The following is a 115,343-nucleotide window of genomic DNA, read 5'->3' on the forward strand; positions in this document are numbered from 1 at the left end:
TAAACCGTCAGCAATGGGGGTATGCATAGGAGTCGTGGTAGGTCTGGTGGCTATTACGCCGGCAGCTGGTTTTGTTACCGTACCGCATTCTCTTGTCATCGGCGCTGTTGCGGCAATTGTTAGCCGTTTAGTTATTGATTGGAGAACGAAATCAAAATTGGATGATACATTAGACGTATTTCCTAGTCATGGTGTTGGTGGTATGGTAGGTATGTTGCTTACTGGAGTGTTTGCACATCAATCCATAAACTCTGTCGTGGAATCAAATGGTTTGTTTTTTGGTGAAACATCTCTATTTGTTGCACACGTAATAGGTTTAGTAGGAGCCACTGTTTTTACGTTAGTAATGGCCTTCATCTTGTTGAAGGTAACGGATACAGTCACTCCGCTACGTGTTACGGAAGAAGAAGAAGAAATTGGTTTAGACTTATCGCAACACGGCGAAAAACTATAATATTCCCTCAATTTTCACCTGAATTATTGCCACGGCTTCTCCTGAAGCCGTGGCTTTGTTTTTATGTATCAAATGTCATTTCTCGTAAATTGATGTTTTTTACTGTGTAGATAATGTTTAAAATATTACTACCTTTGCAGCATCAATTCAAGCTATGAGTGACGCTATAAAACACGAGTGTGGTATTGCACTTATTCGACTATTAAAGCCCCTGTCTTATTATCAAGAAAAATACGGTACGCCCTATTACGGGACTAATAAACTGTATCTTCTTATGGAGAAACAACATAACCGTGGACAGGACGGAGCAGGGATCGCAACCATTAAATTTGATGTAAAACCAGGAAATCGCTATATCAGTAGATATAGGGCAATGGGGTCAACAGCGGTAGCGGATATCTTTGAGTACGTTCAGAAAAAATTTGCGGCGGTAAATAAGGCATATCCGGAGGAATCAAAGGATACGCAGTGGTTAAAGGACAATGTTAGTTTTACGGGGGAGGTTTTGCTGGGGCATTTACGCTATGGCACCCACGGTAAGAATAGCATTGAAAGCTGTCATCCATTTCTACGTCAAAATAACTGGATGACGCGTAATCTAGTGGTGGCGGGCAACTTCAACATGACAAATGTGGACGAGCTGCTACAACAGTTGTATGATCTTGGACAGCATCCTAAGGAACAAGCTGACACGATCACTGTCTTAGAAAAGATTGGACATTTCTTAGATGATGAGAATCAAGAACTTTTCGACCAGTTTAAAAATGAAGGATATTCCAATATTGAGATCAGCGCGCAGATAGGTAGGAATCTTGATGTTGCTAAAATACTTACTCGCTCTGCGAAGACCTGGGATGGTGGATACACGATTGCAGGTATATTTGGCCACGGAGATGCATTCGTAATGCGGGATCCCGCGGGGATACGTCCAGCGTTTTATTATCAAGACGATGAGATATTAGTAGTCGCATCTGAAAGACCAGTTATACAAACCGCTTTTAATGTCCCGTTAAATACGGTTAAAGAAATAAAACCAGGTCACGCGCTTATTGCGAAAAAGGATGGTACGGTAACGGAAGAGATGTTTAGACAACCAGCGGAACAGAAGTCGTGTTCTTTTGAACGTATTTATTTCTCTCGAGGCTCGGATGCGGATATTTACAAGGAACGTAAGGCTTTAGGACACCTACTGTGCCCGCAGGTATTGCAAGCTATTGATAAAAATATAAATAATACGGTGTTTTCTTTTATCCCTAATACGGCCGAGGTTTCGTATTATGGAATGATGGAGGGAATCAACCAGTATGTTCGGGATTTTCAGAAGAATGTGCTTTTAAACCGTGACGATAAAATTTCTGACCAAGAATTGGAGGAAATCTTAAACCTTCATCCCCGTTTTGAAAAACTGAACGTTAAGGATGCGAAATTACGTACATTTATTACACAAGATGCCGATCGCCAAGATATGGTTCAGCATGTCTACGATACTACTTACGGAATCGTAAAAGACCATGAAGATACAATCGTAGCTATCGACGATTCGATCGTAAGAGGCACGACTTTAAAACAATCGATCTTAACGATTCTAGACCGCCTCAATCCAAAGAAGATCGTTATTGTATCTTCGGCTCCTCAAATTCGTTATCCGGACTGTTACGGTATTGATATGTCTCGTATGGGTGAGTTCGTCGCGTTTGAAGCGGCGATATCTTTATTGAAGCAAAATGGAATGTCGCATATTATTGAGGAGGTATACCAAAAATGTCTGGCCTCTATTACCAAACCGAAAGATGAGGTAGAGAATTATGTCAAGGCAATTTACGAACCTTTTACGGATGATGAAATTTCAAGGGAGATCGCTGCTATTGTAAGACCACATGATCTGAAAGCTGAATTAGAAGTAATTTTCCAAACCCTGGATAACTTACATGTAGCTTGTCCTGATCATAAAGGGGACTGGTATTTTTCGGGCGACTATCCAACTCCTGGCGGAAATAAGGTGGTAAACAAAGCTTTTATGAACTGGATGGAAGGCAAAAATGTTCGTGCTTATTTCAGTAGCTAGTTGATAAAATGGTTAATAATGAAAGGCTAATCTTAAACAAGATTAGCCTTTCATTATTAACATATGTTTGGATTGTATTTGTTTAAATTTATTACTTAAACGGATATGTTTAAGTAAACTGCCCTCTTAGTCCTCTAAAACGACATAGTCATCTCCGTCGTAAAGCAGCTCTGCTTTCTCGAAGAAGGTTTCTAGTGATGTTAGTTCTAAATCTTTGATCATAATGATATTTTTTATTTATTCAAATATCGCAGTTTATTATTAGTTCGCTATGAAAGTAAGATTAAGTTTGTGTTAAAGGTTATTTTGTTAACATACCCTCTGCATAATACCAAATATGTTGAACTTTTTTAAATGTGGATTTTTCGTGATGTATATTTAGGTTGAAGTTTTGATCTAGATAGTGTGCTTTAAATTCGACAGTTGTGCGCGTTGAATTTAAAATTTCAAGCTGTATCCATTTGTTTTGGTTAGCCCAAGATTTGATTTCCTGTTTACTTTGGAACCGACGCGCTGTCGGATGAAAGGAATTGTAGATAAAATCGATATTACCTACTGCAAAAGCCGTATATCGAGCGCGCATCAATTGCTCAGCAGTTTCAGCTCTGAAAAGATTATGGTGTATTATTTCACAGCATGATCTGAAATCTTCTTCGCTTCCGCATGGACATCTCATGAAAGGTTAGATGTTGTAAGTGTACGAAGATGATTTTGAAGTGCTTTGTGACTTTTTTTAAATGCTTTACGTTGTTTGTAATCAACCCATTTCTTTTTGAAAAGCTTACGCATCACCTTATCTGTATAGCGGATAACAAAAACCTCGCTAAGCATGTTTAGCAAACGAGATGGATGAGTAGGGAAGGATCGTAGGGATATAGAAAACCCAGGTTCCAAATACCGATTGAAGTGCCAATATCCACTAGGCATAAACAGCGCATCACCATGTTCCATGAAAATCTCGTAACCTTGGGCATGCTTTAGCGCTGGAAACATTTCATAATCAGGATTTTCGTAGTCAATGTTGTATACCGTGTGTACCGATAGTGGAACTTTATATAAAAAAGGTGACTGATTGGGCGCAAAAAGTACTACACGCTTTTTACCCTCAAACTGAAAATGTAAAAGATCGCCCAAGTCAATGTCGTAGTGCATCAGTACCCGCGCTTCACTGCCACCGAAAAACAGAGTGGGAATGCGTTTGAAGTATTTAAAACCAAGATCGGGATAGGTGAAATTTTTTAATAATTCAGGAAGATGATCCGTGATGATGTAAAAGAATATTCTCAAGTCGGAAGGTGTTGAACGGATGAGATTGAGATAATCCCTGAATTTCATCTTTACAACCGGTTCATCTGTAGCCTTATTGGGGTCAGCTGGTTTATTATCGTATAGACCCACTTCTTGATCACCTACTTTCTCATAGATATAATCTAGATTCCATTTGTCAAAATCCTCCCATTGCTTTGCCAGTCCTTTGATCAAGATTGGCCGCTGAGGTTTGTAATAGTTTTCTATAAAATCTTCTTTGGAAATCTGCGTTACAGTGTCGACACGGGATAAAATCATAACAATTAAAACCTTTTTTAAAGGTACTAAATTTTTAAATAAAGAAAGTGATATTACCACGGTTTTGTGACAAACTAAATAAGCTCTTTCAACGTTATTATAGTAAATTATATAAAGCATATGGCATCACTAAAAAATGAACTTGTAGGAACGTGGCGTTTACTATCGTATATCGAACTTCCGTTAGATGGTGGAGATTCTGGTTTTCCAATGGGAAAATCGCCTAAGGGCTTATTAATATATGCTCCGGACGGCCATATGTCAGTTCAGATCTCCGCTTCCCAAGAACAAAAATATATTTCTGGAGACCGCATGAATGCGACAGAAGTCGAGCTATCTGAAAGAATGAGAGGGTACATCGCTTTTAGCGGAAAATATACTGTCGACAATAAAGCGGCAAGTGTTTCATATTCTATCCAGACTTCTTTATTTCCAAATTGGGAAGGTGGAAAACAGCTAAGAAAAATTGATTTTGAAGGGGATATTTTATATCAAAAATCGTTTGATCCTATTCTGTCGGACGGACGGCTAGTACACTCTTATATTACGTGGCAAAAGGTAGAGAAAGAAGCGGGGGAAGAAGTTTTGAAAGATGTAGAAGGCATATCAATTTCTGCGTAAAATAACTAGCTGTATAAAACGAAAGGTCTGGAAAATTTTCCAGACCTTTCGTTTTATACAGCTAGTTAAACCAATTTACTACATCATCTTTGGTCGGCATTTGGATATCTAACTTCATCTTTTTGCGCATTCCTCCTAGATCGTTAAATACTTTATTTGGGTTTGCCTCCTTAAGTGCTTCGATGGTTGTGAAGCCCATTTTCTGAAGAACCTGAATCCACTGCGAGGGGATTCCCTGCTTGATGTAATCCTCATCGGAGGCAGCTTTAATGGTCTTTTCAGGGCGCATTTGCGGGAAGAATAATACTTCTTGTATAGATGGAGTATTTGTCAAGAACATAATCAATCTATCCATGCCGATTCCTAAGCCGGAGGTTGGTGGCATACCATATTCAAGCGCGCGTAAGAAATCCTGGTCGATAAACATGGCCTCGTCATCTCCTTTTTCGGACAGGCGTAATTGATCTTCAAAACGCTCACGTTGATCTATAGGATCATTTAATTCGGAGTATGCATTTGCAATTTCTTTACCACATACCATCAATTCAAATCGTTCCGTAAGTGCTGGGTTATCGCGGTGTTTTTTAGTAAGGGGCGACATTTCGATGGGGTAATCTGTGATGAAGGTTGGTTGAATGAAGTTCCCTTCACATTTCTCTCCAAAAATTTCATCAATTAATTTTCCTTTACCCATTGTTTCATTTACGGCTATTCCCATTTCAATAGCTGCAGTTCGTAATTCTGCTTCCGATTTGCCGGTGATATCAAAACCTGTGAAATGCTTGATGGCATCAGTCATCGAAATGCGTTTGAAAGGTGCTTTAAAGTCGATCTCTTTATCCCCAAATGTTGCTTTTGTTGTGCCATTTACGGCAGTTGCACAATGCTCCAAAAGACGCTCAGTGAAATTCATCATCCAATTGTAGTCCTTATAAGCTACATAAATTTCCATGACCGTAAACTCAGGGTTGTGTGTACGATCCATGCCCTCATTTCTGAAGTTTTTGGAAAATTCGTATACACCATCAAATCCCCCGACGATAAGCCGTTTCAGATATAATTCGTTCGCAATGCGAAGGTATAAAGGGATATCCAATGCATTGTGATGCGTAATGAATGGTCTGGCGGTAGCACCTCCGGGGATAGCTTGAAGTACCGGCGTTTCTACCTCCATATAGCCCGCTTCATTGAAGAAATTACGCATTGCGCTGAATAGCTTCGTGCGTTTTACAAAGATATCTTTGTTGTGCGAATTAACAATTAAATCCACATAACGCATCCTGTAACGTAGCTCAGGGTCTGTAAACGCGTCGAAAGTTTTGCCATCGGCTTCCTTTACAATGGGTAGTGGACGTAAAGATTTGGTTAGAATAGTAATCTGTTGCGCATGAACTGAAATCTCACCCGTCTGTGTGGTAAAAACATATCCCTCAATACCCACAATATCCCCGATATCCAATAGCTTTTTGAAAACAGTATTATAGAAAGTTTTATCTTCATCGGGACATATATCGTCGCGTTTTATATAAGACTGAATCCGTCCGGTAGAGTCTTGGATTTCAATAAAAGAAGCACTTCCCATAATGCGGCGGCTCATAATGCGACCGGCAATCCGTATGCTCTTATAATTGAGTTTGTCTCTTTCGTAATTTTCTAATATATCTTCAGCAGTAGCATTCACTTCAAATTCATCAGCAGGAAATGGATTGATCCCTAAATCGATGATGCCTTGAAGATTTTGTCTGCGTTGTTGTTCCTGTTCGGATAGTGCAATACTCATGATTTTGTATTTTTCGAATAATCAGCAAAAGTAGAGAAAAGTCGTGATATTTTAGCCATAAATTCTAGCTACTTTTGCTATGTAATGTTGCTAAAATATAATCGTAAAATGCTGCATCATAAAAAGTAATAAAATGAAATATTATCTTGCTTTTATGCTGATAATAAATTATCTTTGCACCTCAATTGTTGAATATATAGTAATCATAAGATAAAATGAAAAAAGATTTGCATCCATCAAACTACAGATTAGTTGTTTTTAAAGATATGTCAAATGACTATGCTTTCGTAACTAAATCTTGTGTAGATACAAAAGAATCAATTACTTGGGAAGATGGTAATGAATATCCATTAGTGAAATTAGAGATTTCTCACACTTCACACCCGTTTTATACAGGAAAAATGAAGTTAGTTGATACTGCTGGACGTATCGATAAGTTCCGTACACGCTACAATAAAAAATAGTCAGGTAGATTATATTTTAGTATATCTAAAGTCCCGATAAGTCTCTTATCGGGATTTTTTGTATTTTTATGGTTATGTTTTCTCAGCTCCTTTTATTCGATCGCATCGATAGTCGCCGACACTTACTTCCGTTAGTAGCCACTCGACCTGTTGGTAATTTGCGCGTTGGGATCCATACGTTGGAGCGCAAATGGGAAATAATCTTTGGCTGTACGGTAAGTCATTGGACAATAGATTACTTAAGCGAAAAGTTTCCTTTGGAAGTAAGAGCTGCCGAAGCGGTTTTGATTTTGAGTGCTAACATATTACCTCAAGCAGATCTTATAGATTCATTATTTAACCTAAAGCTAGGGCAATCTCTATGGGATCAAAAAGGTGAATGGATAGCGAGTTATATTGAAGATCTGACAGAATTTGATGAACCGGATAGAGGGATAGGAAATGTGGTCTTTTTTCATAAAAAACTACAAAGGGTTTGTTATCCGGAAGATATATTTAAATTTAATGCAGATCAGATTGTTTTCGACCTCGGATATGTTAAGAACTTGGAAGGATTTGAGAAGGAAGCTGCTTCGAATCAAGTTGTTGGCGACGAGCTGTATATTGAAAATGGGGCAAATGTACAACATGCATACTTAGATTCGTCTTCGGGGCCAATTTATATCGCTTCAGGTGCAGTAGTAGAGAGTGGTGTCACTATAAGAGGTCCTGTGGCGATCTGTCGAAACAGTAGAGTGAAATCCGGGACAAGGATATATCCGAATGTAACAATTGGGGATAACAGTACCGTGGGCGGAGAGATAAACAATACTGTTATCTGGGGTAACTCCGCAAAAGGACACGAAGGGTATCTTGGTTGCGCCGTAATTGGCGAAGGATGTAATTTGGGTGCTGGAACTACAAATTCAAATCTGAAGAATGATTGGAAGACTGTAAAGATGTATGATTATGCTGATGATGATCTGCGCGATACGGCTTTGTTGAAATGTGGGGTGGTTATTGGGGATCAGAGTATGTTGGGTATCCAATCTAAAATTAATACCGGAACTGTTATCGGGGTAGGTGTACAGGCTGCAATGTCAAAATTTATTCCCAAATTTGTGCCGGACTTTTTATGGCTTACTGACACGCAAACCGAGGTTTACGAATTTCAGGCATTTTATAAGATGCTTGAACGCAAAGCGGCCGTCAAACAGGAGAATATCACATCCATGGATGAAAAATATTACAGATGCATATTCGACAATACATACGAATTAAGAAATAGAATCATCAATACTAAAAAATAAATAATTATGCGTAAAAACATTGTGGCAGGAAACTGGAAAATGAATTTGAATTACGAAGAAGGTGTTAGTCTTTTTTCCGAAATCGTTAACATGGTAAAAGACGAGGTCATTGGCACGCAGGAAGTAGTCGTCTGCAGTCCGGCTATACACTTGTCTAGTCTAGGAAAATTGGCTTCATCATCATCTAATGTAACTATAGGGGCGCAAAATATCTACCAGGCGGAATCGGGAGCTTATACTGGCGAGATATCAGCTTCTCAGATAAAATCAGTTGGAGCTTCTCATGTAATTTTAGGTCACTCTGAGCGCCGCGCTTATTTTGGAGAAACGGATGAGGTTTTGGCAGAAAAAGTAAAGGTAGCACTAAAACATAATCTAACACCTATTTTCTGTATTGGCGAGACAAAAGACGAACGTGAATCGGCTCAGTTTTTTGACGTCATAAAAGCTCAATTGGAAAAAGGGCTATTTCACCTTTCAAACGAAGAATTCGCTAAAGTGGTATTGGCGTACGAACCGGTGTGGGCGATCGGCACCGGGTTGACTGCTTCTCCAGAACAAGCTCAAGAGGTGCATGCATTTATTCGCGAAACTGTGGCTAATCAATACGATCAGAAAATTGCTGATCATACGACTATCCTTTACGGCGGAAGTTGCAACCCTTCGAATGCCGGTACTTTATTCTCGCAACCTGATATTGATGGCGGATTAATTGGAGGTGCCTCTTTAAAATCCCGTGACTTCTTAGAGATTGTGAAAGTTTTTAATACATAAAATGAAGTATGCTTCAGTAGTTTTTAATTCTTCTGATATAGAAGATTGGCAAAGGGATTTGTTTATTGCCGAATTAGGTGATATTGGTTTTGATACCTTTGAAGACGTCGAAAATGGCTTTATAGCCTATATACCTTCTGCTAATCTAGATGTTCAGGCTTTGGAAACGCTTGTTTTGACGCAAGCAGTTGGATTTCATATAGCGTACGAAATTATCGAGTTAGCAGAGCAGAATTGGAATATACTTTGGGAAAGTAATTTTAACCCTATTGTCGTAGATGATCAGTGTTATGTGCGAGCAACGTTTCACGAACCGCACCCTGAATATGCATACGAAATTATTATAGATCCTAAAATGTCGTTTGGTACAGGCCACCATCAAACGACATCTATGATGCTTTCTTTTATTTTGGAAAACAATTTTGCGGATAAGCGGGTTTTAGATATGGGATGCGGTACGGGTATACTCGCTATTTTAGCGTCTAAGAAAGGAGCTAAGTCAATTATGGCTGTAGATTTCGATTCCATTTGTGTCGATAGTGTAGAAGAGAATAAAAAGTTGAATAAGATTACAAACATTACATCCCATTTGGGATCGAAAGAAGTCATTGAAAATCGTGTCTTTGAAATTATTCTGGCAAATATTAATCGTAATATTCTACTGGATCAACTTGAAGTGTATGCGAGAGCATTGACCGAAAGTGGAGAATTGTATATGAGTGGATTTTATTATGAAGAGGATTTAATGGCTATCCGGGAAAAGTGTGAAAGTTTAAACTTATTCTTTAGAGAAAGTAAGAAGCTGGATACTTGGTGTTCCGTAAAATTTATTAAGAAATAGTCCATGCGTATTCATTTTATAGCAATAGGTGGTAGTGTAATGCATAATCTGGCAATTAGCTTAGCTACATCAGGTCATCAGGTGTCGGGTTCTGATGACTTGATCGTAGAGCCATCTAAGTCGAGATTGCGTCAATCAGGACTGCTGCCCAAAGAATTAGGTTGGCATCCCGAAATGATAACATCGGATGTAGACGCCATTATCTTAGGAAAACATGCGGCTGCAGATAATCCGGAGCTTCTAAAGGCGCAAGAACTGAGTATCAAAATCTATTCATTTCCTGAATTTGTTTATGAACAGAGCATTCAAAAAACGCGGGTGGTTATAGCGGGTAGCTATGGGAAAACGACTATTACGAGTATGATAATGCATGTGCTGAAGAAATTAGGTAAAGAGTTTGATTATCTCGTAGGCGCGAAGTTGGAAGGTTTTGATTCGCTCATAAAGCTAACACCCTCAGCCCCGATTATCATTATTGAAGGCGATGAATTTTTTGCCTCGTCAATAGATCATCAATCCAAATTCCATTACTATCATCCGAACATTGCCCTGATTAGTAATATTTATTGGGACAATTTTAAAGCCTTGATTTCTGAAGACGAATACTATAGACAGTTTGAAACCTTTATCGATACCATTGTAGCTAAAGGAACGCTAATCTATAATAAGGACGATCAAAATTTACGTAAGATCGTCGAAGAAACTATGGATTGCAAGATTAATCGGCACGGTTACAAACTACCGACTTATACAATTAACAAAGGGGTCACATTTCTACAGGTGGGCGAACGTGGAATACCACTGGAAGTAATAGGAAAGCAAAACTTATCTAATATTGCAGGAGCTTTTACGGTGTGTGAATGGTTAGGGATAAAACGAGAAGGTTTTTACGATGCCATTAAGGACTTTAAAAGTTCGATCCGTTATCTGGAATTTGTAGCCAGTGAGAATGGAAGTGTTGTTTATCAGGACTTTGCGCATACACCTTCTAAGTTGCGATCCAGTATTCATGCGATCAAGGAGCAATTTTCTACCGCGCAGTTATTGACTGTGATTGAGCTAAATCCCTACGATGTCTTGGACGATTCCAAAGTCATTCAATACGCCGGCAGCTTAGATGAATCAAATTTTGCTATAGTATTTATTAATAAAAATAGTATTAAAGAAAAAAATATCTTATTGGATAATATTAGCAACAAGACGAAGGAAGTCTTTAATCATCCTAATTTGTATATTATCACCGAATTAGAAGGTTTATATACAACTTTGGAACAGTTTGATAGTAAGGGAGTTAACATGTTGTTTATGAGCTCAAATAATTATACCGGTTTGAACCTATTGGATTTCGCAGATAAGTTTCTCCAAAAAAACGCTTAAAACATTTATTAAATATTGTTTTCTTAAATATATTTTTTTTACTTTTGAAATAATAACATACATTTTACCGATGAATGCATTAGGAAAGAAAATTAGATTACTTAGACACCAAAAGGGGTGGAGTCAAGAAGATGTAGCGAAACGATTAGATATATCGATTCCTGCATTCTCTAAAATTGAAACAGGTATCACTGATGTGAATTTGTCTCGCTTGAATCAAATTTCAAAGTTATTTGGGTTGACGTTGGTCCAATTGTTATCAATCTCAGATTCCGAAGAGGATAAAGCTAAAGTTGATGAAGTGAACGAACTCAATAAAAAACTTCAACAACGGGAAACCGAAGTTATCGATCTGCAAAAAAAGGTAATTGATCTTTATGAACAATTGCACAAGAAATAAATGACAAAGAAAAGGCAGATGTATTTACACTGCCTTTTCTCTTAACGTTTGGAAGGGTTAGGTAGATAGATTTCAGTATTGCTCTAGAAATCCTCGTCTTCGTCATCAAAATCATCAAACCCGCTTACCGAATCAATTTCTAAATCAAAATCATCATCATAAACATCTTCTGAATCATCTTCAGGACCATTAAAATCGATTAAACGCTCATCAATTTCACTACTGGTTACAGTCTCGTTAATCATAGCTATAGTATTCTTACTGTTGTTATATCAAACGTAAAATTAGAGAAGATATTTGAGACTATAAATTTTTTTTAAAAATTATAGTGTTGTTTATCAACTTGTTGGAAAATATAAAACTTCACCAAGGAAATTTTATTCCATCGTGTCTCCTATACTGTTTTCTTCAGCTACTATGTCTTTTAACTGCGGCAAATCTTTAACGCTGTTAATGCCAAAGTGATTCATGAACTGATCACTTGTAGCGTAAAGCAAGGGCTTACCAATGCTTTCGGCTTTCCCGGCTATTTTGACCAAATCTTTCTCCAATAAACGTTGGATGGAATAATCGCAATTCACTCCCCTAATCTGTTCTACCTCTATTTTTGTAATCGGTTGCCTATAGGCTATAATAGCTAATGTCTCGAGAGCAGATTGACTTAGTTTTTTTCGGTCACGATGCGCCTGCAAATGGTTAATCGCTTCATGATAGATTTCCTTCGTCAAAAACTGGTATTGGTTATTCATTGAGAAAAGCGAAAAGACAGTATCTTCGCTTTCATATTTTAATTTTATCTTACCTAAAAAACCTAAAACTTCTTCTTTGTTGATGTCAATAGCAAGAGCATCGTGTAATACTTGCTTAATATCATTAGCGGATATTCCTTCTTCGGAAGCGAAGATCAGCGCTTCAATATTTAAGATGATATCTTTCAAATCTAATAATTAATTACTTGTTCGACCATTGATTCCGGTACCGCTCTGAATTGATATGTCTGTGTGCGGAGCTGGGGTTCGAACCCGGCTTCTGCAATTGCATCTTGGATAGTTTGGGAAGTGAAGCGGTGAGGAGCTCCGGCCGCCGAAACCACATTTTCTTCGATCATAATAGACCCAAAGTCATTCGCTCCGCCATGCAGACATAATTGAGCCACTCGTTTTCCGACAGTGAGCCAAGACGCCTGAGTATTTTTGATATTAGGCAACATGATACGACTTAAAGCAATCATTCGTACATATTCGTCGCCTGTTACATCATTGGTGATACCGCGTAGACGCTTTAGGAGTGTCCCATCATCCTGAAATGGCCAAGGTATGAAGGCGACAAATCCGTGGTGCCCCTCAGGCTTTGCATCCTGTACTTCTCGTATCCAGACCAAATGTTCGAAACGTTCTTCGATTGTTTCAATATGCCCAAACATCATTGTAGCCGAAGTAGGGAGATTAATTTTGTGTGCAGCGCGCATGACATCCAACCATTCCTGCCCCCCGCATTTTCCTTTAGAAATCAAACGACGTACGCGATCATTTAATATTTCAGCGCCGGCTCCAGGCAACGAATCTAATCCCGCTTCTTTGAGAACAGTGAGCACATCAAGATGGCTCATTCCTTCTAATTTGGCAATATGCGCAATTTCCGGTGGACCTAACGAATGTAGTTTAAGGGCAGGGTACAAATCTTTTAATTGTTTGAATAGCGAGGCATAGAATTCGATGCCTAAATCCGGATGATGCCCTCCCTGCAATAAAAGTTGATCGCCTCCGTATTTAAAGGTCTCTTCAATTTTTTGCTTGTATGTCTCTATATCTGTAATATAACTTTCTTCATGTCCCGGACGTCTAAAAAAATTACAGAATTTGCAGTTTGCAATACAGACATTCGTTGTATTTACATTCCGATCGATCTGCCAGGTAACTTTGCCATGGGGAACCTGAACTTTGCGAAGTTCATTGGCCACATAGCTCAGATCGGCGGTAGCCGCATGATGATATAAGTAAATACCTTCTTCTTTTGATAAAAAATCAAAATTTAAGGCGCGTTCCAATAAAGAATTTACATCCATTAGAACAAAGATACACAGTTTTTTTGTTAAATTTTAACTATCGGATGCACGAGTGCGGGATGATGCAGTTATATCAATATCATCAAGACACAGGAAATAATGACCATAGCTGTAATAATAATACGGAACTCTTTTTCGGGCAATATTTTTACGAGTTTTATTCCAAGTACTCCTCCTAATATAATAAATGGTAGCGCCATGAAATTCAGTAGAACGCCTACCCAACTTACGTTCTGCCACACAAATACCTGTAAGGGTATTTTGATATAGTTTAAGATCATGATAAACCAGGCGCCAGTGGCTACGAAAGCGTATTTATTTAAGTTCTTGGTTAACAAGTAAACCGATAACGCAGGTCCGGCGGCATTGCCAATCATGGTCGAAAATCCCATGATAAAACCGAAAAGGGGCGAGTACCATTTTCCATTAGTAATAATAAGCTGTTTAGTCTTGTCAAGCTTTTCCATCCAAAACATAATACCTATCCCCAAAATAATGCAAGCTCCCATTACTATTTTAAAGGATGTGTCATCAATATACTTTCCGATGATCAGGGCGACAGTTAATCCCATCAACGACATTGGTAGCAATTTCAGAACTTCAGACCATATCAGCTGCTTTCGGTAGTAGATCACTCCCATCAAGTCTGCTAATGCAAGCAATATGAGTACGATACCGGTCGAGTATTTCGCGCCAAAAAGTATAACAAATAGAGGTACTGCCAGCGAACCTATATTTTGAATCCCTGTTTTTGACATGCCTATCAATAGGGCACATGTAAGATACAGTATCCAACTCGATGTATTTGGCAAGAGGGCTAGTGCTTCTTCAAACATTATTTCGTCAGCAGGGCTAAGATTTTTGAAGCATCTATTTCCGTGTAATCATGAATATAAAGATCGCAGGGAGGAAGCTGTTCCTTTGTATGTGAGCTTAATACGCCTACCACTTTCATATTTGCATTAATTGCCGCAGATACTCCCGAAAACGAATCTTCAAAGATGACGCAGTGATTTGGATCTACGCCCAGGTTTTGGGCGGATGTTAAATACACTTCAGGATCAGGTTTATGCTTAGCGACATTTTCACTAGCTAATAATGATTCCATTTTTAGACGGATACCTAATCCATCGATAACAAGATCCATATTGGCCCTCGGAGCGGAAGTGGCTACGCCGGTTTTGAAACCCTTGTCTTTCAGATCCTCCAAAAAAGCAGCATAATTTGGAATGGATTTTATCTCTGATTTATATATTTCTCTAAATAGTCCCTCTTTTTCGTTTTCCAATTTCAAAAGCTCTTCACCGGCAATTGTTTTTTTGAAAAAATGGCTCATAATATAGGAATTATGTTTGCCATACATGTGATCCTCAAACTCTACGTCACTATAAGGAATTTTGTATTTGTCGAAGAAGACTTCAAAGGCTTTAGCATGGTACGGATTCGTATGTGCGATTACGCCGTCCATATCAAAGATTACCGCATAATTATTCATAGCGCAAACTTAGAGATATTTGATTTTATACGCAATTATAATCGAACGGAATATAACGGCAAATTATTGGCAGATGAAATCTAGAAAACTATTTAGTATAGGTTTTGTTGTTGTTAGTAACTAGATTTTATATGTTATGAGCGAATTAAATTATATTGGAAAAGAAGGAATCGACAAATTGAAAGAGCTGGCCGAAGGTATAGATTTTTGTATGTTTTGTAGTGCTTTGTCCTTAAGACCTATTCATGCTACACCTATGAGTGTTCAGGAAGTAGATGATAACGGCGATATTTGGTTTTTGGGCAGTAAATCGAGTGATAAGTATACGGACATATTACAAGATGGTAACGTCCAATTGTTTTTTTCTAAAAACAGTGATTTTACCTATTTAAGTATATATGGTACAGGTACTTTTTCGGAAGACCAAACTCGGATTGATAAGTATTGGAATAAAATGGTAGAAGGATGGTTTGAAAAGGGAAGGGAAGATCCAGATATCGTATTGATTAAAATTATGCCACACGATATCCGGTATTGGGAAACGAAAGATAATAAAATAGTTTCGATGGCTAAAGTACTATGGACTTCTGTAACCGGAGATAAAACAAATACTGGAAGAGAAGGAAGTATTGAAATCTAATGCATGAGGAGGTTACTTACTGTCGACGAGAATGGCCTCTACTGTAAGCAGGGCGATTTTTATATTGACCCTTGGAAACCCGTAAAAACTGCATTAATAAGCCATGGGCATAGTGATCATATGCGCTGGGGAATGCAACATTATATTTGTCATCATCATACTTTACCTATTTTGAAGCTGCGATTGGGGACTGAAAATTCTACTCAGGGAGTGGCATATGGCGAGGTCTTCGAAATAAATGGTGTTAAAATATCGTTTCACCCGGCCGGCCATATTATTGGTTCAGCTCAGATACGTTTGGAATTTCAGGATGAAGTTTGGCTTTTTACCGGCGATTACAAGATAGCAAAAGACGGTGTAAGTACACCTTATGAGCTCGTGAAATGTGATCATTTTATAACAGAGAGTACATTTGGTCTTCCTATTTATCATTTCCCACCGCCCGAGTTGATTTATCAGGATATCAATTCATGGTGGCGACAGAATGCCGACGAAGGATATAATACGGTGCTATTAGCTTATTCGCTAGGGAAGTCCCAAAATATTCTCGCACATATTGATCCCTCAATTGGTGAAGTATATCTGCACGGCGCGGTAGCAAATACCAATAATGCACTTGCCGAAATAGGTTATCACTTTCCAGGAAAATATATTAGCCCCGATATCGATCGGTCAGCATTGCGATCTGCTTTAATAGTCGCCCCACCATCCGCCAGTGACACACCCTGGCTAAGGAAACTTAAGCCATACCGTATCGCGATGTGCAGCGGTTGGATGCAACTTAGGGGAGCGCGTAGAAGAAAAGGTGTCGACAGAGGTTTTGCACTGTCCGACCACTGCGACTGGGATCAATTGAACCAAGCTATTCGACAAACGGACGCTAAACATGTATACGTAACACATGGCTATGAAAGCATTTTTTCAAAATGGGTAACGAATCATTTTGGAATTCCTGCCTCTGTACTTAAGACGGTTTATAACGATGAGGAGGAGGAATCTGAGCTATGAGAAAATTTGTTGAGCTAATTGAGGCAATCGACAGCACGACCAAGACTAATCAGAAGGTTGATGCTATATTGCGCTATTTGCAGATAGCGGGTGAGGAGGACAAAGTTTTTGCAATAGCCATTTTAACCGGAAATAAACCTAGGAGACCGATTAAAACAACAGATCTTAGACTCTGGGCTTCTGAAATGTCCGATACTCCTTTATGGCTGTTAGAAGAATGTTATTATGTAGTGGGTGATTTAGCGGAAACCATAACCCTGACCATCCCGCCATCCATGCCCCAAAAGGATTTCTCCTTAAAAGGTGTTTTCGAAGATATTATTATTTTACGGACAGATCAACCAGATGTACAAAAATTAAAGGTTTTATCGTATTGGTCAGCATTAAGCGGGAGTTCCCTTTTTGTTTTTAATAAATTCTTGACTGGCAATTTTAGGGTTGGCGTCTCTAAAAAATTAGTTGTGAAAGCTATAGCCAAGTATCTGAAATATGATAAAGCAGTTATAGAACATCGGCTAATGGGAAAATGGAACCCATTTGAAGAAACCATGGATACCTTATTTGCCGAAGAACATCTCGAAGGGAAGCATTTTTTGCCCTATCCATTCTATTTGGCCTATGCGTTGGAGGGAGACCCTCAGGAGTTAGGGGATTTAACGGATTGGATATTGGAAGCAAAGTTGGATGGTATCCGTGGGCAGCTGATCGTGCGCGAAGATGAAATATTTGTATGGAGTAGAGGAGAGGATCTTATGAACGAAAAGTTTGTCGAATTTCTCCCTCTAAAGGATATCTTGCCAAACGGTACCGTATTAGATGGAGAGGTAATTCCTTGGAAAAATGATCGCCCGTTAGATTTTCAGCTTATGCAGACTCGTATTGGAAGGAAGAATCTTTCGAAGAAGATATTGGAAGACATACCGTTGGTAATGATCTGCTATGATGTATTGGAATGGCAAGGTAATGATATACGCGATTGGCCATTAGCAAAGAGACGACAGTTACTGATGGAAATATTAGCTACGTATCCGGTAAACGGTGTCCTTTTGCTATCCGAAGAAAAGATTTTTAATAATTGGGATGAAGCAAAGTTATATCGAAATCAAGCGCGGCAATACTTTTCCGAAGGGCTCATGATTAAAAATAGAAATAGTCCTTATGAAGTCGGGAGAAAGCGTGGCAAATGGTGGAAATGGAAAACGGACGCAATGACAATAGATGGTGTGCTGATCTATGCACAGTCGGGACATGGCAGACGGGCAAATTTGTTTACGGATTACACCTTCGCAGTATGGGACAATGGCGTGTTGGTACCCTTTACAAAAGCGTATTCCGGACTTACCGACAAAGAGCTTATTACGATAGATAATTGGATTAAACGGAATACAATCGACAAGTTCGGCCCTGTCAGATCTGTCAAACCTGAACTCGTTTTTGAACTGGCTTTTGAAGGTATTAACCTCAGTAGCAGACATAAATCGGGGGTAGCTTTACGGTTTCCCAGGATTGTACGGTGGCGTACGGATAAACCAGCATTAGAAGCAAATACAAGGGAAGATTTATTACATTTGTTAAACACTAAACATGAATCAACTCGCTGATGTTTGGTTTTTCAATCAAGGATGGAAACCACATGCCTTTCAAAAGGAAGCATGGAAAGTTATATCTAAGGGGAATTCGGGTTTGTTAAATGCTCCCACGGGGTTTGGTAAAACCTTTGGAATCTGGTTTGGTATATTAGACCACTATTACAATCATCCCCAGTTCCAGAAAAAAAAGACAAAAAAGAAACAATTGCATGCCCTTTGGATCACTCCCTTGCGTGCTCTGTCGAAAGAAATTTATAAGGCTGCCACGCAGGTGAGCACGGATTTAGAACTGGATTACAAAATTGAATTGCGGACAGGAGATACGTCTAGTGCCGATCGGCAAAAGCAGCGTAAAAATCCTCCTCAGGCACTTATAACAACACCCGAAAGCGTTCATCTGTTGTTGGCTTCTAAAGGGGCGACGGATTATTTTAAGCAACTTGAGTTTATTGTTGTGGATGAGTGGCATGAATTGTTGGGTAGTAAACGAGGGGTATTAATAGAGCTGGCGCTCAGTCGATTGAAAGCGATTAATCCAATGCTGAAGATATGGGGGATTTCAGCGACGATTGGAAACCTTCCGGAAGCGCAGGAGATACTACTGGGGCATCATCATCGTGGTGTGATGGTTAAAGCCAACTTGAAGAAGAAGATACAGATTGAAACTATTCTTCCGGATAGTTTAGAAAAATTTCCTTGGGCGGGTCATCTTGGTGTGCGCCTTTTGGATAAAGTCGTGGATATTATCCGAAAATATCATTCCACGTTGATTTTCACCAATACGCGATCGCAAGCAGAAATCTGGTACCAGCAGATCATTACGTTCTATCCCGAATTTGCGGGATTGCTTGCTATACATCACGGCTCTTTATCCGATGAAATCCGTCTGTGGGTAGAAGATGCTTTGCATGAAGGAAAACTCAAGGCTGTCGTTTGTACGAGCAGTCTGGATTTAGGGGTTGATTTTAGACCGGTAGATTGTGTGATTCAAATCGGATCCCCAAAGGGCGTTGCGAGGTTTCTGCAACGCGCGGGGCGATCTGGTCACCGCCCGCACGAAACTTCCTATATTTATTACCTTCCGACGAATTCTTTAGAAATCATAGAAGGAGATTCGCTAAAATATGCAGTTAAAGAAAATATTATCGAGCAGCGAATTCCTTATATTCGATCTTTCGATGTGCTCGTACAATATTTGATGACGCTCGCTGTAGGTGATGGATTTGATGCTGTACAGTTATTTTCTGAAGTAAAAGGCACACACTGCTTTTCATCTATTTCTAGAGAAGAGTTTGATCAATGTATGGCCTTGTTACTGTATGGAGGTGCTGCACTCACAGCTTATGATGATTTTCATCGCCTAGAGCTAGTTGATGGACTTTATAAAGTGACGTCCCGTAAATTAGCATTAAGGCATCGTCTTAGCATTGGTGCTATCGTATCTGACATCATGATGCGTGTTAAGTTTATGTCTGGAAAATACTTGGGTTCTATTGAAGAATCCTTTATTTCCAAATTAAATAGCGGAGATGTATTCTGGTTTTCGGGGCGACAGCTGGAATTGATACAGGTACGTGCTAATGACGCTATAGTCAAACCCTCAGAAAAGAAAAAAGGTGTCATCCCTTCTTGGATGGGAGGGCGTTTTGCTATCTCTCCTGATTTAGGAACGGCTATCCGTCACAGTTTTTCAAATATACACAAAGATAAGGTCTCTAGTCCTGAGATCGAATTCCTCCGCCCTTTATTCGTTGAGCAATCAAAACGTTCTATACTTCCGAAAGAAGGTGAACTGCTCGTGGAATACATGCAGACTAAATACGGATTTCATCTTTTCTTGTATCCTTTTGATGGAAAATTAGTACATGAAGGCATGGCTCAGGTAATTGCCTATCGATTAGGGAAAATAAAACCGGCAACCTTTAGTATTGCGACCAATGAGTACGGGATAGAGTTGTTGACAGACACGGAATACGAAATAGACGTCCCGTTTTTAACGAACTTATTGACGCCGCATAATTTGCATGCCGATATTTCCTCGGGAATTAATGTGCAGGAGATGGCACGTCGGCGATTTAGAGATATAGCAGGTATAGCCGGTTTGGTGTTTCAGGGTTATCCGGGCAAGCAAATGAAAAGCAAGCACCTTCAGGCTAATTCGGGGTTATTCTTTTCCGTATTTGAAGATTATGATCCGAATAATTTACTTTTGCGCGAAGCTTATGACGAAGTTTTTGACTTCCAGTTGGAAGAAGGACGAATGCAGCAGGCATTCGAGCGGATTGCAGATCATCACATCGTGCTTGCAAAACCGCTAAGACTGACGCCTTTTTCTTTTCCTATATTCTCGGAATCATTTCGTGAACGGTATAGCAACGAAGATTGGCAAAGTCGATTGGAAAAATTAAAAGGACAATTATTAGATGGCTAAAAAGCTGACATTCAATAACCTCGAAATATTCTTACTGCCCCAAAAGGCAGTTTATATACCGCATTACGCAATGCTCATTGTGTCAGACTGGCATCTCGGTAAATTAATGCACTTCCGGAAAGAAGGACTTTTTGTTCCTCCACCACAAATACGACATGAACTCAATATACTAGGTGAATTGATGCAGGAGGTGCCGACTAAAAAGGTCGTGTTCTTGGGCGACCTATTTCACTCCGACTGGAATGCGGACTGGACGGAATTGATAAATTACCTGAGTAATTTCCCACATATAGAGTTTGTGCTGACGAAAGGCAACCACGATATATTAACGGAAGAAATATGGGAAAAATCAACCGTAATTCAGCAAAAAGATCAGCTAATACTAGCCGAAGGTCTTGTTTTATCGCATGAGCCGATAGCGGATTTACCTGAGCATATGTTTAACTTGGTCGGACACATCCATCCTGGATGTGTGATAGAAACTAAAGGAAGACAAAGTTTTAGATTGCCCTGTTTTTACCTAAAAAATAAGCGTCTCGTACTTCCAGCCTTTGGGAAATATACCGGCTTGCACATTATTTCCAAAGAGGTCGATACACAGATTTTTGCCATTGTAAACGATGCGGTCATTGAAGTTTAACGGGGTAAGGGATTTCAGTAAAGCAAATTTGAAAAATAGGCAAGTTATTGAAAAAAGAAAAAGCTCATCTGTCTGATGAGCTTTTGTACCTAGGGCGGGAATCGAACTCTTCCCGTCGCTTTTAGGGTTTTCTGTGTGCTTTTTTTTGCTCATTAGGGGGGATTGTTGAAAGCTGAATGAGAAAATTATGTGCTGTTTTATGTGCTGATTATTTACCTAATCATAAGCTTTTTAGTTTCTTAACGACCGATTCAAGTTCTTTGATCAGATCATCCCTAACTTTATCTTCTTTTTTACCGCCCATACGTTCACGTTGTACGGTTGGGTGTATAATAGGAGGTGCGCTGAAATCTAGCCCGAATAGGAACATTGGGTTCGCTCCAACTTTAGAAATATACTTTTGGATGATGTCATAAGTCGGGTTGGACCCAAGGGATTTTTCAATATTTGAAATAGTTCCTTGGGTTGCATCTACCATTTCCGCAACCTGGACCTGACTTAAGCCGGCCTCTTCACGGACGCGCTTAAAAATTTCGTTAGTTCTCATTCTGTATATAATTCCGTTATCCGGATCCCAATGGATTTTTACAAATTCCTTGAAGTCCTCAATGTGTTGCAATAAATTATCTTCAAAATCTTTTCTGCTTGCATAAAGAGTGCCGAGTTCTTCTGCTCCCATGTGCTCTTCGATCAGATATAAATTTCCTACTGTAGTTCCATTCTTGTCGGCGAACCAGATGAAAAGGTTTATATTATCGTATACTACTTTATACTTGTGTGTCCTGGCCAGCCGCCGGATCTCTGCAATCACTTCATCAATCGAAAATTCAAACTTTGCTTTGTGCTCGAGCATTTCAACAAGCTTGGCATTTGAATATCCGACAAAACTATACTCGTAATCCTTTTGCTTGCGTATGTACAGATCCACCAAAGTAAGGTAGTTGTCAATTAGCTTGTCAGAGATTTCCTGCCACGATGCGTGAGCAAAGTCCAAACTGTTCATTTCAAATCTCTTCATTACAGATCAGATATGGCTTTACTCGTGAGTTTTCTAGTGTAATCTTTATGTTGTTCACTAATATCATTGTCTACAAATACAAAATTACCATTGCTTAGGTTATCAATGTCAAGACATAAAGAAACAGATTTTGATATCCAAAAATAATCTTCTATAAATTGATTCGGTTGTTTAAACAGTCCGCCATATGCACTCTTAAATGTGTCGAAAACTGATTTATCGAACCTCTTGTCGAAAAAAGCAGTAATATATATCACCTTATTGTTAAAAACACCCACATAGAGATTGTTTAGTTCTATGTGATCTCCTATTTTATAATGATTTTCGTTTAGGCTTTTAAAATAGGTTATGCCGGGAGAGCTAGTTAGCAACGTGTCGTTTTCGAGGGTCTCAAATTCGTCTTGGATTAAACTAAAGTTCATGCCTAGAGTTATATCTTTGAATCCTCTTTTTGTCTCTAAAATTTTTAAGCTACCTATTTTTTCCTTTATTTTAAATTCGATGTTACCACTTCCGTATACATCATCCTGAAAAACTTTCTTTTCTTTTTTTTCCTGACTGAAGAGTATAGTAGGAAAAATGGATAATATTATGAATAATAATCTCATGTTATTTCTAAAAACTTTGTGGTTATTGTACTTGCTCTGTAAACTGTGGATAAGCTGCATACTCATTGAAGACTTCCTTATTATTTTTTTGAACTATCAAAGAAACATATTCCGGACCATCTACGGCTGTAGCTTCAGCATATAAGATTTGTCCCTTTTGTAAGTCCTCTACGATAACGTCATCCAAAACCTTGCTCGCTGTTTTCTCACTATGGTATCCCTGAGCTATTGTTTTTACAACCTCATATACGTTCGTTTCGCCTTTCTTAGCCTGCTTTATTTGGATTGAGTAATAAAATCTACCCTTATCAGGATTGCTTATTTTTATGGTGTATTTCGCACTAATATCCGTAGTGTTGTCTTTTTCACATGAGAAGAAAGCAAAAGGGACAAGGAAAAGTAATAAGAATCGGTTCATATTTTAATAGTTTGGTTTTTTTAAAATTTCTGTTACCAGGCACAATTTACGAATCTTTTCTTTTTTAATTGTGATGGGTGAATATTTGGCACGTGTTCCAATCTTATCCTCCTGGTTGTCGGACCAAAGTATCACCTTGTCCTCATCATCAGCAAGTAAGAGACGCTTATACATTTTGTAATCAGCCCATTCTATATAATACACTTCACCCCAAGCGATTTCATTAGGGTCTTCAATAGGTCTTACTATTCCAAGGTCGCCATTAGCTAAAGTTGGATACATGGAATGTCCGTATGCGGGAAGTGCGAATGAATTTTTGTGTGCTCCTGGTATATTTAAGTGGCCGATTATCTTCACGTCATTTGGGTCATTGTAAACTTCCACCCCTCCAGCCGCTGCTGGGAAATTATATATTGGAATACCTCCTTCATAGCCATCATCGTGAGATTCTATTTGAACGGACTCCACCTCAGTTCTTTTTCTGAACTCTTTTGCAATTGGATTTCCAATACCTTCAATTAACCAAAGAAGATCGTATTGAATATATTTTTTTATAATTTTTGCTCCAAGCTCTCCACTTATGTTTTTTACTTTTCCGCTTTTGAAGTCGTAAAATATTTGCGCGGAATTCAATCCTACGTTTTTTGCAAGGGAGTTATAGCTAGAAACACTTTCCTGCTCCATTATATAGTTTATCCTGTCTATAGGGTGTTTCATTAATGAAGTTTCATTAAAATTATATCATTGATAATCAACTAACTAAATTATATTAATGAAGTTTCTTTAAAAAATTAATGAAACTTCATTATGTTTGTATTACAATGTAAAACGAAGATAATTAAATTATAGGATATCCTAATATTTTTTACAAACGTATCAATAGTGAAGCATTTAAGAAATCCCTAATAGTATGGAAAGGAACGGATTTATAAACACAACGAAAAAGCCCTTTGCCGGGATGATAGATAAGGGAGCCGACTTCTTCAAGGACGGCGGTAAGCTCTACGTCAGTCACGATAGAAGAATAGAAGAGTGGCCGGAATTTCCCGAGTATGTTATGAATCTGGTAAGGGAAGATATGTTAAAGTATCCAGAGGCGATAAAATCATTGGGACAATGGGAAAATCTTCTTCCTGAAGAATTTGAATATCGGTATATCGCCTGTCGATTTGGTGGATTGGATGATGAGCCGGACATCGATGTAAATGGAGTGGTGCATCCATCCGAATATGTTCCATGCCGCTTGAGAGGAGAATGCCGGTTTGAAGGGAAACTTTGCCGGGCAATACAGGTGGGGGATGAATACATATCAAAAAGGGAAATGGATGTGTTGCGGTTGATAGACCTTGACAATAAGATTATAGCTGATAAGCTATGCATCAGCACGGAAACCGTCAACTCGCATATCATCAACATTAGGGCTAAGTTAAAAGGGATAGACAGTAAGCCGCAATTAGCCGTGTGGGCATCAAAAAAAGGAATTATATAGTAACACAAATGAATATTCACGCAAATAAAAATCAAATTAATATGCAAATGGAAATACAAAGTACAGCAGAATCATGGAGTGATAGGCTGACGAAAATGGAGATCGGCGGTAAAATGCTTGTTGAAATGAAGAGCGCTGCAACCGCAAGGCATTACATCAGTTACCGCATGCCAATCTATCATCCCGGACTAAAGTTCACGACAAAGAAGATAAAGCAGGAAATCGACGGTGAACAGGTTCCTGTTATCGAAGTCACTAGAACCGCCTAGTCATGGATGCCGCCTTCTTCGAGGTGGTCAGAGAGTTAGAAAGAGTCCAGAAGGAAAACGAACGCTTAAAAAAGCAGTTAAAAAAACCAAAGAAAAGAGAAAATGTAAGTGCAGAAGATATTCAGGAGGGACGATCTAGAAGATGGGCGGAGCTGCAGTATCAGCGATTGTGGGATGAAGCTTTAGCTTCTAACAATGATAGGATTTCGAATATCAGGAAAAAAGGGCAGACGGTGGGTCGACCTTACTTTGTGCCAATTAATAACTGCATGGATTCGTACGGAAAGGATAAAAAAGTAACACAAATAAATGATCACGCAAATGACAGTATTGAGATTACACGCAAACAACACCTTCAGTAGCACAAAGGATAAATCACGCAAAAAAACGGGAGAGCCCACGCAAATAGACTCTCCCATAGTAACACAAATGAATGTTCACGCAAATAAACAATCAATCGTTATGGCAAATATAAACACAAATTATGGTTTCGACAAGTGTGGATCGTTTGAAGAAATCGCTATGCTAGCGCTTCGGCGGGCCTTGGATATCAATGAGGATGGTCTGGTTCGGGTTAACATCCACATCAATCGTAAAAAGGAATTGTCGGTGTATTTCTACCACAAATCTATTATGGAATCCGTTCATTTTATTCATGGTTCTGGCTCACTGGCGGAATTGAACAACGCTTTTGTTAAATATGAAGCTGTTGGAAAGAAGGAGGTGTGTCATGCGTAAGGTAGCTTTAGGTGTCAAGAAATCGCTGTATCCGCTTGGTTACAACAAGAATAATCCAATGGAGAGCTTTAACGAATGGGCTGAGTATATCAGGCGGCAGAACTACATTAACAGCATGGGCGGTGCTAGTGCGGTTTATCTCATATCCATTGATCTAACGCAGATGCAAGCCGTACTTGAAACGAAGGGTATGAACAGCGCTCTGGACCAAGCAAATCAAATTTTAAACAATAAATAGTAAGAAAATGAAAATCATCATCGATTATTTAATCATTGTCAATTTCAAAGGGATGCGAAATCTGACAATTACATTCGACCAGATATTAACAAACATATTTGGCGACAACGCTACCGGGAAAACTACGGTGTTCGACGCATTTACATGGCTTTTCTTTGGTAAGGAGTCAACAGACCGTAAAGATTTCAATATCAAGAACACGGTAGATTCATCTTTGAATCGTCAGGATCATGAAGTTTCTGCAGTAATTAATGCTAATGGATCTAAAATCACTATTAAGCGGATTTTACGAGAGAAATGGACAAAAAAACGAGGCTCAGAGATTCCAGAGTTCACAGGAAATGAGACAATCTATTATTGGGACGATGTACCAGTTAACCAGAATGAGTTCAATAAGAAGGTTTCCGGCCTGATCGACGAGAAGATTTTTAAGCTGATATCCAATCCGGCATACTTTAATGAATTGAAATGGCAAGACCGTCGCCAGATCCTGTTTGATATCGCTGGTGAAGTAACTAACGAAGAAATAGCAGGATCAAACAAGAAGTTTCGGGAGATCTTAGCACACTTGACTAACGGTAAGACCTTGGAAGATTACAAGAAGCAGGTTGCCTCCCAGCGTAAAAAGATCAAAGACGATCTGGAGCAGATCCCGACACGTATCGATGAGGTGAATAAGAATATACCTGAGATGGCGGATGCTTCATTGATCCGTAGAGATATAGACACTAAGCAGTCTAAAATTAAGTTCATCGATGATCAGATGGCTGATCGCTCGAATTCGATGAATGCGGCCTATGAAAAAGTTCGTGAGCACCAGCAAATGGTTTACAGCAAACAGAACGCATTGGATACCATCAAAAACCAAGTTGAACAATCGATAAAAAACAAGGACCAAGATCTTGTAAGTGAACGTAATCAAATTACCCGTGAAATTAATTATAAAGAGCAGGAGCTTAAACAGATTGAAGCGCAGCGCGAACGGAGGCAGAATGAAATTCAATCGGTCAAATTTTATATCGAAGATAAAAGAAATCAATGGAAGACGATCAATGCCGATCGCGAACGAGTATCTGCTCAGCAGCTCGTATTTGATGATCACGCTTTTACGTGTCCTACTTGCTCTCGTTTATTTGACACTGATGATATAGAAGCGAAGAAGGATGAGATGCTTTCTACTTTTAACAACGATAAAGAAGCGCAGATCGCTAGCTATGCCAAAAATCTTGCTTTGGTAGTGTCCCAAGCGGATTCGTTAAAAAATGATCTCAAACGTTTGGAATCATTGGATACATCAGAAGAGATTAAAACCATCTCTGATGAAATTCAAGTTCTGAGAGGTAACCTTTCCAGATTCAATGAAGAATTCGCTGGTCCTGGGCTTTCTTTGGAACAGTTACTTGAGACGAATGAAGAGTATCTACGTCTTCTAAATGAATTGGATTCCCTTAAATCGTCTGCCCCCGAGGAGCCTAAGGTTGACTTAACCGATCTTCAAAACGAGAAGATTGAGTTGGAGCAGGAGATTCGTCAGTTAGAGCGCGAGTTGGCTAAAGAAGTAGTTATCAAGCAATCGAAAGAAAGAGTTTCATCTCTTGAAGCCGATGAAAAAAGACTTGCTAGTGAGCTAGCTTCGTATGAAGGTCAAGAATTTACGATCGAAGCGTTTACACGCAAAAAAGTTGAAGAGGTTGAAAGCCGGATCAATGGACTGTTTAATCACGTTAAATTTAAAATGTTCGATGTTCAGATCAACGGGGGAGAAGTTGAGACTTGTGATACTATGTATCTAGGTGTTCCTTATTCCGATTTAAACAATGCCGCCCGCATCAATGCAGGACTGGACATAATCAATACGCTTTGTAAATACTATGGAGTAAATGCGCCAATATTTATTGACAACGCGGAGTCTGTGACTAAGCTGATCGATGTCGAGTCGCAGATCATTCGGCTGGTTGTTTCGGAGGTAGATAAAAAATTGAGGGTAGCGTAATGTATACATTATTGGAAGTTAAAGATCAAATTGCAAAGCAACGCGGCTTCAATAATTGGCAGCATATCGAAGAACATGATTATAAAGGTTTGTTTAATCCCGCTGTTCTTCAGAGTATCAATGATCAGGTCACGTGGACCTATAACGAACAGTTTGTTGAGGTGCTGAGGGACGTAGTTAATGAGCACGAAGCAAACCCAAGTCCAACTACAGGGCTGTCGGGGGAGACATATTTGAATGCCAAGAAATTAGTCAACATAAGTAAAATAAAGTAACACAAAATGAGTAATCAATTAGCAGAACAAAACAATCAACAGCAGGGAACGCAAAATGCTGTTAAGAAATTTACGGAGGCAACAGTCGAGAATGTTTTATCTCGCATTGCTTCCATCCAAGCAACGGGTGAGCTCGTGCTTCCGGAGAACTACATTCCTGAAAATGCCGTGCGAGCTGCGTGGTTAATCCTTCAGGAGGTAACAGATAAAAATAACAGACCCGCTCTGGAGGTCTGTACTAAGGAAAGTATTGCGAACGCTTTCTTGGATATGGTCACATCCGGATTATCTATCGCCAAAAAGCAAGGATACTTCGTGGTATACGGCAATAAGCTTCAGTTTGATCAATCGTATATAGGCGATATCGCTCTAGCAAAACGAGTGGCCAATGTAAAAGAGGTCAATGCTGTTACCGTATACAAGGATGACGTCTTCGAATACGAAGTAGACGCTAATTCCGGTCGTAAGAAGGTTATTTCGCATAAGCAGAAGCTGGCTAACATTGATCCTAACAAAATCGTGGGGGCATATGCGATCGTTACTTACAATGACGGAAGTACGGATACCGAAATAATGACCTTAGGCCAAATACATACCTCTTGGGAGATGGGCGGATCAAAAGGCACTTCTCCTGCTCACAAAAAGTTTCCTGATCAGATGGCCGAGAAAACAGTTATTGCCCGGTCCTTAAAAATCGAAACAGGATCTTCAGACGATAGTTCGATCTTAAAGGACAAAGCGACAGATAAGGTTTCCGCTGATGTCAAACACGAAATCAAAGAACGTGCGAATTCTAAGGTGGTCCAGTTTGAGGAGGCGGAAGTAGTTGAAGAAACATCTGGAGATAAAGGGCAAAGTCCTGCTTCTGCAGATAGTGTTCAAACTGAAGAATGTCCTATCTAATGAAATTGACAATAGTAGGTAGCGGATCGAAAGGCAATGCCTATATCGTGCATAACGATAAGGAAGCATTATTGATAGAAGCAGGTGTAAACTTCAAGGCGGTTAAAGCCGCCTTGGATTTCGATATCGCCAAGGTTTCAGGATGTATTGTTACCCATTCGCATAATGATCACGCAGGATATGCCAAAGACGTAACTATGGCTGGTATCGATCTGTATTGTTTGAAAGCTACGGCAGAAGCAAAGGGACTTAAAGGCCACCGTGTTCACTATTTGTTAGAAAGCACGACTTACCATATAGGAAATTTCAAAGTGATCGCGATGCCGGTTCGTCACGATGTACCGTGTGTGAGCTTCCTTATTGAACACCCGGAAACCGGAAGGTTCTGCTTTGTCACAGATACGATCTATTGCGAGTATGTCTTTCCGGGGCTGAATAATATAATCGTTGAAGCTAACTACGGAGAAACGATAATCGATGAAAAGAATGATGCGAAGTTTCTAAGGGACAGGATCCTCCAGTCTCACATGAGTATCGAGACCTGCGAACAGTTCCTTCAGGCCAATGATCTGAGCAGTATCAACAATATAGTTTTGATTCACCTGTCGGATCGTAACTCGCACGCAGTCAATTTCAAAAACAAAGTAAAATCGAAAACAGGAGCTAGTGTCCATATAGCGGACAATGGAATGGAAATAGATTTCGGTAAAACACCTTTTTAGTATGAATAATTCAACAGAGCAAATGAATCATCTCAAGGAGATCAGCGAAATGATAGGCAACGCCATCGAGCAGGAAATCGATCGCGATAATCCGGATGAGCTTACGGGAAAGCTAATGGAGCTTTGTGCATTACAGGGTAACGCTAGTCATGCCTACGCCTTAGCAGAGCAGCTATATAACGTTAAGATCAGCGAGCTGGTACAGAAGCCCGAACATGCTAAATTAAGCGCTACAGACAAGAAGATGCTGTTTGCTGGATTAGCTAAAGAGGAGATTTATTATTTATCTCTTAACGAAAGGTATATCAGAAATCTATCACATTCTATTGAAGCATTGAGATCGGCTCTTTCCTGGAAGAAAGCCGAGATGGAACAAGCAAGATATCAAACAACTTAAATTTTATAAATATCATACATGGCTAATTTAGGATTTACATTTTATCCGAAAGACTGGTGGACGTCAGATGCGTTCTTTGAATTTACATTAGTTCAAAGATACGTTTACCTTGAATGCCTGTTTGTTATGTACGCAAATGATGGGTATATGAAAACCCAAAAAACCCAAGTTGAAAACCGACTAAGAACCCAAATTTCAGAGGAGGATTGGAAAGTAGTTACGGAAAGATTTGTGATTGAAAATGGGCAGTTTACTCATCAATCTGTCAATAAAAGGCTGAGAAAAGCTACGGCAAATAGGGAAAATGGTAAGAAAGGGGGAAGACCACGAAGTCAGCACCCCGAAAAAGGGCAAAATGAGGAGTTTGAAAAACCCAAAAAACCCAAATCTGAAACCCAAAATAACCCACCTTATAAAAGAGAAATAGAAATAGAAAGTAAAATAGAAGTAGAAGAAGAAAATAAAAAAGGCATCGCCGTCGACGACGAATTGAATTCTTCTGATTTACCAAAACCAACACCATGGGGAGAGTATCAATCGATGGATGATCTTGAAAAGGTTCTTCTTTCTCACAAATCCTGGCAAGCTGACTTTGGTAAATCACTAGGCTTAGATCATCCGGATCATGTTCCGATTTGGATTGAAAAATTTTTCATCTTCTGCAAGGGATCCGGGAAGGAACACCGGAAAGATTCGGAAGCAAAATCACATTGTCAATCCTGGACGCGGAGACAGATCGAATTGGGTAAGACTATCGAAACCGTAGTTGCTGCAAAAGCTTCTGTCCAGTTAGACGGAATTCAGCCATCACAGGACGGGATGACAACAGGTGAACGATCGGGGAAATGGATATGGCTAAATAACGGTTGGAGGGATACGACCATTTTTACCCCGGCACAAAAAAGAAGGAACGGACTCGCTTAAAATTCAAAAATGATCTACGACAAGAAAAAACACAGGCGCGATGACAGGGAACCAAACTTCCTCTCTGGAGGTAAGTTACCTCCTCAGGCGGTGGATCTCGAAGAAGCAGTTCTTGGGGCAGTTCTGTCCGAAAGGGACTGTCTGATGATGGTTTCTGATATTCTGCATCCAGAAATGTTTTACAAAGAAGCGAATCAGATTATCTACAAAGCTGTTCAATCCATATCGTTGTCAGGGGAGGCGCTGGACATCCTAACTGTCGTTAGTAGGCTAAGAAAAGATGGAGACTTGGAGAAAGTTGGCGGAGCATATTATCTCACTTCTCTCACTGATCGTGTTGTATCTGCCGCTAATATTGAATTTCATGCGCGTATCGTATCGCAAAAGTACATGCAAAGGGAACTGATCAAAGTTTCGGCTGAAACTATTCAGAACTGCTACGATGAAACAGAAGATATTTTCGATATCATTTCCCTTTACGAAACCAAAAGGGATGAGCTCGTCAATAATATCATCACACGGAAAGAAGTGGGACAGGAAGACGCTTTTAACCAGATGATGGAAGAAATTACCCGTCAGGCGGAATTAGGGGAGCTCGAAGTTACCGGTGTAGATACAGGTTTTAGAGATATGAACGCGGCGACAGGAGGCTGGCAGAAGGCGAACGTAATCATTTTAGCAGCTCGACCTGCTATGGGTAAGACCGCTCTAATGCTTAAGAAAGCTACAAAAGCATCTAGATCTGGTAAGCCAGTAGCGATCTTCTCTTTGGAGATGGCCAAGGAGCAATTGCAACAGCGGATTTTGTCGCAAGAGACAGGAATACCTCTGTATAAAATCAAATCTCCTTCGAAATTAGACGATATCGATTGGGCGGTCATCTACAACAAATCGAACGAGATAGCTTCACTTCCAATATTTTGGGATGACACACCTGGTCTAACTTTGATAGAGCTAAATGCAAAAGCGAAGCGGTTGAAAAGGCTTCACGGTATTGAAATGATTTTCATTGATTACCTGCAGCTGATCACCATTCCTGGCGAAAAGCGTTTTGATGAAATCAGTAAGATATCGCGTGGGCTTAAAATCCTAAGTAAGGAGCTCCAAATTCCAGTTCTGGCACTTTCACAACTAAGTCGTGCTGTTGAATCAAGGCCCGGTAATAGCAAACGCCCCCAACTGTCTGATCTTCGCGAATCGGGATCTATTGAACAGGATGCTGATATCGTGATGTTTCTATACCGAGCCGAATACTATGGAATGACTGAAGATGAGGACGGCAGGCCAACAGCTGGTATGGCAGAAGCAATTATCGCCAAAAACAGAGACGGAGCCACTGATACTATTGATCTAATATTTCACGGCCCGACAACAAATTTTTCAGATGTAACAGGTGATGTTATGAGTGATTTTTCATTCATGGATAAACAAAAGGAAATTCCAAACAATAACCTTAATGGGCATGCTAGTTGGAATGGAGCATTAGAAGACACCCCATTTTAAACAATTTAGTAACACATAATCACGCAAAAAATGAATGAAAACTATCGATGGCAGGGCGTACCGGTGAAGGTTCGCTTTGGAAAAGTAAGAGTGCAGCAGGATAAAGATAAACCGCTGTACTGGTATAATTTTGAGGTTCTTGAGATGAGAACGTCGTATGTTCCCGCGCTGGAGGTTACTTACCAAGAACCAGGGAGCGACCGCAAACAGGTTTTTTGTATATCCAACCATTTCGGTGTTGGCGTTGACAAACTTGAAGCCGGAGGATGGCCCAACAAGCAACACTTTAGTTTGCCGAGCGATTTTCTTGAGTATACCGCTGAAGAATGGTCCGAGTATGAAGATGTTCCTATCTCTTTCGACCCGGTAGGATTTGCTAATCATGAGTTCAAACGTGATGAATGGCAGAAAAAAATGTTTCCAAAGGAACACGAGGAGCGGGAGAAGTTCAAAGAGGCTTTCCTTAAAGCATCACAAGAGCGAAGCAAACGCTTTTCTTGGAAGTAATGAGAGAAGAAGAATATATCAAAAAGCACTTGCCGGATAATCACAATCAGCAGGATATCATTTATATCAAAGCTAGATATGCGTGGCATTATTCCAAAAAGGGCGATGACAGCATGAAGCTCTTAGAGGAAGCAATGGATGCTTATGCGGGGACAACATTCCAACATAAGCATTACCCCAAAAAGGAATTAAAATATGACAGACAGCGACAAACTCAATTATCTCTATTCCAGGATTAGGGACTTTGAATTTCCTGAATGCGAGGATCCGGACTACCAGCAGGTAGTTGACGAAATCAAGGAAGGGTTTCAGATAATAATAAATGGTTTATCAGCAGCAGCTGATCAAGTTAAAATAAGAAAAAATGATTTATAAAAATATTCAGTACGGGAACACCAAGGGTGTTACGGTGGTAGAATTCGGTAATGGTAGCTTAAACATAGTTGATTCATACGGTGTGAATGACGACCATCGTTCAATCTTAATCCATCAGCAGGATGCAAGACCTATAGGTTCTGGAGGAGAATTCCTTAAAGGCATGTCAGCTGACGACTTCAATCCAGAAGTTGTATTACACTTCAAAAATATAGAAGGATTAAAGGTTTTGAAAGAATTTGTCGATAATATTTATAACGAATTTTTATCGCCCCCCCCCCAAGAAAGTAGTTTAAGACATGGTATCCAATTGGAAATCGAATTTCCAGACTAAAGATAAAAAGTAACACAAAACATAAAACGCAAATGAAGTTTCAAGCAAACACGAAAATTTTATCGAATGCATTACAGGTCGCTACCGCGATCGTTGCAAGCAATCCCGTATTGCCAATCTACAAGGATGTTGTTTTTAGCCTGAATGGCAACGTCCTTTCGTTCACGTCCTCGGATATGCTCAACATTCTAATAACCGATACCGAAGTCGAAGGTGTCGCGGACGGCAGGGTTTCTTTTGATGGTAAATTACTATTGAATATTTTGAAAACCATCTATGAAGAAACTGTAAATATCGAACTGGTTGGAAAGTCGATCATTTTATCCGTCCAGATGGGTAAATACGAATTCCCGATTAGTGAGGTAAATGACTTTCCAAAATTGCCGGAGATCACTGATCCGGTAAAATTAGAAATTCCTACGGATATACTGATGGAGGGTATTATAAAGACATTTTATTCCATAGACAGCGACTCAATCGGTGCTATAGCCAATCTTTTGTTAAAAATTGAGGGAAATGAGTTAAACCTGATTTCTACCAGAGGGAGCGTGTTGTCAGAATTTATTATTCCTTTCGAATCTAGCCAAGACAAGCAAATGTTGATAAACCGCAGATCTGCGGCAGTAATCAAGTCAATGCTGACTAAGGGAGAACTTATGATTAGTTCAAATGACTCTTATGCTTTGTTTGAGTTCGATAACATAAAATTATATAGCAGGCTTTCAGAAGGTATTTTCCCGGACTATAAGCGCATTATTCCTTCTCCATCAGGAAATAACTTTATCGTCGGTAGATCAACAATCCTATCCGCTTTAAAAAGACTGATTATGGTAGGAGATGCCGCTATTAACCTCGTAAAACTCACTTTTAAAGATTCTGGAGTGAATATCGAAACGCAGGACACGAATTACAATCGATCTGCCCAAGAGTTTATCGAGGGAGAATACGTAGGTGAAGAAGTGGCGATCGGTCTAAATGGAAAGTTCTTAGTGGAGATCCTTTCTGTTATTGATTCTGACCAGGTTAACATCGAGGTTACTTCGCCTGTTAGACCTGCTCTCCTTCGTCCGCAAGACGTCGACGAGTACAGGTACATGGTTCTGATCGCTCCATTAATGTTATAATTTTTTCATCTGGGTTGTCGACATCCTTGCCGGCGACCCTCATCAAGTCCTAATTAAAATGAAAGAAGTAAAGAAAAAAGTAACAAAACAAGATATCGAGATTAAAAAAGGCACTGTCGAAGTTGATGTTTTCATAGTTGATGGCCAACCTAAGATTCTAAATCCGATACCGGTGTTTGAGCGGATTGATAAATTCCTCACCCATATAAATTGCACCCGCTGCGGGAAAGAATTTGAAAAGGAATACGAGCACAGTAAAAGATGTTCAGCTTGCATTATTGCTGATACGCTTGAAAAATATAATAAGTTCCCTTTGATAGAGTGGGATGGTAAAACCCCACTTTGTCTCTATGATGATGAGGTTTTCTTTTTCGATTATAGCGAGATCGAAGAATACTGTGATGACAATGAAGTTGAAATGTCAGAGCTTATGTTGGTGGAATGTGTGAAGTCAACCTTCAATACAATTGATATTGAGCAGATATCGCAGGATGTTGTTCACGAAGATTGGGATCCATCGAACGAACTAGAAACTAAACTATATGAGTTTAATGACTTTCTCCAAAATCATTCGACCAATACATGGTTTCCTGGTGATCGTCGGGTGACGTTGCAAAAAGAAAAGGAGGTTAGAAATGACTAGAAAACAATTAGAAGGAATAATATTCTTTGTCGCTTGCTATGACGGTTCTTGCGATGATGCTGAGATTAAAGAGAATTTTGGTATCGATAACGTCAGTTCTCTAGCCAGAGAAGAAGCTATAACAGCTTACCTCGAAGTCAATAATATAAAATTGGACAAGGAGGGTTAATATGGTTGTGGAATTAAGAAAGGTGAAGATCACCAAATCGATTTTTAATCAACTCTTGGCGCCTGGATTGGCAAGTCTTCTAAGAGACGATCAATACGAGGTCCTCGGTTGGGTTTTCGACAGGATTCGCTACATCCTCATATATGACCAGGAAACAAAGGCGCTGTATCGGCTTCCATTGATCAAGGATATGAAGATAGAGCAGCAACGCCCGCAGATAGTCAACTTCAATATTAAAGGCTATGCTTCCAGTGTGCAGCTGTCCGGGTACAATGAATCGAACAGATGGATCACGCGGGTCCACGAGATCCAAACAGAAGCCCGGGTCAAGGGACAAATATTTATTTAACCATTTAAAAAACTAATTATGTTTTTTCATCAAGACGCAACAATAGAAGATGTATATGTTCACCGTGTGGGCAATAAAGCAAAGGACGAGTTTTATGTTCTGTCCGGTAATCCAATCGATCTTTCGGAAAATGAAGTTCTTCCAGAGATGCTTATGCATTACTATGCAAAGCCATTTTCCAAAACAAAAGAGGTACATCGGTTTCATCATGAAAATGATTTTGCACTAAATGAGGTGTACAATTTTGTAACTCAATATTTTGAGAGGATTATCGACTTTAGACGTTTATCGGAACAGGTGGCTAAGTATCTTTATGATGTTTCAGCTCATCCAAAAATCAAAGCCGGATATCTACATGTGGTTTTATTTAGAAGTGTGCAAATGGAAGGGGAGGAGCTGGACGCCATCGGGATATTCAAAACAGAAAGCAAAAACACTGTTTTAAAAATAAACCCTAGTCAAGAAGGTTTCCAATTTGATTACATCGACGATACAATAAATATCGATAAACTGGATAAAGGTGTGATCATTATCAATACAGAAGTTGAAGAAGGGTACAAGGTCTTGATTACAGATTCGAAGTCGGTCTCGGATTCAGTTTACTGGAAAGATGACTTCATAAAGGTGATTGCTAGAAATGACACTTATCAGCAAACGACCAACATCCTCAAGCTTACCAAAAACTTTGTGATGGAGAAAATGGACGACGTTTTTGAATTGGGAATCTCTGACAAGGCAGATCTTCTCAACAAGACCATGGATTATTTCAAGAAACATGAGTCCTTCGAACAAGAAGAATTTAATCACCGAGTGTTTGCCAACGATCAAGCTGTCGACATGTTCCAGGATTATAAACGGGAATTCGAGACCGACTTCGAAACGCCTATCCAAGAAAGCTTTGATATCTCCGGTTCTGCAGTAAAGAAAATGCAATCCTCTTTCAAAAAAGTAATTAAGCTTGATAAGAATGCACATATCTATCTGCATGGGTCAAGGGATATACTGGAGAGGGGATTTGACGAGGAGAAGGGGATGAACTATTATAAAGTGTACTTCGAGCACGAGGGGTAATTGTCACGGGTTACCGATATCGCTGTCGGTAACCCTACCAAAAAATAAGTAACACAAATTTTAAACACGCAAAAAAATAACAAGATGAAAGGAACAATTTCATTTAAGAACACAATCAAAGCTCACCTTGACGAGGTTGCCGCGAAGGATCCGCTATTTGCGGAAAATCTAAAAAAGGAAAAGAAAACCATTGACGGCTGCGTCAATTATATACTGGACCGGGTCAAGAAAACGGGCAATAATGCTTTCACGGACGATGAGGTTTTTGGAATGGCCATACACTACTATGATGAGGACGACATCAAGGAAGTTACGTCTGCTCCGGCAGTAGAAATAAAGCACAGTGCATCGATTGGAGAAAAACCAGCTAAAGCTGTGAAGCCGTTAAAAAAGGAAAAGGTTAAAAGTAATGTACCGTCACCTCAAAGCAGTCTGTTTGAACTATGAAAGCGAGAACCAAATTACACCATAGGGTTGTTGAACTTGCAGCTAAGTTACCAGCACCCTCCAACGAACAACGAGTTTGGGCTTTTGAGAACTGTTTGAAGCATATTGGCTACCGAACTAAAAAGAATATTATATCCTGCCTTTCCTGCGGCCATGTTTTTAAGGGTATGCAGATACTGCCGACGTGGGATTGTCCATGCTGTGCACGTAAGCTTACTATCGAGGATACCCGGAAGAAAAAACACCAACAACGAAAAATTATGGCTTTTATAGGTGTACAAGGAGAATTTCAGGTAAACCGTTACTTTGAGCTAAACTGTTATCAACGGGCTGGAGAAGCACCAAGTTTTTCAGTATACGAAATCACCCAGCAATGGATGACAGAAGACGGGAAGGTGACTGTCTTCGGTAGGCAAAGGAACTGGACTTATTATCACGACACCTTTACCGGTGGTATGGAAATAAGAAATTGGGATCCCCGCACTGGTAAATATGATATACTTCCATACAAGGTGTATCCAAAAATAAAGGTTCTGCCGATTTTTAAACGGAACGGTTTCAAGCGAAGTTTTTACAAATTAACACCTTACGAGATGTTTTTCAGTATACTCAGGGACAATAGGTCAGAAACGTTATTGAAAGCCAACCAGCCCGACCTGTTGAACATGAGGGTTGGCAATCAGAGAGGAAGAGTCGACCGGCATTGGGATTCTATTAAAATAGCGATAAGGAACGGATACAAAGTAAAAGATGCGGCCACGTGGTTAGATCATCTTGATCTACTGCAACGATTTGGCAAGGATTTAAGAAATCCCAAATATGTCTGTTCGATTAACCTTGCTCTTGACCATCGGAGAATGATCAAGAAGAGGGAGCGGGAAGATAGACGTTTAGCTCTTGAAAGGAAGAAAAAGCAGATTGAGCAGGAACAGATGGAATACGTACGGAATAAAGGAGTTTTCTTTGATCTCGTTCTTAGCGCAGGTGATATAACAGTTAGGGTCCTTACCTCTGTCAAAGAATTTATCGAAGAAGCCGATCGCTTCCATCATTGCGTTTATGCCAATTCCTACTATAAGAAGCCAAATTCACTGATATTTTCAGCCCGGGTAAAAGGAAGGCCTGTCGAAACTGTTGAGGTTGATCTAGGCGCTCTCAAGGTAATACAATCAAGAGGGGTGCATAATAGAGCTTCTGCTTACAATCAGCAAATTGTAAACTTAGTCAACAGCAACATCCACCAGATCAGGAAGAGGCTAAGAAAGTTAGAGCAAACAGCATAGTACTATTAAAAAAACAGAGCAATGACGAGGGGCGTGTTCGCAAGAGTCCAATGTTCTGCTCTGTTTTTTATTCGACTTAAAAAATGCTGGTTATTTAAAGGAGTCTGTCTATTGGGGGTTTATATGTTTCATCCGATACCGCCCTCGCGTGTTCTTCGCTAATCGATCTGAAAAAATTTTCGATTATTTCCTGTTTATTTTCTCCATTAATAGAGTCAAGATTCGGATCGTTTTTCAGTCGATCGACTATTATATCTACAAACTTTTGGTTGCCCAGTTCTATGCCGCGTTTATATCCATTCGAAGCTAGTTTGCGCAACAGACCATCAAAAACGGACTCGATGTCGACAATAAGCATATCTAAAAGTTGCCAGCAAGCTTTATTTTCGGAGGGGTCAATTTTATGATTAAACCGCTTTTCTAGAAATTTAAGAGTATCACTACCATAAACGGTGAAGTATAAACTTAACGTAGAGCACTCGTAGACGTGGGCGAATTTATTTCGAATTTCTGCAAATTTAACTAGTATCTTACCGGCGTCTTTACTTATTCCCTCTAAGTCAATAAGAAGTTCAATTTTTTGATTGAATGATAAAGCCTTGCTGGAATGTCCCAGTGAATTAATATCACTCTTAGATATAGAAAATCCCGCTTTCAATAAAGTATTGGTAAAATGTTCTATTTGAACTGATATTTCAAGGACTTTACTTCTATCAATAGTATAAGTTGAACCAGTAATTTTGGTTTTAAAATTTTCTTCCATTTTGATTCTAGTTTGTTAATTTTTCTGGAGAGCCAATTATGAAAAAAGATTCTGTCTGAAATACGACTTGCTTATATAGCTGATTAGAAACGTTTTTAAATTCTATCTGAATGTATTCCATTTTTCTGTTTCCAATACTACCGGGTGGATAATTCAATATGATTGGGTTGTGATAAGTGTGCCACACCTCGATATAATCGTCTTGTGATATCTCTGTAAGATACTTTACCTTCACGTCGTAAGCAGTTGCATTTGTTAGACTTAACTTGAATTTCCCGTATTCGCTTTTCAATATAAAATTTGGCATAAGGGAAAATTCATGTCTCGATTGCTCAATTTCGGTTAATTTTTGTTGTTCTCTAAAAGTTTTCACTAGAAATATCGCCGTGAACGCCGTTACAATGAATGTAAGCCAATCCGCAACATTTCCCCATGAGCCCGAGTCATAAGGTCGTTTTGCTAAATCACTTTCGCCATATAGGTGAGCATTCAAAACTAAAAAAAGTACTATAGTTGCACCGAAAAATATTTCAAAAGTGTAAGGTTTTTTTTTATTCATTTTAATAAGTGGTTTTTCCAAAGATAAAAAATACTTTCAAATTCAAATTCAAATTCAAAGAATCACTGATGTAAATCATATATAATTATAATTGTATAATATATTATTTTATTTATATTTGTTCATGCTTAGGGAGCTGATAGTTGGTATAGATCCAGACGTAGACAAAAACGGTGTTGCTGTATATCAAAAGTCAACTAAAGATCTCCAACTGTCAGCATTATCGTTCTTTCAATTATTTGAGTACCTAAAATCCAACAAAGAGAATATTCGTGAAGTGATCGTTGAGGCTTCCTGGTTGATCAATAAGTCAAACTTTCATTGTGAAAACAAAGGAGCGAGGGTTGCGTCAAAGATAGGATCCAAAACAGGATCAAATCATGAGGTTGGCCGTAAGATCATAGAGATGTGTGAATATATCGGTATTAAGGTGATTGGCGTACGACCATTAAAAAAACGCTGGAAAGGACCAGACGGGAAGATAACTCACGAAGAGTTTAAGCAGATAACTGGATATAGCAAGAGTACCAACCAAGAGAAAAGAGACGCTGGTCTTTTGGTTTGGGGATATTAAAATAAATGCAGGATTGTCAAAATCGTTCTTTATTCCTGCTTTTAAAGTTGTTAACGACCGTTCCTCGAAAGCGGTGAGCGAATCAAGACGCAATAAGGTGACCGTAAATGCTCGGTCAAGGGTTTATCATTTATCCTATTAGCCTGCGACGGTCGTTTCTTAAGATATTTTTTGTTCGGCTGAAAATTAGAAACAAATGAGGAAAGCGTGCCGTAGCGAAACTCCTCCAAACGGACACGGTGTAATTGGGTGGCAAAACAATTGTCCAGCAAGTTCGGAAAATCGTGACTGATAGGAAAGACTATCAAAGGAGCATTGATATAGTGGTATTATTGCGGTGCTAATAGGTCTGATGATAATACGCACGGTTTACGTAGGTTCGAATCCTGTTCCTGTCTCAACTAACGGGTGCTATCTGACTTGAGAGAATAGGGTAGCGTCAGGAGTCAAACTCTATGCTGGCAGGTAAGCTGCCAATTTTTAGTTGTCTTTTCATAATTTAGGTTAATAATTGGTTTGGTCCTCCTTCATCGCCCGGTGTTGGAGGATTTTTGTATATTTGTGCAACCAAATCAACTTTTTAAATTATGAATGCGGTAAAAGAATTTTTTGAACCAGTTAAGAACCGATTGAACAATAGTGTTGTTGGTAGCTTTTTCTTGTCCTGGTGTTTGGTGAGTTGGAAGTTCTTATTTGTTTTGTTTGTTTCTAGTCTTCCGGTAATTGAAAGGATAAGTCTTGCTGAAGAGCAGATAAATCACTATATAGCTTGGTTAGTCCCATTTTTATTTACTGTCTTCTATGTTTTTTTACTGCCTCGACTCGAAAACTGGATTACAAAGATTAACAAATCAATTGTTTTAGAAAAGGAAAAAAGCGTTGTGGATTTAGAGATCAGCGTCGTAAAAGAAAAGACTCGATTAGCGAAAGAAAATATTGTACTTGAAAAAGCTCAGAATGAGGTGAAGAATCTCGAAGAGCTAAATGAAAAAGTGTTGTCGCTTGAGGAAGATATGAAAATAGCGAACGAGACCATTGAACACAATGAGGAGAACAGAGAAAAGTTAAAAAAGGCACACGATCAGTTGGCAATCAAATACCCGGCGTTTAGGGATGATTTAGAAAAATCCTATAATGGCAAGCCTTTGAAAAAATCAGCGGGCGAAACAATGATGTATCTGGATAACGTATTGAAGAATATGGATGAATCTGAAAGAGATGATTTGATTCTGGAAAGCATTAGCGCTTTAAATGAGAAGGAAAAACATGGTGCAATACCGGTATTAGTCCAATATTTGAGCGACAAAGGGAAGGCTGAGTTTTCTAATATGATTGATTGGACTAGTTCGAAAAACAGCAATAAAAATTAATCAAGTTTTACGATCCATAGTATCGAAATTATTGTTCAAAATATTGATATATTTGTTTTTAATATTAATTAAATGATTTTATTTCGTTCTCAATTCGCTATTGGCTCACTGGTTTACCTGAAGACTGATGTTAATCAGGATCAGTGGATGGTCGTGCAGGTAAGATTCTGCCCAGACGGTGTTTCATACTATTTATCTAAAGGTAGCGACAGCTATTGGGCTTATGAAATTGAAGTATCAAGTGAAAAGGATGTAGTTAAAGCATTATCGTGATGGCAGCACTAACAGCAAAGCAAAGGAGGTTTGTCGAAGAGTACTGTATTGATTTCAATGCAACGCAGGCTGCTATACGAGCAGGTTATAGTGAAAAGACGGCCAGATCCATTGGTTGTGAGAACCTTACAAAACCCGACATCATTGAAGCTATTAATCAGCGGCTTGAGTCGTTAGACCTAACAGCCGCACAGACCTCCAAATTGATGGCCGATATTGCGCAGTCATCGATGAACGACTATTTTCGGGTTGTTGAGAGGGATAGGATTAAAACTGTCACTAAGCCGCTTCAAGTCTTGATAGACAGAAAGAAACTGGATATTCAAAGAGCGTACATGTATATAGATCGAAAAGGTTTTTCAGACAAGGAATATGATGATTATGTTGATAAGCACATCTCGCCCCTTGAAGATGATATCATCCGGGCAGAGATCGACCTAGAGATTGATCCCGAATCGACGTTTGAAGATAGTGAAGCAGAAATTTACGAAACTGTTGAGTTGGATCTTGTTAAGCTTACCAAAGACAAAGAGCGTGGCAAGATAAAGTCCTTCCAATGGGGAGAGTTTGGTCCTAAGGTTGAATTGTATGCAGCAGATAAGATGTTGATCAGTATCGCTAATAAATTAGGCTTTTTCACCAACAAGCTGCAGCTGCTCGACAAGAACGGAGACCCTGCCGATCCACTAGCAAACGATCCCCTCGCGCCGATTAATTTGACCGTAAATGTCATCGAAGTAAAGAAAGAGGAGATTAATGACGACGTTCAGCAAGCCACAACAGAAGGTACTGTTCAGTAGAAAACCGGTGACGCTCAACATGGCGGGCCAGCGTGTGGGCAAGTCGCACATGATCGGCTTCAAATCTGGTTACTACGTCAAGAACTTCCCAAAGATGCGAGGAATGATCGCCGCTAACACCTATAAGCAGCTATCACAGTCTACCCTTGTTGCAGTCCGCAAAGTTTGGAAGCAAGAGTTTGGCATAACGGAATACGATCGCATTAGGAACCCTAAAGGTGTATATGTCGTTAATAAGAAACCTCCCGCTCACTTTACTATAAACGAAGCCTACGATCGGTACGATGGGATTATATCCTTTCGCAATGGCGCTATCATCTATATTGCTTCCTTAGACAACTACGAGGCTCATGACGGTAAGGAGCTGGGATGGGCTGAGTTGGATGAAACCAAAGACACCAAAGAAGAGGCGCTTACATCTGTGATCCTTGGACGTATGTCACAACCGGGCCTCTTCATCACTCCAGATGGACAGCTTGTTTATTCAGATGATAGAGGGTGTGTACTCGAGCCGTTCAACCCTGTATGCATAAATACGTCTCCAGCGGTTGCCACGCCTGAATGGCTGCTCGAAATGTTTAATCTCACAGAGTATGATGATGAGATCCTAGAGAAGATAACAGGCTTTCCAGAGTTCTTTTACAAAGAAGTCGATAACAAAGCTATTGTAATCTATTCAACGCACCACAACGCGCATAACCTTCCTAAGAACTACATTGAGAATAGGTTAAAGACGCTGACCAAAGGAGACGCTCTAAAGTTTGTTTATGGATATCCGTTCTCTCAATCTGGCGGTGAGTTCTACGACGAGTTTGATCGTTTGCGGCATGTTAGGCCAACACCATTTATTCCGAATAAGGCCGTACACCTTACATTTGACTTTAACGTGCTTCCTTACATGACGATGCTTTGCAGCCAAATCGAGGTAATAGCCATGTTCGCGGATGATAACAACCAGTTGTATGAAGATTTTGACATTGGTCGAAGATCCGTCCAGGTACATTATGTTCGCTTCTTCAAAGAATACTGCCTGAAGTCGCCACAGAACGATATAAAGGGGGTAATAGATGCTTTCAAAACTGACTACGGCGATAAAGTCAAAACTGTGTTCTACTATGGTGACGGTTCAGGCCATAACCGTGTACCGGGTAAGGGCGAGTATCGTGTTTACGATGACGTAGAGGAGGAGCTGAGGGGGTTGATCTACGACCGGTCAGATCGGACCATGAGAAAAAATCCTTCGGTACTCAAGAGACGTAAATTCATCCAAGAAATTCTAAAAGGTGGTATACACCACATAATCATCGAGATTGACCCGGTCGGATGTCCTGAGCTAATAAAGGATTTTCAATATCTGAAGCTTGGCCAGGATGGAAAGCTCAAGCAGGTTGTAAAAGTTCCCGAGACTGGAGCAACGTATCAAAAGTATGGACACACGACCGATGCTGCAGAGTACGAAATCTGTTCTTTGTTCGAAGACACTTTTAATAATTAAATTATTGATATGTCAATAATAAATATTAATATATTTGTTAAATATTCAAAATTCTATGCCATTATCAATTGACGAAGGAAACGCTATCATCATCGATGCAATAGAAAACAAGACAGTCCACCCCAATTACCAACGCGTCATCAATCTTGCTGCCTTGTACGCGACAATAATTACCGGCGAGGGCGTAGCAGATCTGCTCAAGCAGTTTAAAATGAGGGAGGATGATATTGCTCATCAGCAGCGTATCGATCTAACTATATCAACTGTTGATGCGTTGTCAGCATCTGTCATTAATCCATTTGAGAAAGTTCTCCGCACGGATCCTTTGGTCAAGAGAATTGAGAGTGCTGACGAAAAGAACATCGATATCCTAACGGATAAGATCATGGACTTCTACAGTTCCGAAAACCAGAACAGCGGATTGGATTACTGGTTGCAGACACGATTCAAGTCTTTATCGTTCCTGGACCCGAATGCTTTTATTGTGCTGGAGTGGGATAATTTCAACGAGAATATCGAAAGAGCCTCTCCTTATCCCTACGAAGTGTCAGCGAAACAGGCTATCAATTTTGAATATAAGAACAATAAGCTCCAGTACCTCCTTGATAAAAAGCCGATCAAGTTCGTCCCTGCAGACGATCCCAAAATGAAACAGGATGGTTTCAAATACACGTTATACGCTATCGGCTTCGTAATAGCTTTTGAACGAATCGGAGACAGATATCAATTGCAGCCTAATGAGGCGATCTGGAAGTCAAAAGGAGGCGAAAGATATGCAGTGCGGATCCATAAAACATTGCTTAATGATGTACCGGCATTTTCAATTGGATATGTAGGGGACCAGCGAACTAAAGAAGTTACCTATGTGAATCCGTTTCACTCTGCTATCTCCTGGTTCAAGAAAATACTCAACCTCGGATCGGAGGCTGACCTCTCCAAAACATTACATGCATTTCCGCAGAAGTTCCAGTATGTACAACGATGCACGGGAACTACAGAAACGCCCTGCCGTGATGGTACAGACCACGATGGTAACGCTTGTAAGGTTTGTGGGGGTAAAGGTTTGGTAGTGCACACAAGCGCACAGGATGCAGTTTATCTACCTCTTCCTAAGCGGTCTGAGGACTTTTTTGACTTGGATAAGCTTATGGTGTATAAACATCCTCCTATTGATTTATTGCAGTTCCAGGAGGACATTCTGGATAAGTACGAGCAAAAGATCCATGCATCCGTGTTTAATACACTATCGCTGATAAAGAAAACAACCGTTGCGACTGCTACGGAACGCGGCCAGGATCTTGACAATGTTTATGATACTCTTCATCCATTCGCGGAGAAGATCACCTCCATTTGGTCTGGAATTGTAGAAATGATCGCTGAGATTACTGAGACTCAGACCGAAGATTTGATAGTGGATATGCGTTATCCGAGTGACTTCAAAATGAAGACCATCGGCCAGTTGATAGAAGATCTCAAGACGGCAAATGATTCCGGCGCACCTGGCTTTATGCGGGCCAAGATCTCCGATGATATAGCCGAACAGACGTTTGTTGATCAGCCGGAAGAGTTTCAAAAGTATCAGGTAAAGCAGCAGTTCTATCCATTTCCGGGCAAAACCGAATCCGAGATAGAATCCTTACTAACACTTGACCTTGTAACGTTCCGAGTAAAGTTGCTATATGCCAATTTTGATCTTCTCTTTAAACGTGCAGAAAAGGAAAATTTAGGATTTTGGCAGATGAAGTTCGATCAACAGGAGGTTATCATTGACAAGTTCCTTGATGAACTGGAGGCGGAACTAAAACCTAAGGTAACCGAATTTAATCCATTAGCCTAATGACCGCACGTGAAGCAAAACGACTTTTAAAGCGGATAGCTCTAAAGCCCGACTGGATTGGCTCTGCTTTGGACCTGTTGGAAAAGTTCGTCAAGAGTAAACAGCACGAATTTGCACAGGAGTTCCTGTCGGCATTAATTGATCAGCTGGAGACCGAGGAGGGAAAGATCATTTATTCGCAAAAGAACAAGAAGCTGTTGGCCCGAATTGATACTATTCAATCAAGTATCAGATCAAACGTATTCAACCCGGTGATACAAAGGATGATCAGTAACTTCCAGCACGTAGTGTCGGAGAATATAGTTTATTACGGTAAAGTTGTCCAGGATCAGAAGCTTGTTAAAGTAACTTCTGATCATGTGCGCGATATCGTTTATAACAGATTGGGGCTTAATACAGACGGCAAGCTTATACGCAATGGTTATATGCAGGGGCTTCTTGATGCGCCAGAGGTGACAACCAAGCTCAAAGATTATGTATTTCGGTCTGTTTCCACTAAATCTGGTTTTGAAAACTTCAAGACCGGGCTGCGAACGCTTATAGAGGGCGACCCTGATAAGTTAGGATCCTTTGAGCGCTTTTATCGCAACTATGCGTATGACACCTATTCGCAGGTCGATTCGATGCAGTCTAAGTTGTTGGCTGAGGACTTCAAACTTGTGCACTTTATATACAATGGTCCAAGAGTAAAAGCAAGTAGGGCTTTCTGCCTCCGGAAGAAGGGTAGGGTGTTCCATGTTGATGACACGAAGAAATGGGAAGAGGAGCCAGACAACACTGCTAAACCACCTAACTATGATCCGCTGATCCATCGGGGTGGATACGGTTGTATCGATTCGATTGATTATATAAGCGAAGAAATGGCTGCGGCTCTGGGTTATGGAAAAGAACCAGACACCTACAAGACTTTTGGTATTAAACAATTTGCTAACGGTGGAGAGATAATCACTTCCGATCTAGTAGATGTTAACCTTCCTGATTATGCCCGGGTGTATAATGCAGCACAGGCATTTGCTAGAATGGGGCACAAGGTCGAAATCAAACCTAAGATGAAGAACTTTGAAAACCCGCTTTACAAGGAGGTTTATGCTGATTTGATCGGTACGCCTTACGAACGGAAGAATCCCGATCTGTATATAGATGGGAAGCCCTATGAACATGAGGGGTATGTAACAAACAATCCTAAGCGAGCTCTCCAGAATATGCTCAATGGAGGCGTGAAGCAGTCTTCCCGGATTATCATAGATGAAGTTTCATTAACTGATCATTACATTAAGCGGAATATTAATAATAGGGTGATCAACGAAGGTCAGGAAATAGAGGAAGTATGGGTGCTGTCCGGTAAAGATATTAGGCTGCTCTATAAGCGTTAAAACGTCAAAGCCCTAGATTTCTCTAAGGCTTTGCGGACAAGGAAGCTCCTTTTCAGGTAGAATCCTTAACACAAAGATACAAAATAATTTAAAATAATAATTTGCACATAGAAAATATTAATATATTTGTATTATATATTTCTAAATTAATATTCTGTTATGGGAGAACTCGAAGAAAATAAAGACCAGGGAGCAAAGAAAACTGCTTCCAAACAATCATCAACCCCTAAAGAATCTGGATCTACTCCCCAAGATCAAAAACAAGAAGTTTCTCTTCAAGAACGAGAGGAAGAATACAAGAATCGTATTGAGCAATTGGAGGGCGAAAATCATTCATTAATGCTTCAAAAAGATGCATTGGAAGAGGCTATCGATGACGCTAATGAGGTTATCAAAGTTAAGGACGAAACAATAGCTAGCCTGCAAGATGAAGTTAAGCATTACGGTATTCTTGATGAAAGTAAAGCAACTATTATTGAAGGCCTAGAGCAGAAGCTTGAGTCCGCTAGTTCCTTATCTAAATCTCCTGGACTCACTAAGGATGTTGTTATGGCTGTTAAAAATGGTATTGAAAGAGAATTCCCAAAACTCGCTTGGGATTCTTTAAAGGACAAACAAGGTTGGAAAATTAAGGTAGAAACTCCTAAAGAAGCTCAATAATGGCAGAGAAATATAAAGTTAAACACAGAAAGTCGGGGGTAACTTCTGAGTTTACCTCACGCGAATGGGATCTTATCCAGAAGAATAAGGAAGTAGCAAAGAACTATGTTGTAGTTTCTTCTCCTTCAGTTACGGTGGCTAAACCATCAAAAAACACTAACCCTGAATAAACAAAATAATTCTCATGAAAGGATTACAAATATTACTGGCGGGACTGCTGACGACCGTTTATAAAATGTCAGATGACCAAGTTGCTGCTCTTGTCGCAAAGGCAGATGGAGAGGATTTCGATGCTCAATCAGAATTAAATACTATTCTTGAATCAGACAAAAATCGTATCGGTACATTAAAAACTGATGCGTTCAATGATGGCCACAAAAAAGGCAAATCGGAAAGTCTGAAAGATCTTGAAAAGCAAGTGCGTTCTGAATTCGGTGTTACGGATGATTCTATTAAAGGCATTGACCTGATCAAAGCCGTTCACGCTCTGGATCGTGAGGCAGGTAAAAACGGGCTGACTGATGATGATGTTAAAAAGCATTCATTGTTTATCCAGCTTCAGAAAAAGCTTGACGACACGAATAAGGACGTTGATACTAAGGTTTCAGAGGCTATTAAGGAGGCTGAAACTAAATTCAACCGGGAACGTACATTGACATCGGTCAAGGCTAAGGCACTTGAAGTATTTGATGGCCTTAACCCTGTGCTATCTGATGATAAAGCAAAAGCGGCCAAGCAAAAGGAAATCATTTTGCGTGAACTAGAAGGTTATGACTATGATACCGCCGAGGACGGTTCCTTTATCGTGAAGAAAGAAGGTAAAGCTCTAGGCGATGATCATGGCAACCTAGTTGATTTTAATCAGTTGGTTAAAAACACTGCTTCTACCTACTTTGATTTCAAACAGAGCAGCGCAAGAGGCACAGAAGGCAACAAAACAACTACTACAGGTGGACCTATAACAGTTCCGAAAAACGAGGATGAGTACCTAAAGACAATTCAAGACAGAAGTATTCCCATTGAACAGCGGAACGAAATTAAAGAAGCTTGGAATAAACAACAAGCATAGTCGTTCACTTAAAATTTAAAAAAAATGGCAGCAGGGGAATTCAATAAAACCGCGCTAGTAGAATTACAGTTACGGATGGAGGAAAAATGGCACGATAAGGTTAAAAATCGTGACTATAACCCGGATATGGCAACAGCTAAGGTTATAGCTGAGCAACAGACGGCGAATGTAAAGGAAATCGAAGATGAATCATTGGATCGTCAAGTATCCGTGAATTGGGTAGATTTCTGCCAAGACAACGCCGATGATGAAGTAACTGATGACGATTCTTGTGATATCCAAGCGACAGAGCCAGAGAGTAAGTCTCAATTAGAGGAAATAGATACGTTTGTTCAAGCTTCGTACAAAGTACAGGAAGAAAAGTTCCGTGGCAACTTTGTAAAATTGGAAGAAGCAGTTGCTGTTTCGTTATTAGCAACAGAGAAGAATCTAATAGAAAAACTGAATCTGAAATTAGCTGCAAAATTATTAACATTTGGCGGTGTAAATAGATATGCTGGCGCTGGCACTATCGGAACAAACGTTGCGGGATACACGGAGATCGATGCGGCTAATTTTACAGCTGAAGGTTTCTTCCCTTATTTGCAACAGGCTAGAATTATGAATAAGTTCTCGTCATTGTTGGTTTTAGATGGTGGTAATCTGTTTCAAGACAATTACAAATCTCAGAAGTATCTTGGCAACGACGACGGAAAGGCGGCGGCGTCGATGTACGGGGATCTAAGTTACCGTAACGATCTATTTGGCTTCGCATCCAATGCTATGGAAGATGTCACAATCGTCTTAGATCCGGGATCGGTCGCGTTTGGTTCAAAATCTAGATTTTCAGAAGAACCTCGAAAGATCGATAACCCAACCGTGACACGGTATTCAGTTCCTTCGAATTATATTCCTGGTTTGCGTTATGATGTAACGTATAAAATGGAGTGTATTGGCGGTAAGATCTGGCATAGCTGGACCTATAAAATTAGAACAGGATTTTGGCTTAATCCTATTCGTTGTAATGAGGATGTCACTGGGATTCTTTTGTTCAAAAAGAAACCAGCCGCCTAATAAAGAAATTGGCGTCGTCTGGGGGGAAGGCGCCGATGTTGATGGTGATTATAGGGGAGGGCAAGGCCCTTCCCTTTTTTATTAAAGAATATATGGATTGCTTAAATAAAATAGTTGGAATTTCAAACACAGATTGCGAATGTGCAACTCAGGCTGTTACACCTGAAGATAGAGAAAGTACTTCCGGGATCTATATTGACGAAGTAGAGGGAGGACTTAAATTGTCTGCTATTGATAAGATAGGGTGTCAGGACTTTGTTGAAAAGACGAGGCAGGCTCGGAAGAGAGCAATCGACGCTTTTATAGAAACTATGCTTGCCCAATACGCAACCGAAGGTGGATTTTCTCGTAGATACAAGCCGTTTAATAGCCGGATCGGACAGGTGAACCATTTACGCACATTGAATAACCTGCCTAAGTATGCAGGATTAAGATTACGTACGCGGTTGATTCGCGGTAGCAGCATTAAAATATCGGCTATTGGCCTGATATGGTCTGCCGAGAGGAATGTAACTGTTTCGATTTACAAGTCACATGGAAATGTCGAGCCCCAATTCCTTCAATCAATAGAAAATATCCCCACTATAGCCAATATATCGGTTACACATGATCTCAATGAAATTATTGAATTGCCTTTGTCTGATGACACGGGTAGACCGATAGATTATTACTTCGTTTATGATACCGAATTATCAGGCTTTCCTCGTGATAACAAAGCTACCTGTAGCTGTGGCGGTTCTGAAGCAGTGCTTAAGAGTTATCTGTCGATAGGAGGTGTTTTTGCGGCTTCGGTGGGAAGTTTGACCACTGATCACTCTTCCGTTTATGCAAACGGCATCTTCCTGGAAGCGAAGATTGATTGCACATCAAAAGAAAGTATCTGCAATCTACTGGAGCTAGACGAAACCAAAACAATTGCCCATGCAATCGCGTACAAAGCACAGGAGGTGCTAATTGAAGAGCTAATGGGTAGTGGCAATATCAATCGTTTTACCATGCTGTCAAAAGAGCACTTGTGGGGTAAACGGAATCACTTCAAAAAGGAATTTGATACGAGGATCCTTTGGTTGGCGCAGACATATCCTTTTGACCAGGTTAACGATTGTGTGGGTTGCAGTGACTCCGATCGTATGTACAAGGGTTTGATTAGATAAAAGTATGCAAGAGCTCCGGGACCTAATAGAGAAACTTACAAAGCTTCGTGATGAACTTCCCGCGGAAGCGGAGCGAATTGCTGGTGCTATGGCCAGTAATCATAAGGCATATATAGTCAGTAGGATTCAGGCTGAAGGTATACCTGGAAAGCAGTACTCTGATAAAGGAGTTCCAGCTTACTTCTATTCCAATGACAATTACTCAAACGCTTATGCTAGGTTAGATGGAGCAGGGTTTGATCGTATGATCAAGCAAAAGAAGAAGAAAAAAGAGTTGGTTTCCTGGAAAGATGTGAGAGAAGCAAATGGTCGTCAGACAAATCATGTTGACTTTACTTTCAGCGGGAGGACGTTCCAGAACCTTAATGTGGTATCGATCGAGACAAGTGGCTTTGTCGCCAAAGCATACCTTGGAGCACCAGAACCTGAACTCGCCAATAGACTCTCGTACGGTTTCCAAATGTACGGAGACTTCCTCTCTCCAAATGAAGAAGAGAAGAAGTTGCTCAATACGGTCGCTAAAGAAATGACTGATAAATTATTCGAAAAATATAAAATATGAATCTATACGTTGCTAAAGTGTTAAAAATGCTCCTGACTGATCTGCCTTACTTTGATAGGCCGGCAGGTCTGGTACAGACGATCACAAAAGAAGATTCTTCCGGGAGCGGGAAAACAAAAGTGATCCGGTTCCCGATCGAGGTAGATGTAACGCAGGAGAAGGAATCGGTTCCGATGATCCCGGATGATCGTATAAAGGGAATGTTCTACATTGAAGATGGTGGTTCCAAGCACGATGGGGGAAACGACTGGACCTCGGATCTTACCTTGGTGTGTTGGTTCTGTCCTAAAAAGATATCTGCTAATGTGGAAGCGGTCAGCGTAAACGCTATGGCTGATATAATGTATCTCTGCAAAAAGTTTTATAATGATGCCCCCATCACAAAGCTTAAATTTAATGTCGTCTCTTCGCCAGTGCGCAGCGCCTCTATATTCAGTCAATATGTTTACCCGGAAGTGAACACTCAGTATTTGATGCCTCCGTACGATTTTTTCGCACTGAAGATCAAAGCATCTTTCCGGTTAAGTGATAGTTGTATCGAACCCTTAACTGACCCCGACATATGTTAGATGCAATGGTTTTCTTTCTTTTTTGGTCGATGATCGGATTTTGTTGTTCGGTGATCGGACACGTCTTCTGTAATATCCTTCTGTATGAAGATATACTTAATTGGTATGGTCGGTTGCTCGGTAAACTACCTTCATGGCTTGGGAAGCCGTTGGGACTTTGCGCCAAATGCTTCACTGGCCAGCTTACTTTTTGGTCATTTCTGTTTCTGTCCTCTCAGTTGTCAAGCACAAGCAATGTCTTCTTTTTTCCTTATGCGATTTGTCTATCAATCTTTTTAATCACTAAATATCAATGAAAATTAAACACATCAATATCGAGGCTCGCCAGTTTAAAGCGAACGGCAAAACCTATTTTATCGAAGCTGATGATATCAGTATCGCTCGTTGGTCTAAATATGAAGAGCTTTCCCTTGAGCTTCAGTATGGCACATCATCATTTTCAGAAATGCATCAAAATTGGGCACTGGTAACCAAGTTGGCCAATGAGCTTCAGTTTGCGGATATCGCGGTATTAGCTCACAACATGCAAACAAGTGTATTAAATGCTATTGATCGAACGCCGGTACAGTTGAAACTATGTGCTCTGTTCATCAATGAGGAGAATGAAGACCGTTCTGAAATAACTGATGAGGGAATATCTAGAAAGATAGATGGCTGGAGAAAGGAGGGGCTAGCGATCGGTGATTTTTTTCAGTTAGCTCTCGTTTTTTCAAGGCTTATCGGCGAGAGCTCGAGTACACTTACCCCGGAATATTTGGAAAAAATATCCTCTCAAATAAAAATCTTACAGGAGACGCCGATACCGAGATCCGAGGAGTAAAAAGTATCAAATACGAGCAGGTCAAAAATAAGAAGAGCTGGATTGATCTGTGGTATATGATGTCTGAGGGAGATAAGAATGCATTCAATGCCTTAAAAAGAACATCCTGCATGGAATTCTGGAGGCTTTTCGAACTCTTCAAAAAGAGAGTGCAGGACCAAAAGCAAAGCAACAATCAAAGAACTAAAAACAAAAAATAGTTATGGCAGCAGGTGAAGGTTATGAAATTCCATTAAGTATAGATATATCCGGAGTTGATCAAGCTCTTAGTAAAACTATTGAAAGCGCCAAGGCAGTGCAAAACCAAGCGAAGGAAACAGGAGAATCGTTTAAGAAGATGAATGATCAGATTGTTGCCGGTACTGCTGCTTCTACAGAAAAAATCAATGAGCAGATGCAGGCTACATTGGTGGCAAAAAAGACAGCGGAAGACCGGGCGAAAGCTGAGCGGATTATGATCCAGGTCTTTGACGAGGTTGCAAAGAAACAGAACGAAAATATTAAGCTTAGTGATCAGCAGAGTAAAGTTGTCGCTGAATATGCAAGAGGGCTTGACTATGCAAAAAAGGCTCTTGCTAGTGCTACCGATCCTACACAGATAAAAGTATTCGCCAAGGATATGGAAATCCTTCGTGATAAAATTGTTGCGGTATATGATAGGGCATCTAAAGCGGTAACTCCAATGAATTCTAAGCTTCAGGAGTCAGGTGAATTGGTGGATAAGCTTTCAGACTCAATAATGGGAGCTTTCAGTCCTGAAGAACTTAATCAATTAGGATCGAGCATAAACGGCGCGAACAATGAACTTGATCAGCTGGGGGTGCTTATTGACTTCATTTCTTCAAAAATGGAGGGGATGGATCCATCGAGCGAATTGTTCAAGCAGCTTTCTGCTGATATCGAAACGGCCAACCAAATGCTCGGCCGTACCACCGAAGTTGTTGATATATCAACTTTATCCTGGGATCAGTTGACTGACCGACTCAAGTTCTTCCAAGATTCACTAAAGGGAGAGACTAATCCACAAGAGATTATCCGGATAAATCAGGAGATATCAAATACTGAAGAGCAATTGAAACGCATTAAAAATGCGGGTAAGGAAGGATTCGATGAATTAGGGAACAGGATCGTCCCTGAATTGGAAGATAAAGTGAAATCGCTAAATACGCAGTTAGAGGAGACTATCCAACAGCTGGCTCGGATGCGTATTGAGGGCCAAGTGGATACTGCAGAATATGATGCGTTACTGGACAAGGCCACCGAAATAAAGCAGGCAATAACCGCGGTAAACGATGAATTAAAGAAGACATCTTCCAATACACAGGGACTCGATACACTTATTGAGTCCGCGTCTCTGGTGGCCGCAGGGTTTAATGTCGCACAGGGAACAATGGCTCTATTCGGTGCAGAAAGCGAAGACCTAGAAAAAGTCACTGCTAAGTTGGCTGCCGGCATTGCCGTCCTCCAGGGACTTCAGGAAATACAGGTACAGTTGAAAAATCGGGAAAGTGTAGCCAATAAGGTACTTACTGCAACTCAAGCACTTTATACTACCGTTGTAGGAACATCAACTGGAGCTTTGAAAATATTTCGTATTGCATTAGCTGCAACAGGGATAGGATTAATAATTATAGCCCTTGGTTATCTGATCGCCAATTGGGACAGGTTAACGTCATCGATAAAAATGAGTGGTCCCGAGGCCGAGAAGTGGGGACAGCGATTCGATAAAATAAAAGCCATAGCGATGGGTGTTGGAAATGCAATTTTCCAATGGATGATCACGCCTATCAAAGTTCTGTACACTCTGTTAACTGAAGGGGCCGGAGCCGCCATTGATGCTTTTGTTGATTCGATGAATGTCGTAAAAAATTACAACGAAGGGTTCAACTTCGAGATTCAACGTCAGAATGATGCTGCACACCGTGAAAAATTGGAAGCGCAGAAAATTGCTCTTGAAAAAGAGATCGAATTGCGTAAAGCAGCTGGCCAAAAGGTTATAGAACAAGAAAGGGCATTGCACTCCACTTTATTGGCATTGACCAAGGCTGGATCTGAAGAGCAAATGGAGGCCTTACATGATTTTAAAGTTTGGGAAGCCAAGACCAACAAGGAAATGGAGGATGAACGCAAAAGAGCAGCTGATAAAAGAAAGCAGGAGATGGACAAGGCTGCACGGGAGCGAGAAAAGGAACTTCAACGCATTAAGGATTTTAATCGTAAGCTGATTGATCTTGAATACGAACGCCAAGAAACCCTGACTCGGCAGCTGGAGGAAAGTGCCGAAAAATCGAAGGAGCTTGAATCGATCCGGTACCAACAGGAACTTGAGAGCTTTAAACGCCAGTTAGAAGACTTTAAAGGTACAGAAGAAGAAAAGAATAGACTCAAATCTTCTCTTGATAAAATTAGTGAGCAGCTGGCCGAGGAGCACATAGCTAAGTTATGGGCAATCGATGTAGACTATTTTAACAACTTGGCAACAGCGCAAAGTGATTCCAACAAACTGCTCCTGCAGATTAATAAGCAAGATCAGGATCTTGAATTGGCAGAACTAGACGATAAATACAAAAAAATTACTGAGCAGTACAAAGATGCATTCGGTGTTGAGAAAGACTTCACTGAGGAGAAGAACCGGGAGATTGCCTCCGTCAATGCTAAGTATGCGCTGAAGGATCTTAAAGACCAAGAGGATATCGAGCTTGCAAAAGTTGATCTGATAAAAGTAGCCGGTAAGGGCCAGGAGAAACAGGCAAGGCTTCGTGAAATGATCCGTTTGCAGGTCACGCTTGATGCTGCCCAAAAGCGTTTGGAAATACTTAAAGCTATAGGCGGTGAAGAGAATGCGGTCGCCATTGCACAGACCGAAGCTCTAATTTCCACGTTGAGCGAACAGATCGAAGAAAAAGCTAAAGAAGGGGGTAAAAAGAATATTTTTCAATTGTTGGGGATCGATATGTCTGATGAGGATGCGCAGTTGATCGTAGATTCCTATAAACAGGTTTTCTCTCAAATCGCACAGGCTTTTGAGGAATCATTAAACCTTCAGATCCAGGCCAAGCAAAAGCAGATCGATACATTAACCAAGCAGATCTCCGATGTAGAGAAAGAACTTGATAAAGAGATCGAGGCTCAGAAGAAAGGGTATGCTTCTAACGTGGAGGGTAAAAAGGCCGAACTAGATGCGCTGCAGGTTCAGCGGGATAAAGAGATTGCCCAGCAGGAAGAACTTCAAAAACGGCAACAAAAACTGGCTATTGCACAGATTGCATTAAATGGTGCTGTACAGGCAAGTCAGTTGGGGCTTGCTGCCGCTAAGATCTTCGAAGCTCACTCCGGTATTCCTTTCGTGGGTGTGGCTCTTGCTGCAGCAGCTGGCCTTTCTATGCTTGCGACGATGATGAGTATAAAAAACCAGATTAAAGCGATGAAAGCTGAATCTGTTCCATCGTACCGTAAAGGTGGTGTTCATTTGTTAAACGGTCCGTCTCATGAGCAGGGCGGGTTAGGAGTGTACAACGAAAAGACTGGGAAGCGAATAGCAGAAGTTGAAGGTAATGAGGGATTCTTTGCGATTACAGCTAGAAACAAGCATTTGATCCCGCTATTTCAACAACTAAATGATGAAGGGGTTTCTGTGCATAAGAATGCGCAAGTTGATAAGGGTGATATGAACAACGTTGTCGTACTGGCTCAAAAGCACCAGGCTACTGGAGGAACACACGGACAAGATGTCGACAATGATGCGCTTAGGGATATCGCTAATACAAACAAAGCAATGTTGGATAACGAACGAAATAAAGAAGAACGCATCGATATGGGTGATCATTGGATCGTCAACATAGGTGTCAATCATAAACGTATAATCTGGAAGAAAAAAGCATAATGGAACCAAGGTATTTATTTTTTATAGAAATTAATGGGGTGTTACATCCCGTAAATCCTGCCTTTAGAGATTTAAAGCAGGACCATGAGCAAGGAGAAAGTGTTGTACTTAAAGAAACATTCTCCGGTACCGTCACATTTATTGGAAAAGATTTTCAGTTACTTCTTCCTCTTGAGCAAAGCTCAGCCAGATGCCAGGAGTTGCACCTGATCATTCAACGTCAATGCAATGAAGGGTACGTGGAGAAAGGCCGAGGGCTCATCTTACTCTCTAACGGCGATTGGGACTTAACCCATTGTCGTGTTACCTTAAAAGTACAGGGCACTTCTGTATATAATATCATCGATCAGAACAAGGAGAAAGTAGTCAACCTTTTGGATATCGGACTTAGTCGAGTGGAATTGGTGTATGGTTCTGAAGTGGCTGTATTGGATAAGATTTGCGAAAAGCGAGTAGGCAATTTTAAATATTTTGACATAGATATTTGCGGAGAGTCTGAGCCGGGGCAGTGGAGTATCAAGCAGATTGATATATCTGGCCCGGCACAAGTTACCGGTAATAATGTTATTGTCACTTGGATAAAACCTCTTGACGATACAAAGTTGTTTACTTTCCTTGATCCAGCCAGATCGTCTGGAGAAACATTGCCTGTGGGTGAGGTAAAAGATGTGCAGAGGTATATATTCGATTACCTTGGGAGCAACAGCTTCCGATCCAATAACCGATATATCCGATTAAACGATGTACTCCGGTATTTTGCGACTTCCGTGTTCAATCTGAATATCAAATCAGATTTCTTTCAGATCAACGCGGAGAATGTTTCCGGCGTGAATTATGTGACCGGAGAAGCAACACAGGTTGCTCACTTGGTTATGGCCCAGATCACAGACGTCCAGCGGCCGTTTGCGGAAAAGCGAGCTACCATCGCCAACATCAAATGGACTGAACTTTGGAACGATCTGGTGACGCTATATAATCTGGATTACGAGATCGAGAACGACACACTAATCATTGAACATATTTCCTTCTTCCGGAATAAGGAAGTCCAGGACATTACCCAGGTTCAGCATTATCAAAAATGGTTAGCGGGGATGGGTAAGTATTCATACAACAACGATATGCAATATCCGGAGGAAGTGTGGACGATGAAAAACTCGATCAAGAATACGGATGTGCTCACATTGATGACACTTAAAGACCACCAAGGCACATCTATCTATTATAACAACGGTTGTACAATGGCCGAGCGTGGCGAACGGAAGAAAGAATGGAAAACAGAAGTTATTACTACAGACATATACAGTATCCTTACCGGATATACCCTGGTCAATGCAAACGGCGAAAAATACGAGAAAGATCCTACTTCAAAAGACGGTCTGGTTCTCATAGCAGCTGAACATATCGGCGGTAATCAATATCGGATGCTTTCTGAAGAGGGGATCTTGGATAACTATATCGAGCCAAACAATTGTCTTTCTGTTGCTCATATCCAGGATAAATACTTCCGTCACAATCGAAGCTTCAGACATGGATATATGAATGATAAACCCGAGACGTTTGAAAGCTCTGTCAAAGCGAAGATCGGGGTGGACTTTAAGATACCGTTTGGATGTAATACTGATTTCGACCTAGACGCACCTGTGAAGACAATCCTTGGTACCGGGGAAATACAAAAGTCATCATTCGATTATCACACCGAATTATTGACATTGACGGTAGCTTATTCTACGGACGAATACGAAACTCCTGAAGAACAGGCGCCTCTTGTGGTAAATGATAACTTCGAGGTAAAAATGGAATTGCCAACGTTACTTAACGTTATGGCCAATGATGTTAATGTTGGCGACTCGACTATTGAAATTGTCCAGCAGCCGCTTCATGCTTCCCTAGAGGTTGTTGGTAGTCAGGTACGATACACGGGTAAAATCGGGTATCGCAATGATTTTCCATTAGGTATACCAAAAGACACCTTTATATATCGATTGAAAAAGGGTAATGTATTCTCAAATAACGGCCTGGTGTCTGTAGTCGTCAACGGATTACAAAATCCGTTTGTGCCCAATAGCAGGACGGGTAATGACGGTGTTTTGGATGATAAATACACTATGGCTGCAGATACAGTGTTAACTGTCAATGCTGCCTCTGGTGTATTGTCAAATGATATTTTTTACAATCTTAATGGAACGGTTAAATACAAAGTAACGCAAGTACACAGTTATGATCAAAGTACACTGATGGACGGAACCGTTGAAATGGATCCAGATGGTTCATTTGTTTACACTCCATCTCCCGGTTATGTTGGGATCGATGAATTTGAGTACATAGCTTACTTCCCTGGTTACGATCCAAATCAATATTCGCTCTACAAAAAAGCTAAAGTGCGCATCTTAGTCGGTAATCCTGCTACTACACATGCTTTCGGTGAGATTATAAATATTCGTTCGGTAGGTCGTGCTGGAAGATTCGGAGATCTGTCGGTTGCTCTATATTATGATGCTGACAAGATATTCCCAAAAACGGTAACTTCTTTAGCTGTTAACACAAAAATAACTATTCGGAATACAAGAAATCCTATTGAGACAGAAAACCGTGTGGTAACCTTTAGCAATGCGCAGCGCGTGACCTTTGAAACAGATAGGCAGGTATACAAGGCAACCGAATCTGTTGGCGGTTCGGCAACTAATGGTTATACCATTTATGTCGGCACTGAGCCAGGAACGGGAGGAAACAATTATGAACACCATGAAAATGACGGGAGATGATAAATAATTATTTAAAGACAGCTTTTCCGATGTATGATAACATCAGAAAACAATTTAGGTTTAGAGAAGGGGCTTCAAATCATTCATGCGTATTTGATCTATTCTGTGGTGCTAATTTTCTTTTGCCGTTTCAGATCCGAAGGATGAGAAACGATAATGATTTAGTGATCTCCTGGACCGTAAATTATTTAGATGGAAGTTCTGCTTTCAATCTTAACCAAAATATTGATATATTAGTAAAAAATATTGATAATTCATTTGAAAACTATCTTTACAACGGTCAAGAGTTAAAATTCAGATTTAACAACGGTGAAATCGCTCCGCTCGAAATGTGCAATGGAACGTTTTATTCGGTGGTTGAGTTTCAGTCCGGACAAAAGTATTACAGTGAGGTTTTTAAAATTGACAGCAATGTTAATTTGAGTGAACTTATCAAAATAGAGTGGGCAGGGGATTGTAAGATTGCCGCTATCAGTTACATAAATAACTACAAGAATCTGTTATTTGCTGATAGCGCAATTGAACGATCCACTCCAGGAATAATCGAAGAAGGAGAAGAAATTGAAGGTCGGTTTATTCCTAGCTTTGTAAAATATACGAACCGATATCGGATCAGTCTAATTGCCCCCGATTGGCTGATCGAATCACTAACGATGATCGGTTTGCACCCTAATGTTTTAGTCACCACCAACAACGGTCTTTATGTTTCCCAGATGGAAAATGTAAAGGTTGAAAATCTCGAATGGTTAAATCCACCGTGTTACGCACGCTTAGATCTGACATTCGAACAGGATGAGGAATCACTTTATACAACGTGCTGCGGTTAGAATATGGCGACTAAAACAAAAGAACAGATTAAAGCATACCTCAATCAATGTGGTCAGCTCGATTACAACGAGTTTATTGACTTTATTGATTCGGTCATGTTCGATGATGGCGATACCGATATCGCCCCGATCTGTCAGGTGACGAGATATAAGCGTTTCCGAAATCAGAACCAGGCGATCAGTCTTCCAAATTTGTTTGACGAGGATAACGGCTTGCTGGCAGTGTATGTCAAGCGGTTGAGCGAAGAGCCATTTACATTAAAGATCGGGATTACCAACGGTGGGGACGAAATAACGAGCCATGAAGTCGATGAGGCTCTTGTTTCTGTTGATTGTACGTATTTGTTTAGTGCTGCGACCCCGGTATATATTACCGGTCTTTCTTCAGAAAACATTGCGGATATCATTGTTGTTTACAATTCTTTCCTGTGCGATGACAATGGGGATATATCAATGACGCTTCTTGAGGAAATCCAGAACAAAATTTCAGATCTGGAAATTGAGATTACCCAAACCAAGGATGACCTCCAGAGTCAAATTAACACGCTAGCAGACTCTTTGATACAAATTCCTACAGGTATTGTTGTGCAGTGGAACGGCACTTTGGCTAATATTCCTACCGGTTGGCAGCGATATACAGGAAATGGATCGTGGTTTCTAATTGGTGAAAGCTCTACCTATCCAGCTGGGGCAACAGGAGGTGAAAAAGAAGTAAGATTAACGTCTTCTCAACAGGGTTCTTTTGAAGTAGCTGGAGTAGCTGATCGGACCGCCGGATCTGCCCGGAACAATACCATTGAGAAGCTTGTGTTTTCGACACCAGGTATTAATGGAACTAAATCCCTTGATGCTACAGCTACAAGTGGGGCTCATCAAAACCTATCAAAGATCTCGGTGAACATCAGTCAGGCTAACGATACGCATAATAACATGCCACCGTACAAATCTGTCATTTATATAGAGAAGATATAAGATGAAAAGCATACTGAAAGTAAAAAAAATAGTCACAATCCTAATTTCATCTGTAGCGGAGTTTATCACTATTGACAGACGGGTAAAAGGGCAAAGAGCTCAGGAAGAAGACGAGTTTGTGACGCTCCAACAGCTTGAAGAACGTTCCGGTGAAAACGTCGCGATGCTTGATCTGGATAATGTGTTTTCCGAGGAAAATTACTTTGAAAAGCCTGTATGGGGAGAAGATGCTGAAGAAGAGGGACAGTTTGTGACATTTAGGCAATTGAATTCTGTTTCTCTTAACTACATTCCAGATGAAACGATTACAATGGATACGCTTGGATCAGATCTTAATAACTCCTATCCTGATCTTCCGATTGGTGGCGTAGTGTTTAGCAATGTTCAGGGCATACAATTCACAAAAATTCCGGGTGCAAAATGGAAGTTCGAAATAATCGACATAAGATAATGAAGTATATATTAATAATTATGATGCTGTTCGGGGTAGCTTTCGGACAGACACAGGGGAGCCTTCCCACAGGATCCGTTCCTTATTCGACAAATCTGTTCAAATCCCCCGATGGACTTATATGGACAGGCAAGGCAGGATCCTACACTAACATCGGAAGTAAGGAGGATTACGATGCTCTAATATCTGCGGGCTATACCAATGCTCAAATCGATAGCATTGCGTTGGATGTTTACACTCGAGCGAGGGCTAGAGCGAACCACACGGGCACGCAGGCTATAAGTACAGTTAGTGGTCTACAGGCAGCACTAGACGCGAAACAGGCCACTATAACCGGAGGAGCTTCTACAATTACTACGGCAAACCTTACAGCTAATAGGGCTTTGATAAGTGATGCCAGCGGAAAAGTAACCGTAAGCGCTGTAACAAACACCCAACTTGGGTACTTGACAGGCGTTACTAGTGCAATACAAACCCAACTAAATAACAAAATAAACAGTTCCGAAAAAGGTGCTGTTAACGGGGTAGCTACGTTAGGTGCTGATGGTAAATTGCCAGCAGGACAATTACCATCTATTGCGATTACCGAAACATTTGTAGTTTCATCACAGGCACAGATGCTAGCTTTAGCCGCTGAAATAGGTGATGTTGCCGTAAGGAATGACATCGATAAGTCTTTCATACTACAAGCTTCGCCAGCAACAACGTTAGCGAACTGGATTGAATTGCTTTCTCCATCGGTAGATAATACAGATCAAATACCCGAAGGATCTACGAATTTATATTTTACTCAGGCGCGCGCTAGAGCTTCTTTATCGGCTGGCACAGGGATCGGTTATAACAGCTCAACGGGAGTAATAAGCAATACTTCACCTAATTTGCCATCTAATCTTGCTGTAGGTTCTCGGACTACCACAACTGTACCCATAACTAACTCAGATGGAACAGGAGTTACTATACCTGTATCATCGACCACTTTAGCAGGTGTTATGAGTTCAACCGACAAAGTAAAACTGGACGGAATTGCAACTGGTGCTACCGTGAATAGTACAGACGCCCAACTAAGAGACAGAGCAACGCATACAGGAGTGCAGGCTATATCGACGGTTACAGGACTACAAACATCTTTGGATTCGAAAGAAGCAGTAGCTAACAAAGCAACTTCTTTAGCTTCTGCCAACAATACGACTTATCCAACTACATTAGCTGTGTCCAATGCTATTACGGCTGCTACGCCAACAGTTAACAATGGTACTTTGACGATGTCTACGGGTGCTGGGTTAACTGGTAGTTCAACCTTTACGGCTAATCAATCAGGCAACTCTACTTTTTCTGTTGGTGTAGATGCATTAGGGGTTGAAGAAGTTTCAGCGGGTAAAGTGATGACAAGTGGATACTTGGGTATCGGAGTAAATGGCCTAAGTAGAGGTAGTGCTATTCCCCCGAAAGATCAATTATCTAATTTAGGAGTATATACTTACGGTCAAGGATTTCTTGGTGATGATACTATACCTATTACAAGCGCCTTTAAAATGCTAAATGTAGGACATACAGCCTGGAGCTCACAATTACTATTTAATTCCTATCAAAATGAAATGTGGATTAGAAGTAGGACATCTTCTAACGGAGCATTCAGGCCATGGACAAAAATAGCTTCTGAAGATTATGTAAATTCTCAAATACCTGCACCGCAAACTTTGACAGCTCAACCAAGCGGTACAGGATCGATTTCCATAAGTAGCGGAAATACGATTACTTTAAATAGTTTACGTTCTACAGACTCACCCGATGCGGATGTAAAACCAGTCAGTTCAGCGGGTCTATCTGTATTCACTAATACAACTGGGTCAACAAACTATCCCTCCACTTTAGGCGGTGGTCTGACCTTCCATAGATCGGGGGACAGCAATAATTTAGGAGCATTTCAGTTGTGGAAAAATTCTAATTCTGAAAATGTATTAAGATTTAGGGGCGGTTCAGGTACAGGCACTTGGAACCCGTGGGTAGTATTAGCTGATAGAGATTGGGTGTCTACCCAAATACCATCACCCCAAACTTTATCTGTAGGTCCTACTGCGGGCAGAATAGACATTAGTGGAGGAAATTCAGTTGCTTTATCTTCTTTACTCCCTAATCCAGTTACGACATTCCCTGACGCATCTGTTATCGCTCCGGCTGGGTTTTATCCTTACAATACAACTTCGGGTTCAGTTGGGTATCCCGTAGCTGCAGGTGGAGGATTTAAATATAGCAGAGCAGGAGGCGGTTCGGCTTTAGGTGATTTTGATTTATTTAAATCTGCTACCGATGAAGGTAATGTATTATATCTAAGATCAGGAATATCTACTACTGCATATACTCCGTTTGAGATACTTGCTACTAGACCTTGGGTCGAAAGTTTTGGGATTGGAAGGGGAGTAGAAAATAATTCGGTTTTTGTGGGTGACTTAAAAGAGATATCTACTACAGGTATATACAGATACTCCAACTCTTCAACAAACATACCTTCGACTTTAAATGGTCATATACTTAATATATTTAGACTTGGATCTGCTGTAGCAAGATTAGCTCTAGATGATGCCTCGGATCTTCACTTCAACTTTGGGCCTAATACAACTGACCCTACTTGGAGAAGGATGTGGAGTACAAAACACTTCACTCAAACCGAAGTAGATAAGTGGAATGGGTATGACACAAGATTTGTTGATTTAACTACAACCCAATCTATAGGCGGAATTAAGACTTTCACGAATAACCCAGTTGTAAGACCGTCTGCGGCATCCGGTGCAATACTAGATCTTAGAGGAAATGATACTGGAGACGGTACAGCTTATGTAAGATTTCAAGGAAAAGCGATTGGTAATCAAATAGGGTATGTAGGAAAGCCTAGTCCTACCACCGATAATATCACCTTATTTAATTCGCTAACAACATCGGGGGTACAAGTTAGTGGCTCATCTCCCGAAGTTGATCTTAGGACCAATAATGCTAGTAGATTACTTGTTTCAAATACAGCTATATCCGCTACAGTGGGAATATCGGGCACTACAGCAACATTCAGTGGTAATGTAAATTCAAACCCTGCACCTACCGTGGGCGGTCATCTTACCAATAAAACTTATGTAGATACTAAGCTATCTTTAAACGGAGGGACTTTAACAGGCAGTTTCAATATTGTTCAAGCAAGCCCCTCAGCAGGTACAATAAATATAACTGGAGGTAATGGGACTCAAGGATCAGCTCGTATAAATTTCAGGAATAGAGCAGATGCTTCTATATCAGGATTCGTAGGTAAAGCAAGTGCAGAAAGTAACGATATATCCTTACAAAATCTTAAATCTTCTTCCAGTATAGAACTTGCAGAGAGCTCCCCCCAAATAAAACTTACAGCAGGAGGAGTTAATGCAATGTCAGTATCTAATACTGATATAACTATAACTGCACCTTTAAGTGGAACCTCAGCATCTTTTTCAGGTAATATCTCATCAATTACACCTCCTACTAGTGCAGGTCACTTAACGAATAAAACATATGTAGATGCCCAGTCAGTAATAGAAGCTTTGAATGAAGGTAACGGAATAGGATATAGATTAAGATCGTCAAACCCAGCTTATTTTGGAGACATTGGGTTGGGGGCTATAGACTTTAGTAGAAGTGTTGCTGTATCAAATACATACGGGGCTACAGGGATAAGCTCTTTTGCAGCAGGATACAACTCTACAGCTTCGGGTACTTCATCTGTTGCTTTAGGTGAAAATAATATTTCGTCAGGCCAAGGCTCAGTGTCAACAGGGATTAGCAACTCTGCCACTAGTAGTGGCTCAGCTAATATAGGAGGGCAAGGTAATTCAGCAACTCATTTAAGGTCAGTGACTGTAGGAGGTGTAGGCTTAGTTTCCGGGTCATCTCAACAGACTTTAGTAGGGCAATATAATGCTCCTTCTAGTTTTGGGCTTTTTGTTGTTGGTAGGGGAACAAATAATGACAATAGAATCAATGCATTCGAGGTTAATTCTTCGGGAAATGCGACGGTTGAGGGAAACCTAACAACGGCTCAATATAGGTTATCCTCCCTTAACACCGCTCCTATATCCGCTACAGCAACAGGCTCTACCGGAGAAATACGAATAACATCTACACATATTTATGTGTGCGTAGCTACAAACACATGGGTAAGATCTGCATTAACAACTTGGTAATATATCTAAATAACATGAATAAACTATTAACACGCCTTTTTGTAGGCGATTACAAATTCAAAGCGCTGGGGCTCTTTCATAGTATGCCTAGACCAGCTGCTATCATCATGCCACTAATGATCATCCTTGGCGTTTACTCGATAAATATCGATGTGTGGTTATATCAGGATACTTTGGGCGTTATCGGTCTGATAGTTCTTGCTATAGCAATATACTTTGGCTTCATCTATTTTTGGATATGGCCAGCGAAATGGGAGAACCAGACCAACTCACAAAAATGGCAGCATGGTAATGGAATACGAATGAGTGTTCTTACTAACGTTCTGACGGAAGAGCAATGGGCTGAATGGCATGAGCTAAATGATTACTACTTACCAAGATTAATGAAATGATTTTAAACATTATACTAGGTGTGTTGGGGATAGTCCTCTACACCCTTATTAAGGCTAGACCTTATCTGCAATCGTCGGAAATTCCGACAAACTGGAATAAATTATTATGGGAAAACCTTCCTTCATGGCTTTGGGCGATTTTGGTGCTGATCGTTATTGCCGTGATATTGACATATGCTCCTGAAGCTAATCAAGTGGTAGGTCAACTATTCGGTGGGATGGATTTGCAGAACAGCCCGGTAGGCTTTCTTATGATGGGGATAGCACTAAGTTTTGGAACCAAGGAAATTCAAAAATAAATAATATGGGATATTTAGATCAAAATCAAAAAGGTAACAAGCAGTTACAAATTGATGCAATTAAAGAAGAGCTCAAAAAGATCAATGGTGAGGATATTACCGTTGCTGATGTGTTGGGATTAGAAGGCCGCCTGGCATCTATAGAGGATCGGTTGACAGCGTTGGAAGAACCAGCGTAGTTTTATTTTAAAATATTGATTTATAAATAACAAATATTAATATATTTGTATTAAACATTTTAATTATGGCAAGTATAATCTGTCCTGAAGACTGCGAACAAGTATTACCATCATTCAAATTCGACAATTGCGCCCCCGAAATAAATAACTCACAGATCCACAAGGTCTACTTTGCAAAAGGAAATGCGCCTGCATTTACGGATGTTAGTTTAGCGACGGAATGGGCTGCAAGATTAGGAAACGATTCAACGAATGAAGAGCACGATATCCGTGTGTTAACAGGTATTGGTTCGATTCCGAAAGCAACTCCATCTGTTGTTAATATATCCGGACGCAGAAAGAAAACCACAAGCAGAGCTTATGCATTAACTTTTAGAGTCGACGAAACCAACCAGGATAATCACGACGCTATGCGCAATATCCAATGTGGTGGGATATATACGATATGGTATGAGACCATTGGTGGATTGTTGTTTGGCGGCAACGAAGGGAAACAATCATCTATAGACGCCGGTGGTTCTCATGGTGAGGGTGATGATGATATCATAAATCACGAATATCTCATCGAATGGAACGGCTTACACGATCCGGAGCGCGTAGTTTCACCATTATAAAAAAGAAGCTTTTTATTCATTTTACCTTTCTTCCCCTCAGCGTTTAACTACACTGAGGGGATTTTTATTTTTCTATGAAGTACATAATTCATTCCAGCGCCGGGCATCATAATCAGGATTCCGGAGCTATAGGGGTAAACGGCCGTAAAGAGGCCGATGAGACAAAGATATTTCGTGACCTGGTCAACAAGGAGCTCCGCAGAATGGGTAAAGAGGTAGAGCAAGATGATGATAACGAGACGCTCGGCCAGTATTTGGGGCGTATTAATCCAACCGACAAAGATGTAGTTATTGAGCCCCATTTTAACGCCTTCAACGGTAAAGCAAGAGGCGTAGAAGTGTTGATCGCTGACAATGCCAATGAACGTTCGAAGGCAATGGCCAAGGAGCTTGTTGACGGATACGCCCGTATAATGGGGATACCTAACCGCGGGGTTAAGACTGAAAGCCAATCCGCAAGAGGCAAGTTAGCATTAATGCGAAAAAAAGGAGCAGTGGCGTTACCGGAGATATGCTTTATGGACAATGCTAAAGATATGGCTGCGTATGACAGTAATAAAGTAAATCTTGCGTGTTTCACGGCTAATGTTATAGCAAAGTATGATTTGAATTAATATGCAGGAATTTATACAAGAATATATTTTACCAAATCTCTGGGGGGCATTGGTTGGGGGAATCGGAGCCATATGGGTTTACATAAGAAGCAAGCCAAGAGAAAGAATCGAACAGGACGGAGGGATCGTCGACAACGCCAAAAAGGTATTGTCGATGTCTGAAGATATTGCTGAAAGACTCGAGAAGCAATTGATTGCGTCCGATGGAGTGATCCAGGCCCTCAAGGAAAAGCTACGGATTGCGATCGAGGGTGAAAATACTTGCAAAAAAGCATTGAAAGCCATAAAAGAAGAGTATGCTAATTTTCAACTGTTGTTCCATGATCAGAAAATTGAACTTCAGGCACTGAGGGAAGAATGCCGGTTATTACGATTAGCCATAGAAACAAAAGAAAATGAGAATAATAACATTGGTGACAATCTGCATCTTAATTAGTGGTTGCGGATTGTTTAAGAAGACAACAAAAGAAAAATTTGTTGCTAAGCAGTCGTATCAGATTGAAAAGTCTGAAAAGAGCGATGAAACTCTTTCTGATAAGTCTTACTCGTCCGAAAAAACAGGGACTGCGACTGTAGATAATTCGGAAACCAAACACGATCTGACAGCAGACGAAATTTTAATCGATAAGAATGGTAACATTAAGGCCAAGGGTAATGTGAGATATACTGGTAGCAAATCAGGCGATATAACTACCAATACTTTGACCGAAGCTTTTAGGCAATCTAACGTCGAATATGCTAAGGAGAGTGATGTCAGGGCGAAAGAAAGCTCTAAGGAATCTCTCTCGGATCAGTCGACGGTAAGCGTCCCATCCTCAAAAGGAATAATTTGGGGTACAGTAGGTGTTTTAATAATCATCCTTGTCATACTTTGGTATTTCGGTATAAAAATAAAATAACAACCTTAGGGGGTAAAAGTAGCCTCCAGTCTTTTATTCATCTCTCACAACTTCAAAAAGAAAATGCACAAAGCACCACGCTGGAGGCTAAAAGCTCTTGCTGGCAATTTGTGCATTTTGTCGTTGTGAGAGGTGCAAATATACATATTATAATAAAAGACCATGGAAGTTATCAATAAATATCACTCTGTTTTGAGAAAGATCCTGAACAAAGGAAAGGTTCAAGAGAATAAGAAGGGAATCATCAAATATCTACTAAACCAAAAGCTTAGTTTATACCCCGGGGACTTACTGGATATTTTCGAAGGTCATCTCATTGCTCGTAAAAAATTATCTGCAGAGTTGGAGTTATTTCAGAAAGGAGAGAGGCTTACTGAACGGTATAGGGAGATCGGGGTCAGCTGGTGGGACTACTGCGGACCGATACTTGTAAATTCTTATCCAACATATTTCGAACAGCTCCCCGGATTGATTAATAAAATTAATAAGGAAAGGAGATCCTCAAAAAACTATGTGCTATTCCTGGGATCGAATGGTACAGAAAGTAATCAACAGCCGTGTCTGTCTCTTATTCAATTCCAGATAGATAAAGGAAAGTTGGTAATCAGTGCTTACCAAAGATCTTCGGACGCGTCTCTAGGTTTGCCCGCTGATATATACCACCTGTACCTGATCAGCCGGCAGATCAAGCTGCCATTGAAGTCAATTACAATTATGTTGGGCAACGTTCATATTTATGAAAACAACTTAGAGTCAACTACGAAATTGTTAGATGGCGATAACGTTAAATTCAGCTTGAACGTGTAGAAAAAAAGCCACTCTAACGGGTGGCTTCATAAAACATTAACTGCAGCTAATTTCTTGCGACTATAGTTATTTTATTTCTATCCTATTTTTTGTTGATATTCTGGATTTAAAAATATATTTTTATGTAAAATCAATTTAAAAACAAATTATGGGTAAAATCTTTTATGGAACGGATAGCGTCAAAGAAGTCGCTATGCAAAAAGCAAATAGTGCAGCAAAAAATTACAAATCAGGAAAATGCTACACTCCATCGAGCAGGATCGCCAATTCTTGCACTTTTAATGAATCTACTAATCTTTGGACTTGTTATTCAGCAGCGCATCACCATTGGGGGAGTTGCGGATCAAAAGAAATAACTAGCCCGCATCATGGTGGACCTAATCCCACACCTCCTATTGTTATTCCACTACCGCATCCATTCCCCGACGACTTTATTGTTGACCCTGACACAAAAGAAAAATTAGACACTAGTGTTGAGCAATATGAAGATGCGTCGGAAGAAGACTATCTAAATTCGTAATAATTAAGGGTTATACATCTTCGATAATATATCGAAGATGTGGCCTATTTAGTGGCTTCATAAAACTTCAACAACCGACCGTAGGCTGGTGACTTTGTGATATCCTTCTGCCACTGGTCACACATTAAGAACTGGATGTGTAGGAACTTATCCACATCAATGACGTTCTGATCGGGACCAATCTTAACGGTTTCGGGATATTCTTTGCCCAATAAGGCGCTGCGTAATTCTTGTACTGTCATTGCGCAAAAATAGCTAATTTTGAACAATGAAAACAGCAACGATCACGGTTAGGAGTAAAACAACAACTTTTGAGTATATTGTACTTAATCTTTTAGGTACGATTTACGCAAAGGTTACGTGGGTCAATGGGGAATCAACGCATTTCTATAAAGGCTTATACCACGACAAATCGCGTTGGGAAAATAGGGGCATGCCTGATGATCTCATTGATGTATTGTCAGAAATTTTTAATAAAGAAGAGCCAATTAATGAACATGCGGTCGATAATTGGAGCACTCCAAAACGGTAATCATCTAACTGTCTCACCAGAGCGAAAGCCAATAAGTTACACGGAATTTCTTAAGCGCTCATTTGTAGGCGATATAGCCATTTTTATTTTTGTCGTATCTATTAAAAATCAATAGTTTTCCCTTTCATAGAACTGCTGTCAATAACGAGCTCTCTTTTGTAGGCTTGGAAGCTTTCATAATCTTTATGACCGGTCAGGCTCATAACTTCGGGATCCGAGAACCCAGCACTTAACAAGTTAACAACACGAGTATGTTTCCAACCGTACAAAGTATATTTATCATCCAAGCCTAATTTTTCTTTTATAGGTCTAAACAAGTCAGAAAAGTAATTTTTGTAAACCCGTTCTTCACAGGTTTTTCCATTTTTACCAAAAACATAATAGTTAGGAGGCTTGTTTGTTAAGTCGAGATCCAAAATTATCTGATGAAGTTCATCACAAATAGGTACTAGTCGATCTCCGGTTTTTGCTGTAGGGGCAATAGCTTTGATTTGCCGACTATCTAAGTCGATATGTTTTACCTGAAGCAAACTGATTTCTCGTGGCCGCATACAAGAATAGAAAATCCATTTCATATAATTATATAGTTCGGGAAAAGCTTTAGCTTCTTTCTTTACAGATTTGGCAACAGTAGGAGAGTAATATCTGTTTTTTTCTGCACGATCTAGCTTTAAATCCAAATCAGCGATCTCAACTTTATAAATTAATCCAGGGAAGATTTTCTTTTCGAGAGAATAGACTTTTTTTGTAAATGTTTTTATAAAATTTATGTGGTTGTTATATGTTCGGGAACTCCATTCATATTCATCAAAGCTATTATCCAAAAATTCAATGAAATCTATTGAAGAGACGTTTGCTAACGGAAGTTCCAACTGGTCTTGGGCATTAAACCAAAACTTCATATTTTCAATAAATGTCTTATATGTTTTAATCGTATTATCCGAAAGATTTTTCTTTTTGCAGAACTCTAAATATTTGATAAACGCTTCCGATACGGTCCAGTTAGGTTCTGGTTGTGTATCAATTTCTATTTCCTCAACAAATATTTGAGATTCCACTTGCTCACCGGGAAGGAAAGGATTAAAACCATTTTGGAGAGCTAGAATAATGTCTGCTTTCAATTCTTCAGCTGCTTTTTGTTTTTCTTCCGGGTCGTGAAAATAATTTATGCCGTCACGAACATAAAATCTTTTAAATTTACCTGGTTGATCTGGAATCTCGAAATCATAAATAACCCTCCAGTCTCCATTTGCTGGCCTTATGATGCCCACACTTTTGTACTTTTCAGTTTTCATAAACCTTTTCCTCCGTTTTATATTTGACGACTGAAAATGTGCTGTTTTATGTGCTGGCACATTCTCAGAAACAGAAAAACCTTCCCTATTTTCAATAGAGAAGGTTTTTAAAGTACCTAGGGCGGGAATCGAACCCGCACTCCCTTAACGGGAACAGGATTTTAAGTCCTGCGTGTCTACCAGTTCCACCACCTAGGCAACTGAGCGAAAGACGAGATTCGAACTCGCGACCCCAACCTTGGCAAGGTTGTGCTCTACCAACTGAGCTACTTTCGCTTGACGTGGTGCAAATATAGAGCTTTCGGCTAAATCTCCAAAATAAAAAGGTGTTTTTTCTGAATTATTTCCAGTACGATTGGAGAGATGTTCTGATGTAATTGAATCAGAAATAGTTACAATTGAGAGTTTGTCGTGCTTGGAAGATAAGAAAAGGAGGGCACCGAAAATGGGGAGAAAAGCCAAAATTGTCTAGAAAGCGTACACTTAAAACAATTTTGGCATTCTATTGTGTCTGTTATTTTGATTTTAAGTTATTTACTTCCTGTTGTAGCGCCTCAATTTGTGCCTGTTGCTCTTTGAGAGCTGCAACCAATAAGGGAATAAGGTCATTTGAGTTGACCTCTTCATATTTCGCTACCTTTGAAGTATTTTTTCCGGCAGTATAAAATTGAGATGATTCTTGTACCATATCTGGAAATACGCCCCCCACGTTACTTGCTAAGAAACCATATTGATTTCCTGAGGGTAAGTTTAGTTTTTTATACTTATCAGTGTTGTAAACGAATGTAACCGGTTCAAGAACTTTTATGCGCTCTGTTGAATTAGAAATTTTGTCTACATTAATTTTTAATTCCTGCTCATCCAATTGTTGTGCGTTTACGATTATGCATGTTCCAAAGGTTAATGCCAAAACTGAAGTTAAATTTGCTATCGAGATTTTCATTTTAAAAAATTAGCTGTTATTCTTAAATTAAACAATATGCCACCTCTTGTTTCTAAGCAATGTTGCTCCAAACGAAGTTGCTATCTGTGTTTGCTGATTTGATTGCTTTACACATATTTAATTCACGCTATTGCGTAGTTATATGTGAAATGTTACGTAATTGCGATCATAGATACGCTATGATACATATAAAGACTGTTAGGAAATGTTTGGAGGCGGACAATGGAGCCGTATAGGAATGTGGGTTACTTTCGTGTCGCCAGAATCAAAATAACGGTCAAAATGGAAATTGATTTCTAAAGGAGCTAAGACATTAGTGATATAATAATCATCATCTGCTTGTCGCTCGCTGTCTGAGTCGTCTGACGGTTGGGTATTTGTGTTTTCGGAGTATTCCGTGTCGTATAAGCTTTTCTCTAAAACAGCATACATACACGTGGTAACCATTAGGAAAAATCCGAATGATAATAATATGTATGTAAACTTTGTCTTGCTCATTAACATAGTGTTTATATCACGTAGCTATGCTTGTGATATGAGTTACAAATATAGAAAATTGAGATGTAAAATCAGTTAAAAATTCATGATTTATTTCTATTGAAATGGCTTTGTTACAACTACTTAAATAGTACTAATTAATGTATTAAGATAGTTTAAATAGTTCTTTTTTTATATTAATTATGTGTTATTTAGGAGAGAATTTGATATTTGATGTAGCTGCATATGGATACGGGGAGATTTATTCAATTTTATCAAAATTAACTTAAGAATCTTTATGTATTTTCTCGAGAATGATATCGCTTTCGTATCCTTTAGCAGAAAGATAGTTGTATATTTTGGATTTCAGCTTTAAATTATATGGCTTTTTTTCGCCATTTGTTTTAAGATCTATTAGATGGTTGATTTTATCCTCGTATTCTTCGGAATTTATTGTGTTAATTGCATTCTTAATTAATTTTTCGGGTATTTTTTTTAGCTTGAGATGTTGTCTTATTTTTACTTTTCCCCAGCCTTTAATTCGGAATTTACCAGATGCGTATGCTATAGCAAACCGCTCCTCATTTAAGAAATTTTCGGTGATAAGTTCGGCAATAATATTTTCTGCGTCATCCGAGTGCATTCCCCATTCGTACAATTTATCCCTTAGCTCTTGTTGTGCGCGTTCCTGATATGCGCAATAATTTTCGGCTTTTAATTTTGCCTGAAGAGGAGTGTAGTTTTTTTTAGTATAACGAGGGTCATCCATAAGTACAAATGTTCAAAAAATAGCTAACTTATTAAAAATAATGATGAAATTCGTAGCAATATTTCATTATGTACACAATAACTTCTGTATTACAAATTCTTTCATCTGAACACTATTTTCTTTCTGACCACGGCCAGGCGATAAGTGAATTGGTTTATGACAGCCGGAAGGTTCGTAATGTAAAGGAGGGACTGTTTTTTGCTATTAAAAGTAGCAGGGATGGTCATCAGTTTATTCCCGATGCGTATGAAAAAGGCATTAGAAGTTTCGTGGTATCGGATGAGAATTTCTCGATTTCACCTTATCCTGATGCTAATTTTATTTGGGTGGAGGACGCGCTAAAAGCTATTCAGGCTTTAGCAGAATTTCACCGTAAGATGTTTACGATTCCGGTCATTGGTATTACGGGAAGTAACGGAAAAACTATTGTCAAGGAATGGTTGTACCAGTTGCTATCCGTAGAACATAATGTATATAGAAGTCCGAAGAGTTATAATTCCCAACTGGGGGTTGCCCTCTCAGTTTGGAATCTTCAGGCGGATCACACAATAGCGATTATTGAGGCAGGTATCAGTCGAGCGGGTGAGATGGAGGCGTTACAGAAAATGATAAATCCGTCGATTGGCATATTGACAAACCTCGGTATAGCACATATGGAAGGCTTTTCTTCCAAGGCTGAAAAATTGGAAGAAAAATGGAAGCTCTTCAAGAATGCCAAACATGTTTTATTTTCTTCTCATTATGTAGCTGAAGTGGAGAGTATCCAAAATAGATTCACTTGGGGCACAAGGGAATCTGATGATTTGCATATTCTGAATCTTTCAAGCCTACATGCTGAATCAAAGGTAACTGCTCGATACCGAGAGAAGGATTTTGAGTTCATCATCCCTTTTCAAGATAAGGCCTCCATTGAAAATGTGATTACCTGTATTATTGTGATGATACGTTTGGGCTATGATTTTTCCGTTATTCAAAACCGTATAAAAGGATTGAAAAGGTTAGAGATGCGGTTGCAGTTGAAGAAAGGTAAGAATAATTGTAGCATCATTGACGACACCTATTCCAATGACTTGGCATCTCTGCAGATCGCATTAGATTTTTTGAATCAACAAAATCAATACTCAGAAAAATCTTTAATATTAAGCGGTTTTGTAGATGTAAAGTCTACACAAGAGATGATGGATAAACTGACTCATCTGCTGAATAACCAGATGCTAAAACGCGTTATACTGATCGATCCTTCTTTGTTTAGTGTCGCGGCTGAGATACATTCTGAAGTTTTATGTTATACGTCTACGGCAGAGTTGTTAGCGGATCTTCCACGAATTCATTTTAGTAATGAGACCATACTGATCAAAGGAGCGCGTAAGTTTCGTTTAGAAGAAGTGAGTCAGCAACTGGTTGAAAAATCTCATGATACAGTTTTAGAAATCAACCTAAAGGCCATCGAAAACAACCTCATACATTATAGGAGCTTATTACGTAAAGACGTAAAATTAATGGCCATGGTTAAGGCTTTTTCTTATGGAAGCGGGAGTTTCGAGGTAGCTAATATCTTACAGTTCAATAAGCTAGATTATCTGACGGTAGCTTTTGTAGATGAAGGTGTAGAGTTAAGAAAGGCCGGTGTGACCTTACCTATAATGGTATTAAGTCCGCATGAAGGTACCTTTGATGATATTTTGTCTTATGGATTAGAGCCAGAGATATACTCTATGCGAATTTTAAACGCATTTATTAAATTTTTAGTTGATCGTCAGATCAAGGATTACCCAATCCACATTAAACTAGATACCGGTATGCATCGATTAGGATTTACGGCAAACGAATTGGAAGATGCATTCGCGGTTCTTGATAACAGTTTACAAATCAAAGTGGTGTCCGTATTCTCGCATTTAGCTGCTTCAGCTGATATAGCATTAAAGGAATTTACTACGCGTCAAATTGAAGAGTTTAAAACGTTAGCGTTCAGATTGGAGAGCGTTTTAGGATACACCGTACTCAAACATATATGTAATACGGCGGGAATTGTAAACTGGCCAGAGGCACAAATGGATATGGTACGGCTGGGGATTGGGCTCTATGGAATTGATCTATCTGATAACGCACTACATTTAGAGCCAGTAAATGTACTTAAAACCACTATTTCGCAGATAAAAAAACTGAATAAAGAGGAGACTGTTGGGTATGACCGGAAAGGAGTCCTAAAACGTGATAGCCGTATTGCAACTGTCAAAATAGGCTATGCTGACGGATACGATCGGCGTTTTGGAAATGGAGTCGGTAAAATGATGATCGCTGGTCAAATTATACCTGTAATAGGTAACATTTGTATGGATATGTGTATGCTGGATATAACTGACATAACTGCAAATGAAGGAGACGAAGTGGTGGTTTTTCCAGATTTGCTGCAAGCAGCCAAAGATATTGGGACTATACCTTATGAACTGTTAGTTGGTATTTCATCACGTGTGAAAAGAATTTATTTTTACGAATAATTATGACAAAGAAGATTTTTCAGAAACTACTGTATTATTTAATTAAAGGGACTTTAGTAGTAGTTCCTCTGGCCGGAGCGGTATTCCTCATTATTTGGATAGTAGCGTCTTTAGATAACACATTGAATATTACACAGCATTTTTTGGAGGATGAAAAGGGGCATCCTTTGTATATTCCAGGGATCGGTATTTTAACAGTTATTATACTATTAATTATTGTTGGAATTATATTCACTAACCTTGTCACTGATCCTATTAGAAACTGGCTTAACCGGACCATAAAACGCATACCATTATTTAATACATTGTATTCGTCCATTAAAGATTTTACCGAAGCTTTTGTAGGTGATGCTAAGAAATTTAACGAACCTGTTTTGGTCGAGATCAATGAAACTGGAATGAAAAAGATTGGTTTTCTTACGCAGCGAGATTTAAGTAGACTGGGATTGCATGATGAAGTGATTGTTTACTTTCCATATTCCTATTCTTTTGCTGGACAAGTTGTTGTGGTTAAGAATGAACGTGTAAAGAAACTAAATATGAACGCGACAGACGCCATGAAATTAGTAGTTTCTGGAGGAGTAAGTGGTATTTAAAATAATAGATATGTCGGGTTTTATTGATCGTATATTTGGAGGTAAATCGGAGGTCGATGTAGCTAAAGCTAGATATGCAAGTGCCTTATCATTTGAACGAAGTCAATTGGATAAGTGCTTGCTGGGAGATTATTTGAAGAAACATCCGAAGATTTATTGTAGTTCCTTTAATCAATTTTTACAGGGTAATTTGATGAAAGCGGAAGATCGATTGATACCATTATCCGAAGAATTGGATTGCCTCAAAGAATATATTGAATTATACAAAACAATTCGGGAAGCGCATTTTTATGTTGAGTATGAATTTCCTATAGAGGTAGCTTCATTACAGATATATCCTTTTATGATGTTTCCAATGGTTCAAAATGCTATTCAAAATGGATACAATACCATGGAAAAGCATCCGATCAAAGTTCGCATTAAAACTATCCATGAAAAAGTACAAATGGAAGTGAGTAACAGAATTAATCATCATGTTGTAAATCAAGGAAATACTCATTTCGTGGAATTTTATAAGCAACGTTTATTTATTCACTATCCTGAAGATCACGAACTGATAATGAATAGTAATAGCAATAAATTTAAAGCAACGGTTAGCATTCAGTTGAATAATTGAGATTTTATTTTTAAAATATAATCGTAAATATTCCGCAATTGCAGTATTTTAAATGCACTATTTTTTATATTTATATCGTTAATAGTATAAATAGATGTCGATTAAAAATTAAGAGTATGGTAGGTACATTGATAGAAAAAGAAGAGATTGGTAAGTATAAAATTATTCCTGCAGACATAAATAGAGTAGTCGAGCTGAACCAAAAGCTTAGTAATGCACAACGCTTAGGTAACGAGTTTAAATCGAAAGTCGCTATAATATTTCAAACAGAGAACGGCCCCAAACGTATCGAGACAACCGTCTGGTCACTGACGGATAACTATATCCAGATTAAAAGTGGTGTCTTGATACCTTTGATTTCACTTATTTCTGTAGAATTTTAAAAATACCAAAATTTAAATTTTGATTTTTTTTCCTTCCCTTTGTCTATTTATTAGTTAGATTTAATAAAATAGTTGTTAAAAATGCAGCGGAGTGTCGACGGTCTAATATATGCGAGGACTTTCTAACAAATCGGTGACGTAACCTAATATCTCAAACTCACTATTTCCATCCTCTAGCATTGAAAAGGTGAGGTACGCAGCATAGATTTCTCCACTAAATACAATATGTTTATCTGCGACTATCGTATCTACAATTTCGTCTCGCACATCTATACCGATATGGACTAATTCGTTGTGAAGATTTGTGGAGATGCTTTCATGGCATTCTCCCGAAGCAAATCCTACGATAATATGAAGAATGAGCTTGTCCAGAGTATCTGGATCCAATTTAGTAGCGTAGAGCGCAAAGTCAAAACGTTGTTTGGCACTATTAACGATTTTGTCCCAGATTAGGTATTCCGTTTTCGTCTGCATAACAAGAAGGTTTATAAAACTGACTTAGGTAAATGTAATGAAATCTTCTCTAAAAAGTAAATTTTTGATCAAAAAATTATTTCATCATTTTTAATATTGATATGATGTCGTTAAAAACTATTTACTAAAGCTAGCGTTATTACTATAGCCGCTAAGTAAAGGTAGTGTAATATACACGGCATGATGGTCATTATTGAAATATTTGAAGGTTAGATATTAATAGCACATTTTGAATACGAAACTAATAAAACGTTTATAATTTATAACAAAAAGGAAAATGATGATTAATATAGCAAAAGATCCAGAGGACGACTTTTTAGACGATGAAAATATTCCAAACGATGATGAAAATTTATTGGAAGTAGATGACCTGAGTTTTGACGAAGAAAAAGGAAGCTACGAGTTGGATGTGGACGATGATGACCCGGATTGGGATCATCCTGCCGATTATGCTACCATTTCAGAAGGTGCGGAAGAGGATTCCTCGGGATATGATAACTCTAATCCTTTAGTAGGAAATGAATATGCGGAATTGGATGAGCTAAAAGAACAGAATCTAAATCGTTCCAATATGCATATCACTTCTGAAGAAAGTCTAAAAGTTTCTACACGTGATGAAGAGTTATCTCAAACGGAGGAAGACTTTCGGGATGATCTCGATGAAGAAGGTTATCGAAAAGAATAAGGCGAGAAATTTCTCGCTTTTTTTGTGAAAGTGTTTATTTTATTGCCAATCTTTGTTTTTAAAGGCATCAATAGGTTATCAAGAACTTACACGACACTTTAAGCCTGTTGATGGTGTGAGAAGGTGTCAGATTTGTTGTTGCAATAAGTCAGAAGATACAAATTAAGGGATTAAATTTATGCAAATATCATTAAAGGGAAAAAAAGCTTTAGTAGGTGGAAGTTCGTCTGGTTTGGGTAAGGCTATTGCATTGCAACTGGCGCAATGTGGTGCTGACGTTACATTGATGTCTAGATCGGCTGAAAAGTTGAAAGCGACCTTGACCGAGTTAGACAGCACTCAGGGTCAAAATCATGGATACATCGTAACTAATTTTAATGATTATGCTGATCATAAGAATACGCTGAACGAATTTTTTAGAACGCACAGTATTGATGTGTTAATAAATAATACAAATGGTCCGCAGGCGGGGACACTTTCGTCAAAACAAGAAGAGGACTATCAGCAGGCGTTTGAATTGCTGTTTTTACAACAAATCTAGCTTTGCCCCATATGAAGGCACAGGGTTTTGGCCGAATTATTAATGTTTCATCCATGACAGTAAAAGAACCGCAGGATGGTTTGGTACTATCTAACACCATGCGGACTGCTTTGGTTAGTTGGAGTAAATCGTTGTCCAATGCGGTGGCGGCAGAGGGTATTACGGTGAATTCTGTCCTTACGGGATATTTCGATACCGATAGATTGAATAGCCTTATGCAAGCGCAGGCAGATAAAGAAGGAACTGCGCTGGATGAGATCAAACAAAAAAGAATACAGTCCGTACCGATGAATAGGTTAGGGGAACCAAAAGAATACGGGTATCTCGTAGCTTTCCTCGCCTCAGCGTATGCCTCTTTTTTAACAGGAGCTTCCATTCCATTGGACGGCGGTATTGCTAAAACACTATTCTAACAGCATTACGGAACATACATGCTGTCTTTTATGGTTGTTGTTTATAGCAAACATAAAAGACAGCTTTATCGACAGGCTACGACTGTGATTTATTCCTTTTTACCATCAGGTAACTCAACCACAGTATTAATAACCATATCGGAATAAGTTCGACGGATATCTTAAGTCCGGTAAACCACATCATCACCAAAACACCAACTAAAAATACCAAACAAACCACGTTACTGATCGGGTAGAACAGCGAAGGGAATTTCGTTTTAACACCCTCTTTTATTTTCTGCTTTTTGAAATAGATATGCGTTAAAGATATCATTATCCAATTGATCACTAGAGAAGATACAACTAACGACATTAAAATCTCTAGCGCTTTTTCGGGAATGATCTTATTAATAACAATACATACCGCCACTAAGATCGCTGAAACAATTATGGCAGCGATGGGCGAATGATTTTTATTCAATTTTTTCAAAAATCGAGGAGCGTTTCCTTGTTCTGCTAAGCCATACAACATTCGCGAATTACTATATACACAGCTGTTATAGACGGATAGCGCTGCGGTAAGTACAATTACATTCAGTACATTGGCAATGATCGTGGTAAAGTAATACGTTTTATCCAAAAACGTAAATTCAAAGCTATTCAGTGCATTAAATACTTCCACGAACGGACTGGTATCAGCAGTAATAGCACGCCATGGCATCAAAGAAAAGAGGATAAATAAAGCACCTACATAGAATATCAAAATACGAACCAACACCTGATTTGTTGCCCTTGGGATATTCTTTTCCGGATTTTCAGCTTCGGCGGCAGTGATCCCGACTAATTCCAGTCCCCCAAAAGAGAACATAATCATGACCAGTGCCGCGAGCAGCCCCTGATAGCTGCCATCTTGGGCGTTGGTAAGCCAACCTTTTGGGAAAAATCCGCCATCATTATACAGGTTTTCTACAGTTGCTCGTTCTCCTGCAGATCCACTGATCAATAAGTACGATCCAAATAGAATCATAGCAATTATCGCTGCGACCTTTATGATAGAAAACCAAAATTCAGTTTCTCCGTATACTTTTACGGAGGCTAGATTAATCGAATTGATGACAATAAAAAAGAAGGTACTGGATACCCACAATGGTATTTCTGGCCACCAAAACTGTACATATACGCCAATGGCGGTCAACTCGGCCATACTGACCAATATATACAGAACCCAATAATTCCAGCCCGATGAAAACCCGCCAAAAGCCCCCATGTATTTATTGGCGAAATAGCTAAAGCTACCCGAAACGGGTTCTTCTACGACCATTTCCCCCAACTGGCGCATGATAAAAAACGCAACAATTCCAGCAATAGTATAACCTAATATAACCGAAGGGCCTGCCAATACGGCCGCCTTTCCTATTCCCAAAAAGAGGCCCGTTCCAATGGCGCCTCCTAATGCGATGAGCTGTATATGTCGGTTACTTAATCCTCTTTTGAGTTGTTTATTCTCGTCCTTTTCTACCACCTTATCGTCAATTTTTGTTTGTTTTATTATGAATGGAGATCGTTCCTACGCCCAGTAATTCATCCCAGTATGTTCCTATACGCCTATTATATACCAATACTAGGTAATCATTTCCGGTGGCGTAGAAACTATTTGTAAACGCATTGGTGATGATCTGGCCTTCTGGAGTTTCGAGCACATACTCATAATCATAAAGCCCCTGCTTAAGCTTCAGCGTAAGCTCCCAATTCTTCGACGTCGGGTTATAGGTGAGTCTATTCTGCTCATTTCGTTGAAAGTTATTGAAACCACCTACAAGGTGAAGATTTCCGGTTATCTTCTGGTTCGTCTGTAGTGAAAAATGCACGTCCGCATAGTCTGATTGGATCTCTGCATTTTCAAAATCTAGATTGCGGATGTAAAACTTTCCATTTTCATCATAGGTGTCAGCGTAGCTGGCATCCCGTAAATCCTCGTCGGTTAATACGTTGATCGAGACGAGACTGTCATTTTGAATTTGTTGAACTCGATTAGATCCCAATCGGAAACTACGTAAATCTACAAATCGAAATTCATTGTTCCCTAAAAAATCCAAAGTTTCGCTGTTGTTATATTTGATCTCATTATTTCCAATAAACATAGGCTTGGTTAAAACCATTTTGTTGTCCTCGCGTTGGTTTTGAAATACATGCACCTGTAGATCACGCTCCGGATTGGGAATGGTTAATGACGGTGTTTTGAGGGATACATCGATCTTCTGATTAGTCATTCTTTTTGATACCTCTACCGAAGGAAGGATGTGAGTCCCAACTTGAATTAATGGACGCACGACATAGAACCGTCTGGTTACAACCAATCGTGTTTTATCTGCATCTTCATATACCTTTAATAAGTAATTTCCTGCAATTTTAGGCTTTATATACTCATTTGGAAAAGCTACTTTATAATGTGTATAGGCTTGGAACGTTCCTTGCGATGGAAAAAAATTATCAAGACGGTCTTCGTTGTACCCTTCAGCATAATCTAGTGGTGATACGCGGCTCGGTTCCCAATTAGCGTTGCAATGCTCGATACTGTAATAATAACTTCTTACATCAGCTCGGAGATCGTCGAAAGAAAGGAGTAACTGTTCTTGACTACCCAACGTATATATGGGAAACTGACCTTCTTTGCCCGTAGGAAAGAGCTGCACGGTATTTATAGCTTCTAAATAACTCTTATTATCATATATCAGTTCTTGCGGAGGGGATTGTTCAAAATTTTCACGCGTCTTTTTTTTTCGCTGCGCTTCGGTTTTAGATAAGGTAAAGTAAAGTAGTGTTAGTAAGATAAAAGCTTTGTTCATACAATTATTTCTACAATACCTCTATTTCATATTTACAATTCTATCTACTACGAAGACGGTATGACCTCTCCAAGGAAGTACACCATGATATTCTTTATAATGCAGATCGAAAAATTTGCCGCTATTTAGTTCTAGTTGCTGAAAGATGGAATCATCATCTACCGAAAATACAAATTCGTTGCTGGTAATTCCTCCCGTCTTTCCGCTTCCGAAACCTTCCTGGATCAATTTACCTTCATAGGTTTTAAATAAGTTTCCTTTTTTAACGGCATAATTTAAATATCCGGATTTTACGCCTTCACCGAATACAAAATAATATTTATAATAAACGAAAGCCCCTAAACCAAGGAAAATGATCAATAAAAGCCAGCCTATTACTTTTTTAACGACTGACGACTTTTTTTTAGTACTATTGATTTCTGCCATAACAAATCTATTTTACAGGAATAAAGATAATAGAATGTTTGGTTATTAAGAATTTTAATTTATACGTTGTAATTCGTCCTGAATATCTTTTTGCGTCGTTTCTCCGATAGGCACTAAGGGTAGGCGTACATAATCACTACCTATTCCTATTTGCTTCAAGATGTATTTCACACCGCAAGGGTTACTTTCCACAAAACATAAATCCGTGATTTTAAGTAATTCACTGTGGATTGTACGGGCCTGAAGAAAATCTCCTTCGGCGCATAATTTTGCCAATGTGCTTACTTTCCTAGGCAATGCATTTCCCACTACAGAGATAATCCCCACGGCACCCAGTGCCATCATAGGAAGGGTTGCGGGATCATCCCCTGAAATCAATAAGAAGTTTTCTGGTTTGTCACGTAGTATCTCCGAGAATTGCGCGTAATTGCCAGAAGCGTCTTTAATACCCACTACGTTCTTAAAATCCTTAGCCAAACGAACGATCGTGGCTGCGCTCATATTACTGCCCGTTCGCCCCGGTACGTTATAAAGTATCACTGGCAATACTGAAGCTTCAGCAATGGCTTTATAGTGCTGGTAAATTCCTTCTTGAGTTGGTTTGTTATAATAAGGTGATACCGATAGGATTGCACAGTATCCTTGAGTGCTAAATTCTTGAACATGTTTTACAATTTCCACCGTATTATTGCCCCCAATTCCCGCCACTAACGGAATTCTTCCATTTACTGTCGTTGCCGTAAACGCCCAAACTTGCTTTCGTTCTTCAGCCGTCAAAGTGGCAGTTTCGCCCGTTGTGCCTAATGATACTAAGTAGTTCATTCCTTCCGCAATTTGAAACTCTATTAGCTTTCCTAACGTTTCAAAATCAATCGTTCCATCTGCATTAAATGGTGTAACCAATGCCACCCCTGCGCCGTGAAGCTCGTTCATGTTGAATAAATTGTATTATATAATTGTTTAATTTTGATTAATCATTTTTAATAGATCCTGATCTGAAATAATAGGAATTTTAAGTTTCTCTGCTTTGACAAGTTTAGAAGGTCCCATCTTATCTCCTGCTATCAGATAATCTAATTTGGCAGAGATACTGCTCAGCAGCTTGCCACCATAAGATTCAATCAGCATTCCCAGTTCTTCTCTCGAAAAATCAGCAAATACACCGGATATCAAAAATGTTTTGCCAGAGAGGCTTTCGCCAGCTAACAGGATTTCTTTCTCCTGTATTGCAAAATTTAGCCCGTATTGGGCTAATTTATCGAGTTCGGCGAGATGAGCGTCTTCGTGTAGATACTCATATACACTTTCTGCTATCCGGATTCCAGCATCCTGGACATTGGCGATATCTTCGACACTGGCATTTTTCAGATTTTCAAGTGATTTGAAATGTAGCGCCAGTTTTTTGGCAACGGTTTCACCTACATGCCGGATCCCTAGTGCGAACAAGACTTTTTCAAAAGGTTTTTCTTTCGATTTTTCCAATCCAGCAATCATATTTTCGATAGACTTTTGACCGAACCTCTCTAGGTTGACTAACTCATCCTGTCGGGTCGCTAGCGAATACAGATCCGATATGCGTCGAATTAAACCCAATCGATAGAAAGTTTCAATCGTTTCCTTGCCCAATCCCTGGATGTCCATCATTTTACGGCCGATGAAATGTTGCATTTTACCAACGATCTGCGGACGACAACCGTCCTCATTCGGGCAATAATGAACGACTTCGCCATCGCGACGGATTAATGTTGTGTCGCACTCGGGGCATGCCGTAGGGTAGAGGATCGTCTTTGCACCTGCAGGTCTTTTTTCGGGATTAGCGGCTATGATTTTTGGAATGATTTCTCCTCCTTTTTCTACAAAGACCGTATCTCCGGTATGTAAATCCAGTCGCGTTATTTCATTTGCATTGTGAAGTGTCGCGCGCTTTACTGTCGTACCCGCCAATAAAACAGGTTGCAAGTTGGCTACCGGTGTCACCGCTCCGGTACGACCTACCTGATAACTTATGCTGTTAAGAATTGTTTCTACGCGTTCGGCCTTGAATTTAAAGGAAGTAGCCCATCGCGGTGATTTTGCCGTGAATCCCAATTCCTCTTGGTAGGCATATTCGTTTACCTTGATGACAATTCCATCAATATCATATGTCAACTGGTTTCTTTGGATATCCCAATAATGAACAAAATTGAGTACTTCATCAATCGAAGTGCAAAGTTTCGTTTCATCACATACCGGAAATCCCCATTCTTTTACAGCTTGAAGACTATCCCAATGTGTGTTGAAAAGTTTGTTTCTATTTTCGGTATACAAGAAATAAAGGAAACAATCTAGCGGCCTTTTAGCGACCTCGCCTGAATCCTGGAGCTTAATCGTTCCCGAAGCAAAATTTCTCGGATTTGCATAGGTTTGCTCGCCGTTATCTTCCCGTTCTTTGTTGAGTCTCAGAAAAGCTGATTTATGCATAAATATCTCGCCTCTAATATCGAAAGAGGCAGGATATGATGTTCCAGCTTTTAATTGATGCGGGATGCTTCTGATCGTCTTTACATTGTTGGTAACCTCATCACCTTGGGTACCATCTCCACGTGTGATGGCACGTGCCATTTTGCCGTTTTCAAATGTGATGGATATCGAAAGCCCGTCGAATTTGAGTTCACAGACATAATCTACGGGATGGCCTATCGCTTTTTGTACCCGTTCATCAAAATCCCGAAGCTCCTGTTCATTATACGTGTTGCTTAGGGACAACATTGGCCAGCGGTGTGCTACCGTGTTGAATTTAGAGGTGATATCTCCGCCCACTTTTAACGTTGGTGAGTTAGGGTCCCTAAATTCGGGGTACTCGTTTTCTAATGCCTCTAATTCCTTGAGTTTTTTATCGAAATCAAAATCAGAAACGACAGAATTTGCCAATACATAATATTGGTAATTGTACTCATTTAATTCTGTTGTTAACTTTAAGATTCTATCTTGAATATCTTGCGACATAGGTTACGAAAATAAGAAATTTTAAGGGGGAAAATAATTTTATACCAATATTTTAACCCATTAAAAATAAGTGAGAAAAGTTTGATAATATTAAAATTCGGTAATGCTACTTATTGTGAAAATTATTTACAGATAGCTTATTGTATTTTTGTATTTTGTTCGTGTAAAAATCCCAAATTATGCATTTTTTATAAAGTCCAGTTTTATTTTCTTTTGCATTATATTTTTTTCTTTTTAACGCCGTTTTAAAAAAATATAGAAAGAAATATTGGTGAGCACGGCTTACAGCCCAAGCGTCGCGTGGTTTACCTTCGGCTAAAAAATGTAGTAATGCGATAAGATCCAACCATAGGCGAGTCCAGATAACTGCTAATGCACGCCAAAAAGGAAGGTTTTTTTGGAGCATAAGTAGATTATTACGGAAATTAAGATATGTCTTTTTGGGGTTGCTTGTATTTAGTGTTCCGCCACCCACATGATATACAATGGATTTGGAAGTATAACCAATTTTATAACCCATTTTTTTAAGTCGCCAACACAAATCAATCTCTTCCATGTGTGCGAAAAAATCCGCGTCAAATCCACCTGCTTCGTGCCACGCACTGGATTTAATAAATAATGCAGCACCAGTAGCCCAAAAAACCTCATTTTCCGCATCATATTGACCTTCATCTTTTTCGGTAATATTAAGTATACGACCCTTACAAAAGGGATAACCAAAATAATCGATATGCCCTCCGGCAGCCCCTGCATGTTCGAAGTGATCCCGTTGATGATATGCCCTGATTTTAGGCTGTGCGGCTATAAAATCTTTTTTTTGCATAAAATCAACAACTGGCTCTATCCAAGAAGGAGTTACCTCCACATCCGAATTGAGCAAAACAAAATAATCTGCTTCCACCTGTTGAAGTACTTTGTTATATCCGCCGGCAAATCCATAGTTGTCGTCATTTTGGATAATGCGGATTGTGGGATAATATTCCCTGACAAAGGATACAGAATCATCTGTAGAGGCATTGTCTCCGATAATAAATTCAACATTTGGGTAAGTACTATTGTAAACGGAAGGCAAAAATTTTTCTAAAAAAAATTTACCGTTCCAATTTAATATGACAACAGCAACTTTGGGATATTCTATCATTTTTCAGTTGTTCTTGTTCTTTTCCATCGACGATGTGTCCACAACCAATATACCGGCTCTTCACGAATCATTTTTTCTGTGAATTTGTTGTGTATTTGCGTTATTTCATGCTTTTGATACGTTGAGGGATTTTCTACTAATGTAGTAAATTTACAATAATAGTGACCTCTTTTTTCTTTCCTACCGATGTGACAGTATACTACAGGACTTTCCGTTAGTTGAGCAATGCGTTCCGCACCGGTATATACTAGGGTGTCTTGGTTTAAAAACTCCATAAAATAGTCTGAATCTTGATGCAGGGGAGTTTGATCAGCTACAAACATACTCATATTGAGTTGATTTTTTAACCTGACCAGATGACGTAGAATCTGCTTCATTGGCACCATCGTTGCTCCAAATCGCGTGCGTAAGCTATTGTATACCTGATCAAAGTCCTTATTGTTCAGTGGTTTGTAAATGATAAGACGGGGATATGCCGTCATAAGTGACATCCGGTAGATTCCCAACTCCCAGTTCCCATAATGTGCTGTCACGCCGATTACAGATTTTCCCGTCTCAAAGTGTTTGTACACTTCTTCTGGATTTAATAATTCAATGCGAGCAACTATTTGTTTTTCTGTAATGGTTCGCATTTTTAATGCTTCCACTATGATATCCGGAAAATAATGAAAGAACTTTTTCGCAATTTGCTTAATTTCATCTTCTGATTTTTCCGGAAAAGAGTTTTTTAAATTGGTAATAACGATCGATTTTCGGTATTTGCAAACGTAATAAAGGACAAAGTATAAAATATCGGACAGGAGGTACAATGCCCAAAAAGGCAGCAAAGAAAAACTAAATAGTAAACCTGAAATAATCTTTTTATTCATCAATACAGTTTGCTGCATACGATCTGAGCCACAAACTTAGATAAAGTTGTATATAAAAGCAATTTATTCAGTTGTGTATAATCCCTAAATAAAGTTATTTTTGCTTCATAATTTATAGTTAATTTTAGTTTATGTCCACTCAACTGTTATTATCGGCAACGTATCTTCCTCCGGTCTCTTATTTTCACGCGATCTATCAACACGATCTTCCTATTGTTTTAGATAAATATGAACATTATCCGAAACAAACTTATCGTACCCGTGCTAAGATCGCTACCGCTAATGGAATTTTAGAATTGTTTGTTCCGATAGTGCATGGCCGTAAGGAGCACGTCGCGATGAAAGATGTACGAATCAACTATGACCACGATTGGCAGCGATTGCATTGGCAAAGCTTGCAGACTGCATACCGCAGTTCGGCATATTTTGAGTTTTATGAGAATGAGTTTGAACAATTCTATGAAAAAAAGTGCGAGTTTTTGTTTGATTACAATCTATCGCAATTGGAATTAATCCTTAAACTATTGAAGATTAATAGAAGTATTTCCTTTACGAATAGTTATGAAAAGGCTCCCTCCGGAGTGTTAGATTACAGAAATCTTATTCATCCCAAAAAGCCATCTATTTTTGAAACACCAAAACCATATTATCAAGTGTTCAACGATAGGGTAGGTTTTATCCCCGAACTCAGTATTATAGATTTGATTTTTAATCAGGGACCGCAAACTAAAAACTATTTATAAAAACTTTTAGCAAAAAAATAAATCTTCCTTTCAAACCTTTTTGCTTAATTTATTGTTACATAACAAACTGTGCAGAAGATTGATGAAAAGTCTATTTATTACCGTGGTTATTGTTTTTTCCTATAACCTATCCTTTTCGCAAAGCGGAACGGATACGCTACATTACAAGAAAGTGTATTATTTCGCGGGCACGGGGATTGGTATTCCTCTCGGCAAAACTAAAAATGTACTTTCGCCAAAGTTGTTCTCGGGGAGTATGGGGTTAGACATTACGTTAAGGAATCCGAGGTACTATCTTTACCCAGCCCTGTACTTAATGTCGTTTAACTATGACCAATTGATAAATGATTCGGAATACAATCGAACGGTCGAAAATGGTAGAGCCAATTTTTATATGCTTAGCCTTGCTGGGGGTACACGTAAACAATATGATCGATTGAATACCTATACCTACCTTGGGCCGACAATAGGATTGGTTAATGAACCTCGTGCTAATGACCTAGGAAATAAGGTAGTTATGGAAAGTAAATATTCTTTGGCACTTGGTACAAAATTGGGCTTAGGGGCCGATTATAAATTCAAAGGTTTTTTCCTTGGAGCCGAAATGGGATATATGTACAATGTGAATAAGATACAGGGAAATCCAGTCCATGTGTTAACATTTATGATTGGTCTAAAATCGGATATCACCCGATTAGGTGAGAAAGTGGTGGACATATTGTCGTCGTCTAAATAAGTAATAAAATGCTGAAGTCATGTATGGACTTGAAAAAATAAAACGAATAGGCAAGATACTTAAGATTTTATCAAAATACGGCTTTGATGAAGCAATCTCCCGATCCAACATCGATCGCATACTTCCGGATAGTTTCTTGCTTTGGAATAATCATACACGCAAAATATTTGAGGAAGATTTTAATGTCCGTATCCGATTGGCAATAGAAGAATTGGGGCCGACTTTCATTAAATTAGGCCAATTGCTAAGTAATCGGGCAGATATTATCCCAGAAGATCTTCGTCAAGAACTTATAAAACTGCAAGACGATGTTCCCAAAGAGGATATTGATATTAAGTACCGTCTAAACCAGGAGCTTAATATACAACCTGATGAACACTTTGAATTTATCGATCCCGTACCTATTGCAGCGGCTTCCATTGCGCAGGTATATAAAGCGCAACTGAAGGATGGAACCCAGGTCATTTTGAAGATCAAGCGATCGGGTGTCGATTCGATTATCCGTGTGGATTTGGATTTTATAAAAGATCTCGTAAAGCTGTTGGAAAAAAAATATGAGATTTTTTATAAAATGAATCTCTATCAGATTGCCATCTCCTTCGAGAATTCATTATTAAAAGAGCTTTCTCTTACGAATGAACTCAATAATATTGAACGTTTCAGAAGAAATTTTACGGGGAATAAAGAAACCCATGTGCCTAAGGTATACCGTCAATATAGCTCTGATGAGATGTTATGTATGGAACTTATCGATGGTGTAAAAGTGAATGATATAGCAAGTTTGGCGACATTTGGCCTCAGTCCAAAATCAGTCCTTCAAAATGTATTGGACCTCTATCTTGAACAAATACTTATACATGGATTCTTCCATGCGGATCCTCATCCCGGAAATGTATTCGTAAATAAAAAAGGACAGATCGTTTTCCTGGATTACGGAGCGATGGGATTTATGGTGCCGCAAGATAGAGGAATAATCGAATCCATGGTGATTAATTTTTTGATGAGTGATGCAAAGGGGCTGCTAAAAAATATTAAAAAGCTTGCGGTAGTGCACCATATTGAGGATGAAAGAAGTCTTGAAAGGGATGCGTACGAAATTTTTGAAATGATTAAGCAGAATGCGTTAGACGATATTAAGATTGCTGTTATGTTACAGAAATTAAACGTCATATTGCAGACCAATCATATATTGATGCCTGATTTTATATATATACTGTTACGAGGCATATCTATACTAGAAGGTACAGGCCGGCAGTTGAATGCGGAGTTGAATATCCCTGAAAGTATCTCTCCATTTGCCAAAAAGATTGCCGATCAAAAGTTTTCTGCAGAATATTTGACAGAAAAGTTTAAAGAAAAGGCCCTGTTTTTAAAGGACGTGATGATCGACGTACCCATGGATTTATTATCTCTGCTTGACAAGCTAAAAAATGATAAAATTACGCTAAATCATAAGATCAGGGATTTTGATCACCTTCAGCTTATTCTTCACCGGATAGGTAATAAGTTTTTACTGTCCATTTTAGCGATGACGTTTGGTGTTGGAGCCAGTATACTAGCGCATGGTAGAGTAGGTTATTTACTATGGGGGATGCCGATCATTTCCTGGCTGGGATTTACGATGAGTTTTGTATTGAGCTTTATCCTGCTGATACAGCTAGTTAGAAGCAAGTGATGTTATTCATCTAATCTTTAGTTCCCTGTAATAATAATGCTTGTCTTCTTCGGTGATTGTTCGGAGAATTCGGCACGGATTCCCAACCGCTACTACATTTGCCGGAATATCTTTGGTAACAACCGATCCAGAGCCGATAACGGTATTTTCACCAATAGTTACACCGGGATTAATCACTGTATTGCCCCCAATCCAAACGTTGTCGCCGATTGTAATCGGAATAGCATATTCCAACCCTGTATTGCGCAATTCATGATGAATTGGATGTCCCGCCGTGAATAAAGAAACATTGGGTGCTATCATCACATTATCGCCGATGCGAACAGGTGCACAATCCAGGACGGTGAGATTATAATTGGCGTAAAAATTTTCGCCAATTTCAATATTGTAACCGTAATCACAGCGAAATGGAGGTTCGATATAAAACATCTTTTCTGTTTTGCCAAATAGATCTCTGATGACCTGCTTTTTTGCCTTTACTTGTCGGGGTTCCAATTGGTTAAACCTAAAACATAATGTCTGCGCGAGTAATCTGTCTTCAGAAAGTGTTTTATCATTTGCAAAATATGCTTCTCCCGCGATCATTTTTTTCTTTTCAGTAATCATTAGTACGTAGATGTTAGATATGAGATGTTAGACTTGAGATATTAGCAATTAATTCTAACAAAGATAATAAAAAGGGACTTTTTTATATCGGTGTCGCGTATTCATTTTTGTACCGAAGTCGATATAATGAGGGGTATAAACGATAGTCTTTCGCGTAATATTAAGTATCTTTGCGCATGGTTTTGAATATGCAAAGAATATCTAAACATGCAGTTAGTGTCATAGGAAGTGGTAGTTGGGCTACTGCAATGGTCAAGATGTTAGCAGACAATAAATTAGAAAAAGAAGTTTTTTGGTGGGTACGTAAGGAAGAAGATGTCGAATATATAAATAGATACCGGCATAACCCCACTTACCTTAGTGCAGTGGAGATAAAGCTACACGAGGATCATGTATTGTCCGACGTTCGGCAGGCAATTCAATCTACTGATATTGTAATCTTAAATACACCGGCAGCTTACTTAAAGATCGCGTTAAGAGGGGTAGAGAATCAAGATCTGGAAGGGAAAATTCTCGTTTCGGCCATTAAAGGAATAATCCCGGACGAAAATTTAATCGTTGGCGAATACCTAAATCAAACCTATGGCGTCCCATTAGACCATATTGTCGTGATAGGCGGCCCCTGTCACGCCGAAGAGGTGTCTCAAGAGAAGCTTTCCTATCTTACATTTGCTTCCAAAGATCTAAATAAGGCACAAATCGTTGCAGATTTACTATCTAACAGGTATATTAATGTCAATATTTCGGATGATGTTTTGGGTGTTGAATATGGAGCAGTTTTAAAAAACATATACGCATTGGCTGGAGGAATATGCCACGGGTTGGGGTACGGAGATAATTTTCAAGCGGTGTTGGTTTCAAATGCTATTCGTGAGATGGAATATTTTGTACAGAAAATTGATCCTGCCGACCGGGAAATAAATGCTTCCGTTTATCTTGGTGATCTCTTGGTAACTGCTTATTCGCAATTTAGCCGCAATCGAACCTTCGGTAATATGATCGGTAAGGGGTATACTGTACAATCTGCTCAGTTGGAAATGAATATGGTTGCCGAAGGGTACTATGCCTCCGGGTGTATTCAGAGCATTATCCATAAAAACAATTTAGAAATGCCAATATGTAATATGGTGTATGAGGTATTATATAATCATCGGCCTGCCATATTTGAAGTGTCAAAATTAGCTGAAAAATTAACATAACATGATCTCAAAAGGACATATCGCAGATACCTACATGACTATACAAGATGAAATTACGCAAGCCTTGGAAAAGTTGGATGGTGGCGCAAAATTTCAGGAAGAATTATGGGAACGTGATGGCGGCGGTGGTGGCCGCACGCGGATCATGCAAAATGGAAATATCATTGAAAAAGGAGGCGTTAATTTTTCAGCTGTACACGGTAAACTCCCTGCAGCTATTAAGAAAGCTTTCGGCGTAGAAGAAGATGAATTTTTCGCCACAGGAGTTTCCATCGTTATTCACCCCAATAATCCGCATGTTCCGATAATCCATATGAACATCCGATATTTTGAACTAAATGAACAGACCAGATGGTTTGGTGGTGGTATAGATTTGACACCACATTACGTAGTAAAGGAAGACGCCCAGTTTTTTCATCAACAGCTTAAATCGGTTTGCGATAAACATCATCCCAATTTTTATTCCGATTTCAAAAGCTGGGCCGACAGCTATTTCTTTATCAAACATCGGGATGAAACGCGAGGAATAGGAGGTGTTTTTTACGATAAACTAACGCCTGAAAAGACCAATTTGAACTTTGAGCAGATTTTTGATTTTTCGTGTGATTTAGGTCGTATATTTGCACCTACTTATATAGATCTGGTAAACAGACATCGTACACAGAATTTCAGCCGACGCGAAAAGGATTGGCAGTTACTACGCCGCGGTCGTTATGTCGAATTCAATTTAGTATACGACTCCGGGACTAAATTTGGTTTAGAAACAAATGGCCGCATTGAATCTATATTGATGAGTTTACCGGCACAGGCGAATTGGGTTTATGATTTTAAAGCCGAACCAGGGTCGGCAGAACAAGACACTTTAGATTTATTAAAAAAAGATATCAATTGGGTGAACTAATTCACACATACATTAGATGGTAAATTTCAACAGATTTCAATTAGATAACGGCCTCAACGTATTGGTACATGAAGATCATACCACAGCCATGGCAGTTGTCAATATTCTATACAATGTCGGCGCTCGCGACGAGTCTCCAGAACAAACAGGATTTGCTCACCTTTTCGAACACTTAATGTTTGGTGGGTCAGTTCATATTCCGGATTACGATAGTCCTTTGCAACAGGTCGGAGGAGAGAATAATGCCTTCACCAGCAATGATATAACAAACTATTATTTGACGCTACCTTCCAATAATCTAGAAACTGCTTTTTGGTTGGAAAGTGATCGAATGCTAAGCTTAGCATTTAGTGAACAAAGCCTGGAAGTGCAACGACAAGTAGTTTCCGAGGAATTTAAACAACGTTACCTTAATCAACCCTATGGCGATATGTGGTTGCGTTTAAGGCCGCTAGCTTATAAAGTACACCCCTATCGCTGGGCCACTATTGGTAAAGAGTTAAAGCATATTGAGGATGCTAGGATCGAAGACGTTAAAGCATTTTTCAATAAATTTTATACGCCAAGAAATGCCATTATGGTCGTCGCCGGAAAAGTGCATTTCGAACAGGTTAGATTATTAGCTGAAAAATGGTTTGGAAATATCCCTGCAGGTATTGCATATCATCGAAATCTTCCTCAAGAACCTGAGCAGGTAGAAGCTAGGAGAGAGGAAGTAGAAGCCGACGTTCCTGTGGATAGCTTACATATAGCGTTTCATGGTCCGGGTCGGTTATCTGAAGATTATCAGACCATGGATTTAATGTCCGATATTCTTTCTAGAGGAGCCTCTTCTCGTTTATATCGCTCATTAATCAAAGAAAAGCAATTGTTTAGCGAAGTGAATACATATGTGATGGGAAGTATTGACAATAATCTTTTTATCATAGAAGGTAAGCCATCGGCTAATGTCTCCCTTTCTGAAGCGGAGGCCGCGTTATGGGAAGCATTGGAAAAATTAAAAACGGAAGAGGTAGAAAATAAAGAACTGGAAAAAGTAAAGAATAAAATTGAATCCACTATGCTTTTTGCCGAGTTGTCAATCTTAGATAAGGCGATGAATCTGGCGTATTACGAATTATTGGGAGATGCAGAAGATTACAACAAAGAAGTCAGTAAATATCTGTCTGTGACCAAAGAGAACATCCGAAAAATTGCAAATCAACTTTTTAGAAAAGAAAACTCATCCACTTTGATATACCACGCGAAAGGAGGGCAGCATGCTGAATAGATTTACTGCCCCCGAATTCCAGACTATTAAAGACCTTACATTGGTGCATCCAGGGACTATCGATTACACCAATGGATTAAAAGCTTTTGTTTTTCAGGCAGCCGAACTTGATTTAATAAAGTTTGAATTTGTATTTGACAATGTGTTTGATAATACGGAAAATCCACTGTTAAATACGGTACTTTGTTCGATGCTCAAAGAAGGAACAAATACCTATACCAGTGCTGAGATTGCAGAGCATATTGACTTTTATGGGGCCTATTTGATACCTGAATATAGTTTTGACCATACGGCCCTGACATTATATACCATGCACAAGTACGTGGATAAAGTGCTACCGTTGGTCAAAGATACTTTAACGAATAGCATCATTCCGCAGAAAGAGCTGGATACCTATATTCGTAATAACAAGCAGTCTTTACTGATTTCATTGAAGAAGAACGATTTTGTAGCCCGACGCTTATTTTATCAGCATGTATTTGGACCAACTCGGTACGGAGTAGTTCCTACGCCAGAGACTTACGATGATATTAGTAGGGAAGCGCTTTTGGAACTTTACTATAAGCAGTTCCGACCAAATAATTGTACCCTCTTTATTGCCGGAAATGTCGATGATGCGGTACTTGGTTTGGTTGAAGATTTGTTTTCGGACAACTGGGGCGCATTAGCTGGATCTGCACATCCACATTCCTTTGAACCCTTCATACCGGAAGGTAAGCTTATTTTGGAGCCAAAAGCGGAAGCCTTACAATCCGCTATTAGGATGGGCGGATTGATGGTAAATCGAACGCATGCAGATTTTCCTGCAGTCCAGTTTGTTAATACCTTATTGGGCGGTTTCTTCGGTTCCCGTTTGATGGCGAATATCCGTGAGGACAAAGGATACACCTATAGTATCGGTTCAGCAGTAGGGAATTTGAAACATGGAGGTTTCTTCACTGTCGCTTCTGAAGTGGGCACGGCAGTCACGAAAGCTACCCTTGCCGAAATAGAAAATGAATTCGAGAATCTCCGGCAACGACAACCCTCGTTGGAGGAAGTGGAATTGGTGCGCAATTATTTATCAGGCGTTATGTTGGGATCACTGGAAAGTATATTTTCTCACGTCGATAAGTTTAAGGCCGTTTATTTTTCGGGATTGGATTTGAGTTATTACAGCTACTACAACAAGGTAATACAAGAGATAACACCGGCTAACGTGCAGGATATTGCTATACGTTATTTTGACTATTCTAAATTGGTGAAAATTGTCGTAGGCAAAATGGATTAGTTCTGGTCAGGGATTACCTTACCCGGAAATCTTTCGGCATATTGCAGAACGAGGCTTGTCATGTAATAGTTGCTCATGCAGCGGTCTTGTTCTGCTATTAAATCCTCGAATTGGGTAGCCTGATTTGAAGCCTCAATAAAACCAAAAGCATGCAGGCTATTGTTCTTATAATAGATGTAAGACTTTTCATCCAAATGGCGACCCTGATCCAATAATAAAAAAGTACTTTTTTTCCCGTTAATGTAGTCCGTTGCCTGCTGTACCCTGCCATTGTACTCATCTACCGGAGGTAATTTCTCATAGTCGATCTGGTGCTTTATTTCGGCCGCCGTCGAATAAAAAGTACATATTCTGGTATCGAGATCAAACTGCTCTATAAGCTGCAGCAGGAGCTGGTTTGCATCAGAAGCTCTTTCGAAATACTGAACAGCTGCTGCATTTTTACTGAACTTGGATACCAATAGACGAAGATATCCTTTCTGGTCTTCGTACTGCATCAAGCAAAATTTGGGTTCATACTTTTTAAGTGCGCTGTTATGCCGAGGCCAGTGCTTCTTGATCATTTGGCATTCCATTAGTAAAGCCATGAGCTCCGTTCCACTTTCTTCGAAGTCTATGGAACAGATGTCATTGATAAATGACTGTCGTCTTAAGGTACTGTTATTACCCGTAAAATGACTCAATACACGCTTCTTAATATTGATAGCTTTGCCTACATAAATGATTTTTCCATGTTTATCCCGAAAGATGTATATACCGGCCGACTCGGGTAATTTTGAAAAGTCCTCTTCATTGATGTGCGTTGGAAGGCGATGTTCTTTTGTCTTTTTGAGGGTAGATAAAATGAGTCCATCTTTATCCTCAAGTAATAATTTTTCAAACAAAATCACCGTTGCCTGTGCATCACCTAGGGCTCTATGCCTATCCTGTATAACGATTCCGAGGTTTTGACACAATTTACCCAAGCTATACGAGGCTAAATTAGGTATGATTTTGCGGGCAAGCCTAACGGTACACAACTTAGGCGCTTTCCAGTTGAATCCTGCTAATTTGAGTCCGTGAAAAATAAAAGAGTAATCGAAATTGACGTTATGGGCTACAAAAATACGCTTCTCCAATAATTCCAATATCCTAGGTGCGAGTTCATGAAACGAAGGTGCATTCTCGACCATCTCATCACTTATTCCGGTTAATACCTGTATGTGGTAGGGAATAGGTTGATGTGGGTTTATTAAGGTCTGGAATTTTTCAAGTACATGTTGCCCGTTATGAATAAGGATTGCTATTTCCGTAATCCCATTCCCTCCCGCATATGAACCTGTAGTTTCTATATCGACAATAGCATATTCCATAGATACAAACTTACTAAATATTTTAGTGTATTTTTAATTTCAAAATCTATTTAGTTAAATTATTCTTTTTTTATATCTTCAACATATGAAGAACTTATTTATCTATCTGTTGACATTTGCGAGTTGTGTATCTGTAGCCTTTGCGCAAAAGACAAAAGTAGTATATAACGAATTGCCTGTTTATGGAAAGCTCTTTGATACACCCTCCAAATACCATCGTGTAGATACCGTAAAATATAATGATCTACCAGTTCGTGTGAAGCATTTATTTACGAATAGTGCGGGTTTATTTGTCACATTTCGATCTAATTCTTCGTCCATATATGCTAAATGGTGTGTAACAGATGCTAAAGTATCTTCCAATCTTACATCGATTGCTCAAAAAGGTTTGGATGTATATATCAAAAATGCTGATGGTGAATGGCAATATGCTGGTTCAAAAGGAACCGCTAAAACATGTGACGAAGGTTCTCTAATAGCTAACCTAGATCAGACTGCGAAAGAATTTCTGGTATACCTGCCTTTATATGACGAAACCAGGTCTTTGAAAATAGGAGTAGAGGAGGGGGCTAGTTTCCTGCCACTACCGAATCCTTTTCAAAAGAATATCGCAGTATATGGGTCGAGTATTGTTCAAGGTGCATCTGCCGGAAGAGCAGGTATGGCTTATACAGCAATATTATCCCGACGTACAGGCCTAAATTTTATTAATCTTGGCGTAAGCGGTAGTGCGAAGATGGAGCCGGAGGTCGCACATATGTTGGCCGCCGGTACACCTGAGGTATTTATCTTAGACTGTGTCCCCAATTCCTTACCGGAAATTGTGTCAGAACGCACACAATATTTTGTAGAATACCTTCGTGCAAATCATCCCAATACGCCAATTATCATGATACCCTCGGTCGTGAGGGAATTAAGCTACTTTAATCAGGTTTGGAACAAACGGAATGCGGAACAGAATGCACAATTTAAAAAAGAATACGAAACCCTATTAACCAAAGGAATTAAGCATCTGTATTATCTGGATAGCAAGACACTACTGGGAACGGATCACGAAGGTACAACCGATGGAACACATCCCAACGATTTGGGATTCATGCGGATGGCCGATGAGATACAACCTTTCGTACTAGAGATCATGCAGAAGCATAATTTGCTCTAGGATTACGCTACGCGATAAGATTATTCTATTTTTTTATCAATCAGCTCACGGATGGCTACCGAAGCTATCGCACCTCCAAACGCTGCCGGAAGGTAGGACATGGTACCGTATGCCGATTTTTTGTAATTACTTCCATCCGTATAGAGTAAGGAAGATTTATCGGGTAATTCGGTTGAAAATGCCACTTTTACCCCTTCACGTATATCGTGTTTTTGTAATTTTTTACGAATATGGCGCGCCAGTTTACAGTTATAGGATTTACTGATATCTGCAATTTTAATTTTGGTTGGATCCACTTTACCTCCTGCTCCCATAGAACTCACGAAAGGAATTTTTTCTGCATAGGCAGATCGGATTAAAAATAATTTTGGGGTAATACTGTCTATCGCCTCCACGATATAATCTGGTTTTAATTCCAGTAGCGCGGGGATACGTTCTGGAATCACAAATTCTTCTACCACGTTCAGTTGTAGCTCCGGATTGATATTTAACAGCCGTTCTTTCATAATCTGTGCTTTGGATACGCCGTGGTTGGTAGCCAGCGCCGGAAGTTGCCTATTGCGGTTGGAGGGATCTACCGTATCTCCGTCGATCACCGTCATTTTTCCTACTCCTGCACGACAGATGAATTCTGCTGCAAATGAACCTACACCACCCAAGCCCAATACCATCACATGCGAATTGGCTAATTTTTCTAATGCTTCGCGTCCTATCAACGCCTCTGTTCTTGATAACCAAGATAAATCTTCCATAGTTATAAATAGGAATACTTAAATACGTTTTGAAAATTTTGTGCCAGTTCATTTCTGAGTTGATCTATCGAAATTTTACGAGCGGCGCAAAAATACGTATAAATATCTACTATGCTAATAGATTTATCATCCGTTTCTAAGAAAATTTTCTCCAGCGGAAGATTGGTAATTAAATTGTTTTTAGCTCCTTTCAGCATATCAGCTCCCAAACTGATTAGATAACCTTGCTTTAATACCGATTGTGCTAAGGCTATATTTTTATTAAAACCGTGGAAAATAACCGGAACAGTTACTTTTTGTTGCAGCAGTACCTGAAAGGTCTCTTGGTAGGCACGTACACAATGGATGATAAGGGGCTTACCTATAATATTTGCCAACTGGATCTGTTGCTCAAAACACTTGATTTGCTTTTCCCACTTTGTTTTAGTGAGTTTATCCAATCCACATTCGCCAATAGCAAGTACGTTTTCTCTTGCAGCATACGTTTCCAATGCGTTGCATTGTTTGTCAAAATCGATATCAATATACCAAGGGTGTATGCCTACAGAGCAGGCAACGGAAGGAAAATAATCTTTGCCGACTATACAGTTTTGCAGGGACAATACGTCATGTTGTTCATTCCTACAATGTGTATGGATATCTATATATGGAGTATGCATATTGTAACGATAAAAGCTACAGTTATGTGAGCATGGACGGAGCGTTATCAGCCATTTGCCCTGTGCTGATTTTAGCAATATTTTCCAATGTTACTTCTGCAATTTCTTTGAGGGCTTCTTCTGTAAAGAATGCTTGATGCGCAGTAATAAGCACATTTGGAAAGCTCATTAATCGTTGAATATTATCGTCTAGGATGATATTGGTAGAGAGGTCTTTAAAAAATAGCATTTCTTCCTGTTCGTACACATCAATACAAAGTGCGCCTATCCGTTTTGTTTTCAATCCTTCGATAATATCCACTGTGTTAATTAAACCACCGCGGCTGGTATTTATGAGCACAACACCCGGTTTCATCAGGTTAATCGTCTGTTGATTGATTAGATAATGATTTTCTGGTGTTAACGGACAGTGTAATGAAAGAATGTCTGCCCCCTCCAATACATGTTCTAACGAGGTGTACTGTACGCCTTGTTCAATGAGGCTATTGTCGGGATAAATGTCATGTGCCCATATTTTACAGCCAAAGCCCAGCATGATCTTCACAAAGGCCTTACCTATTTTGCCAGTTCCGATTACACCTACCGTTTTTCCCTTCAAATTAAAACCCAACAAACCGTTGAGTGAAAAATTCTGCTCACGCACTCGGTTATAGGCTTTATGTGTTTTTCTGTTCACCGTAAGCAACATCGCTACCGTATGTTCCGCAACTGCTTCCGGAGAATAGGCCGGAACCCGACATACCGCGATTCCAAGTCTTTTGGCGGCATCAATATCTACATTGTTAAATCCTGCACATCGCAATGCAATAATCTTTACGCCATTATTTGATAACGTCTCTATTACTTCTACATTTAATTTATCATTCACAAATACACATACGGCATCGGTATTTTTTACCGCATTGGCAATATGCGGTCCCAGATGCGTATCATAATAGTCGATCGTGAAGCCGTGATTTTCGCTAAGGCGATCAAAAAATATTTTGTCGTACGGTTGGGTAGAGAAGAAAGCAATTTTCATGGTGTATATCTATAACAGTATTATTTTTATCAGATCGACTTTTATCAGATTGATTTAAATATACAGAATTAATCCATAAGCTAACTGCGTTAAGATCGTTAATACAAAGTATTTTATCTAAATTTAACAAAAATACAATCAGAATATGCCCAGTAAATTTCATCAATTAAGTGCGAAATCGCCGCAAGGCGTACCTATATCAATGGAGGATTTTGACGGAAAGGTACTGTTGATCGTAAACACAGCAACTAAATGTGGCCTAGCTCCTCAGTTTGATGGCTTGGAAGTGCTGCATCAAAAGTATAAGGATAAGGGATTGGTCATATTGGGCTTTCCTTCGGATCAGTTTGCAGGACAGGAACCTGAAACAAATGAATCCATGGAACAGACCTGCAAGGTGAACCATGGTGTAACATTTCAACTCATGGAAAAATGTCATGTAAACGGATCGACTACCCATCCTGTATTTGAGTTTCTAAAGAAAGAACTTGGTGGTTTTTTCGGAAGTCGAATTAAATGGAATTTTACTAAATTTTTAGTGGACAAAAATGGAATCCCTTTCAAACGTTACGCACCGATTACAAAACCCCAAGATATAGAAAAAGACATTATCTACCTTCTTCAATCATAAAAAAGTTATGGCGGTTTTTCACCGCCTTATTCTTCTATTTAACGTGTTATTGGTGGGTGTTCTACACCGTACTAAGGTAATTTAAATGCTTGACGAGCCAATAATTGCCATTGATTGTTGGTTTTTACCCAAGTCAATACAATCCCCAATTTTATATTTGCTTTGCCTTTTCCTGGATCGTTTGTGGTAGCACTTAAGGTATGACGTACGATAGCCGTTTTGTCTACTATCTGAATGGTCTGTTTTGTAAGTTGGATATCTTCAAATACAGAAGCACCAGAAACAAAAGTCTGCACGAAATCAGCTTTTGTTTCCATTTTTCCACTGGAATGCCCGTAGGAGAGGTGGTCCGACGCCAATCTGTTTAATGTAGTACCTTCGGCTTTAAGCATGGCTTGGGTCAATTCCTCCACCGCCTTTTCGACTTCCTTTGCAAGTTTATCCTGCGCCGACGCATTATAAACAACAGTTGTAAGAATTAAACTCATTATGAGCAAAGATATCTTTTTGTTTAGCATGATTTGATAATATATGTTTATTCTCAAACTTAACGAATTTGTAGCCTTTTCACAAGTGTTAGTTGGATAATTATCTGCTTGATTTCATCGCTTTTAAAACTTTCAGATTCTCATCTACTGCTAATTTTCGATATAAATCGCTTTGAACGCCCAGTATCGCCATCTTACCGTAATGGTCATAATTGATACCCCAGCCGTATCGTTTTGTCAATGGAGAGGCTCGGAAGCATGGCTGGCCTTTTGAGAAAAACTTTTCTCTGGCTTCTGGATACTCACTTTCTATGAGGTTGCTCTGTTCGGCAAATACCTGAAACAATACGTCGTCAGAAGTATAGGCATAAGGGTTTTTACTGATCATCTCAAACTGTAAGTTAGCTACTGTCTTGGTATCCCCTTTTGTAGGAGGCGCTACCCCGATCGGTGTGGGATAATCATCCGCGACAGCTATAAATGTATTCGTGTAATTTGTGGTATGGGTTTTCATGATGATTTCTCTTTTGACAGATATTATTTAATTGGAACTTTTCTGTTTTCAAAATATTTTCGGGTATATGTTCCCGGAATCGCATGATCGCCCTCCTTAAAATCAAAATAAACGAATTTGATTCCGTTCAATTCGGTTAGCGTATAGGTGGCTATAGCCATAAAACTATTCGCGCCCGTCGTACCCATCTCCTGTGTCATATAGGTAGAATTATCCATTTTTACGTATATGGTATCATCAGATAGCTTTACAAAATCTAATTTTAATTTATCCCCATTTTCAGCATTCAATAAGTTGATCAAATCCAGAGGGTTTAACGAATCATTCGACATCGACCGGTTTTTTATCGCAACGTCTTTATTGTAATCGTAGCTCCAGATGGGAGAAGGGAGGGTAGTCAAAAGTGGGGTGCTTTCTTTTTCGAGTGTATCTGTTGCATTTTCATTGGTTCTGGTGGCGCGGTTACAGGATGAGATCATTGCATATAAAAGTATGATCATTAAAGGACGTTTCATATGATATTCTGTTTTATGTACTAATATATAAATGAATTATTAATCCGGTTGTTTTAAATTTTTTATATTCTATGCCATATGCTTTCTAATACGCCTTCCTGTGATTTGACTGATAATTGTGTCTTCCGTCATTATCTCCCATATCTAGTCTTATTTTTTTTAACTTAATTCACTTATAATTAGTGTTTTACATTTTATTTTTGTTATTCACAAAAGGTCAGGAAGATTATATTTTGACCTGTCTTACCGCACGACGGAATCGGGTCGTCCTACCTACTTTTGAGTAAACGAAAGACATCACAATAATTTAATAATTATTAATAACAAACATATGAACACATCACGAACTAAAACAAAGATTTTCCAATTTGGCGCCTTGCTTGTTATAGGCCTGTTGTCCATTACAACTTCCTCCGGGCAGACCAAATATACCGGAAATAGCGGTAATGTTACTATCGATGGTACTTCTACACTCCACGACTGGAACATGAAATCGGCCAATGGGCGGACTGAGGTAACCATGACGTTAAAGAATGGTCAGATCACAGATGTTTCTGCATTGAGCTTTACCGTAGATGCCACAAGTCTAAAAAGCAATAAATCGGGGTTGGACAAAAATGCCTATAAAGCATTGCATACCTCAACAAGTAAAAATATAACATATAAAGCTACATCGGGTACGGTGAGCAAATCCGGTGGTCACTACATCATTAAAACCAATGGTACCTTGAGCATCGGTGGCACAACAAAGCCACTGGCCTTGTCTTCTGCCGCTACCGTAAATTCTGACAATATCGTATCTGTAAAGGGTAGCGCGACATTCAATATGTCAAATTATGGCGTTACTCCACCTACAGTGATGATGGGTACCATCAAAACGGGCGACGAAATTACGATTACATACGATACGAAATTGAAGAACTAAATCTTGTTAACGATAAAATATACTATTATGAAATTTACAAAATTACTATCGCTATGCGCCCTTTCCATGCTACTAAATCCGCTTGCGGGTCTAGCACAAGAAGAGAAAGAAATTGATGAATTTATGACCTTTGGAGAGCCATCGTTTTTCAGGCCATACGACAAAAAAGGTATTCATGTATTTGAAACAACAAAGGGTGATTATGATAAACCCTACACCGGCAGAAAACTTAATTTGGGCGCAGGTTTTACCATGCAATTCCAATCTTTAAAAAACGAAAATCCAGGCGCGCTGAATAGCGGATCGATGGAGGTAAATGCCTTAGCGCCGCTGAAGCCTGGCTTCATGACCTCTCAGGCTAATTTATATATCGACGTACAATTGGCAGAGGGTATCCGCATGAACCTCACAAACTACCTGTCATCACGTCACCACAACGAATTCTATGTAAAAGGAGGCTACCTCCAAGTCGATAAGATTCCTTTTATAGAAAGTGATTTATTGGATAATCTGATGCGGTATACCACCATTAAGGTGGGGCATATGGAAATCAACTACGGTGACGCGCACTTCCGTAGGCCTGATGGCGGACACACCTCCTATTCCCCTTTTATGGAAGGTAATATCATGGACGCCTTCGCAACCGAAATGGCTGCTGAGGTATACCTGCAGCACAACGGTTTATTCGGCATGATAGGTCTATCCAATGGTATGATCAAAGGTAGCGTAGACTCCTTAGCGGTGAATACCGATGAAACCGATAAACGGAATCCTTCTGTTTATTTTAAAGGAGGTATCGATAAGCAAATAAATGATATTACTCGTGTGCGTCTATCAGGAAGCTGGTATCATAACTCCGGAACGAATGGAACAGGTCTAACCATGTATGCAGGCGACCGTACCGGATCAAACTACCAAAATGTCATGGAGCAATATTATACAGCAGCCGGTGTGGCCAAGGCGGGTACAGCGATGTATTCTTCAGGCCGGTTTAATCCCAATTTAAATGGTCAACTCGATGCGATAATGATTAATGCGTTTGCAAAGGTGGAAGGATTTGAACTCTTCGGAACGTATGAAATTGCCAAAGGTTATGCTAAAAATGAAGGACTAACCGACAACGAAGTAGAAGCGCGTACAGCTACTCAATTTGCCATAGAAGGTATCTATCGTTTTGGAAGCTATGAGAACTTTTTCGCCGGATTGAGGTATAACACGGTGCAATCTAAGTTGTACAACTATGAAGAAAAGGTGAATGTCGATCGCTTCGCTGTTGGAGCGGGGTGGTTTATGACAAAGAACATCATGGTAAAAGGCGAGTATGTTAATCAGAAATACAGCGATTTCAAAAATACAGACTATCGCCATAATGGCAAATTCAATGGTATAGTATTGGAAGCCGCTATATCATTCTAGGAATAATGTGTGAGCGTATCTGAAAAGTGAATAATCGTCATCGTGAGGAAGAAGAATAACGACGAAGTAATCTAAGCGAGTTATCTATTTAGATCGCTTCGTTGCTCACGTCTCGCGATGACGAGATTTGAAATTCCTGAAATTTTTAGATAACCTACTATTTATCCCGATTCTCATCAGCCAGAATAAACTCAGTGACCGCCAAAGGCAGCTGCGAAATAAATCGATCTCATTGATGCCGTGAAAGACGAACAATGGATCAATAAAAAAATAAACGGATGAAAAATTTATTACTCCTAGTTGTTTTTATTCTAAGTAACTCTTTTACAGAATTTCCTGCTACAAAAAAAGAGTATACCTTTAAAGTGATGAGCAATAGCTACATCATTATCAATGGTAGCTCGAATGTCAATAAATTTGGATGTAAAGTCCTAAAACCTTTGCAAACCAAACCGTTAAAGGCTTTGATTACGTCCAATTATAAAGTTGATCTTGACGGAGCTATTCGCGTAAAGGTAGATGAGTTTGACTGTGAAAATAATATTTTGAATAGAGATTTGAGAAAAACGTTGAAAGCCGCAACCCATCCTTATATGACGGTCTATTTCAAATCACTGGATCAAATTCCGTTTACAGAAGGAGAGGATACTATAAATGGAACTATTGTTATTGAGTTGGCAGGTACAGCTAAAGAGTTTAAAATCCCTCTTTCATTTATTAAAAAAGGAAATCTTTACCAAATGAAAGGAAATAAATCTTTTACTTTTTCGGATTTTAAACTTTTGCCACCCAAGAAAGTTGGAGGACTTATTAAGGTAAAAGATGAGTTTAAAGCGATTTTTATGCTTTCACTCCAGTATCTGGAGTAACTACAGGCACTATGTGTGGGTGGCTTTTTTAACTTACTACTGATTAGGTATTTTAGATATAAAATTATCAGATGTCAAAGTCGATGAGTTGCGGTCGGGTGTATGACTGTCAAAGAGTAGATTTTGGAAGTTAATACACTATATTTTTTTAATGAATTCAATAAATGATAGATAAATTGAAGACTATTTATTTGGAATGCAGTTAGTTAATATTAACGCGCGAAAAATTACTTTTTTTATTTTGCAGATCACCCGGCAAATAGCTACTTTTGCTTCATTAAAACGAAGCGCCCATAGCTCAGCTGGATAGAGCAACGGTTTTCTAAACCGTCGGTCTCAGGTTCGAATCCTGATGGGCGTACTTAAAAGCTTTTCTATCGACCGTAGGAGAGCTTTTTTTACTAATAACTTTATTTCCTAATCTGCTTCTTTCTTTCAACAACCATGTCAAAAGTTAAATTTCTTTATAACAAAGAAGATGTTTATGAGCGGCAATCTGCTTGTCTACATAATGGACAAAGGATGTGACCTACATAGTAAAACAGGATGAAAGACATGGTTTCGCAAAAGAGACATTAGTAAATACCAAATATAAGTGTATCTTTAGCTACATTAACGAAAGGCACCTCGCTAAGAGGTGCTTTTTTTATGGCCTAAAGCGGCCATCGCATAGTATATTCGATAAATCATAAAACTTTTCACTCATTCAATTGCTATAGTACCATACTAGACATCCATCATGAAAATCGCTTACATTAGTTCGTATCATCCCAGGCAATGTGGAATAGCTACGTTCACCCACGATATTTTTTCAGCTATCTCATTCAATGACACATCTCCTAGAATAGAACAACATATTTTCGCATTGACGGATGAAGGGGAGAAGTATGAATACCCGGATGAGGTTGTATTTTCCATTGAGCAACAGGAAGAAGACGATTACATTAAAGCAGCAGAATACATAAATACAAATGCTTATGACGTATGTATGCTCGAACACGAGTATGGCATTTTTGGGGGTAAAAGTGGCGCGTTTGTGCTTTCATTGTTGGATCACCTGCACATTCCGTTGATTGTCAACCTACACACGGTGCTAGAAACACCGACCGTTGATGAGCGGTCAATTTTAATGCGTATTGCACATCGCGCCTCCAAGATTGTAGTAATGAGCCAGTTTGCTATTGAGCTACTTAGTCGGGTCTATAAGATAACGGAAACGAAAACATTATGCATCCCTCACGGCGTCCCTCAATTTGTGGTCAAGCATCGGGATGCAAAGAATCAGCTAGATCTTGCCGACCGCAAAGTAATTATGACCTTTGGCTTCATCGGTAGAAGTAAGGGGATTGATGTAGCTATACGAGCGCTTCCTGCTGTAGTAAATAAATTTCCCGAGGTTTTATATCTAGTTGTCGGCAAAACGCATCCAAATATTCTAAAACAGGCCGGCGAAGAATATCGCGAATCCTTGGAAGCGCTGGTTGTGGAGCTTAACCTTCAAAATAATGTTCGTTTTGTAAATTCCTTCGTTGATATAACGGATCTATCACTTTACCTATCTGCCTGTGACATCTATATAACTCCCTATGTTAATGAAGCACAGATTACGAGTGGTACTTTGTCCTTTGCAGTCGGTGCAGGGGCGGCAGTCCTATCTACCCCATATTGGCATGCGAAAGAAATGTTGGCTGAGGGAAGGGGAGTACTTTTTGATTTTAACGACTCCGAAAATTTAGCAGCTATCATCGTAGAGCTATTTTCGAACGCAGATAAGCTAAACGGTATTCGTGGAAAAGCACATGAGTATGGTCAGGAACTTTCTTGGCAGAAACTGGGTGTAAGGTATTTGGACCTATTTGAAAAGGTGGTACTTCGAGAAACCGAAAAAAGTGCACAAAATTCAATAACGGAACTGATACAAGAACTTCCAGAATTTGATCTAATGCACATAAAAAGGCTCACTAATCATGTCGGTATCCTACAGCATGCTCGGTATGCGACGCCAAACTATCACCACGGGTATTGTCTAGATGATAATTGCCGTGCCATGTTACTTACACTAATGGCGTATGAAACTGAACCATCGGAAGAACTATGTGAGTTGATGTCTATTTACCTAAGTTATGTACATTACATGCAGATGGATAACGGAAAATTCCGGAACTTTATGTCCTTTGCTAATGCTTTTCTAGACGCAGAGGGTACCGAGGATTCCTTTGGACGCACCATCTGGTCTTTGGGATATTTATTAAAAACCGCACCCCTGCCGGATTTTTATCAAATTGGAAAAGAGCTATTCTTTAATGCCGTTCCGCATTTCCGCAGTTTGAAATCGGTGCGTGCGGTTGCCTATACCATGCTGGGGGTAGTTTGTTATCTTGAATATCAACCGAATGATAAAGATATATTAGATGAATTGTGTACGATGGCTCATTATATTGCTAACGAATATAGACAAAATTCAACTGAAAATTGGCGATGGTTTGAGAAGATAATATCCTATGATAATGCGCTCTTGCCGCTCAGTATGTTGAAGGCAGGCAAAATATTGAAAGACGATTCATTAATAGAAGTGGGAATGAAAAGCTTTGGATTTCTAGATCAATTGCTTTTCGATAAGCACTATTTGTCGATCATCGGGAATACCAATTGGTACGTAAAAGATTCGGGAAAAAGTAAATTTGGTCAACAGCCAATTGAGGTATCGACTGTCGTATTGCTCTATCATCAAGTGTACGAAATGACATTAGAAGAAAAGTACTTAACACGGATGGTGCAGTCGTTTCAGTGGTTCTTAGGAAGAAATGAACTCAACCTCAGTTTGTATGATTCGGAAACAAAGGGCTGCTGTGATGGGTTAGAGAGTCATGGTTTGAATCGAAATCAGGGTGCTGAAAGTACCATCTGTTTCTGGATTTCATATTTGGACGTGAAGCGCGTCCTTACCACACTGATCTAGGAGTTAATCAATGCAGTAAGGAGTTCTTCTAACGATACCGTGGCGTAGGTGGAGGCGTAATCCGACATGGCATAAGGAATGATGAGATGTCCATTATGGACGATTTGACCACATGAATATACGACATTCGGAACATAGCCCTCTCGCTCTTCCGTATTGGGGTATAATAGCGGCTCTTTTAGTTTGCCTATAATTTTTGTAGGATCTTCCAGATCAAGCAGAGTGGCGCTGATCGTATACTCGCGCATAGGACCCACGCTGTGCGTCAGCAACAGCCAACCTTTATCTGTTTCTATCGGCGAGCCGCAATTGCCCAATTGTATAAATTCCCAAGGGTATTCAGGCTGTCTCAGCAAGGTGATATCTTCCTGCCAGTGATTGATGTTGTCTGAGAAAGCGATATAGTTGTTTTCTCCATCTACTCGACAAAGCATTGCATACTTTCCATTAATTTTACGAGGAAAAAGCGCAGCACCTTTGTTTGCTATTTTACCATTAATGGGCAATACTTTGAAGTGTATAAAATCTTTGGTAGACAATAGTTTTGGTAAGATGGTGAAACCGTCATAAGCGGTATATGTTGCATAATAGGTAATCCGACCTTTTTCATCGATAAAACGGACAAAACGTGCATCTTCAATTCCTCGTTTTTCCGTATCACTAATTGGAAAAATAACGCGCTCGGAGATCGAGGTATCTAGGGAATAGGTCATTTCGTAATGGGAGGAAGCAAGCCACAGAATTTGATGCATCAATGTTTCACTGTCTGCACTTAATTCATTCTCCTGCTGTATTTCCAGAACATACCGACGTAATTCCTCATATGTAAAAGATTCCGCTAGCTTGTTCTTGATGATTTCTAATACACATTCTTCCGGATAGTGCATCTGGAATAGTTTATTGACAAAATCTTCTTTTTGATACCGATGACTTTTGATTACTTTGGGCTTTTCCAATAATTCACCAATCGTATCTAAATGAATGTTCAAATCTTTATCGATAATAGCAGACCTAAATACAATAGATGAAACATGTCCTTCGCCTGTAGCTCTAAAACTTAAAATTATTCTTTTTTCGCCTTCTCGTAATTGTGTCTGGTCGATGTCTTCTACTACAGAAGGATTGAAGAAAGCTGCTGCTTCAATGGAGTATTCCATTGTAAAATAGGAACCGATTAGTAGTTTTTGTTTATATGATATATCTGTATCTTGTATTTCCATTCCGTGAAGAATGGATTGTGTTCGCTTGTAATTCTTTTCCAAGATAGAAACGACACTGCGGTGGCGTTTTGAAAAATTACGGAATACTTGGTTTAAGGTGTCGCTCTGCTGTTGTTTACTCATGCTTAACACACGATTAACTACTTTTATCGAACGTTCTACACTTAAATCAAAATATCGAGCCAAAACACGTCGAGGGTCGGGTTTGAAGAAGATGTTTTTTCTAATGATATTAAGGGTCATCTGGTTTTTTATTATATAACGGTAAAATATTATGAATTGTTTGAATTTTTATTTATAATCTGTTCCGAAGTAGATTTGTTACATTTGAAAAGAACGAAGGATAAAAAAATTAATGTGATCGAACTAAGTAAAATTTGGCAATATGTTGCAGCATGCAATGCTCTCCCGCGTATCTCTATAAAAGAGCCGTGTGTAATACCATTCGCGTGGGATTTTAACAATTTAGTTTATTTATATTAGAAATGCACTAAAAAAATAAAGAAACTTAACTTATATGAAGCAAAAAATATCTTTGGTATTGGGGAGTGGAGGCGCGCGGGGTATCGCGCACATAGGTGTTATTAAGCTTTTGGAAGAACGCGAACTGGAGATTGATGAAATCGTAGGGTGTTCAATAGGCTCTTTGGTTGGCGCAGCCTATGCAGAAGGAAAAATAGCATTGCTCGGAGATTGGATGAGTAAATTGACCAAAAGAGATGTATTTAGATTACTCGATTTCTCGGATCCGCGTTACGGATTATTCAAAGGAGCGCGTGTATTAGAAACATTGCATGAAGTTTTTGGAGATGTTAATATCGAAGACCTTCCTATCAAATATACTGCTGTAGCCACAGATTTGCGAAATGACAAGGAGGTACTCATAAGAGAAGGAAGTATATATCAGGCTATCAGAGCTTCTATTGCAATACCGGCTGTATTTACAGGAATTGATTTGAACGATCGGTATTTGGTAGATGGTGGTGTACTGAATCCTGTGCCAGTCAATCACGTCCAGAATAAGGAGAATATTATTATTGCCGTCAATCTCGACGGTCGACTGGATGCAAGTTTAATCAAGACAGCAAAAAAACTCAATGCAGTAGCTTTGTTACAAGAATCTTACTATTCTATGCGTAGGAGGTTAAGCGAAATAAGCTTGGAACTTTATAAGCCAGACTACACTATCCACATTCCACATAATATGGCCGGTATATGGGATTTTGATCGCTCAGCCGAGTTTATCGAAAAAGGTTACAGACTGGCAGCAGATGCTATCCCAGATGAAATTCTTCGAAAAGTATGACAAAGGATCTTATCACAATAATTGTCAGCGCCAGTGTTATGATGTATAATTTAATATTGCAATAAAAAGGCATTCATTTGTTTATTGAAAGCTACAGGATCTTCCACATTTGGGAGGTGTCCGCAATTATCCAATTCAGTGAATTGCGATCCTTTTATTTTTTCTTGCATTTTTTCCATAGGTTCTCTAGGCGTGATTTTGTCGGCAGAACCTCGTAAAATTAACGTAGGAACGTTGATTTTTTTTAAAACATCTGAGGTATCTGTGCGAGAAGCTAACGCCAGAAGGGTAGCACATATATTATTCACGGTATTTCGTCTAATGCTACTTTTTATCATTTCGACGGCTTCTGGACGCTTCTCAATACTATCTTTGGCAAAAACGTTGTCTATAAAACCGATTGCAAAAGGTCTTCGTCCATGCTGAAGGACAGATTGTATCGTGTCAAAACGTTTCTGCTTACCGATATTATCATCTGCAAGATGATGAGTATCACACAGCATTAACCCAGTAATTTTTTCAGGGAACAATTCGTAAGCCCGAAGGACAATATACCCTCCCATAGAAATCCCACATAACGTCACATTGTAAAGGTCCAATTTTTCGATAAATACACCGAGATCTTTAGCGAATACATCAATACTAAAAAAACCGTGACCGCTTGTCGTTAGTCCATGTCCTCGTATATCTACTGCGATCCCCGTGATATTGTCTTCTAACGATTCCAATTGCTCTTTCCACATATTTTTATTGAAAGGAAATCCGTGAAGAAAAATAACCGTTTTCTCATTTTTCTCGCTTGCCTTTTTTATATAATAAGAGATGCTGATATCACCTATTCGGATCTTATTCGTACGAATTATGCGTTCTGTCATAAAAAAATATTAAGGTATAAATATTATAAATATATTGATATCAACAATATAGCAAAAATATTGTTTTTAACGGTCGAAAAAAGTTTAAAATAATTTGCAAAAACTAAAAAAGTGGCGATATTTGCATCATCAAAACCAATAAATGGTGTTGATTTTAAATAAAATG

Annotated in this window: 124 protein-coding genes and 3 tRNA genes (1 of these 127 running past the window's edge); 88 read left to right on the forward strand and 39 right to left on the reverse strand. The window is 39.4% G+C overall.

What is annotated here, in order from left to right; genetic code table 11:
- Together FAZ19_RS15985 and FAZ19_RS15990 are read left to right on the forward strand one after the other, a co-directional pair.
- On the forward strand, positions 1–454 hold the 3' end of the coding sequence (locus FAZ19_RS15985; protein ID WP_136821755.1) for an ammonium transporter. It extends 866 nt beyond the left edge of the window; only the last 454 of its 1,320 coding nucleotides appear in the window; its start codon lies off the left edge, out of view; it ends in the stop codon at positions 452–454.
- Between the two features lie 154 nt (positions 455–608).
- Positions 609–2,519, forward strand: a complete 1,911-nt coding sequence (locus tag FAZ19_RS15990) for an amidophosphoribosyltransferase (RefSeq protein ID WP_136821756.1) — start codon at positions 609–611, stop codon at positions 2,517–2,519.
- Between the two features lie 301 nt (positions 2,520–2,820).
- Here FAZ19_RS15990 and FAZ19_RS15995 read toward each other — a convergent pair whose 3' ends face one another.
- On the reverse strand, positions 2,821–3,195 hold the full coding sequence (locus FAZ19_RS15995; RefSeq protein WP_136821757.1) for a YchJ family protein: 375 nt from the start codon (positions 3,193–3,195) through the stop codon (positions 2,821–2,823).
- Entirely contained in the window at positions 3,192–4,085 is an 894-nt protein-coding gene (locus FAZ19_RS16000) for a cupin-like domain-containing protein (protein WP_136821758.1), read from the reverse strand. Before FAZ19_RS16000 ends, FAZ19_RS15995 begins: the two co-directional genes overlap by 4 nt.
- A 120-nt stretch (positions 4,086–4,205) precedes the next feature.
- Between FAZ19_RS16000 and FAZ19_RS16005 the strand changes: the two genes are divergently transcribed.
- A complete protein-coding gene (locus FAZ19_RS16005; protein WP_136821759.1) occupies positions 4,206–4,706 on the forward strand; it encodes a lipocalin-like domain-containing protein in 501 nt (166 codons plus the stop codon).
- 61 nt (positions 4,707–4,767) lie between these two features.
- On the opposite strand, the gene lysS is transcribed toward FAZ19_RS16005, so the two are convergent.
- Positions 4,768–6,486, reverse strand: coding sequence for a lysine--tRNA ligase (gene lysS / locus FAZ19_RS16010; RefSeq protein WP_136821760.1), 1,719 nt, complete (start codon positions 6,484–6,486; stop codon positions 4,768–4,770).
- A gap of 215 nt (positions 6,487–6,701) precedes the next feature.
- Between lysS and FAZ19_RS16015 the strand changes: the two genes are divergently transcribed.
- From FAZ19_RS16015 to FAZ19_RS16040, 6 genes are all read left to right on the forward strand, one after another.
- Positions 6,702–6,950, forward strand: coding sequence for a type B 50S ribosomal protein L31 (locus FAZ19_RS16015; protein ID WP_136821761.1), 249 nt, complete (start codon positions 6,702–6,704; stop codon positions 6,948–6,950).
- Between the two features lie 74 nt (positions 6,951–7,024).
- Entirely contained in the window at positions 7,025–8,239 is a 1,215-nt protein-coding gene (locus FAZ19_RS16020; RefSeq protein ID WP_169305679.1) for a putative sugar nucleotidyl transferase, read from the forward strand.
- 6 nt (positions 8,240–8,245) lie between these two features.
- Positions 8,246–9,013 carry a triose-phosphate isomerase gene (tpiA, locus tag FAZ19_RS16025; protein WP_136821763.1) on the forward strand — a complete coding sequence of 256 codons (768 nt, stop codon included), beginning with the start codon at positions 8,246–8,248 and terminating at the stop codon, positions 9,011–9,013.
- Between the two features lies 1 nt (position 9,014).
- Complete coding sequence (gene prmA / locus FAZ19_RS16030; protein WP_136821764.1) at positions 9,015–9,854, forward strand: 50S ribosomal protein L11 methyltransferase; 840 nt, start codon at positions 9,015–9,017, stop codon at positions 9,852–9,854.
- Between the two features lie 3 nt (positions 9,855–9,857).
- Entirely contained in the window at positions 9,858–11,231 is a 1,374-nt protein-coding gene (locus tag FAZ19_RS16035; RefSeq protein WP_136821765.1) for a Mur ligase family protein, read from the forward strand.
- A gap of 70 nt (positions 11,232–11,301) precedes the next feature.
- On the forward strand, positions 11,302–11,631 hold the full coding sequence (locus tag FAZ19_RS16040; RefSeq protein ID WP_136821766.1) for a helix-turn-helix domain-containing protein: 330 nt from the start codon (positions 11,302–11,304) through the stop codon (positions 11,629–11,631).
- An 83-nt stretch (positions 11,632–11,714) separates the two neighbouring features.
- On the opposite strand, the gene FAZ19_RS23915 is transcribed toward FAZ19_RS16040, so the two are convergent.
- The 5 genes from FAZ19_RS23915 to FAZ19_RS16060 all read right to left on the reverse strand — a co-directional run bounded on the left by FAZ19_RS23915 (position 11,715) and on the right by FAZ19_RS16060 (position 15,191).
- Positions 11,715–11,876, reverse strand: a complete 162-nt coding sequence (locus tag FAZ19_RS23915) for a hypothetical protein (RefSeq protein WP_169305680.1) — start codon at positions 11,874–11,876, stop codon at positions 11,715–11,717.
- Positions 11,877–12,008: 132 nt separating this feature from the next.
- Complete coding sequence (gene scpB / locus FAZ19_RS16045; RefSeq protein ID WP_136821767.1) at positions 12,009–12,569, reverse strand: SMC-Scp complex subunit ScpB; 561 nt, start codon at positions 12,567–12,569, stop codon at positions 12,009–12,011.
- A gap of 2 nt (positions 12,570–12,571) precedes the next feature.
- Positions 12,572–13,696, reverse strand: coding sequence for a CofH family radical SAM protein (locus FAZ19_RS16050; protein WP_136821768.1), 1,125 nt, complete (start codon positions 13,694–13,696; stop codon positions 12,572–12,574).
- A gap of 68 nt (positions 13,697–13,764) precedes the next feature.
- Complete coding sequence (locus FAZ19_RS16055; protein ID WP_136821769.1) at positions 13,765–14,532, reverse strand: sulfite exporter TauE/SafE family protein; 768 nt, start codon at positions 14,530–14,532, stop codon at positions 13,765–13,767.
- Complete coding sequence (locus FAZ19_RS16060; RefSeq protein ID WP_136821770.1) at positions 14,532–15,191, reverse strand: HAD family hydrolase; 660 nt, start codon at positions 15,189–15,191, stop codon at positions 14,532–14,534. The genes FAZ19_RS16055 and FAZ19_RS16060 overlap by 1 nt, the downstream gene beginning before the upstream one ends.
- A gap of 136 nt (positions 15,192–15,327) precedes the next feature.
- Here FAZ19_RS16060 and FAZ19_RS16065 point away from each other — a divergent pair, with 136 nt between their 5' ends.
- Genes FAZ19_RS16065 through pdeM form a run of 5 tightly spaced genes read left to right on the forward strand, consistent with a single transcriptional unit; the run spans position 15,328 to position 21,499 of the window.
- Positions 15,328–15,831 (forward strand): pyridoxamine 5'-phosphate oxidase family protein, encoded by a 504-nt coding sequence (locus FAZ19_RS16065; RefSeq protein ID WP_136821771.1) that lies wholly within the window; start codon positions 15,328–15,330, stop codon positions 15,829–15,831.
- Positions 15,832–15,834: 3 nt separating this feature from the next.
- Positions 15,835–16,839 carry a ligase-associated DNA damage response exonuclease gene (locus FAZ19_RS16070; protein ID WP_136821772.1) on the forward strand — a complete coding sequence of 335 codons (1,005 nt, stop codon included), beginning with the start codon at positions 15,835–15,837 and terminating at the stop codon, positions 16,837–16,839.
- Positions 16,836–18,440, forward strand: coding sequence for an ATP-dependent DNA ligase (locus tag FAZ19_RS16075; protein WP_136821773.1), 1,605 nt, complete (start codon positions 16,836–16,838; stop codon positions 18,438–18,440). The genes FAZ19_RS16070 and FAZ19_RS16075 overlap by 4 nt, the downstream gene beginning before the upstream one ends.
- Positions 18,424–20,859 (forward strand): ligase-associated DNA damage response DEXH box helicase, encoded by a 2,436-nt coding sequence (locus FAZ19_RS16080; protein WP_136821774.1) that lies wholly within the window; start codon positions 18,424–18,426, stop codon positions 20,857–20,859. Before FAZ19_RS16075 ends, FAZ19_RS16080 begins: the two co-directional genes overlap by 17 nt.
- Positions 20,852–21,499, forward strand: a complete 648-nt coding sequence (gene pdeM / locus FAZ19_RS16085; protein WP_136821775.1) for a ligase-associated DNA damage response endonuclease PdeM — start codon at positions 20,852–20,854, stop codon at positions 21,497–21,499. Before FAZ19_RS16080 ends, pdeM begins: the two co-directional genes overlap by 8 nt.
- 220 nt (positions 21,500–21,719) lie before the next feature.
- Here pdeM and FAZ19_RS16090 read toward each other — a convergent pair whose 3' ends face one another.
- Genes FAZ19_RS16090 through FAZ19_RS16105 form a run of 4 tightly spaced genes read right to left on the reverse strand, consistent with a single transcriptional unit; the run spans position 21,720 to position 24,260 of the window.
- Complete coding sequence (locus FAZ19_RS16090) at positions 21,720–22,517, reverse strand: helix-turn-helix transcriptional regulator (RefSeq protein ID WP_136821776.1); 798 nt, start codon at positions 22,515–22,517, stop codon at positions 21,720–21,722.
- Positions 22,517–23,125 carry a hypothetical protein gene (locus FAZ19_RS16095; protein ID WP_136821777.1) on the reverse strand — a complete coding sequence of 203 codons (609 nt, stop codon included), beginning with the start codon at positions 23,123–23,125 and terminating at the stop codon, positions 22,517–22,519. The genes FAZ19_RS16090 and FAZ19_RS16095 overlap by 1 nt, the downstream gene beginning before the upstream one ends.
- A 22-nt stretch (positions 23,126–23,147) precedes the next feature.
- Complete coding sequence (locus FAZ19_RS16100; RefSeq protein ID WP_136821778.1) at positions 23,148–23,543, reverse strand: hypothetical protein; 396 nt, start codon at positions 23,541–23,543, stop codon at positions 23,148–23,150.
- Between the two features lie 3 nt (positions 23,544–23,546).
- A complete protein-coding gene (locus FAZ19_RS16105; protein ID WP_136821779.1) occupies positions 23,547–24,260 on the reverse strand; it encodes a S24 family peptidase in 714 nt (237 codons plus the stop codon).
- 193 nt (positions 24,261–24,453) lie between these two features.
- On the opposite strand from FAZ19_RS16105, the gene FAZ19_RS16110 reads away from it, so the two are divergent.
- The 22 genes from FAZ19_RS16110 to FAZ19_RS16210 all read left to right on the forward strand — a co-directional run bounded on the left by FAZ19_RS16110 (position 24,454) and on the right by FAZ19_RS16210 (position 39,296).
- Positions 24,454–25,032 (forward strand): helix-turn-helix transcriptional regulator, encoded by a 579-nt coding sequence (locus FAZ19_RS16110; protein WP_136821780.1) that lies wholly within the window; start codon positions 24,454–24,456, stop codon positions 25,030–25,032.
- Between the two features lie 41 nt (positions 25,033–25,073).
- Entirely contained in the window at positions 25,074–25,301 is a 228-nt protein-coding gene (locus FAZ19_RS16115) for a hypothetical protein (protein ID WP_169305681.1), read from the forward strand.
- 2 nt (positions 25,302–25,303) lie between these two features.
- On the forward strand, positions 25,304–25,663 hold the full coding sequence (locus FAZ19_RS16120; protein WP_136821782.1) for a hypothetical protein: 360 nt from the start codon (positions 25,304–25,306) through the stop codon (positions 25,661–25,663).
- Between the two features lie 100 nt (positions 25,664–25,763).
- Entirely contained in the window at positions 25,764–26,039 is a 276-nt protein-coding gene (locus tag FAZ19_RS16125) for a hypothetical protein (protein ID WP_136821783.1), read from the forward strand.
- Complete coding sequence (locus FAZ19_RS16130; protein WP_136821784.1) at positions 26,032–26,277, forward strand: hypothetical protein; 246 nt, start codon at positions 26,032–26,034, stop codon at positions 26,275–26,277. Before FAZ19_RS16125 ends, FAZ19_RS16130 begins: the two co-directional genes overlap by 8 nt.
- Positions 26,278–26,284: 7 nt before the next feature.
- Positions 26,285–28,270, forward strand: coding sequence for an AAA family ATPase (locus FAZ19_RS16135; RefSeq protein ID WP_136821785.1), 1,986 nt, complete (start codon positions 26,285–26,287; stop codon positions 28,268–28,270).
- Entirely contained in the window at positions 28,270–28,545 is a 276-nt protein-coding gene (locus FAZ19_RS16140) for a hypothetical protein (protein WP_136821786.1), read from the forward strand. Before FAZ19_RS16135 ends, FAZ19_RS16140 begins: the two co-directional genes overlap by 1 nt.
- 6 nt (positions 28,546–28,551) lie before the next feature.
- A complete protein-coding gene (locus tag FAZ19_RS16145) occupies positions 28,552–29,448 on the forward strand; it encodes a recombinase RecT (protein ID WP_136821787.1) in 897 nt (298 codons plus the stop codon).
- The gene (locus FAZ19_RS16150; RefSeq protein WP_136821788.1) at positions 29,448–30,170 is read left to right on the forward strand and encodes an MBL fold metallo-hydrolase; all 723 of its coding nucleotides are present in this window, start codon (positions 29,448–29,450) and stop codon (positions 30,168–30,170) included. The genes FAZ19_RS16145 and FAZ19_RS16150 overlap by 1 nt, the downstream gene beginning before the upstream one ends.
- 1 nt (position 30,171) lies before the next feature.
- Entirely contained in the window at positions 30,172–30,567 is a 396-nt protein-coding gene (locus FAZ19_RS16155) for a hypothetical protein (protein ID WP_136821789.1), read from the forward strand.
- An 18-nt stretch (positions 30,568–30,585) separates the two neighbouring features.
- Positions 30,586–31,491 (forward strand): DUF7833 domain-containing protein, encoded by a 906-nt coding sequence (locus FAZ19_RS16160; protein ID WP_136821790.1) that lies wholly within the window; start codon positions 30,586–30,588, stop codon positions 31,489–31,491.
- A gap of 9 nt (positions 31,492–31,500) precedes the next feature.
- Positions 31,501–32,994 carry a replicative DNA helicase gene (dnaB, locus tag FAZ19_RS16165; protein WP_136821791.1) on the forward strand — a complete coding sequence of 498 codons (1,494 nt, stop codon included), beginning with the start codon at positions 31,501–31,503 and terminating at the stop codon, positions 32,992–32,994.
- Between the two features lie 30 nt (positions 32,995–33,024).
- Complete coding sequence (locus tag FAZ19_RS16170; protein ID WP_136821792.1) at positions 33,025–33,501, forward strand: hypothetical protein; 477 nt, start codon at positions 33,025–33,027, stop codon at positions 33,499–33,501.
- Positions 33,501–33,740 carry a hypothetical protein gene (locus FAZ19_RS16175; RefSeq protein WP_136821793.1) on the forward strand — a complete coding sequence of 80 codons (240 nt, stop codon included), beginning with the start codon at positions 33,501–33,503 and terminating at the stop codon, positions 33,738–33,740. The genes FAZ19_RS16170 and FAZ19_RS16175 overlap by 1 nt, the downstream gene beginning before the upstream one ends.
- Before the next feature lie 125 nt (positions 33,741–33,865).
- Entirely contained in the window at positions 33,866–34,210 is a 345-nt protein-coding gene (locus FAZ19_RS16180) for a hypothetical protein (protein ID WP_136821794.1), read from the forward strand.
- A gap of 32 nt (positions 34,211–34,242) precedes the next feature.
- Positions 34,243–35,334, forward strand: coding sequence for a DNA polymerase III subunit beta (gene dnaN / locus FAZ19_RS16185; protein ID WP_136821795.1), 1,092 nt, complete (start codon positions 34,243–34,245; stop codon positions 35,332–35,334).
- A gap of 58 nt (positions 35,335–35,392) precedes the next feature.
- On the forward strand, positions 35,393–35,977 hold the full coding sequence (locus FAZ19_RS16190) for a hypothetical protein (protein ID WP_136821796.1): 585 nt from the start codon (positions 35,393–35,395) through the stop codon (positions 35,975–35,977).
- On the forward strand, positions 35,970–36,146 hold the full coding sequence (locus FAZ19_RS23920; RefSeq protein WP_169305682.1) for a hypothetical protein: 177 nt from the start codon (positions 35,970–35,972) through the stop codon (positions 36,144–36,146). Before FAZ19_RS16190 ends, FAZ19_RS23920 begins: the two co-directional genes overlap by 8 nt.
- Before the next feature lie 7 nt (positions 36,147–36,153).
- Positions 36,154–36,495: a hypothetical protein gene (locus FAZ19_RS16195; protein ID WP_136821797.1), complete on the forward strand. Its 342-nt coding sequence runs from the start codon at positions 36,154–36,156 to the stop codon at positions 36,493–36,495.
- Positions 36,496–36,513: 18 nt separating this feature from the next.
- A complete protein-coding gene (locus tag FAZ19_RS16200; RefSeq protein ID WP_136821798.1) occupies positions 36,514–37,566 on the forward strand; it encodes a nucleoid-associated protein in 1,053 nt (350 codons plus the stop codon).
- Positions 37,567–37,650: 84 nt separating this feature from the next.
- Positions 37,651–38,013, forward strand: a complete 363-nt coding sequence (locus FAZ19_RS16205; RefSeq protein ID WP_136821799.1) for a PcfK-like family protein — start codon at positions 37,651–37,653, stop codon at positions 38,011–38,013.
- Positions 38,010–39,296: a PcfJ domain-containing protein gene (locus FAZ19_RS16210; protein ID WP_136821800.1), complete on the forward strand. Its 1,287-nt coding sequence runs from the start codon at positions 38,010–38,012 to the stop codon at positions 39,294–39,296. The genes FAZ19_RS16205 and FAZ19_RS16210 overlap by 4 nt, the downstream gene beginning before the upstream one ends.
- Positions 39,297–39,390: 94 nt before the next feature.
- Here the strand turns inward: FAZ19_RS16210 and FAZ19_RS16215 are convergent, their stop codons facing one another.
- The gene (locus FAZ19_RS16215) at positions 39,391–40,059 is read right to left on the reverse strand and encodes a hypothetical protein (RefSeq protein WP_136821801.1); all 669 of its coding nucleotides are present in this window, start codon (positions 40,057–40,059) and stop codon (positions 39,391–39,393) included.
- 7 nt (positions 40,060–40,066) lie between these two features.
- Positions 40,067–40,618 (reverse strand): hypothetical protein, encoded by a 552-nt coding sequence (locus tag FAZ19_RS16220; RefSeq protein ID WP_136821802.1) that lies wholly within the window; start codon positions 40,616–40,618, stop codon positions 40,067–40,069.
- Between the two features lie 124 nt (positions 40,619–40,742).
- Here FAZ19_RS16220 and FAZ19_RS16225 point away from each other — a divergent pair, with 124 nt between their 5' ends.
- From FAZ19_RS16225 to FAZ19_RS16355, 29 genes are all read left to right on the forward strand, one after another.
- Positions 40,743–41,192, forward strand: coding sequence for a hypothetical protein (locus tag FAZ19_RS16225; RefSeq protein ID WP_136821803.1), 450 nt, complete (start codon positions 40,743–40,745; stop codon positions 41,190–41,192).
- A 587-nt stretch (positions 41,193–41,779) separates the two neighbouring features.
- The gene (locus tag FAZ19_RS16230; RefSeq protein WP_136821804.1) at positions 41,780–42,562 is read left to right on the forward strand and encodes a coiled-coil domain-containing protein; all 783 of its coding nucleotides are present in this window, start codon (positions 41,780–41,782) and stop codon (positions 42,560–42,562) included.
- A 272-nt stretch (positions 42,563–42,834) separates the two neighbouring features.
- Positions 42,835–43,635 carry a terminase small subunit gene (locus FAZ19_RS16235; RefSeq protein WP_136821805.1) on the forward strand — a complete coding sequence of 267 codons (801 nt, stop codon included), beginning with the start codon at positions 42,835–42,837 and terminating at the stop codon, positions 43,633–43,635.
- Complete coding sequence (locus FAZ19_RS16240) at positions 43,592–45,130, forward strand: hypothetical protein (protein WP_136821806.1); 1,539 nt, start codon at positions 43,592–43,594, stop codon at positions 45,128–45,130. Before FAZ19_RS16235 ends, FAZ19_RS16240 begins: the two co-directional genes overlap by 44 nt.
- Before the next feature lie 55 nt (positions 45,131–45,185).
- Entirely contained in the window at positions 45,186–46,967 is a 1,782-nt protein-coding gene (locus FAZ19_RS16245; protein WP_136821807.1) for a hypothetical protein, read from the forward strand.
- Complete coding sequence (locus FAZ19_RS16250) at positions 46,967–48,340, forward strand: hypothetical protein (RefSeq protein WP_136821808.1); 1,374 nt, start codon at positions 46,967–46,969, stop codon at positions 48,338–48,340. The genes FAZ19_RS16245 and FAZ19_RS16250 overlap by 1 nt, the downstream gene beginning before the upstream one ends.
- A 159-nt stretch (positions 48,341–48,499) precedes the next feature.
- Positions 48,500–49,000 carry a hypothetical protein gene (locus tag FAZ19_RS16255; RefSeq protein ID WP_136821809.1) on the forward strand — a complete coding sequence of 167 codons (501 nt, stop codon included), beginning with the start codon at positions 48,500–48,502 and terminating at the stop codon, positions 48,998–49,000.
- Positions 49,000–49,170, forward strand: a complete 171-nt coding sequence (locus FAZ19_RS23925) for a hypothetical protein (RefSeq protein ID WP_169305683.1) — start codon at positions 49,000–49,002, stop codon at positions 49,168–49,170. Before FAZ19_RS16255 ends, FAZ19_RS23925 begins: the two co-directional genes overlap by 1 nt.
- 14 nt (positions 49,171–49,184) lie before the next feature.
- Positions 49,185–50,069, forward strand: a complete 885-nt coding sequence (locus FAZ19_RS16260) for a hypothetical protein (protein ID WP_136821810.1) — start codon at positions 49,185–49,187, stop codon at positions 50,067–50,069.
- A 24-nt stretch (positions 50,070–50,093) separates the two neighbouring features.
- Positions 50,094–51,122: a hypothetical protein gene (locus tag FAZ19_RS16265; RefSeq protein WP_136821811.1), complete on the forward strand. Its 1,029-nt coding sequence runs from the start codon at positions 50,094–50,096 to the stop codon at positions 51,120–51,122.
- A gap of 92 nt (positions 51,123–51,214) precedes the next feature.
- On the forward strand, positions 51,215–52,276 hold the full coding sequence (locus tag FAZ19_RS16270) for a hypothetical protein (protein WP_136821812.1): 1,062 nt from the start codon (positions 51,215–51,217) through the stop codon (positions 52,274–52,276).
- A gap of 4 nt (positions 52,277–52,280) precedes the next feature.
- Positions 52,281–52,838, forward strand: coding sequence for a hypothetical protein (locus tag FAZ19_RS16275; protein WP_136821813.1), 558 nt, complete (start codon positions 52,281–52,283; stop codon positions 52,836–52,838).
- Positions 52,835–53,407, forward strand: a complete 573-nt coding sequence (locus tag FAZ19_RS16280; RefSeq protein ID WP_136821814.1) for a hypothetical protein — start codon at positions 52,835–52,837, stop codon at positions 53,405–53,407. The genes FAZ19_RS16275 and FAZ19_RS16280 overlap by 4 nt, the downstream gene beginning before the upstream one ends.
- A gap of 292 nt (positions 53,408–53,699) precedes the next feature.
- Positions 53,700–54,227, forward strand: coding sequence for a hypothetical protein (locus tag FAZ19_RS16285; protein WP_136821815.1), 528 nt, complete (start codon positions 53,700–53,702; stop codon positions 54,225–54,227).
- Between the two features lie 202 nt (positions 54,228–54,429).
- On the forward strand, positions 54,430–58,110 hold the full coding sequence (locus tag FAZ19_RS16290; RefSeq protein WP_136821816.1) for a hypothetical protein: 3,681 nt from the start codon (positions 54,430–54,432) through the stop codon (positions 58,108–58,110).
- Positions 58,110–60,872 carry an Ig-like domain-containing protein gene (locus tag FAZ19_RS16295; RefSeq protein WP_136821817.1) on the forward strand — a complete coding sequence of 921 codons (2,763 nt, stop codon included), beginning with the start codon at positions 58,110–58,112 and terminating at the stop codon, positions 60,870–60,872. Before FAZ19_RS16290 ends, FAZ19_RS16295 begins: the two co-directional genes overlap by 1 nt.
- Positions 60,869–61,699, forward strand: coding sequence for a hypothetical protein (locus tag FAZ19_RS16300; RefSeq protein ID WP_136821818.1), 831 nt, complete (start codon positions 60,869–60,871; stop codon positions 61,697–61,699). The genes FAZ19_RS16295 and FAZ19_RS16300 overlap by 4 nt, the downstream gene beginning before the upstream one ends.
- Before the next feature lie 3 nt (positions 61,700–61,702).
- Positions 61,703–62,671 (forward strand): hypothetical protein, encoded by a 969-nt coding sequence (locus FAZ19_RS16305; RefSeq protein WP_136821819.1) that lies wholly within the window; start codon positions 61,703–61,705, stop codon positions 62,669–62,671.
- Between the two features lies 1 nt (position 62,672).
- Positions 62,673–63,122 (forward strand): hypothetical protein, encoded by a 450-nt coding sequence (locus tag FAZ19_RS16310; RefSeq protein ID WP_136821820.1) that lies wholly within the window; start codon positions 62,673–62,675, stop codon positions 63,120–63,122.
- Complete coding sequence (locus FAZ19_RS16315; protein ID WP_136821821.1) at positions 63,122–67,321, forward strand: beta strand repeat-containing protein; 4,200 nt, start codon at positions 63,122–63,124, stop codon at positions 67,319–67,321. Before FAZ19_RS16310 ends, FAZ19_RS16315 begins: the two co-directional genes overlap by 1 nt.
- A 14-nt stretch (positions 67,322–67,335) precedes the next feature.
- Entirely contained in the window at positions 67,336–67,713 is a 378-nt protein-coding gene (locus tag FAZ19_RS16320; RefSeq protein ID WP_136821822.1) for a hypothetical protein, read from the forward strand.
- Entirely contained in the window at positions 67,710–68,012 is a 303-nt protein-coding gene (locus tag FAZ19_RS16325; protein WP_136821823.1) for a hypothetical protein, read from the forward strand. Before FAZ19_RS16320 ends, FAZ19_RS16325 begins: the two co-directional genes overlap by 4 nt.
- Before the next feature lie 5 nt (positions 68,013–68,017).
- Positions 68,018–68,191, forward strand: coding sequence for a hypothetical protein (locus FAZ19_RS23930; RefSeq protein WP_169305684.1), 174 nt, complete (start codon positions 68,018–68,020; stop codon positions 68,189–68,191).
- Between the two features lie 65 nt (positions 68,192–68,256).
- The gene (locus FAZ19_RS16330) at positions 68,257–68,805 is read left to right on the forward strand and encodes a hypothetical protein (protein ID WP_136821824.1); all 549 of its coding nucleotides are present in this window, start codon (positions 68,257–68,259) and stop codon (positions 68,803–68,805) included.
- Between the two features lie 74 nt (positions 68,806–68,879).
- Positions 68,880–69,419 (forward strand): N-acetylmuramoyl-L-alanine amidase, encoded by a 540-nt coding sequence (locus FAZ19_RS16335; RefSeq protein WP_136821825.1) that lies wholly within the window; start codon positions 68,880–68,882, stop codon positions 69,417–69,419.
- 1 nt (position 69,420) lies between these two features.
- A complete protein-coding gene (locus FAZ19_RS16340) occupies positions 69,421–69,855 on the forward strand; it encodes a hypothetical protein (protein ID WP_136821826.1) in 435 nt (144 codons plus the stop codon).
- On the forward strand, positions 69,815–70,318 hold the full coding sequence (locus FAZ19_RS16345; RefSeq protein WP_136821827.1) for a hypothetical protein: 504 nt from the start codon (positions 69,815–69,817) through the stop codon (positions 70,316–70,318). The genes FAZ19_RS16340 and FAZ19_RS16345 overlap by 41 nt, the downstream gene beginning before the upstream one ends.
- Positions 70,319–70,480: 162 nt before the next feature.
- A complete protein-coding gene (locus tag FAZ19_RS16350; protein WP_211245522.1) occupies positions 70,481–71,125 on the forward strand; it encodes a thymidylate synthase in 645 nt (214 codons plus the stop codon).
- A 148-nt stretch (positions 71,126–71,273) separates the two neighbouring features.
- Complete coding sequence (locus FAZ19_RS16355; RefSeq protein ID WP_136821828.1) at positions 71,274–71,645, forward strand: hypothetical protein; 372 nt, start codon at positions 71,274–71,276, stop codon at positions 71,643–71,645.
- A gap of 44 nt (positions 71,646–71,689) precedes the next feature.
- On the opposite strand, the gene FAZ19_RS16360 is transcribed toward FAZ19_RS16355, so the two are convergent.
- A complete protein-coding gene (locus tag FAZ19_RS16360) occupies positions 71,690–71,887 on the reverse strand; it encodes a DUF6965 family protein (protein ID WP_136821829.1) in 198 nt (65 codons plus the stop codon).
- Positions 71,888–71,913: 26 nt separating this feature from the next.
- Here FAZ19_RS16360 and FAZ19_RS16365 point away from each other — a divergent pair, with 26 nt between their 5' ends.
- Positions 71,914–72,177, forward strand: a complete 264-nt coding sequence (locus tag FAZ19_RS16365; RefSeq protein ID WP_136821830.1) for a hypothetical protein — start codon at positions 71,914–71,916, stop codon at positions 72,175–72,177.
- 101 nt (positions 72,178–72,278) lie between these two features.
- Here the strand turns inward: FAZ19_RS16365 and FAZ19_RS16370 are convergent, their stop codons facing one another.
- The 6 genes from FAZ19_RS16370 to FAZ19_RS16395 all read right to left on the reverse strand — a co-directional run bounded on the left by FAZ19_RS16370 (position 72,279) and on the right by FAZ19_RS16395 (position 75,661).
- Complete coding sequence (locus FAZ19_RS16370; RefSeq protein ID WP_136821831.1) at positions 72,279–73,472, reverse strand: tyrosine-type recombinase/integrase; 1,194 nt, start codon at positions 73,470–73,472, stop codon at positions 72,279–72,281.
- 113 nt (positions 73,473–73,585) lie between these two features.
- Positions 73,586–73,670 (reverse strand) — tRNA-Leu (locus tag FAZ19_RS16375).
- Between the two features lie 5 nt (positions 73,671–73,675).
- Positions 73,676–73,748: transfer RNA gene (locus tag FAZ19_RS16380), tRNA-Gly, on the reverse strand.
- A 238-nt stretch (positions 73,749–73,986) separates the two neighbouring features.
- Positions 73,987–74,415, reverse strand: a complete 429-nt coding sequence (locus FAZ19_RS16385; protein ID WP_136821832.1) for a tail fiber domain-containing protein — start codon at positions 74,413–74,415, stop codon at positions 73,987–73,989.
- 198 nt (positions 74,416–74,613) lie between these two features.
- Positions 74,614–74,913 carry a hypothetical protein gene (locus FAZ19_RS16390; protein ID WP_136821833.1) on the reverse strand — a complete coding sequence of 100 codons (300 nt, stop codon included), beginning with the start codon at positions 74,911–74,913 and terminating at the stop codon, positions 74,614–74,616.
- A gap of 265 nt (positions 74,914–75,178) precedes the next feature.
- Entirely contained in the window at positions 75,179–75,661 is a 483-nt protein-coding gene (locus tag FAZ19_RS16395) for a regulatory protein RecX (RefSeq protein ID WP_136821834.1), read from the reverse strand.
- A 68-nt stretch (positions 75,662–75,729) separates the two neighbouring features.
- Between FAZ19_RS16395 and FAZ19_RS16400 the strand changes: the two genes are divergently transcribed.
- From FAZ19_RS16400 to FAZ19_RS16415, 4 genes are all read left to right on the forward strand, one after another.
- A complete protein-coding gene (locus FAZ19_RS16400) occupies positions 75,730–78,159 on the forward strand; it encodes a bifunctional UDP-N-acetylmuramoyl-tripeptide:D-alanyl-D-alanine ligase/alanine racemase (protein WP_136821835.1) in 2,430 nt (809 codons plus the stop codon).
- 2 nt (positions 78,160–78,161) lie between these two features.
- Entirely contained in the window at positions 78,162–78,755 is a 594-nt protein-coding gene (locus tag FAZ19_RS16405) for a DUF502 domain-containing protein (protein ID WP_136821836.1), read from the forward strand.
- Between the two features lie 10 nt (positions 78,756–78,765).
- On the forward strand, positions 78,766–79,371 hold the full coding sequence (locus tag FAZ19_RS16410) for a LytS family sensor histidine kinase (protein WP_136821837.1): 606 nt from the start codon (positions 78,766–78,768) through the stop codon (positions 79,369–79,371).
- A gap of 116 nt (positions 79,372–79,487) precedes the next feature.
- Positions 79,488–79,754 carry a hypothetical protein gene (locus FAZ19_RS16415; protein ID WP_136821838.1) on the forward strand — a complete coding sequence of 89 codons (267 nt, stop codon included), beginning with the start codon at positions 79,488–79,490 and terminating at the stop codon, positions 79,752–79,754.
- A gap of 102 nt (positions 79,755–79,856) precedes the next feature.
- Here FAZ19_RS16415 and FAZ19_RS16420 read toward each other — a convergent pair whose 3' ends face one another.
- On the reverse strand, positions 79,857–80,228 hold the full coding sequence (locus FAZ19_RS16420; RefSeq protein ID WP_136821839.1) for a hypothetical protein: 372 nt from the start codon (positions 80,226–80,228) through the stop codon (positions 79,857–79,859).
- Between the two features lie 277 nt (positions 80,229–80,505).
- Here FAZ19_RS16420 and FAZ19_RS16425 point away from each other — a divergent pair, with 277 nt between their 5' ends.
- From FAZ19_RS16425 to FAZ19_RS24365, 3 genes are all read left to right on the forward strand, one after another.
- The gene (locus FAZ19_RS16425; RefSeq protein ID WP_229707623.1) at positions 80,506–80,913 is read left to right on the forward strand and encodes a hypothetical protein; all 408 of its coding nucleotides are present in this window, start codon (positions 80,506–80,508) and stop codon (positions 80,911–80,913) included.
- A 178-nt stretch (positions 80,914–81,091) separates the two neighbouring features.
- Entirely contained in the window at positions 81,092–81,454 is a 363-nt protein-coding gene (locus tag FAZ19_RS24360) for an SDR family NAD(P)-dependent oxidoreductase (protein WP_262709350.1), read from the forward strand.
- Positions 81,455–81,465: 11 nt separating this feature from the next.
- Positions 81,466–81,867 carry an SDR family oxidoreductase gene (locus FAZ19_RS24365; protein WP_188876149.1) on the forward strand — a complete coding sequence of 134 codons (402 nt, stop codon included), beginning with the start codon at positions 81,466–81,468 and terminating at the stop codon, positions 81,865–81,867.
- Positions 81,868–81,943: 76 nt separating this feature from the next.
- Here FAZ19_RS24365 and FAZ19_RS16435 read toward each other — a convergent pair whose 3' ends face one another.
- From FAZ19_RS16435 to FAZ19_RS16465, 7 genes are all read right to left on the reverse strand, one after another.
- Positions 81,944–83,368 (reverse strand): amino acid permease, encoded by a 1,425-nt coding sequence (locus tag FAZ19_RS16435; RefSeq protein WP_136821840.1) that lies wholly within the window; start codon positions 83,366–83,368, stop codon positions 81,944–81,946.
- 7 nt (positions 83,369–83,375) lie between these two features.
- Positions 83,376–84,692: a type IX secretion system plug protein gene (locus FAZ19_RS16440; RefSeq protein WP_136821841.1), complete on the reverse strand. Its 1,317-nt coding sequence runs from the start codon at positions 84,690–84,692 to the stop codon at positions 83,376–83,378.
- 21 nt (positions 84,693–84,713) lie between these two features.
- Positions 84,714–85,118: a hypothetical protein gene (locus FAZ19_RS16445; protein ID WP_169305685.1), complete on the reverse strand. Its 405-nt coding sequence runs from the start codon at positions 85,116–85,118 to the stop codon at positions 84,714–84,716.
- Positions 85,119–85,172: 54 nt separating this feature from the next.
- Positions 85,173–86,051: a 4-hydroxy-tetrahydrodipicolinate synthase gene (gene dapA / locus FAZ19_RS16450; protein WP_136821842.1), complete on the reverse strand. Its 879-nt coding sequence runs from the start codon at positions 86,049–86,051 to the stop codon at positions 85,173–85,175.
- Positions 86,052–86,078: 27 nt separating this feature from the next.
- Entirely contained in the window at positions 86,079–88,103 is a 2,025-nt protein-coding gene (gene ligA, locus FAZ19_RS16455) for an NAD-dependent DNA ligase LigA (protein WP_136821843.1), read from the reverse strand.
- A gap of 106 nt (positions 88,104–88,209) precedes the next feature.
- Complete coding sequence (locus FAZ19_RS16460; RefSeq protein WP_136821844.1) at positions 88,210–89,244, reverse strand: glycosyltransferase family 2 protein; 1,035 nt, start codon at positions 89,242–89,244, stop codon at positions 88,210–88,212.
- The gene (locus FAZ19_RS16465) at positions 89,241–90,113 is read right to left on the reverse strand and encodes a lysophospholipid acyltransferase family protein (RefSeq protein WP_136821845.1); all 873 of its coding nucleotides are present in this window, start codon (positions 90,111–90,113) and stop codon (positions 89,241–89,243) included. Before FAZ19_RS16465 ends, FAZ19_RS16460 begins: the two co-directional genes overlap by 4 nt.
- A 131-nt stretch (positions 90,114–90,244) precedes the next feature.
- Between FAZ19_RS16465 and FAZ19_RS16470 the strand changes: the two genes are divergently transcribed.
- From FAZ19_RS16470 to FAZ19_RS16480, 3 genes are all read left to right on the forward strand, one after another.
- Positions 90,245–90,856 carry a WbqC family protein gene (locus FAZ19_RS16470; RefSeq protein WP_136821846.1) on the forward strand — a complete coding sequence of 204 codons (612 nt, stop codon included), beginning with the start codon at positions 90,245–90,247 and terminating at the stop codon, positions 90,854–90,856.
- An 82-nt stretch (positions 90,857–90,938) separates the two neighbouring features.
- Positions 90,939–91,592, forward strand: a complete 654-nt coding sequence (locus FAZ19_RS16475) for a hypothetical protein (RefSeq protein WP_136821847.1) — start codon at positions 90,939–90,941, stop codon at positions 91,590–91,592.
- A 19-nt stretch (positions 91,593–91,611) separates the two neighbouring features.
- Entirely contained in the window at positions 91,612–93,267 is a 1,656-nt protein-coding gene (locus FAZ19_RS16480) for an ABC1 kinase family protein (RefSeq protein WP_136821848.1), read from the forward strand.
- 6 nt (positions 93,268–93,273) lie between these two features.
- Here FAZ19_RS16480 and FAZ19_RS16485 read toward each other — a convergent pair whose 3' ends face one another.
- Entirely contained in the window at positions 93,274–93,873 is a 600-nt protein-coding gene (locus FAZ19_RS16485; protein WP_136821849.1) for a sugar O-acetyltransferase, read from the reverse strand.
- 188 nt (positions 93,874–94,061) lie between these two features.
- Here FAZ19_RS16485 and FAZ19_RS16490 point away from each other — a divergent pair, with 188 nt between their 5' ends.
- The 4 genes from FAZ19_RS16490 to FAZ19_RS16505 are packed head-to-tail and all read left to right on the forward strand — an operon-like array spanning position 94,062 to position 98,513.
- On the forward strand, positions 94,062–95,072 hold the full coding sequence (locus tag FAZ19_RS16490) for an NAD(P)H-dependent glycerol-3-phosphate dehydrogenase (protein WP_136821850.1): 1,011 nt from the start codon (positions 94,062–94,064) through the stop codon (positions 95,070–95,072).
- A gap of 1 nt (position 95,073) precedes the next feature.
- Positions 95,074–95,973: an oxygen-dependent coproporphyrinogen oxidase gene (hemF, locus tag FAZ19_RS16495; RefSeq protein ID WP_136821851.1), complete on the forward strand. Its 900-nt coding sequence runs from the start codon at positions 95,074–95,076 to the stop codon at positions 95,971–95,973.
- A 16-nt stretch (positions 95,974–95,989) separates the two neighbouring features.
- Positions 95,990–97,243 (forward strand): M16 family metallopeptidase, encoded by a 1,254-nt coding sequence (locus tag FAZ19_RS16500; RefSeq protein ID WP_136821852.1) that lies wholly within the window; start codon positions 95,990–95,992, stop codon positions 97,241–97,243.
- A complete protein-coding gene (locus FAZ19_RS16505; protein ID WP_136821853.1) occupies positions 97,233–98,513 on the forward strand; it encodes a M16 family metallopeptidase in 1,281 nt (426 codons plus the stop codon). The genes FAZ19_RS16500 and FAZ19_RS16505 overlap by 11 nt, the downstream gene beginning before the upstream one ends.
- Here the strand turns inward: FAZ19_RS16505 and FAZ19_RS16510 are convergent.
- Positions 98,510–99,865, reverse strand: coding sequence for an exonuclease domain-containing protein (locus FAZ19_RS16510; RefSeq protein ID WP_136821854.1), 1,356 nt, complete (start codon positions 99,863–99,865; stop codon positions 98,510–98,512). The two genes, FAZ19_RS16505 and FAZ19_RS16510, sit on opposite strands and share 4 nt — an antisense overlap.
- A gap of 85 nt (positions 99,866–99,950) precedes the next feature.
- On the opposite strand from FAZ19_RS16510, the gene FAZ19_RS16515 reads away from it, so the two are divergent.
- Positions 99,951–101,027 (forward strand): SGNH/GDSL hydrolase family protein, encoded by a 1,077-nt coding sequence (locus FAZ19_RS16515; protein ID WP_136821855.1) that lies wholly within the window; start codon positions 99,951–99,953, stop codon positions 101,025–101,027.
- A gap of 20 nt (positions 101,028–101,047) precedes the next feature.
- Here FAZ19_RS16515 and FAZ19_RS16520 read toward each other — a convergent pair whose 3' ends face one another.
- The 3 genes from FAZ19_RS16520 to FAZ19_RS16530 are packed head-to-tail and all read right to left on the reverse strand — an operon-like array spanning position 101,048 to position 103,459.
- On the reverse strand, positions 101,048–101,779 hold the full coding sequence (locus tag FAZ19_RS16520; RefSeq protein WP_136821856.1) for a tRNA threonylcarbamoyladenosine dehydratase: 732 nt from the start codon (positions 101,777–101,779) through the stop codon (positions 101,048–101,050).
- Positions 101,780–101,781: 2 nt separating this feature from the next.
- Positions 101,782–102,438 carry a TatD family hydrolase gene (locus FAZ19_RS16525; RefSeq protein ID WP_136821857.1) on the reverse strand — a complete coding sequence of 219 codons (657 nt, stop codon included), beginning with the start codon at positions 102,436–102,438 and terminating at the stop codon, positions 101,782–101,784.
- A 22-nt stretch (positions 102,439–102,460) separates the two neighbouring features.
- Entirely contained in the window at positions 102,461–103,459 is a 999-nt protein-coding gene (locus FAZ19_RS16530; protein ID WP_136821858.1) for a 2-hydroxyacid dehydrogenase, read from the reverse strand.
- Between the two features lie 145 nt (positions 103,460–103,604).
- Here FAZ19_RS16530 and FAZ19_RS16535 point away from each other — a divergent pair, with 145 nt between their 5' ends.
- Positions 103,605–104,090 (forward strand): glutathione peroxidase, encoded by a 486-nt coding sequence (locus FAZ19_RS16535; RefSeq protein WP_136821859.1) that lies wholly within the window; start codon positions 103,605–103,607, stop codon positions 104,088–104,090.
- Between the two features lie 71 nt (positions 104,091–104,161).
- Here FAZ19_RS16535 and FAZ19_RS16540 read toward each other — a convergent pair whose 3' ends face one another.
- The 3 genes from FAZ19_RS16540 to FAZ19_RS16550 form a co-directional block, all read right to left on the reverse strand.
- Positions 104,162–104,578, reverse strand: coding sequence for a nuclear transport factor 2 family protein (locus tag FAZ19_RS16540; protein ID WP_229707622.1), 417 nt, complete (start codon positions 104,576–104,578; stop codon positions 104,162–104,164).
- Between the two features lie 100 nt (positions 104,579–104,678).
- Complete coding sequence (locus FAZ19_RS16545) at positions 104,679–105,092, reverse strand: DUF6157 family protein (RefSeq protein ID WP_136821861.1); 414 nt, start codon at positions 105,090–105,092, stop codon at positions 104,679–104,681.
- A gap of 23 nt (positions 105,093–105,115) precedes the next feature.
- Positions 105,116–105,607 (reverse strand): hypothetical protein, encoded by a 492-nt coding sequence (locus FAZ19_RS16550; RefSeq protein WP_136821862.1) that lies wholly within the window; start codon positions 105,605–105,607, stop codon positions 105,116–105,118.
- Between the two features lie 331 nt (positions 105,608–105,938).
- Between FAZ19_RS16550 and FAZ19_RS16555 the strand changes: the two genes are divergently transcribed.
- From FAZ19_RS16555 to FAZ19_RS16575, 5 genes are all read left to right on the forward strand, one after another.
- Positions 105,939–106,532, forward strand: a complete 594-nt coding sequence (locus tag FAZ19_RS16555) for a YceI family protein (protein WP_136821863.1) — start codon at positions 105,939–105,941, stop codon at positions 106,530–106,532.
- 27 nt (positions 106,533–106,559) lie between these two features.
- A complete protein-coding gene (locus FAZ19_RS16560) occupies positions 106,560–107,948 on the forward strand; it encodes a hypothetical protein (RefSeq protein ID WP_136821864.1) in 1,389 nt (462 codons plus the stop codon).
- Positions 107,949–108,226: 278 nt separating this feature from the next.
- Positions 108,227–108,817: a hypothetical protein gene (locus FAZ19_RS16565; RefSeq protein WP_136821865.1), complete on the forward strand. Its 591-nt coding sequence runs from the start codon at positions 108,227–108,229 to the stop codon at positions 108,815–108,817.
- Positions 108,818–109,104: 287 nt separating this feature from the next.
- A tRNA-Arg gene (locus FAZ19_RS16570) sits at positions 109,105–109,178 on the forward strand.
- A 378-nt stretch (positions 109,179–109,556) separates the two neighbouring features.
- On the forward strand, positions 109,557–111,776 hold the full coding sequence (locus FAZ19_RS16575) for a glycosyltransferase family 4 protein (RefSeq protein ID WP_136821866.1): 2,220 nt from the start codon (positions 109,557–109,559) through the stop codon (positions 111,774–111,776).
- Here FAZ19_RS16575 and FAZ19_RS16580 read toward each other — a convergent pair.
- The gene (locus FAZ19_RS16580; protein WP_136821867.1) at positions 111,773–113,239 is read right to left on the reverse strand and encodes a glycoside hydrolase family 130 protein; all 1,467 of its coding nucleotides are present in this window, start codon (positions 113,237–113,239) and stop codon (positions 111,773–111,775) included. The two genes, FAZ19_RS16575 and FAZ19_RS16580, sit on opposite strands and share 4 nt — an antisense overlap.
- A 274-nt stretch (positions 113,240–113,513) precedes the next feature.
- Here FAZ19_RS16580 and FAZ19_RS16585 point away from each other — a divergent pair, with 274 nt between their 5' ends.
- The gene (locus tag FAZ19_RS16585; protein WP_136821868.1) at positions 113,514–114,302 is read left to right on the forward strand and encodes a patatin-like phospholipase family protein; all 789 of its coding nucleotides are present in this window, start codon (positions 113,514–113,516) and stop codon (positions 114,300–114,302) included.
- Between the two features lie 50 nt (positions 114,303–114,352).
- On the opposite strand, the gene FAZ19_RS16590 is transcribed toward FAZ19_RS16585, so the two are convergent.
- Positions 114,353–115,177, reverse strand: a complete 825-nt coding sequence (locus FAZ19_RS16590; RefSeq protein WP_136821869.1) for an alpha/beta fold hydrolase — start codon at positions 115,175–115,177, stop codon at positions 114,353–114,355.
- Between the last annotated feature and the right edge of the window lie 166 nt (positions 115,178–115,343).

Origin of the sequence: Sphingobacterium alkalisoli (assembly GCF_005049105.1) — a bacterium.
Lineage (GTDB): Bacteria > Bacteroidota > Bacteroidia > Sphingobacteriales > Sphingobacteriaceae > Sphingobacterium > Sphingobacterium alkalisoli.

Bases quoted from the DNA above. Each gene is read 5' to 3' on its own strand.
- FAZ19_RS16295 (WP_136821817.1), top strand. From the start codon at position 58,110: ATGGAACCAAGGTATTTATTTTTTATAGAAATTAATGGGGTGTTACAT.
- FAZ19_RS16175 (WP_136821793.1), top strand. From the start codon at position 33,501: ATGAGAGAAGAAGAATATATCAAAAAGCACTTGCCGGATAATCACAAT.
- FAZ19_RS16475 (WP_136821847.1), top strand. From the start codon at position 90,939: ATGAAAAGTCTATTTATTACCGTGGTTATTGTTTTTTCCTATAACCTA.
- FAZ19_RS16150 (WP_136821788.1), top strand. From the start codon at position 29,448: ATGAAATTGACAATAGTAGGTAGCGGATCGAAAGGCAATGCCTATATC.
- FAZ19_RS16310 (WP_136821820.1), top strand. From the start codon at position 62,673: ATGAAAAGCATACTGAAAGTAAAAAAAATAGTCACAATCCTAATTTCA.
- FAZ19_RS16395 (WP_136821834.1), bottom strand. From the start codon at position 75,661: ATGGATGACCCTCGTTATACTAAAAAAAACTACACTCCTCTTCAGGCA.
- FAZ19_RS16065 (WP_136821771.1), top strand. From the start codon at position 15,328: ATGAGCGAATTAAATTATATTGGAAAAGAAGGAATCGACAAATTGAAA.
- FAZ19_RS16190 (WP_136821796.1), top strand. From the start codon at position 35,393: ATGAAAGAAGTAAAGAAAAAAGTAACAAAACAAGATATCGAGATTAAA.
- dnaN (WP_136821795.1), top strand. From the start codon at position 34,243: ATGAAGTTTCAAGCAAACACGAAAATTTTATCGAATGCATTACAGGTC.
- FAZ19_RS16505 (WP_136821853.1), top strand. From the start codon at position 97,233: ATGCTGAATAGATTTACTGCCCCCGAATTCCAGACTATTAAAGACCTT.
- FAZ19_RS16580 (WP_136821867.1), bottom strand. From the start codon at position 113,239: ATGACCCTTAATATCATTAGAAAAAACATCTTCTTCAAACCCGACCCT.
- FAZ19_RS16340 (WP_136821826.1), top strand. From the start codon at position 69,421: ATGCAGGAATTTATACAAGAATATATTTTACCAAATCTCTGGGGGGCA.
- FAZ19_RS16250 (WP_136821808.1), top strand. From the start codon at position 46,967: ATGACCGCACGTGAAGCAAAACGACTTTTAAAGCGGATAGCTCTAAAG.
- FAZ19_RS16180 (WP_136821794.1), top strand. From the start codon at position 33,866: ATGATTTATAAAAATATTCAGTACGGGAACACCAAGGGTGTTACGGTG.
- FAZ19_RS16300 (WP_136821818.1), top strand. From the start codon at position 60,869: ATGATAAATAATTATTTAAAGACAGCTTTTCCGATGTATGATAACATC.
- FAZ19_RS16365 (WP_136821830.1), top strand. From the start codon at position 71,914: ATGAAAACAGCAACGATCACGGTTAGGAGTAAAACAACAACTTTTGAG.
- FAZ19_RS16490 (WP_136821850.1), top strand. From the start codon at position 94,062: ATGCAAAGAATATCTAAACATGCAGTTAGTGTCATAGGAAGTGGTAGT.
- FAZ19_RS16525 (WP_136821857.1), bottom strand. From the start codon at position 102,438: ATGCATACTCCATATATAGATATCCATACACATTGTAGGAATGAACAA.
- FAZ19_RS16555 (WP_136821863.1), top strand. From the start codon at position 105,939: ATGAACACATCACGAACTAAAACAAAGATTTTCCAATTTGGCGCCTTG.
- FAZ19_RS16090 (WP_136821776.1), bottom strand. From the start codon at position 22,517: ATGAAGAGATTTGAAATGAACAGTTTGGACTTTGCTCACGCATCGTGG.
- FAZ19_RS16440 (WP_136821841.1), bottom strand. From the start codon at position 84,692: ATGAACAAAGCTTTTATCTTACTAACACTACTTTACTTTACCTTATCT.
- FAZ19_RS16265 (WP_136821811.1), top strand. From the start codon at position 50,094: ATGGCAGCAGGGGAATTCAATAAAACCGCGCTAGTAGAATTACAGTTA.
- FAZ19_RS16125 (WP_136821783.1), top strand. From the start codon at position 25,764: ATGGCAAATATAAACACAAATTATGGTTTCGACAAGTGTGGATCGTTT.
- FAZ19_RS16325 (WP_136821823.1), top strand. From the start codon at position 67,710: ATGATTTTAAACATTATACTAGGTGTGTTGGGGATAGTCCTCTACACC.
- FAZ19_RS16220 (WP_136821802.1), bottom strand. From the start codon at position 40,618: ATGAATAAAAAAAAACCTTACACTTTTGAAATATTTTTCGGTGCAACT.
- FAZ19_RS16200 (WP_136821798.1), top strand. From the start codon at position 36,514: ATGTTTTTTCATCAAGACGCAACAATAGAAGATGTATATGTTCACCGT.
- FAZ19_RS16500 (WP_136821852.1), top strand. From the start codon at position 95,990: ATGGTAAATTTCAACAGATTTCAATTAGATAACGGCCTCAACGTATTG.
- FAZ19_RS16235 (WP_136821805.1), top strand. From the start codon at position 42,835: ATGGCAGCACTAACAGCAAAGCAAAGGAGGTTTGTCGAAGAGTACTGT.
- FAZ19_RS16485 (WP_136821849.1), bottom strand. From the start codon at position 93,873: ATGATTACTGAAAAGAAAAAAATGATCGCGGGAGAAGCATATTTTGCA.
- FAZ19_RS16115 (WP_169305681.1), top strand. From the start codon at position 25,074: ATGCAAATGGAAATACAAAGTACAGCAGAATCATGGAGTGATAGGCTG.
- FAZ19_RS16585 (WP_136821868.1), top strand. From the start codon at position 113,514: ATGAAGCAAAAAATATCTTTGGTATTGGGGAGTGGAGGCGCGCGGGGT.
- FAZ19_RS16130 (WP_136821784.1), top strand. From the start codon at position 26,032: ATGCGTAAGGTAGCTTTAGGTGTCAAGAAATCGCTGTATCCGCTTGGT.
- pdeM (WP_136821775.1), top strand. From the start codon at position 20,852: ATGGCTAAAAAGCTGACATTCAATAACCTCGAAATATTCTTACTGCCC.
- FAZ19_RS16285 (WP_136821815.1), top strand. From the start codon at position 53,700: ATGAAAATTAAACACATCAATATCGAGGCTCGCCAGTTTAAAGCGAAC.
- FAZ19_RS16000 (WP_136821758.1), bottom strand. From the start codon at position 4,085: ATGATTTTATCCCGTGTCGACACTGTAACGCAGATTTCCAAAGAAGAT.
- FAZ19_RS16070 (WP_136821772.1), top strand. From the start codon at position 15,835: ATGAGGAGGTTACTTACTGTCGACGAGAATGGCCTCTACTGTAAGCAG.
- FAZ19_RS16465 (WP_136821845.1), bottom strand. From the start codon at position 90,113: ATGAATAAAAAGATTATTTCAGGTTTACTATTTAGTTTTTCTTTGCTG.
- dapA (WP_136821842.1), bottom strand. From the start codon at position 86,051: ATGAACGAGCTTCACGGCGCAGGGGTGGCATTGGTTACACCATTTAAT.
- FAZ19_RS16155 (WP_136821789.1), top strand. From the start codon at position 30,172: ATGAATAATTCAACAGAGCAAATGAATCATCTCAAGGAGATCAGCGAA.
- FAZ19_RS16590 (WP_136821869.1), bottom strand. From the start codon at position 115,177: ATGACAGAACGCATAATTCGTACGAATAAGATCCGAATAGGTGATATC.
- dnaB (WP_136821791.1), top strand. From the start codon at position 31,501: ATGATCTACGACAAGAAAAAACACAGGCGCGATGACAGGGAACCAAAC.
- FAZ19_RS23925 (WP_169305683.1), top strand. From the start codon at position 49,000: ATGGCAGAGAAATATAAAGTTAAACACAGAAAGTCGGGGGTAACTTCT.
- FAZ19_RS16230 (WP_136821804.1), top strand. From the start codon at position 41,780: ATGAATGCGGTAAAAGAATTTTTTGAACCAGTTAAGAACCGATTGAAC.
- FAZ19_RS16460 (WP_136821844.1), bottom strand. From the start codon at position 89,244: ATGATAGAATATCCCAAAGTTGCTGTTGTCATATTAAATTGGAACGGT.
- FAZ19_RS16110 (WP_136821780.1), top strand. From the start codon at position 24,454: ATGGAAAGGAACGGATTTATAAACACAACGAAAAAGCCCTTTGCCGGG.
- FAZ19_RS16005 (WP_136821759.1), top strand. From the start codon at position 4,206: ATGGCATCACTAAAAAATGAACTTGTAGGAACGTGGCGTTTACTATCG.
- FAZ19_RS16080 (WP_136821774.1), top strand. From the start codon at position 18,424: ATGAATCAACTCGCTGATGTTTGGTTTTTCAATCAAGGATGGAAACCA.
- FAZ19_RS16035 (WP_136821765.1), top strand. From the start codon at position 9,858: ATGCGTATTCATTTTATAGCAATAGGTGGTAGTGTAATGCATAATCTG.
- FAZ19_RS16540 (WP_229707622.1), bottom strand. From the start codon at position 104,578: ATGAGTTTAATTCTTACAACTGTTGTTTATAATGCGTCGGCGCAGGAT.
- FAZ19_RS16205 (WP_136821799.1), top strand. From the start codon at position 37,651: ATGAAAGGAACAATTTCATTTAAGAACACAATCAAAGCTCACCTTGAC.
- FAZ19_RS16470 (WP_136821846.1), top strand. From the start codon at position 90,245: ATGTCCACTCAACTGTTATTATCGGCAACGTATCTTCCTCCGGTCTCT.
- FAZ19_RS16105 (WP_136821779.1), bottom strand. From the start codon at position 24,260: ATGAAACACCCTATAGACAGGATAAACTATATAATGGAGCAGGAAAGT.
- FAZ19_RS16330 (WP_136821824.1), top strand. From the start codon at position 68,257: ATGGCAAGTATAATCTGTCCTGAAGACTGCGAACAAGTATTACCATCA.
- FAZ19_RS16275 (WP_136821813.1), top strand. From the start codon at position 52,281: ATGCAAGAGCTCCGGGACCTAATAGAGAAACTTACAAAGCTTCGTGAT.
- FAZ19_RS24360 (WP_262709350.1), top strand. From the start codon at position 81,092: ATGCAAATATCATTAAAGGGAAAAAAAGCTTTAGTAGGTGGAAGTTCG.
- FAZ19_RS16410 (WP_136821837.1), top strand. From the start codon at position 78,766: ATGTCGGGTTTTATTGATCGTATATTTGGAGGTAAATCGGAGGTCGAT.
- FAZ19_RS16075 (WP_136821773.1), top strand. From the start codon at position 16,836: ATGAGAAAATTTGTTGAGCTAATTGAGGCAATCGACAGCACGACCAAG.
- FAZ19_RS16170 (WP_136821792.1), top strand. From the start codon at position 33,025: ATGAATGAAAACTATCGATGGCAGGGCGTACCGGTGAAGGTTCGCTTT.
- FAZ19_RS16055 (WP_136821769.1), bottom strand. From the start codon at position 14,532: ATGTTTGAAGAAGCACTAGCCCTCTTGCCAAATACATCGAGTTGGATA.
- FAZ19_RS16120 (WP_136821782.1), top strand. From the start codon at position 25,304: ATGGATGCCGCCTTCTTCGAGGTGGTCAGAGAGTTAGAAAGAGTCCAG.
- FAZ19_RS16390 (WP_136821833.1), bottom strand. From the start codon at position 74,913: ATGAGCAAGACAAAGTTTACATACATATTATTATCATTCGGATTTTTC.
- FAZ19_RS16575 (WP_136821866.1), top strand. From the start codon at position 109,557: ATGAAAATCGCTTACATTAGTTCGTATCATCCCAGGCAATGTGGAATA.
- FAZ19_RS16210 (WP_136821800.1), top strand. From the start codon at position 38,010: ATGAAAGCGAGAACCAAATTACACCATAGGGTTGTTGAACTTGCAGCT.
- FAZ19_RS16225 (WP_136821803.1), top strand. From the start codon at position 40,743: ATGCTTAGGGAGCTGATAGTTGGTATAGATCCAGACGTAGACAAAAAC.
- FAZ19_RS16420 (WP_136821839.1), bottom strand. From the start codon at position 80,228: ATGCAGACGAAAACGGAATACCTAATCTGGGACAAAATCGTTAATAGT.
- ligA (WP_136821843.1), bottom strand. From the start codon at position 88,103: ATGTCGCAAGATATTCAAGATAGAATCTTAAAGTTAACAACAGAATTA.
- FAZ19_RS23920 (WP_169305682.1), top strand. From the start codon at position 35,970: ATGACTAGAAAACAATTAGAAGGAATAATATTCTTTGTCGCTTGCTAT.
- FAZ19_RS16545 (WP_136821861.1), bottom strand. From the start codon at position 105,092: ATGAAAACCCATACCACAAATTACACGAATACATTTATAGCTGTCGCG.
- FAZ19_RS16445 (WP_169305685.1), bottom strand. From the start codon at position 85,118: ATGGCAGAAATCAATAGTACTAAAAAAAAGTCGTCAGTCGTTAAAAAA.
- FAZ19_RS16255 (WP_136821809.1), top strand. From the start codon at position 48,500: ATGGGAGAACTCGAAGAAAATAAAGACCAGGGAGCAAAGAAAACTGCT.
- FAZ19_RS16320 (WP_136821822.1), top strand. From the start codon at position 67,336: ATGAATAAACTATTAACACGCCTTTTTGTAGGCGATTACAAATTCAAA.
- FAZ19_RS16060 (WP_136821770.1), bottom strand. From the start codon at position 15,191: ATGAATAATTATGCGGTAATCTTTGATATGGACGGCGTAATCGCACAT.
- FAZ19_RS16140 (WP_136821786.1), top strand. From the start codon at position 28,270: ATGTATACATTATTGGAAGTTAAAGATCAAATTGCAAAGCAACGCGGC.
- FAZ19_RS16510 (WP_136821854.1), bottom strand. From the start codon at position 99,865: ATGGAATATGCTATTGTCGATATAGAAACTACAGGTTCATATGCGGGA.
- tpiA (WP_136821763.1), top strand. From the start codon at position 8,246: ATGCGTAAAAACATTGTGGCAGGAAACTGGAAAATGAATTTGAATTAC.
- FAZ19_RS16345 (WP_136821827.1), top strand. From the start codon at position 69,815: ATGAGAATAATAACATTGGTGACAATCTGCATCTTAATTAGTGGTTGC.
- FAZ19_RS23930 (WP_169305684.1), top strand. From the start codon at position 68,018: ATGGGATATTTAGATCAAAATCAAAAAGGTAACAAGCAGTTACAAATT.
- FAZ19_RS16535 (WP_136821859.1), top strand. From the start codon at position 103,605: ATGCCCAGTAAATTTCATCAATTAAGTGCGAAATCGCCGCAAGGCGTA.
- FAZ19_RS16160 (WP_136821790.1), top strand. From the start codon at position 30,586: ATGGCTAATTTAGGATTTACATTTTATCCGAAAGACTGGTGGACGTCA.
- FAZ19_RS16240 (WP_136821806.1), top strand. From the start codon at position 43,592: ATGACGACGTTCAGCAAGCCACAACAGAAGGTACTGTTCAGTAGAAAA.
- hemF (WP_136821851.1), top strand. From the start codon at position 95,074: ATGATCTCAAAAGGACATATCGCAGATACCTACATGACTATACAAGAT.
- FAZ19_RS16145 (WP_136821787.1), top strand. From the start codon at position 28,552: ATGAGTAATCAATTAGCAGAACAAAACAATCAACAGCAGGGAACGCAA.
- FAZ19_RS16290 (WP_136821816.1), top strand. From the start codon at position 54,430: ATGGCAGCAGGTGAAGGTTATGAAATTCCATTAAGTATAGATATATCC.
- FAZ19_RS16135 (WP_136821785.1), top strand. From the start codon at position 26,285: ATGAAAATCATCATCGATTATTTAATCATTGTCAATTTCAAAGGGATG.
- FAZ19_RS16350 (WP_211245522.1), top strand. From the start codon at position 70,481: ATGGAAGTTATCAATAAATATCACTCTGTTTTGAGAAAGATCCTGAAC.
- FAZ19_RS16565 (WP_136821865.1), top strand. From the start codon at position 108,227: ATGAAAAATTTATTACTCCTAGTTGTTTTTATTCTAAGTAACTCTTTT.
- FAZ19_RS16215 (WP_136821801.1), bottom strand. From the start codon at position 40,059: ATGGAAGAAAATTTTAAAACCAAAATTACTGGTTCAACTTATACTATT.
- FAZ19_RS16385 (WP_136821832.1), bottom strand. From the start codon at position 74,415: ATGAAAATCTCGATAGCAAATTTAACTTCAGTTTTGGCATTAACCTTT.
- FAZ19_RS16020 (WP_169305679.1), top strand. From the start codon at position 7,025: ATGTTTTCTCAGCTCCTTTTATTCGATCGCATCGATAGTCGCCGACAC.
- FAZ19_RS16015 (WP_136821761.1), top strand. From the start codon at position 6,702: ATGAAAAAAGATTTGCATCCATCAAACTACAGATTAGTTGTTTTTAAA.
- FAZ19_RS16400 (WP_136821835.1), top strand. From the start codon at position 75,730: ATGTACACAATAACTTCTGTATTACAAATTCTTTCATCTGAACACTAT.
- FAZ19_RS16280 (WP_136821814.1), top strand. From the start codon at position 52,835: ATGAATCTATACGTTGCTAAAGTGTTAAAAATGCTCCTGACTGATCTG.
- FAZ19_RS16270 (WP_136821812.1), top strand. From the start codon at position 51,215: ATGGATTGCTTAAATAAAATAGTTGGAATTTCAAACACAGATTGCGAA.
- FAZ19_RS16530 (WP_136821858.1), bottom strand. From the start codon at position 103,459: ATGAAAATTGCTTTCTTCTCTACCCAACCGTACGACAAAATATTTTTT.
- FAZ19_RS16360 (WP_136821829.1), bottom strand. From the start codon at position 71,887: ATGACAGTACAAGAATTACGCAGCGCCTTATTGGGCAAAGAATATCCC.
- FAZ19_RS16245 (WP_136821807.1), top strand. From the start codon at position 45,186: ATGCCATTATCAATTGACGAAGGAAACGCTATCATCATCGATGCAATA.
- FAZ19_RS15990 (WP_136821756.1), top strand. From the start codon at position 609: ATGAGTGACGCTATAAAACACGAGTGTGGTATTGCACTTATTCGACTA.
- FAZ19_RS16305 (WP_136821819.1), top strand. From the start codon at position 61,703: ATGGCGACTAAAACAAAAGAACAGATTAAAGCATACCTCAATCAATGT.
- lysS (WP_136821760.1), bottom strand. From the start codon at position 6,486: ATGAGTATTGCACTATCCGAACAGGAACAACAACGCAGACAAAATCTT.
- FAZ19_RS16415 (WP_136821838.1), top strand. From the start codon at position 79,488: ATGGTAGGTACATTGATAGAAAAAGAAGAGATTGGTAAGTATAAAATT.
- FAZ19_RS16315 (WP_136821821.1), top strand. From the start codon at position 63,122: ATGAAGTATATATTAATAATTATGATGCTGTTCGGGGTAGCTTTCGGA.
- FAZ19_RS16425 (WP_229707623.1), top strand. From the start codon at position 80,506: ATGATGATTAATATAGCAAAAGATCCAGAGGACGACTTTTTAGACGAT.
- prmA (WP_136821764.1), top strand. From the start codon at position 9,015: ATGAAGTATGCTTCAGTAGTTTTTAATTCTTCTGATATAGAAGATTGG.
- FAZ19_RS24365 (WP_188876149.1), top strand. From the start codon at position 81,466: ATGAAGGCACAGGGTTTTGGCCGAATTATTAATGTTTCATCCATGACA.
- FAZ19_RS16480 (WP_136821848.1), top strand. From the start codon at position 91,612: ATGTATGGACTTGAAAAAATAAAACGAATAGGCAAGATACTTAAGATT.
- FAZ19_RS16260 (WP_136821810.1), top strand. From the start codon at position 49,185: ATGAAAGGATTACAAATATTACTGGCGGGACTGCTGACGACCGTTTAT.
- FAZ19_RS16095 (WP_136821777.1), bottom strand. From the start codon at position 23,125: ATGAGATTATTATTCATAATATTATCCATTTTTCCTACTATACTCTTC.
- FAZ19_RS16560 (WP_136821864.1), top strand. From the start codon at position 106,560: ATGAAATTTACAAAATTACTATCGCTATGCGCCCTTTCCATGCTACTA.
- FAZ19_RS16550 (WP_136821862.1), bottom strand. From the start codon at position 105,607: ATGAAACGTCCTTTAATGATCATACTTTTATATGCAATGATCTCATCC.
- FAZ19_RS15995 (WP_136821757.1), bottom strand. From the start codon at position 3,195: ATGAGATGTCCATGCGGAAGCGAAGAAGATTTCAGATCATGCTGTGAA.
- FAZ19_RS16355 (WP_136821828.1), top strand. From the start codon at position 71,274: ATGGGTAAAATCTTTTATGGAACGGATAGCGTCAAAGAAGTCGCTATG.
- FAZ19_RS16515 (WP_136821855.1), top strand. From the start codon at position 99,951: ATGAAGAACTTATTTATCTATCTGTTGACATTTGCGAGTTGTGTATCT.
- FAZ19_RS16040 (WP_136821766.1), top strand. From the start codon at position 11,302: ATGAATGCATTAGGAAAGAAAATTAGATTACTTAGACACCAAAAGGGG.
- FAZ19_RS16050 (WP_136821768.1), bottom strand. From the start codon at position 13,696: ATGGATGTAAATTCTTTATTGGAACGCGCCTTAAATTTTGATTTTTTA.
- FAZ19_RS23915 (WP_169305680.1), bottom strand. From the start codon at position 11,876: ATGATTAACGAGACTGTAACCAGTAGTGAAATTGATGAGCGTTTAATC.
- FAZ19_RS16520 (WP_136821856.1), bottom strand. From the start codon at position 101,779: ATGGAAGATTTATCTTGGTTATCAAGAACAGAGGCGTTGATAGGACGC.
- FAZ19_RS16405 (WP_136821836.1), top strand. From the start codon at position 78,162: ATGACAAAGAAGATTTTTCAGAAACTACTGTATTATTTAATTAAAGGG.
- FAZ19_RS16335 (WP_136821825.1), top strand. From the start codon at position 68,880: ATGAAGTACATAATTCATTCCAGCGCCGGGCATCATAATCAGGATTCC.
- FAZ19_RS16100 (WP_136821778.1), bottom strand. From the start codon at position 23,543: ATGAACCGATTCTTATTACTTTTCCTTGTCCCTTTTGCTTTCTTCTCA.
- FAZ19_RS16370 (WP_136821831.1), bottom strand. From the start codon at position 73,472: ATGAAAACTGAAAAGTACAAAAGTGTGGGCATCATAAGGCCAGCAAAT.